General features: G+C 41.4%; 102 protein-coding genes and 4 pseudogenes (1 of these 106 running past the window's edge). 49 read left to right on the forward strand and 57 right to left on the reverse strand.

The window, feature by feature from the left end:
• Window positions 1-360 precede the first annotated feature (360 nt).
• From AN395_RS00005 to AN395_RS00015, 3 genes are all read right to left on the reverse strand, one after another.
• Window positions 361-1860 carry a DUF2235 domain-containing protein gene (locus tag AN395_RS00005; RefSeq protein WP_054981623.1) on the reverse strand — a complete coding sequence of 500 codons (1500 nt, stop codon included), beginning with the start codon at window positions 1858-1860 and terminating at the stop codon, window positions 361-363.
• A 111-nt stretch (window positions 1861-1971) separates the two neighbouring features.
• The gene (locus tag AN395_RS00010; RefSeq protein ID WP_054981624.1) at window positions 1972-4062 is read right to left on the reverse strand and encodes a hypothetical protein; all 2091 of its coding nucleotides are present in this window, start codon (window positions 4060-4062) and stop codon (window positions 1972-1974) included.
• Window positions 4063-4197: 135 nt separating this feature from the next.
• Complete coding sequence (locus AN395_RS00015) at window positions 4198-5502, reverse strand: NAD(P)/FAD-dependent oxidoreductase (protein WP_054981625.1); 1305 nt, start codon at window positions 5500-5502, stop codon at window positions 4198-4200.
• 503 nt (window positions 5503-6005) lie between these two features.
• Between AN395_RS00015 and AN395_RS00020 the strand changes: the two genes are divergently transcribed.
• Window positions 6006-7934 (forward strand): ATP-dependent DNA helicase RecQ, encoded by a 1929-nt coding sequence (locus tag AN395_RS00020; protein WP_054981626.1) that lies wholly within the window; start codon window positions 6006-6008, stop codon window positions 7932-7934.
• A gap of 45 nt (window positions 7935-7979) precedes the next feature.
• Window positions 7980-8288 carry a YkgJ family cysteine cluster protein gene (locus tag AN395_RS00025; protein ID WP_004586962.1) on the forward strand — a complete coding sequence of 103 codons (309 nt, stop codon included), beginning with the start codon at window positions 7980-7982 and terminating at the stop codon, window positions 8286-8288.
• A 66-nt stretch (window positions 8289-8354) separates the two neighbouring features.
• On the opposite strand, the gene AN395_RS00030 is transcribed toward AN395_RS00025, so the two are convergent.
• The 3 genes from AN395_RS00030 to AN395_RS00040 all read right to left on the reverse strand — a co-directional run bounded on the left by AN395_RS00030 (window position 8355) and on the right by AN395_RS00040 (window position 10715).
• The gene (locus tag AN395_RS00030) at window positions 8355-8972 is read right to left on the reverse strand and encodes a glutathione S-transferase family protein (RefSeq protein WP_054981627.1); all 618 of its coding nucleotides are present in this window, start codon (window positions 8970-8972) and stop codon (window positions 8355-8357) included.
• A gap of 48 nt (window positions 8973-9020) precedes the next feature.
• A complete protein-coding gene (locus tag AN395_RS00035; RefSeq protein ID WP_054981628.1) occupies window positions 9021-10049 on the reverse strand; it encodes an NADP-dependent oxidoreductase in 1029 nt (342 codons plus the stop codon).
• A gap of 177 nt (window positions 10050-10226) precedes the next feature.
• On the reverse strand, window positions 10227-10715 hold the full coding sequence (locus tag AN395_RS00040) for a GNAT family N-acetyltransferase (RefSeq protein ID WP_054981629.1): 489 nt from the start codon (window positions 10713-10715) through the stop codon (window positions 10227-10229).
• 147 nt (window positions 10716-10862) lie between these two features.
• On the opposite strand from AN395_RS00040, the gene AN395_RS00045 reads away from it, so the two are divergent.
• Window positions 10863-12068, forward strand: coding sequence for an anhydro-N-acetylmuramic acid kinase (locus AN395_RS00045; RefSeq protein WP_054981630.1), 1206 nt, complete (start codon window positions 10863-10865; stop codon window positions 12066-12068).
• A 27-nt stretch (window positions 12069-12095) separates the two neighbouring features.
• Here the strand turns inward: AN395_RS00045 and AN395_RS00050 are convergent, their stop codons facing one another.
• Entirely contained in the window at window positions 12096-12581 is a 486-nt protein-coding gene (locus AN395_RS00050; RefSeq protein ID WP_024032946.1) for a hypothetical protein, read from the reverse strand.
• Window positions 12582-13211: 630 nt separating this feature from the next.
• On the opposite strand from AN395_RS00050, the gene AN395_RS00055 reads away from it, so the two are divergent.
• From AN395_RS00055 to AN395_RS00070, 4 genes are all read left to right on the forward strand, one after another.
• Complete coding sequence (locus AN395_RS00055) at window positions 13212-13721, forward strand: hypothetical protein (RefSeq protein WP_054981631.1); 510 nt, start codon at window positions 13212-13214, stop codon at window positions 13719-13721.
• A gap of 177 nt (window positions 13722-13898) precedes the next feature.
• On the forward strand, window positions 13899-15200 hold the full coding sequence (locus AN395_RS00060; protein WP_054981632.1) for a S41 family peptidase: 1302 nt from the start codon (window positions 13899-13901) through the stop codon (window positions 15198-15200).
• A 119-nt stretch (window positions 15201-15319) separates the two neighbouring features.
• Complete coding sequence (locus AN395_RS00065) at window positions 15320-15700, forward strand: hypothetical protein (protein WP_054981633.1); 381 nt, start codon at window positions 15320-15322, stop codon at window positions 15698-15700.
• Between the two features lie 149 nt (window positions 15701-15849).
• Complete coding sequence (locus AN395_RS00070; RefSeq protein ID WP_054981634.1) at window positions 15850-16731, forward strand: NAD(P)-dependent oxidoreductase; 882 nt, start codon at window positions 15850-15852, stop codon at window positions 16729-16731.
• Window positions 16732-17127: 396 nt separating this feature from the next.
• On the opposite strand, the gene AN395_RS00075 is transcribed toward AN395_RS00070, so the two are convergent.
• From AN395_RS00075 to AN395_RS00090, 4 genes are all read right to left on the reverse strand, one after another.
• Window positions 17128-18219 carry an OprO/OprP family phosphate-selective porin gene (locus AN395_RS00075; RefSeq protein ID WP_054981635.1) on the reverse strand — a complete coding sequence of 364 codons (1092 nt, stop codon included), beginning with the start codon at window positions 18217-18219 and terminating at the stop codon, window positions 17128-17130.
• A 1-nt stretch (window position 18220) separates the two neighbouring features.
• Window positions 18221-18808, reverse strand: coding sequence for a DUF4956 domain-containing protein (locus AN395_RS00080; protein ID WP_029772252.1), 588 nt, complete (start codon window positions 18806-18808; stop codon window positions 18221-18223).
• Window position 18809: 1 nt separating this feature from the next.
• A complete protein-coding gene (locus AN395_RS00085; RefSeq protein ID WP_054981636.1) occupies window positions 18810-19727 on the reverse strand; it encodes a polyphosphate polymerase domain-containing protein in 918 nt (305 codons plus the stop codon).
• A 77-nt stretch (window positions 19728-19804) separates the two neighbouring features.
• Complete coding sequence (locus AN395_RS00090) at window positions 19805-22360, reverse strand: CotH kinase family protein (protein ID WP_054981637.1); 2556 nt, start codon at window positions 22358-22360, stop codon at window positions 19805-19807.
• A 128-nt stretch (window positions 22361-22488) separates the two neighbouring features.
• Here AN395_RS00090 and AN395_RS00095 point away from each other — a divergent pair, with 128 nt between their 5' ends.
• A complete protein-coding gene (locus AN395_RS00095) occupies window positions 22489-22947 on the forward strand; it encodes a thioredoxin family protein (protein WP_054982092.1) in 459 nt (152 codons plus the stop codon).
• A 191-nt stretch (window positions 22948-23138) separates the two neighbouring features.
• Here AN395_RS00095 and AN395_RS00100 read toward each other — a convergent pair whose 3' ends face one another.
• From AN395_RS00100 to AN395_RS00110, 3 genes are all read right to left on the reverse strand, one after another.
• A complete protein-coding gene (locus tag AN395_RS00100) occupies window positions 23139-23534 on the reverse strand; it encodes a type II toxin-antitoxin system YafO family toxin (protein ID WP_054981638.1) in 396 nt (131 codons plus the stop codon).
• 10 nt (window positions 23535-23544) lie between these two features.
• Complete coding sequence (locus tag AN395_RS00105; protein ID WP_157683934.1) at window positions 23545-24090, reverse strand: hypothetical protein; 546 nt, start codon at window positions 24088-24090, stop codon at window positions 23545-23547.
• Between the two features lie 408 nt (window positions 24091-24498).
• The gene (locus tag AN395_RS00110) at window positions 24499-25377 is read right to left on the reverse strand and encodes a LysR family transcriptional regulator (RefSeq protein WP_054981640.1); all 879 of its coding nucleotides are present in this window, start codon (window positions 25375-25377) and stop codon (window positions 24499-24501) included.
• Between the two features lie 137 nt (window positions 25378-25514).
• Here AN395_RS00110 and AN395_RS00115 point away from each other — a divergent pair, with 137 nt between their 5' ends.
• Entirely contained in the window at window positions 25515-26591 is a 1077-nt protein-coding gene (locus AN395_RS00115) for a YeiH family protein (RefSeq protein ID WP_054981641.1), read from the forward strand.
• 26 nt (window positions 26592-26617) lie between these two features.
• Here AN395_RS00115 and AN395_RS00120 read toward each other — a convergent pair whose 3' ends face one another.
• The 4 genes from AN395_RS00120 to AN395_RS00135 all read right to left on the reverse strand — a co-directional run bounded on the left by AN395_RS00120 (window position 26618) and on the right by AN395_RS00135 (window position 31020).
• Window positions 26618-27925 (reverse strand): DASH family cryptochrome, encoded by a 1308-nt coding sequence (locus AN395_RS00120; protein WP_054981642.1) that lies wholly within the window; start codon window positions 27923-27925, stop codon window positions 26618-26620.
• 115 nt (window positions 27926-28040) lie between these two features.
• Window positions 28041-28379 (reverse strand): hypothetical protein, encoded by a 339-nt coding sequence (locus AN395_RS00125; protein WP_054981643.1) that lies wholly within the window; start codon window positions 28377-28379, stop codon window positions 28041-28043.
• A 155-nt stretch (window positions 28380-28534) separates the two neighbouring features.
• A complete protein-coding gene (locus tag AN395_RS00130) occupies window positions 28535-29242 on the reverse strand; it encodes a winged helix-turn-helix domain-containing protein (RefSeq protein ID WP_054981644.1) in 708 nt (235 codons plus the stop codon).
• 50 nt (window positions 29243-29292) lie between these two features.
• The gene (locus AN395_RS00135) at window positions 29293-31020 is read right to left on the reverse strand and encodes a DUF885 family protein (protein WP_054981645.1); all 1728 of its coding nucleotides are present in this window, start codon (window positions 31018-31020) and stop codon (window positions 29293-29295) included.
• A gap of 218 nt (window positions 31021-31238) precedes the next feature.
• On the opposite strand from AN395_RS00135, the gene AN395_RS00140 reads away from it, so the two are divergent.
• Both AN395_RS00140 and AN395_RS00145 read left to right on the forward strand, forming a co-directional pair.
• Window positions 31239-31826 carry a DUF4202 domain-containing protein gene (locus tag AN395_RS00140; RefSeq protein ID WP_095206604.1) on the forward strand — a complete coding sequence of 196 codons (588 nt, stop codon included), beginning with the start codon at window positions 31239-31241 and terminating at the stop codon, window positions 31824-31826.
• A 27-nt stretch (window positions 31827-31853) separates the two neighbouring features.
• The gene (locus AN395_RS00145; RefSeq protein ID WP_054981646.1) at window positions 31854-32354 is read left to right on the forward strand and encodes a zf-TFIIB domain-containing protein; all 501 of its coding nucleotides are present in this window, start codon (window positions 31854-31856) and stop codon (window positions 32352-32354) included.
• 109 nt (window positions 32355-32463) lie between these two features.
• Here AN395_RS00145 and der read toward each other — a convergent pair whose 3' ends face one another.
• The 9 genes from der to ndk form a co-directional block, all read right to left on the reverse strand.
• Window positions 32464-33930 carry a ribosome biogenesis GTPase Der gene (gene der, locus AN395_RS00150; protein ID WP_054981647.1) on the reverse strand — a complete coding sequence of 489 codons (1467 nt, stop codon included), beginning with the start codon at window positions 33928-33930 and terminating at the stop codon, window positions 32464-32466.
• A 73-nt stretch (window positions 33931-34003) separates the two neighbouring features.
• Entirely contained in the window at window positions 34004-35182 is a 1179-nt protein-coding gene (gene bamB, locus AN395_RS00155; RefSeq protein ID WP_004586989.1) for an outer membrane protein assembly factor BamB, read from the reverse strand.
• Window positions 35183-35192: 10 nt separating this feature from the next.
• Window positions 35193-35813: a tetratricopeptide repeat protein gene (locus AN395_RS00160; RefSeq protein WP_004586990.1), complete on the reverse strand. Its 621-nt coding sequence runs from the start codon at window positions 35811-35813 to the stop codon at window positions 35193-35195.
• A 19-nt stretch (window positions 35814-35832) separates the two neighbouring features.
• Entirely contained in the window at window positions 35833-37113 is a 1281-nt protein-coding gene (gene hisS, locus AN395_RS00165) for a histidine--tRNA ligase (RefSeq protein ID WP_004586991.1), read from the reverse strand.
• A gap of 282 nt (window positions 37114-37395) precedes the next feature.
• Window positions 37396-38514 carry a flavodoxin-dependent (E)-4-hydroxy-3-methylbut-2-enyl-diphosphate synthase gene (gene ispG, locus AN395_RS00170; protein WP_004586992.1) on the reverse strand — a complete coding sequence of 373 codons (1119 nt, stop codon included), beginning with the start codon at window positions 38512-38514 and terminating at the stop codon, window positions 37396-37398.
• Between the two features lie 5 nt (window positions 38515-38519).
• Window positions 38520-39416 (reverse strand): RodZ domain-containing protein, encoded by an 897-nt coding sequence (locus tag AN395_RS00175; RefSeq protein WP_054981648.1) that lies wholly within the window; start codon window positions 39414-39416, stop codon window positions 38520-38522.
• On the reverse strand, window positions 39413-41284 hold the full coding sequence (gene pilW / locus AN395_RS00180) for a type IV pilus biogenesis/stability protein PilW (RefSeq protein WP_054981649.1): 1872 nt from the start codon (window positions 41282-41284) through the stop codon (window positions 39413-39415). The genes AN395_RS00175 and pilW overlap by 4 nt, the downstream gene beginning before the upstream one ends.
• Before the next feature lie 125 nt (window positions 41285-41409).
• Complete coding sequence (locus AN395_RS00185; RefSeq protein WP_004586995.1) at window positions 41410-42540, reverse strand: bifunctional tRNA (adenosine(37)-C2)-methyltransferase TrmG/ribosomal RNA large subunit methyltransferase RlmN; 1131 nt, start codon at window positions 42538-42540, stop codon at window positions 41410-41412.
• Window positions 42541-42723: 183 nt separating this feature from the next.
• On the reverse strand, window positions 42724-43155 hold the full coding sequence (ndk, locus tag AN395_RS00190; protein WP_004586996.1) for a nucleoside-diphosphate kinase: 432 nt from the start codon (window positions 43153-43155) through the stop codon (window positions 42724-42726).
• Between the two features lie 217 nt (window positions 43156-43372).
• Here ndk and yegQ point away from each other — a divergent pair, with 217 nt between their 5' ends.
• The 4 genes from yegQ to AN395_RS00210 all read left to right on the forward strand — a co-directional run bounded on the left by yegQ (window position 43373) and on the right by AN395_RS00210 (window position 49882).
• Complete coding sequence (yegQ, locus tag AN395_RS00195; RefSeq protein ID WP_054981650.1) at window positions 43373-44764, forward strand: tRNA 5-hydroxyuridine modification protein YegQ; 1392 nt, start codon at window positions 43373-43375, stop codon at window positions 44762-44764.
• Window positions 44765-44772: 8 nt separating this feature from the next.
• On the forward strand, window positions 44773-45027 hold the full coding sequence (locus AN395_RS00200) for a YfhL family 4Fe-4S dicluster ferredoxin (protein WP_054981651.1): 255 nt from the start codon (window positions 44773-44775) through the stop codon (window positions 45025-45027).
• Window positions 45028-45159: 132 nt separating this feature from the next.
• Entirely contained in the window at window positions 45160-46485 is a 1326-nt protein-coding gene (locus AN395_RS19775) for a PAS domain-containing methyl-accepting chemotaxis protein (protein ID WP_004586999.1), read from the forward strand.
• Window positions 46486-46954: 469 nt separating this feature from the next.
• Window positions 46955-49882, forward strand: a complete 2928-nt coding sequence (locus AN395_RS00210; RefSeq protein ID WP_054981652.1) for a TonB-dependent receptor — start codon at window positions 46955-46957, stop codon at window positions 49880-49882.
• Window positions 49883-49927: 45 nt separating this feature from the next.
• On the opposite strand, the gene AN395_RS00215 is transcribed toward AN395_RS00210, so the two are convergent.
• The gene (locus tag AN395_RS00215) at window positions 49928-52222 is read right to left on the reverse strand and encodes a hypothetical protein (RefSeq protein WP_054981653.1); all 2295 of its coding nucleotides are present in this window, start codon (window positions 52220-52222) and stop codon (window positions 49928-49930) included.
• Between the two features lie 497 nt (window positions 52223-52719).
• On the opposite strand from AN395_RS00215, the gene AN395_RS00220 reads away from it, so the two are divergent.
• Window positions 52720-53355, forward strand: coding sequence for an isoprenylcysteine carboxylmethyltransferase family protein (locus AN395_RS00220; protein WP_054981654.1), 636 nt, complete (start codon window positions 52720-52722; stop codon window positions 53353-53355).
• Between the two features lies 1 nt (window position 53356).
• Here the strand turns inward: AN395_RS00220 and AN395_RS00225 are convergent, their stop codons facing one another.
• Genes AN395_RS00225 through AN395_RS00235 form a run of 3 tightly spaced genes read right to left on the reverse strand, consistent with a single transcriptional unit; the run spans window position 53357 to window position 57996 of the window.
• A complete protein-coding gene (locus AN395_RS00225) occupies window positions 53357-55390 on the reverse strand; it encodes an EAL domain-containing protein (protein ID WP_054981655.1) in 2034 nt (677 codons plus the stop codon).
• Between the two features lie 3 nt (window positions 55391-55393).
• Window positions 55394-55927, reverse strand: a complete 534-nt coding sequence (locus AN395_RS00230) for a YfiR family protein (protein ID WP_095206586.1) — start codon at window positions 55925-55927, stop codon at window positions 55394-55396.
• Between the two features lie 8 nt (window positions 55928-55935).
• A complete protein-coding gene (locus AN395_RS00235) occupies window positions 55936-57996 on the reverse strand; it encodes a TonB-dependent siderophore receptor (protein ID WP_054981656.1) in 2061 nt (686 codons plus the stop codon).
• Window positions 57997-58423: 427 nt separating this feature from the next.
• Between AN395_RS00235 and AN395_RS00240 the strand changes: the two genes are divergently transcribed.
• The 3 genes from AN395_RS00240 to AN395_RS00250 all read left to right on the forward strand — a co-directional run bounded on the left by AN395_RS00240 (window position 58424) and on the right by AN395_RS00250 (window position 61072).
• The gene (locus tag AN395_RS00240; RefSeq protein WP_054981657.1) at window positions 58424-59440 is read left to right on the forward strand and encodes a kelch repeat-containing protein; all 1017 of its coding nucleotides are present in this window, start codon (window positions 58424-58426) and stop codon (window positions 59438-59440) included.
• The gene (locus AN395_RS00245; protein ID WP_054981658.1) at window positions 59437-60153 is read left to right on the forward strand and encodes a Sir2 family NAD-dependent protein deacetylase; all 717 of its coding nucleotides are present in this window, start codon (window positions 59437-59439) and stop codon (window positions 60151-60153) included. The genes AN395_RS00240 and AN395_RS00245 overlap by 4 nt, the downstream gene beginning before the upstream one ends.
• Window positions 60154-60274: 121 nt before the next feature.
• Entirely contained in the window at window positions 60275-61072 is a 798-nt protein-coding gene (locus AN395_RS00250; RefSeq protein ID WP_004587007.1) for a response regulator, read from the forward strand.
• A 59-nt stretch (window positions 61073-61131) separates the two neighbouring features.
• Here the strand turns inward: AN395_RS00250 and AN395_RS00255 are convergent, their stop codons facing one another.
• The gene (locus AN395_RS00255) at window positions 61132-61734 is read right to left on the reverse strand and encodes a LysE/ArgO family amino acid transporter (protein ID WP_024032917.1); all 603 of its coding nucleotides are present in this window, start codon (window positions 61732-61734) and stop codon (window positions 61132-61134) included.
• 72 nt (window positions 61735-61806) lie between these two features.
• Between AN395_RS00255 and AN395_RS00260 the strand changes: the two genes are divergently transcribed.
• On the forward strand, window positions 61807-62739 hold the full coding sequence (locus AN395_RS00260) for a LysR family transcriptional regulator ArgP (protein WP_235576526.1): 933 nt from the start codon (window positions 61807-61809) through the stop codon (window positions 62737-62739).
• Window positions 62740-62754: 15 nt separating this feature from the next.
• Here the strand turns inward: AN395_RS00260 and AN395_RS00265 are convergent, their stop codons facing one another.
• A complete protein-coding gene (locus tag AN395_RS00265) occupies window positions 62755-64068 on the reverse strand; it encodes a M20/M25/M40 family metallo-hydrolase (RefSeq protein ID WP_054981660.1) in 1314 nt (437 codons plus the stop codon).
• Between the two features lie 397 nt (window positions 64069-64465).
• On the opposite strand from AN395_RS00265, the gene AN395_RS00270 reads away from it, so the two are divergent.
• From AN395_RS00270 to AN395_RS00280, 3 genes and pseudogenes are all read left to right on the forward strand, one after another.
• Window positions 64466-65122 (forward strand): hypothetical protein, encoded by a 657-nt coding sequence (locus tag AN395_RS00270; protein WP_054981661.1) that lies wholly within the window; start codon window positions 64466-64468, stop codon window positions 65120-65122.
• A gap of 79 nt (window positions 65123-65201) precedes the next feature.
• A pseudogene (locus AN395_RS00275) lies at window positions 65202-65381 on the forward strand (IS3 family transposase); the annotation flags it as partial.
• A 190-nt stretch (window positions 65382-65571) separates the two neighbouring features.
• Window positions 65572-65952 carry a VOC family protein gene (locus AN395_RS00280; protein WP_054981662.1) on the forward strand — a complete coding sequence of 127 codons (381 nt, stop codon included), beginning with the start codon at window positions 65572-65574 and terminating at the stop codon, window positions 65950-65952.
• Window positions 65953-66075: 123 nt separating this feature from the next.
• Here AN395_RS00280 and AN395_RS00285 read toward each other — a convergent pair.
• Window positions 66076-66366 (reverse strand): annotated as a pseudogene (locus AN395_RS00285) (SDR family oxidoreductase); the annotation flags it as partial.
• A gap of 132 nt (window positions 66367-66498) precedes the next feature.
• Here AN395_RS00285 and AN395_RS00290 point away from each other — a divergent pair.
• Both AN395_RS00290 and AN395_RS00295 read left to right on the forward strand, forming a co-directional pair.
• Window positions 66499-66753, forward strand: a complete 255-nt coding sequence (locus tag AN395_RS00290) for a type II toxin-antitoxin system Phd/YefM family antitoxin (protein ID WP_054981663.1) — start codon at window positions 66499-66501, stop codon at window positions 66751-66753.
• Window positions 66746-67009 (forward strand): Txe/YoeB family addiction module toxin, encoded by a 264-nt coding sequence (locus tag AN395_RS00295; protein WP_054981664.1) that lies wholly within the window; start codon window positions 66746-66748, stop codon window positions 67007-67009. The genes AN395_RS00290 and AN395_RS00295 overlap by 8 nt, the downstream gene beginning before the upstream one ends.
• Before the next feature lie 127 nt (window positions 67010-67136).
• Here AN395_RS00295 and AN395_RS00300 read toward each other — a convergent pair whose 3' ends face one another.
• Both AN395_RS00300 and AN395_RS00305 read right to left on the reverse strand, forming a co-directional pair.
• Window positions 67137-67817: an SDR family oxidoreductase gene (locus AN395_RS00300; RefSeq protein ID WP_054981665.1), complete on the reverse strand. Its 681-nt coding sequence runs from the start codon at window positions 67815-67817 to the stop codon at window positions 67137-67139.
• 228 nt (window positions 67818-68045) lie between these two features.
• Entirely contained in the window at window positions 68046-69044 is a 999-nt protein-coding gene (locus AN395_RS00305) for a DUF4382 domain-containing protein (RefSeq protein WP_054981666.1), read from the reverse strand.
• A gap of 346 nt (window positions 69045-69390) precedes the next feature.
• Between AN395_RS00305 and AN395_RS00310 the strand changes: the two genes are divergently transcribed.
• Window positions 69391-70245 carry a mechanosensitive ion channel family protein gene (locus tag AN395_RS00310; RefSeq protein WP_054981667.1) on the forward strand — a complete coding sequence of 285 codons (855 nt, stop codon included), beginning with the start codon at window positions 69391-69393 and terminating at the stop codon, window positions 70243-70245.
• Window positions 70246-70322: 77 nt separating this feature from the next.
• Here the strand turns inward: AN395_RS00310 and astB are convergent, their stop codons facing one another.
• From astB to AN395_RS00325, 3 genes are all read right to left on the reverse strand, one after another.
• On the reverse strand, window positions 70323-71669 hold the full coding sequence (gene astB / locus AN395_RS00315) for an N-succinylarginine dihydrolase (RefSeq protein WP_054981668.1): 1347 nt from the start codon (window positions 71667-71669) through the stop codon (window positions 70323-70325).
• A 412-nt stretch (window positions 71670-72081) separates the two neighbouring features.
• Window positions 72082-73185 carry an L-dopachrome tautomerase-related protein gene (locus AN395_RS00320; RefSeq protein WP_054981669.1) on the reverse strand — a complete coding sequence of 368 codons (1104 nt, stop codon included), beginning with the start codon at window positions 73183-73185 and terminating at the stop codon, window positions 72082-72084.
• Between the two features lie 2 nt (window positions 73186-73187).
• Entirely contained in the window at window positions 73188-74198 is a 1011-nt protein-coding gene (locus AN395_RS00325) for a zinc-binding alcohol dehydrogenase family protein (protein ID WP_054981670.1), read from the reverse strand.
• Window positions 74199-74311: 113 nt separating this feature from the next.
• On the opposite strand from AN395_RS00325, the gene AN395_RS00330 reads away from it, so the two are divergent.
• The gene (locus AN395_RS00330; RefSeq protein WP_235576527.1) at window positions 74312-75211 is read left to right on the forward strand and encodes a LysR family transcriptional regulator; all 900 of its coding nucleotides are present in this window, start codon (window positions 74312-74314) and stop codon (window positions 75209-75211) included.
• Here the strand turns inward: AN395_RS00330 and AN395_RS00335 are convergent.
• Window positions 75200-75658 (reverse strand): MarR family winged helix-turn-helix transcriptional regulator, encoded by a 459-nt coding sequence (locus AN395_RS00335; RefSeq protein WP_054981672.1) that lies wholly within the window; start codon window positions 75656-75658, stop codon window positions 75200-75202. The genes AN395_RS00330 and AN395_RS00335 overlap by 12 nt on opposite strands.
• A 135-nt stretch (window positions 75659-75793) precedes the next feature.
• On the opposite strand from AN395_RS00335, the gene AN395_RS00340 reads away from it, so the two are divergent.
• Window positions 75794-76222, forward strand: coding sequence for an organic hydroperoxide resistance protein (locus tag AN395_RS00340; protein ID WP_004587024.1), 429 nt, complete (start codon window positions 75794-75796; stop codon window positions 76220-76222).
• 278 nt (window positions 76223-76500) lie between these two features.
• On the opposite strand, the gene AN395_RS00345 is transcribed toward AN395_RS00340, so the two are convergent.
• The 3 genes from AN395_RS00345 to AN395_RS00355 all read right to left on the reverse strand — a co-directional run bounded on the left by AN395_RS00345 (window position 76501) and on the right by AN395_RS00355 (window position 79933).
• A complete protein-coding gene (locus tag AN395_RS00345; RefSeq protein WP_008129990.1) occupies window positions 76501-76968 on the reverse strand; it encodes a nuclear transport factor 2 family protein in 468 nt (155 codons plus the stop codon).
• Window positions 76969-77057: 89 nt separating this feature from the next.
• Window positions 77058-79193 carry a pyridoxamine 5'-phosphate oxidase family protein gene (locus AN395_RS00350; RefSeq protein WP_054981673.1) on the reverse strand — a complete coding sequence of 712 codons (2136 nt, stop codon included), beginning with the start codon at window positions 79191-79193 and terminating at the stop codon, window positions 77058-77060.
• A 119-nt stretch (window positions 79194-79312) separates the two neighbouring features.
• A complete protein-coding gene (locus AN395_RS00355; RefSeq protein WP_054981674.1) occupies window positions 79313-79933 on the reverse strand; it encodes a glutathione S-transferase family protein in 621 nt (206 codons plus the stop codon).
• A gap of 181 nt (window positions 79934-80114) precedes the next feature.
• On the opposite strand from AN395_RS00355, the gene AN395_RS00360 reads away from it, so the two are divergent.
• From AN395_RS00360 to AN395_RS00380, 6 genes are all read left to right on the forward strand, one after another.
• Window positions 80115-80999 carry a LysR family transcriptional regulator gene (locus AN395_RS00360; protein ID WP_054981675.1) on the forward strand — a complete coding sequence of 295 codons (885 nt, stop codon included), beginning with the start codon at window positions 80115-80117 and terminating at the stop codon, window positions 80997-80999.
• A gap of 148 nt (window positions 81000-81147) precedes the next feature.
• Window positions 81148-81276 (forward strand): hypothetical protein, encoded by a 129-nt coding sequence (locus tag AN395_RS19735; protein ID WP_268795983.1) that lies wholly within the window; start codon window positions 81148-81150, stop codon window positions 81274-81276.
• Between the two features lie 85 nt (window positions 81277-81361).
• Window positions 81362-81715 carry a metalloregulator ArsR/SmtB family transcription factor gene (locus AN395_RS00365; RefSeq protein WP_004587025.1) on the forward strand — a complete coding sequence of 118 codons (354 nt, stop codon included), beginning with the start codon at window positions 81362-81364 and terminating at the stop codon, window positions 81713-81715.
• A 38-nt stretch (window positions 81716-81753) separates the two neighbouring features.
• Complete coding sequence (locus tag AN395_RS00370; RefSeq protein WP_054981676.1) at window positions 81754-82764, forward strand: ArsJ-associated glyceraldehyde-3-phosphate dehydrogenase; 1011 nt, start codon at window positions 81754-81756, stop codon at window positions 82762-82764.
• A gap of 31 nt (window positions 82765-82795) precedes the next feature.
• The gene (gene arsJ / locus AN395_RS00375) at window positions 82796-84013 is read left to right on the forward strand and encodes an organoarsenical effux MFS transporter ArsJ (protein WP_029773649.1); all 1218 of its coding nucleotides are present in this window, start codon (window positions 82796-82798) and stop codon (window positions 84011-84013) included.
• Between the two features lie 99 nt (window positions 84014-84112).
• On the forward strand, window positions 84113-86233 hold the full coding sequence (locus AN395_RS00380; RefSeq protein WP_054981677.1) for a methyl-accepting chemotaxis protein: 2121 nt from the start codon (window positions 84113-84115) through the stop codon (window positions 86231-86233).
• Window positions 86234-86330: 97 nt separating this feature from the next.
• Here AN395_RS00380 and AN395_RS00385 read toward each other — a convergent pair whose 3' ends face one another.
• Entirely contained in the window at window positions 86331-86918 is a 588-nt protein-coding gene (locus tag AN395_RS00385; protein ID WP_054981678.1) for a TetR/AcrR family transcriptional regulator, read from the reverse strand.
• 132 nt (window positions 86919-87050) lie between these two features.
• Here AN395_RS00385 and AN395_RS00390 point away from each other — a divergent pair, with 132 nt between their 5' ends.
• Entirely contained in the window at window positions 87051-87593 is a 543-nt protein-coding gene (locus tag AN395_RS00390) for a carboxymuconolactone decarboxylase family protein (protein ID WP_054981679.1), read from the forward strand.
• Window positions 87594-87656: 63 nt separating this feature from the next.
• Here the strand turns inward: AN395_RS00390 and AN395_RS00395 are convergent, their stop codons facing one another.
• Window positions 87657-88187, reverse strand: coding sequence for a hypothetical protein (locus tag AN395_RS00395; RefSeq protein WP_024032891.1), 531 nt, complete (start codon window positions 88185-88187; stop codon window positions 87657-87659).
• Window positions 88188-88240: 53 nt separating this feature from the next.
• On the opposite strand from AN395_RS00395, the gene AN395_RS00400 reads away from it, so the two are divergent.
• Complete coding sequence (locus AN395_RS00400) at window positions 88241-88612, forward strand: DUF1294 domain-containing protein (RefSeq protein ID WP_054981680.1); 372 nt, start codon at window positions 88241-88243, stop codon at window positions 88610-88612.
• 25 nt (window positions 88613-88637) lie between these two features.
• Window positions 88638-89144 (forward strand): transthyretin-like family protein, encoded by a 507-nt coding sequence (locus tag AN395_RS00405; RefSeq protein WP_235576528.1) that lies wholly within the window; start codon window positions 88638-88640, stop codon window positions 89142-89144.
• A 60-nt stretch (window positions 89145-89204) separates the two neighbouring features.
• Here the strand turns inward: AN395_RS00405 and AN395_RS00410 are convergent, their stop codons facing one another.
• The 3 genes from AN395_RS00410 to soxR all read right to left on the reverse strand — a co-directional run bounded on the left by AN395_RS00410 (window position 89205) and on the right by soxR (window position 91486).
• Window positions 89205-90290, reverse strand: a complete 1086-nt coding sequence (locus AN395_RS00410; protein WP_054981681.1) for a rhomboid family intramembrane serine protease — start codon at window positions 90288-90290, stop codon at window positions 89205-89207.
• Window positions 90280-90924, reverse strand: a complete 645-nt coding sequence (locus tag AN395_RS00415; RefSeq protein ID WP_029773643.1) for a hypothetical protein — start codon at window positions 90922-90924, stop codon at window positions 90280-90282. Before AN395_RS00415 ends, AN395_RS00410 begins: the two co-directional genes overlap by 11 nt.
• A gap of 97 nt (window positions 90925-91021) precedes the next feature.
• Window positions 91022-91486: a redox-sensitive transcriptional activator SoxR gene (soxR, locus tag AN395_RS00420; RefSeq protein ID WP_029773642.1), complete on the reverse strand. Its 465-nt coding sequence runs from the start codon at window positions 91484-91486 to the stop codon at window positions 91022-91024.
• A gap of 77 nt (window positions 91487-91563) precedes the next feature.
• Between soxR and AN395_RS00425 the strand changes: the two genes are divergently transcribed.
• The 5 genes from AN395_RS00425 to AN395_RS00445 all read left to right on the forward strand — a co-directional run bounded on the left by AN395_RS00425 (window position 91564) and on the right by AN395_RS00445 (window position 95494).
• Complete coding sequence (locus tag AN395_RS00425; protein WP_054981682.1) at window positions 91564-92037, forward strand: flavodoxin family protein; 474 nt, start codon at window positions 91564-91566, stop codon at window positions 92035-92037.
• Window positions 92038-92101: 64 nt separating this feature from the next.
• The gene (locus AN395_RS00430) at window positions 92102-92614 is read left to right on the forward strand and encodes a DsrE family protein (RefSeq protein WP_024032852.1); all 513 of its coding nucleotides are present in this window, start codon (window positions 92102-92104) and stop codon (window positions 92612-92614) included.
• Window positions 92614-93237, forward strand: a complete 624-nt coding sequence (locus AN395_RS00435) for a GDSL-type esterase/lipase family protein (RefSeq protein WP_036963643.1) — start codon at window positions 92614-92616, stop codon at window positions 93235-93237. The genes AN395_RS00430 and AN395_RS00435 overlap by 1 nt, the downstream gene beginning before the upstream one ends.
• A 126-nt stretch (window positions 93238-93363) precedes the next feature.
• The gene (locus tag AN395_RS00440) at window positions 93364-94914 is read left to right on the forward strand and encodes an EAL domain-containing protein (RefSeq protein ID WP_054981683.1); all 1551 of its coding nucleotides are present in this window, start codon (window positions 93364-93366) and stop codon (window positions 94912-94914) included.
• A 58-nt stretch (window positions 94915-94972) separates the two neighbouring features.
• Window positions 94973-95494 carry a hypothetical protein gene (locus AN395_RS00445; protein ID WP_054981684.1) on the forward strand — a complete coding sequence of 174 codons (522 nt, stop codon included), beginning with the start codon at window positions 94973-94975 and terminating at the stop codon, window positions 95492-95494.
• A 33-nt stretch (window positions 95495-95527) separates the two neighbouring features.
• On the opposite strand, the pseudogene AN395_RS00450 reads toward AN395_RS00445, so the two are convergent.
• Window positions 95528-97777, reverse strand: a pseudogene (locus tag AN395_RS00450) (TonB-dependent receptor).
• Between the two features lie 279 nt (window positions 97778-98056).
• Between AN395_RS00450 and AN395_RS00455 the strand changes: the two are divergent.
• The 4 genes and pseudogenes from AN395_RS00455 to AN395_RS00470 all read left to right on the forward strand — a co-directional run.
• Window positions 98057-99067, forward strand: a pseudogene (locus AN395_RS00455) (LacI family DNA-binding transcriptional regulator); the annotation flags it as partial.
• A gap of 164 nt (window positions 99068-99231) precedes the next feature.
• Complete coding sequence (locus AN395_RS00460; RefSeq protein WP_054981685.1) at window positions 99232-100470, forward strand: sugar MFS transporter; 1239 nt, start codon at window positions 99232-99234, stop codon at window positions 100468-100470.
• A gap of 16 nt (window positions 100471-100486) precedes the next feature.
• Entirely contained in the window at window positions 100487-101989 is a 1503-nt protein-coding gene (locus AN395_RS00465; protein ID WP_054981686.1) for a trehalase family glycosidase, read from the forward strand.
• A 171-nt stretch (window positions 101990-102160) separates the two neighbouring features.
• Window positions 102161-102850 carry a response regulator transcription factor gene (locus tag AN395_RS00470; RefSeq protein ID WP_054981687.1) on the forward strand — a complete coding sequence of 230 codons (690 nt, stop codon included), beginning with the start codon at window positions 102161-102163 and terminating at the stop codon, window positions 102848-102850.
• A gap of 223 nt (window positions 102851-103073) precedes the next feature.
• Here the strand turns inward: AN395_RS00470 and puuE are convergent, their stop codons facing one another.
• Genes puuE through xdhA form a run of 8 tightly spaced genes read right to left on the reverse strand, consistent with a single transcriptional unit; the run spans window position 103074 to window position 112137 of the window.
• A complete protein-coding gene (gene puuE / locus AN395_RS00475) occupies window positions 103074-104012 on the reverse strand; it encodes an allantoinase PuuE (RefSeq protein ID WP_054981688.1) in 939 nt (312 codons plus the stop codon).
• A 1-nt stretch (window position 104013) separates the two neighbouring features.
• Window positions 104014-105219 carry a urate hydroxylase PuuD gene (locus tag AN395_RS00480; RefSeq protein WP_054981689.1) on the reverse strand — a complete coding sequence of 402 codons (1206 nt, stop codon included), beginning with the start codon at window positions 105217-105219 and terminating at the stop codon, window positions 104014-104016.
• A 4-nt stretch (window positions 105220-105223) separates the two neighbouring features.
• Window positions 105224-106588 (reverse strand): guanine deaminase, encoded by a 1365-nt coding sequence (gene guaD / locus AN395_RS00485; protein ID WP_054981690.1) that lies wholly within the window; start codon window positions 106586-106588, stop codon window positions 105224-105226.
• Between the two features lie 2 nt (window positions 106589-106590).
• Window positions 106591-106929 (reverse strand): hydroxyisourate hydrolase, encoded by a 339-nt coding sequence (gene uraH, locus AN395_RS00490; protein WP_054981691.1) that lies wholly within the window; start codon window positions 106927-106929, stop codon window positions 106591-106593.
• Window positions 106926-107426 carry a 2-oxo-4-hydroxy-4-carboxy-5-ureidoimidazoline decarboxylase gene (gene uraD / locus AN395_RS00495; RefSeq protein ID WP_054981692.1) on the reverse strand — a complete coding sequence of 167 codons (501 nt, stop codon included), beginning with the start codon at window positions 107424-107426 and terminating at the stop codon, window positions 106926-106928. Before uraD ends, uraH begins: the two co-directional genes overlap by 4 nt.
• The gene (gene xdhC, locus AN395_RS00500) at window positions 107423-108313 is read right to left on the reverse strand and encodes a xanthine dehydrogenase accessory protein XdhC (RefSeq protein ID WP_054981693.1); all 891 of its coding nucleotides are present in this window, start codon (window positions 108311-108313) and stop codon (window positions 107423-107425) included. Before xdhC ends, uraD begins: the two co-directional genes overlap by 4 nt.
• Window positions 108306-110645: a xanthine dehydrogenase molybdopterin binding subunit gene (gene xdhB / locus AN395_RS00505; protein WP_054981694.1), complete on the reverse strand. Its 2340-nt coding sequence runs from the start codon at window positions 110643-110645 to the stop codon at window positions 108306-108308. The genes xdhC and xdhB overlap by 8 nt, the downstream gene beginning before the upstream one ends.
• A complete protein-coding gene (gene xdhA, locus AN395_RS00510) occupies window positions 110632-112137 on the reverse strand; it encodes a xanthine dehydrogenase small subunit (protein WP_054981695.1) in 1506 nt (501 codons plus the stop codon). The genes xdhB and xdhA overlap by 14 nt, the downstream gene beginning before the upstream one ends.
• Before the next feature lie 200 nt (window positions 112138-112337).
• Here xdhA and AN395_RS00515 point away from each other — a divergent pair, with 200 nt between their 5' ends.
• The 3 genes in view from AN395_RS00515 to AN395_RS00525 are tightly spaced (at most 2 nt apart) and all read left to right on the forward strand, a layout consistent with a single transcriptional unit that may run on beyond the window.
• The gene (locus AN395_RS00515; protein ID WP_054981696.1) at window positions 112338-113897 is read left to right on the forward strand and encodes an ABC transporter ATP-binding protein; all 1560 of its coding nucleotides are present in this window, start codon (window positions 112338-112340) and stop codon (window positions 113895-113897) included.
• Window positions 113894-114997: an ABC transporter permease gene (locus tag AN395_RS00520; protein WP_054981697.1), complete on the forward strand. Its 1104-nt coding sequence runs from the start codon at window positions 113894-113896 to the stop codon at window positions 114995-114997. Before AN395_RS00515 ends, AN395_RS00520 begins: the two co-directional genes overlap by 4 nt.
• 2 nt (window positions 114998-114999) lie before the next feature.
• Window positions 115000-115343 carry the 5' portion of an ABC transporter permease gene (locus AN395_RS00525; protein ID WP_024032830.1) on the forward strand. 583 nt of this gene lie beyond the right edge of the window, so 344 of the gene's 927 nt are visible here — the first part of the coding sequence; its start codon is at window positions 115000-115002; its stop codon lies beyond the right edge, outside the window.

Below are 115343 nucleotides of genomic sequence, written 5' to 3' on the forward strand. Positions count from 1 at the left end.
TGATTTATTGATCTTTAATACAAAAATGCACAAATAGAAGGGAATGAGGAGTAAATGAGAAGTGAAGTTTGTAGGCGCGAAGCTTGCTCGCGCGAGATGCAAGTTACTTCTCTAAAAGCGAAGCGTCTCTAAACCTCTTTGTGATTTATTGATCTTTAATACAATATGCACAAAGAGAAGATTATCTGTATATCACCACCGAGTACACCGAGGCGCTTCGCGCTACACACAGAAAACACGCGTAACGCTTAGTCACTTCTCTAGGTATTCTCCTTCGCTTCTCGGTGGTGAAACACTCACTTTATACCTCGGTTAAAGCATTGTTTTTAAACGCCAGCAAACTGCTCGTCTACAGCCCATTTAACTTATGCGGGTTACTTTTACTTTTATTTTCCCTGCATTGGCGCCGTAAAAGCGGCTTAAGTCATTGGAAAATGGGCTAAATTCACCTGATTTAGTAATAGTTACTGTAGCGCCATTGGCTATTTCAAATAAATATTCGTCGTTATTGTTAATTGCGCCAACCAAAGAGAACCACTGCGCTCGAGGAAGTCGTCTAAATGGTTCAAGCAATGCCATGGGGATTTCTTTAACCCCTAATTGCACATTATCGCGGTGCCAGCCGCTTGCAGTGCATTTTATGCCGTCGTCATACCAAAATTGATTGGGGTAGGGTTCAAACTTATAAGTTGCGCCTTCAACTAACATAAGCCCTGTATTGTTATGTGCCTCGCTGGCAAACACTATCACATCTTGGCTTTGCGAAACTTGTAATACACTCATGTTTTGGTTTTCAAGGGCAATGTGTTGGCTTAAACCAGTAAAGCTTAATGTGCTGTTATCGTTATACCTAATTTTGTAATGCAGGTTTTTAAGCGACTCTGGGCGATAGCTAGTTAGTTTATTAATTCGTGTAGCTACGCTTTGATGTATATGTGGTTCTAGGTTGCTGGCTTCGTTATTAATAAGTACATAGCACTCCCTATCCACCAATTTAAAAAAGGGATTAAACCAAAAGTAATTTTGCTGATGGCTTAAAGCCAGAGGATCGGGCGTTACGGTTACATCGTCTTGGTCAACTAATTTACTGCCAGGCAATAAGGTTTCGTAGTCAATGTCGTGGCTGGTTAATAAGCTAATATTAAGTGGTTGCTCAATTAACCATTCAAGCGCATAGCGCAGGCAAATATCAGCTAGGCCATCGCGGTAATAACCGCCGCCAATATCTGAATGCGCCCCTGCAAACCAAAGCTCGGTAATATTATTTTGATGGTTCATTAGGGTGGGTTCAAACGCACGGCGTTTTTCATCAAGTGCTACGCAGTGCAGTGCCTGCGAAATATTATTAGCAATGGTGTGGTTTTCAAATATTACATGCTCGGCACCGCGCGTTGCTTTACTGACTTTTGATAAACCTATTGAGGCCACGGTATCAAATACACATACGTAAACATTATCGTTAATTAAAGGCTCTAGGATTTTTGCAAAACGCCGAGCGAGTGCGCCGCCTCGGCTAAAGCCGGTAAGTAAAAGGGTATCGCCGAGTTGGTAATGCGCTTTAAAATCACTCATGGCTTGATTTAAAATACTAGCGACATCGTCACCACGTGGCGCTAAAGTTTGGTTTAAAATACGTTTTAAGCGGCTACCTTTAGTGCCAATACCTTGATAATAAAAACTAAGTTGGTTTGTAAATGGAGTGGTGGGGGAGTCATCGAGTTTGCCGCCTAATAATAAATGCAGCTTAAGAATATTAGAAATACTACTGTCTTCTTTAAAATGGTCTGAGCTAAATTGCTCTGCATCGCGAGGCTCGCCCCCAGTACCATCAAAATTAAAAATTAGCGTTTTACCCGTCATAGCCCTAATCCTTTAATTGTTTTAAATACTCTACACAGGCAATGTTAAATATTAAAGACATTAATTTTTCAAATAGCACGCTAAGAGGCGTTAGCGTGCTTAGCGGGTTATTTAGTGATTATCAAACATATAATGATTTAGCTCTGTGCCCTGGGCAGGCTTAAGCGCTGGGTTTAGCTGAATTAACTGCTGATAAACCTCAGGGTAAAACATTTTTAATCGTGCTACGCGGGCTAAGTGGTTTGGCTCAAATTTTTCCACAAGCTGCAAAGCTAAAGGAATCATTGGGCTTAACTCCCCTTTGGTGTAACTTTGCTCTAGTGCTAAGTCGAGTATATCTACGCCAAGCTTACTTGGATCAGCCGGTATTTTATTATCAATTAAAAATTGTACTGCCTCAGAAGAAGACGATGCAGCTTGTGTATAAACGTCGCGCCCATGTATATCGGTAATCGAAAAATCAAAACCCGCTTGTGCGAGTGCTTGCCAATGATTTAGCGAAAAGCGGCTTAATCGTGTTAACTCACGCGGTGGCTTAGGGTTTATGCGGTTTTGCCAAGTAGTGATTAAATCATCAGGGTTTAAGACTAATAAAGAAAAAAGCGTATCGGTTTCGGCTTGAGTTAATACCGTACTGAGGCTGTATTCATAAGCTTTTTGATATTCTTTCTTAGATAAATATTCGTTAAATGTGCTTTGGCTTCTATCGTTTGAAAGCTGGTTACTCAGACTACTCCACCAATAATTGACTAAAACAGGGTCTATATCGTGCAAAACACGTACAAAGTTAGAACCGTGCTTATTTTTAACCTGTTGAACTTTGTCATAAGCTTGCATTACTGTGTGCAGCTGCTCTGTATCTTTTAACTGTTGTTGTAACAGCTCACAGTTTTGCCTTTTATTGTTTAGCTGCGCTTTTTGCTGCTTTAAATCTACTAAAAAAAGGGCAACATCAGAATTATCAGGCTCAGTTATTTGGGGTAACGCGTTATTGTTAATTTTACTAATAGGGCTAAAGTAAGCGTATTGCGCTGGGTTGTCCTGCTTATTAATATAGGCCCCTTGCTGGTAAATAAAGTCATTTACAAAAAATACCCCTTTGCTATTTAGGTCTTCATTCGCATTGCCGCTATGTGCTTTGTAACCACGCTTTTTAAGATAATCTAAAAGCTGGGTGTGCTTAGTATCTAATGGGGCTAGGGTTAAGTTACCGCTTTTAGGCAGGTTTACAATAGCCACGTCTAAACCTGTAAATAGGCCTGGCTCGTTGGTTGGCGTAATCCCTTTTGTTTGCAGTGCTTTTACAAGAGGTAAATTAAATTTACTGACCGCAATATCGGCTAAGTTATATAAAACAGTGTTTTTTTCGTATAACGGCATGGCATCTAGCACGGGAACTTGCTGTAAAAGCGCAATAATATACTCATTTGGAATATCGTTTTTTATAGCGGTAGCCACTTCATTCACTGTAAATTGGTTAGATGAAATTGCCTGCTCAAACTCTTTTGGCGTAAATTTATTTGCATTAAGCACAAACAATGTCGCCGGAGAAATTACCTCACTGCCTTCAAGTTTAATAAACGTTTTAGAGTAAGTGGTAAATGTATCGGTGTTGCTTAATAAAGCGTAAAGCGTTTCTTTTTGTACATTTTCATCAAGGGGTACACTCAGAGTAAGTCCTGGAGGGTTATGCTTATTATCTCCAAGCTGTTGTATCATTTCTTTTACTTTATCATTGGTGAAGCCCTTAATTGCCTCAATACCTTGCCAATTAGCTAACTCGTTTAAAGAGCTAGTAATATTAAGCTGCTGTTTTTGCTCAGTAACTATGGCATCTCTTAAAAAGGCAATGTATTGGCGATTATTGATTTCTGATAGGTTTGCATACTTTAAAAGCGTGGATACCGATGTCCCTTTTTTAAGTTCACTTACAAAAAATGAAACAAGCGATTGATTCAATGTTTGTACTTTATTGCTTTGTTGTTGTGACTGATCTCTACATAGGCTAATCTGTTTTTTTAGTTTATTAACTACCTGTAGCGGTGAGTCCTCATTTGGCTGCTTTTTATTAACTACGCTGGTCTGAGAGGTGGCTGGTTTCACTTGTTCTGCTTGCTCTACAGCTACAGAGTGCGGTTGAGTTTGAAAAAAATAAACAGCTAAAACAGTGATTATTACAATCCCAAAAAGTACTTTTTTCATTAGCGTCAATCCCTTGAATTACAATTACATCTAACTGCATGGTACTATTTTAGATACGAATAATGCAAAAAAGCTTTAAAAGATAATTTACATTACCTATTAAAGCTTTTTGACTATTTAACTGCTGTTTATGTACTAGTGCAGTTTCATTTTAGGGCGTACTACGCGCAGTACTTTTTCACTTATCCATAATGCAAAGGTTTTTGCGCTGCCGTGTATGGCGCGCTGGTGCATGCGATACAGTGATATATACATAAAGCGAGCAATTTTACCTTCTATAAAAAAGGTATTGCTGGTTAGGTTACCCATTAAATTACCTACCGTACTGTAGCGCGATAAGTTAACGAGAGAGCCATGGTCGCTATATTTAAAGCCGCATAGTGGCTGTTGTTTTAACGTGGCAATAAGATTTTTTTCTACACATAGCGCCATTTGATGCGCCGATTGCGCACGCGGTGGAACAAGCTTTCCGTCTTCTTGGGTAAAGGCGCAGCAATCACCAATAACAAAAATGCTCTCATCTACTGTGCTTTGTAAAAACTCGTTTACTTGAATTTGGTTACTGCGGGTAAGCTCAAAAACACCTAAATCTTTAATAAAATCTGGCGCTTTTACACCTGCAGCCCATACCATTATATCGGCGTCTATGTGTTCTTCGTCTTTTGTTATAAACCCTTGCTCGGTGGCTTCTTTTACCAGTGTTTGCTCTCGTACGTTTACGCCGAGTTTTAATAACTCGCGCTTTGCGCTATCGGCTATGCGCTCGGGTAGGGCGGGCAAAATACGTGGCCCCGCTTCTATTAAATGAATATGTAAACGCTTAGACGACATATTTGTAAGGCCGTAAAGCTTTAATAATTCAGATACATGGTAAAGCTCTGCCGAGAGCTCAACACCGGTTGCGCCGCCGCCCACAATGGCAATATTTAATGATTGCTGTTGGTTATCGTCTTGGTGAAGGCGAGTAAAGCTGTCGAGTAGAGAATGCTGAAAACGCTCAGCTTGCTGATTTGAGTCTAAAAAGTAGCAATGATCTTTTATGCCTGGGGTATTAAAGTCGTTGCTTACGCTGCCAATGGCAATAACAAGGTGGTCGTAGCGTACGCTGCGCTGTGGCAAAATAGTGTGGCCTAGCTCATCAAGGTGCGGTGCAAGGGTAATGGTTTTATTGCTTTGGTCTATATCGCAAAATGTACCAAGCTGAAAATTATAATGATGTTTTGCAGCGTGGGCTGAATACACAACGCCATCTAAATCAGGGTCAATAGAGCCTGTCGCTACTTCGTGTAGTAACGGCTTCCATATGTGGGTGCGGTTTTTATCGATTAAAAGAATTTCGGCTTGTTTTTTCTTCCCTAATTTATGCCCTAATTGTGTTGCCAGCTCTAGTCCGCCTGCGCCACCGCCAATAACGACGATTTTAGGTTTAGTTATATTCATAGCAATGCCCTTAAAAAATAATATACCCAAATAATCTGCTTATAACGCTTATAAAAAATCACTTGGGTATACAAAATTAGCTTGGCTGTTAGCACCATTGAGCATCTGCTGCGTATTTTGCGCCTAAATAAAACATATGTCAGCAATTGATAAGCTTATTTGTTGTATACTAAGGTCTAAATTGCCTCAGTATGAAAAATTTAGCGCTTTACAGGGCCCTAACATAAAGGCGCTACTTTACATAAAAGGCAGCTTGCTTTTAATAGGGTATAACGCTGATATTAAATGCTTTTAAATCTTTTAATCTATTGATTTAAAGTGAGTTTTACTGGATTTTTGATTGTTGAAATAAAGCCGCTAATACTTGCAATCTATGCATTATCTAAATTGCTTTTAATGCCAACAGACACTCTTATATTGAGATGCTTTGGGCTATATGCAAATATTTCATTTACGTTGCACTTTTGCTGTTAAAGCCTATTCCCTAGCCAAAAAGGATATTTATGACCACGCCATTAATTAAATCACTTGAGCAGCATTTTGGTTTTAGCCAATTTAGAGCAGGGCAACAGCAAACCATTGAGCAGCTTTTAAATGGGCAGTCGTCACTGGCTATATTTCCTACGGGGTCGGGTAAGTCGTTGTGTTATCAGCTAACAGCTATGCATTTACCAAACTTAACCTTGGTGGTGTCGCCCTTACTTGCATTGATGAAAGATCAAATTAGCTTTTTAAATAGCAAAGGTATTTACGCGGCAAGCCTTGATTCGAGCCAAGACCAAATGCAAAGCAGCACCGTAATGAACGATGTGCGAAATGGTAAAATTAAAGTATTAATGGTGTCGGTTGAGCGTTTTAAAAACGAGCGTTTTAGAGAGTTTATAAGCCAAGTTGCGCTGTCTATGCTGGTGGTAGACGAAGCGCACTGTATATCTGAATGGGGCCATAACTTTAGACCCGACTACCTCAAACTACCGCGATACCGCGAAGAGCTAAATATTCCACTGGTACTATTACTCACCGCCACAGCCACTAAAAAAGTAAAACGCGACATGAGCGAGCGTTTTAATATTGCCCCAGAGTGTATTGTACAAACCGGCTTTTACCGCGCTAACCTCGATTTAAGTGTGCTAAGTGTAAAAACGGCTGATAAAAACACTGAGCTTACAAACATAGTGCGTGCGCAAAATGGCCCTGGTATTGTGTATGTAACGCTTCAGCAAAGTGCTGAGCAAGTGGCTAATACGCTAAGTGCGCAAGGTATTCAGGCAGTTGCGTATCATGCGGGGCTTGAAGATACACTACGCTGGCAAATTCAAGATGATTTTATGGCGGGTAAAATTAACGTTGTTGTGGCAACAATAGCCTTTGGTATGGGTGTTGATAAATCAGATATACGCTTTGTTATTCATTACGATTTACCAAAATCGATTGAAAACTACAGCCAAGAAATTGGCCGCGCAGGGCGCGATGGCAACCCATCAAACTGCTACACCTTGGCTAATTTAGATGGCCTAAACACAGTAGAAAACTTTGTGTATGGCGACACCCCTGAGCTGAGCGGCATTGAATACGTAATTAACGATATTAAAGCCCAGCCGCAGCAATGGGAAATGCAAGAATACAGTCTTTCAAGCGAAAGTAACATTCGCCAATTAGCGCTTAAAACCTTGCTGGTACAACTAGAAATGCAAGGTGCAATAACGCCGCAGTACGCCTATTACGCCGATTTTAAATACAAGTTTTTGGTTGATAAAAACGAGCTACTTAGCCAGTTTGACGAGCAGCGCCAAGCCTTTTTAACGCAAATATTTAGCCACACCGATTTTAAAAAAATATGGGGCACGCTTAATTTCGACACCCTTACCCAAGCCGCCCAAATTGACCGTAAACGCGTAGTGGCAGCGCTTGACTACTTAGCCGAAAAAAACCTAATAACCCTTGAAACCAAACGTATTACCCAAGTTTACAAAGTGCATAGTGAGGTTATAAATAACCCTGAACTTGCAAAACAATTACACAGTTATTTTATCGAAAAAGAACAAGCCGAGATTAAACGTATAGCTGCATTGGTACGCTTTTTTGAGCTACAAAGTTGCTTAAGCTATAACTTGGCGCGCTATTTTGACGATCAAAATGCGCCAGCGCAATGCGGGCATTGTAGTGTATGCCGTGGTAATGCTGTAAAGCTTGAGTATTCAATAGAGCCTGCTCACATTGCCGATGACGTTGTTTATCAAAAAGTGGATGCGTTTTTAGCGCACATGACAACAAAAGGTATTCACAGTGTAGGTATTGAAACTCAGTGCCGCTTTTTAGCGGGCATGAGCGTGCCATTATTTGCACGTAATAAAGTGCGCCAACTGAGTGGTTTTGCGCTGTGCGAGCAAATGCGTTACAGCGATATAAAAGCAAAACTACTAGCGCGTTAAATTAGTTACTGTATCCTAGTGGCTTATTCAAAAAAGTAAGTCACTATGCCTAATACTGTTATTCCAAGTAAAACTATTTCCTCTACACCTGAGCCCGTAACCTGCGCTAATTGCCAGGCATGTTGCTGCCAATTAGAAGTGCGCATAGTGACCGACACGGGCGTGCCTTTTCAGTACATTGATTACGACAAGTGGGGCAGCGAAGTAATGAAACGCGCAGACGACGGCTGGTGCCAAGCACTCGACCGCAATACCCTAATGTGTACTATTTACGAAAACCGCCCACTTACGTGCCGCGAGTTTGAAATGGCCTCAAACGAGTGTATTACAGAGCGCGAAATAGCGGGTATTTAATAAAAACATATGCACTAAAAAAGGGGCTTAAAAGCCCCTTTGGTTTATCTGTGTTTTGTACTTTAATTAATCGTATTTAGCTTCTAGCTCATTAGCTGTATGAAACTTCTCGTGGCTTTGTAATTGTTCATTGTATTTTACAAGGTGTTTAAAGTGGGCAAGCTGGCCTGAGTTTTTAACTATTTCTACAATAAACGACATCATAATATCGGCACCGGTTAACGTGTCGCCGACTAAATAACGTTTACCTTGGAGTCGGTCGTTAAAGTAGCTAATTACTTTTACGGTTTCTGCATCGGCGTAATTTTCTAAAAACTCTGTTTTAGCGCCATCTTTTAAAACAAACATTTTAAGCAACAGCGGTAAAATAGCAGAGCTTTCGGCAAAGTGAAGCCATTGTTGATATTCAACATATTCGGCAGTGCCAGCTTTTGGTGCAAATTTACCGTTACCGTATTTAGTAATTAAATAATCGGTAATCGCGCCAGATTCGGTAACAATTAGGCCATCGTCTTCAATTACTGGTGACTTACCTAATTGGTGTACTTTCTTAAGTTCGTCAGGCGCTAAAAAGGTCTCTGTGTTGCGCTGGTAGGCAACAATTTCGTAATCAACATCAAGCTCTTCTAAAAGCCAAATAATACGTTTTGAGCGCGATTTATTTAAATGGTGTAGTTTAATCATGTCAGTCCTTGTTGGCGTTACTGCATGTGCAGTAACGCTTTATAAAATTTAAAGTGGCTCGTTAATTTTAACAACGGTTTTACCAAAGTTTTTACCATTTAGCATATCGTTAAATGCGCTAATGGTGTTTTCAATACCTTCTACCATATGTTCGCGGTATTGTACTTTGCCATCTTGTAGCCATTTTTGCATGTCTTGTGCAAATTCGTCGTAACGGTCGCCGTAATCGTCAAAAATTATAAAGCCTTGCATTTTAATACGTTTAGTAAGCAATTGCCCCATTAGCATACCCATACGATCAGGCCCCTCTGGAAGGCTGGTAGAATTATATTGCGACACTAAACCACAAAGTGGCACACGGGCTGCGGTATTAAGTAGAGGTAATACGGCATCAAACACTTTACCGCCCACATTTTCGTAATAAACATCTATGCCGTTATCACAGGCTTTTTCTAGCTGCTCTGCAAAGTCATCGGCTTTGTGATCAATACAGGCATCGAAGCCCAGCTTTTCAACAGCATGTGTACATTTTTCGCTGCCACCAGCAACGCCTACCACTTTACAGCCTTTAATTTTAGCTATTTGGCCAACGGTTGCGCCAACCGGCCCTGTTGCTGCGGCTACTACAACGGTTTCGCCTTCTTTAGGTGCGCCAATATCAAGTAAGCCCATGTAGGCTGTAAAGCCTGGCATACCCATAATACCGAGTGCGTACGATGGGTTTTCTGGCTCTTTACCTAATTGCATAAGACCTTCGCCGTTAGTAATGGCGTAATCTTGCCAACCGGTGTAAGCAAGTACCCATTCGCCTTCGCTGTATTTATCGTTTTTAGACTCTTCTACTTGGCATACGGTAGCGCCTACCATTACATCGCCCACATTAACCGGATCGGCATACGACTTTGCATCGCTCATGCGGCCACGCATGTATGGGTCAAGTGATAGGTAAATAGTGCGCAGCAGCACCTCGCCATCTTTAAGCGCTGGTAAATCTACTGTTTTAAGTTCAAAGTTTTCATCGGTAGGGGCACCGTGCGGGCGTGATGCTAAAGTAAGTTGACGACTAGTTGCAGACATAAAAATCTCCTCTTAAGAGTGAATTTACTTAGCGAATGTTTACGCGTTTAAAACCAAGTTGAGCCTAAACAATAATGCGCGCTAAGTTTTACGAAAATAAAAATTTGTACCTTAATACACGAGCTTTGGGCGCGAGGCTGGTAATTCAAGCTTTGCAGAGTATTTATTCTAAACGGTTTATTTTAGCTTGCTAAAAATATGGCTATCGTAAAACACACCATTTTTATAAATGGCTTGTTTGAGCACAGCCTCGGCCTTAAAACCGCATTTAGTGAGTGCCTTTATAGAGCCAGTATTGCCAGCAAATACAGCGCCAAAAATACGGTTTAGGTTTGAGCTTTTAAATGCGTCATCGCAAATATGCGAAATAGCATTAGTCATTACTCCTTGCCCCCAAAAGTGGCTATTAAGCCAATAGCCTATTTCGCCACTGCGGCTATATTCAAATTCTCCGGGGGTGATACCAATACACCCCGCAAATTGCTCATCTACAACAATGGCCTTAACTATTCCACTTTTAGAGCCTTGGTTTATCCACCAGTCGGCGGCGGCTTGAGTATACGGAAATGGAATTTTAGAGGATAAAAAGCGCGTAACCTGTTCATCATTTAAGGTATTAATAATGTGTGGCGCGTCTTTTGGTTTAAAGTCTCTTAGGGTGATCATTGTTTTAATTAAGTGTCTGTTGCATACGGGTCAACTTAGCAAGCAATTAGAGATTGCACAATCACAAAGATTAACCGTTTACGCCTATAACTTTGTTTTAAAGTACTCTAATATAAGCAAAATATGATACCTGTTTAAGATACCTTTATGCACCCACACATAGCCGCCCTTTATAATAGTGCCCAAAAACCAAGCCGTTTAATTATAGGTTTAATGAGTGGTACCTCCTTAGATGGGCTCGATGTAGCACTGTGTAAGGTAACGGGCGCAGGTATTAATACGCAAATTGAAGTGCTGAACTTTACCACCGTTGACTATAACAACGAGTATAAAAGCAAAATAAAGCAGGTATTTGCCAAACGAGAGTGTGATTTAGAACTTGTAACCTTACTAAACCCGTGGGTGGGTAAACTCCATGGCGATATGGTTAATCAGTGCTTACATACTTGGCAGGTAAATCCAGCAAGTATTGATGTAATAGCCAGTCATGGGCAAACAATTTACCACTGCCCACAGTCGCAGCATAATCATAAAAGCTTTACTAATGGCACATTACAAATTGGCGACAGCGACCAAATAGCCGTTACTACCGGCATTACAACGATTGGTGACTTTAGGCAAAAACACATAGCCGCAGGAGGGGAAGGTGCACCGCTTGCGGTATATGGCGATTACTTATTTTTTGCAAACCACAATGAGAACCGCATTTTATTAAACATGGGGGGTATTGCTAATTTAACGTTTTTACCTAAAAGCGGTGATGCAAATAGCGTATTTAGTAGCGACATAGGCCCAGGTAACACCATTATGGATGCGTACGTACAGCAGAATTTTAAAGGCATTCACTTTGATGATGGCGCTAAAATAGCTAAAGCTGGCAAGGTTAATTCACTCTTATTAAATGCATTGTGTAGCAACACTTTTTTTGAGCTTGCGCTGCCTAAAACAACAGGGCCTGAAGTATTTAATTTAGCGTATTTGCATGGAGCTCAGCTGCAAACAAATACACAGCACTTAAGCCATGAAGATGTAATGGCAACTTTAAATATGTTTAGCGCAAGGGTAATTGCAAATGCGTTAAACGAATGCGCGCAAAGTGCTAAAGAGTGTGTGGTGTACGCAAGTGGTGGCGGTATTCATAACCCATTATTAATGGCGCACCTTAATGCGCTGTGCCCGACTATTAAAGCGTTCAAAAAGACTGATGATTTAGGCATAAACCCCGATGCCAAAGAAGCCGTACTATTTGCCATTTTAGCCAACGAATGCCTAGCAGGTGAGCAACAGCACCTAAATAATACTGCGCAGGGTATTGCTGGGGTCACTATGGGTAAAGTGAGTTTTGCTGATTAAGTTTTTATAAATTTGTATACCAACACATTAAAAAAACGAAAATAAACTTGAGCTCATATTCCGAAAGTATTTTTTAACGCCGTGTGGCTTAGTTTGGCTTTTAAGGGCTTGCTGATTTTTATAACCAGCCTCAAACGCATTTACTTGCATATCAAACTGTAAACTATTTTTTAAAGTGGCATTTAAGCCATGCAGCATCAATTGCATTACTAAGCAGTGGCTTTGGGTAATTTTACTTAATGTTAAATACACATAACCACGCTCTAAGTCGGCGTTAGTGAGTACTTTTTCAGTAAAGTATTGCGCATCACGGGCACTGGGATACGTTGCGCTCAGCGAAATAATATCGTTTTCGTGGGCGTCGTCAGGCAATACGCATTGCAGCGTTATTTCATGCATAGCACTGGCTTGCAAGGTTAACTGCTCGTATTCCATTGTGTGGCCCATAGCCGCAGAGAGAGGATCTTCAAACGATTGTAACGCAAATGTGAGTTGCGTCATTGGTGTGCTCATTTACTTCAACTTCTAGATTATAAAAAATACAGTTCGAGTTTAAATTATCACCTATTTTGATTGCAGTTTTATGACAAATTGCACTTAATCGGATAATCGCTGTATTTTGATCAAAAAAGATCGCTATATGTTCTTTCTCATTCAACTTTGGAATAGTTTGTCACACATCTAGAATAAAGAGCCTTATGTGGCAAGGCTTGTAGCGATGGTGTTGTTGTTCCTTATTTGAGTTTTTCTCATAGGCTTCTCTTCATAGGGAATAGAATTTGGTTTTTAGGCTTTACCTAATCAAAGCATTAAATAGAGATTCTAAATTAATATTCCATACTTTATTTTTCTTGATTTAATACGGTATGGATAGCGTTTATTGTTTAAACTCGTATTAAAAGAATGTTCTGAAAGCTAAGCTATCTGATGTTAAAAATGTAGTAAGGCGTTTATCAGTGATAGCCGCTCATTGAGATTGGCTAAATATCGTGGTTAATTGATTAGTTAAATGCGCTTTGTGCATATATTCATGAAAATGAGCGCTGCGCGCAAATTGGATTATTTAACTTTACCTAAAAACTTTAGAAAACTTAGTGATAGTAATACCTTAGGTAATTTGTTAAAACTATATAAAGTAGATAAATGAGCGCTAAGTCGGTAGAAATATGCGCGACGAGCGCACTATTAAATTGTTATAAGCCATGGGAAGATATGGAGTTTTTAATTAAGCCTCACAATGGAATTGGACCTGTCAAACTTGGAATGAATAGAGAGCAAGTAAGAGAATTACTTGCGGGCTTTTTCAGTCTGTCAGATGAGGCGAGTGATTTTTATTTTGATAGCTGTCTTCAAATTGAGTTTGAAAACGACTTAGTTAACTTTATCGGGGTTTCTCAAAACGAAAATTACCAACTTATGTTCGGTGATATTGACGTGTTTGATATTGATGGAAGTACTTTGTTTAAAGTAATTTCTGCTAATGAATCGGAGAGTCATTCATTTAATGAGTCAGAGTATATTTTCCCTGACCAAATAGTTACTCTTTGGGAAATGGATGAGCAATACGATTATATCGGCAATCATAAACGTAAAGTTTGGGCTCAGCTCGGTATTGGTACTAAATCCTACCTTAAAGTGGTAAGTGGCTTATAACAAGCAATTAAACAGGGATTAAAAACAGCGGGCTCTTCGCTTCGCTCAATTTTAGCCCACTATTTTTAACCCGTTAATCGAGCGTTAGCAATTTAATTTAGCATGTGGAAATTTTTTTAACCCCTTTTGGTGTGTTCGGACGTTATTAAAAAATAATAATAAAATTTCAGGAAGAATATGAATAATAAAATACTAAAATCCCTCGCCATTGGCTCATTAGTTTTATGTAATTCAGTTGCTGCGGCAGATTGTCGTGATGTGTCAGAAATTATTGCTAAGCAGCTTGAAGATAACTACGTAATTCAAAATACGGCAACAAAGCTATCTAAGTTAATGCGCTCCAAGCTATTTCTCTCTGATTGCAGTCGCCTAGAATCAGCTGAAGATATAGCTGATTTTATGACTTTAGAATTAAACAAAATTGCTAATGATAAACACCTCTCTGTCGTTTATGACCCACAATGGGTAAATGAACTGAAAACATACCGTTCATCAGCACAAACTAAAGCGTTTTCGGATAGTCGAGCCATGGAGACTCCGACAGATAACTATGGTTTTAAAAAAGTTGAAATGCTTGATGGAAACATTGGTTACCTCGACATAAGAATGTTCTCTGACAGTCATTTAGGTGGAGAGACGCTTGAAAATGGGATGAAATTTTTACAGTATGCAGATGGTATCATTATTGATTTAAGGAACAATTTTGGTGGTAGCCCATTTATGGTAACTTCCTTAGCAAGTTACTTTTTTGACTTAGATACCGTCCACTTATCAACCTTTGAACAACGTGAAAACGGTGTGTTAACTCAAACGCAAGATTGGACGTCTCCATATGTTCCGGGTCCTAGGTTTAAAGATACTCCGCTTTATATTCTCACCAGCAGAAATTCTGCATCCGCTGCAGAAGGCTTTAGCTATGCTATGCAAAGTTTGACTAGAGCAACCATTGTTGGAGAGGTAACTGCTGGTGCCGCTCATGGTAGAAGTGCAGAAATAGTCAATAACGATTATATTCTCACTTTACCATCTACACGACCTGTTGACCCTCGAACAAAAGATAATTGGGAAAGAAAAGGTGTAAAACCAAATATAGAAACCAACAGCGACAATGCACTTAATGTAGCTTATGCTGAGGTGCTTAATTCCTTAATCAAAAATAATAGTAGCAACCTTAGTTTGCATCAATGGGTCTATCCATTGGTTAAAGCAAAATCCAGCCAGTACCAGCCAAGTCAGAGTGATTTCAATCAAATTATAGGTACGTATGGTAAGCGCAAAATTTTTCAAGAAAATGGCAAACTTTTTTATCAATATTTAGATGATTCAGCTTTTGAAATAGAGCTACTTGATAAAGAAACTATTATTTTTAAAGCGTTTACTGAAGCACGGTTGCAAGCAATATATAAAGATAAAGAAGCCGTAGCATTGAAAATGCTCTCTTTTGGCGAGGATGCACGAGAGTTTCAGAGAACGATGTAAAAATTGCTAACAAGTTGCTTAAATGGACAAAAAACAGCTGGCTTTTGCTCGTTCCTCGCTAATTTTAGCCAGCTATTTTATTGCCGCTTAGCAAAGCGTTATATGCTTTTGAGGAATTCATGCTAACTATCGCTGAACAAAACAAAGAAGTGTATGTGAAGTCTTACTGTCAGAATTGGTTAAGGCTGCTCTCTCTACAAAAGTTCAGCGAAGCCCAGAAACTATTGGATTGCCCAAACAGCTACGGAGAAACTTGGACAGAAGCCAAATTGAAGTTTGCTGTACAGGAATATTACGACAACACATCGCCAGTAACATTCCATAATGAAGACCTTTCCAGATGTTTTCCCGAATATTTGGAAACCGAATCTGGACACCTAATTTTTGGTTTTTATCTTCCGTCTAATAGTGAGATTACGGATCTAACAGTGGAGTTTGAGTTTATCCCGCAAGGTAACGGATTTTATGCAGCAACTATCAACAACGTCCATGTGTTGTAAAAGGCACGCATATAACAACTCAATAAATACACTCACTGCGTTCGCTGGGACGCATACACGTGGGGCGGCTTCGCCATTATGCCCCACATGTCTGCGCCCGTTATTGAAAAGTTAGCTGCTTTGAGGTCAATCATTAGTAAGGTGTCATAGTGAGAATTTTAGTAACAGGCTCTGCCGGTAGAGTCGGGCGTGCAATCTATATTAAATTAATGCGCACCCATGACGTGGTCGGCATTGATAAAACGCCTTGCTCAACAGCCGATTACATTGGTGATATTCTTGATAGTGATCTGATTGATCGGGCTCTTAAAAATGTTGATGTCATCATTCATACAGCGGCTCTTCACGCTCCACATGTTGGTTTAGTACCTGATTCAGAGTTTCAGTCTATCAACGTAGACGCGACCGAGAAACTCGCTCTGGCTGGATTAAAAGCAGGTATTAAGCACTTTATTTTTACCAGCACTACTGCATTGTACGGCTATGCTTCAACACCTAAAGGTATTGCAGGTTGGATAAATGAAGACATCACACCTCAACCCAAGTCGATTTATCATAAAAGTAAAATTGCGGCTGAAGCTAAGCTAGAAGAAATTTCAAAGTTGTTTCAGCTTCCAGTTACTGTGCTGCAAATGTCGAGATGTTTTCCTGAACCTGCGGATTTAATGGCAGTATTTCGCCTTACTCGTGGCATAGATGCTCGTGATGTAGCAAACGCTCATTTATGTTCTGTGGAAAAACGCTTAAGTGGTTTTAATCGTTTTATAATCTCAGGCGCTACACCTTTTCAACTTTCTGATTGTGAAGCGCTATATACTGATGCTGCATCTGTCATCGAGCGTCAATGTCCTGACATCGCGCTAGCATTTAAACAAAGAGATTGGCAACTACCTCAAAGCTTAGATCGCGTATATGATTCATCATCTGCCTGTGACAAATTAGGGTGGTCACCTATACATGGTTTTAAAAGCGTTTTGGAAATGCTAGATACTGAAATACCTGAAGTATTGCCAATTTTGAAACGCAGCTAACAAAGCAATTAAGAGTGATTCGGCGTGGGCAGCGTTTTTACTATGCATTGCTTTTAACATTAGGCAAAGCGAGTTCGCTCTCAGTACACCCTTTTTTAAAAGTTTCATACTTTGTGCCTAAACTCGTTTGCAAGTTTAGTTTTTCGATAGCTGCCTGTATTAGCCCTTGTCCATCTTTTGTTCACTAAATGCTGGTGTTCATTTTTATTGAACGATATTAATTAGTGAACAGGTAAACTTAAATCCCTTACTGTAATTAGTGGAATAAGTACAAGCCTGATAAGTAACCTTTAGAGAGTTTATAACAGCTCTATTAAAATAAGCCCCTGTATTAAACGTTACGTTTAACACAGGGCTTTATAGTTTTAGGCTAACCGGCTTAACATGCAAAGCGCATTAAAACGAATACTGCAGCCTTAATGAGATTGCATTGCCCGATGTGATAGTACCGCCAGCTTCAAAGTAGTCGGCTTTAATGTAGTCGGCCATAAATTTTATGTTTTTGTTTACGGTGTAGTTAACACCAAGGGTGTAGGTTTTTGCGTCTTGGTTTTCTTGCTTGAGCTTAAGTAGGCTGTAGCGGCCTGTAATTTCCCAGCCTGGCTCTGAGCTTGCGCCTAGTTTTGCGTTTTTATACTTACGGTATCCGCCCGATAGCTGATAACCAAATTGCAAATAGCCGCCTTCGTAATCATTGGTTGTATTTTCAATACTGGTTACTTGTGCTTGTTGCCACTCGGCCATCATGGTAAATCTATCTTTAAGCCATAGTAGCTCTACGCCTTGTTGCGAGAGGCTATCTGCATTAATTTTATCGCCTTCTATTAATGAGTCGGCGGTATACACTTCAAGAGGTTCATTCACTCTAAATTCGTTACCGTCGTACTGCCTCTCACTAAATGCGACGCCCATGTGTAAAAGGTTGGTGTTTTGCTGCCATGGCACCCAGGCTACGCGCCCTGTAATAGCAGACGTTGCTTCGTCTTCATCGGGCTCGTAATAACCTAGTTGCCAATTTACTGAGGCTATGTCTCCCGATAGGCTAATACCAAAACTACGCCCTGGCGAAAACGCTTCGCTTATCATGCTGCGCTCAAGCATTAGCAATTTACGCGAGCTAGTTAGTTTTTCTAGGCCAAAACCTTCTTTTTGTTGGCCTATGGTTAAATCGGCATATTTCCAGCCAGAGTATTCTAGGTAGGCGTCTTTTATTTCGGTTTCGCCATCGGCAAAGCCAAGCTGAAATTTACTTTTCCAATCTTTGCTTATGTCTGATTTAAAACTTAGGCGTGCGCGGCGTATTTCCGAGGTACTTTCTGAGCTGCTGCTGTCGTATTGCCCCTCTAACAAAGAGGTATCAAACTTGTTGTAGTCGAGCATGATATAGCCGCTTAGGTCTATATTGTCGTTAATTTTGGCAAAGCTTGCGTTACTAACAAGGCAAAGCGCTGAAAGTGCCGCATAAGTAATCGTTTGTTTAGAGGTCATGTTAGGCTGCCTTTGTTTGTTTTTCGGCTAAGTAACTTACTTTTAGTTGCGCTACGTCTCTTAAAAAGTCGATGTGTTCTATATCTACAGCAACGACGTTTAGGCCTGTGCGCTGTTTTAAATCATTGATGAGAATGGCTTGGTTTTGTGGGGTTATGTTTTCTATGCGCTCGTAGCAAACGCTTTGTACTTCGTAGCGTTTTACAAATACGCTTGAGTCAATCAAAAAGGCAATTAAGCAAATAATGCCATTAAGAATACTTAGCTCAATTAGGCTCATTTGCCCTACAGAGGTCAGTAAAGCAATGGCAGTAACAAGGAATAAGTAGGTCATTTCTTTAATCGAAATAGACTCAGTGCGGTACCTTAGCATGGTAAATACGGCAAATAGGCCGAATGCAAATTCCATCGACATATCAACGCCGTGCAGCAAAAAGGTAATAATAAAAACGCCTACGCCAAATAAAATAAACGAGCCTGCTACCACTGCATTTTTACTTACGCGAAAGTAACAGCCATAGCAAAGTACAGCCAGCGATAGGATGTTTACTAAAAAGCGGGAAAGAAAAATAAGATCTAATTTGGTCATTTTAATTATTCTCTAAAGGTAAAAGCGGGTTAGTGCGGTTAAGGTGTTTTAAACGGGCTAAAACAGGTTTAAAGCGGTTTACTTTTAATCGCTCGGGGTAAAGCAAAGCACAGCCAATGCAGTATTTACTAAACGAGGCAGGGAATATGTGGTGTTTGCTCATAAGTTTATAAAATGGCGAGCGTTTTGTTTTTTTACTTTGTTTAAGCTCGGCAATAAAAAAGCCCGGTAGTGTTATTTTGTTATCGCCTTTTGGGGTGTTGTACCACAGGTTAAAATCAAGCGTTAAACGCTCGGCTTTTTCTTCGTTGGCTAGGGCTATGCGGTTATAGCCGCTTTGCTGGGTTACGTTTAAATGTGCAAAGCTGTTTTTCATTTGCTCTTTAATAAACGCCGTGCTGTTAGCTTGCTGGTTGTTAGTTTGCGCGAGCTTTATACGTGTTTTTACGGTGCGGCTTTGGCTGTTTTTTAGTTTTACTTCTAGGTATTCGGTGGCGGTATCAACGTAGCGCCTTTGGCGTACTTTGTAGCGATTAAGCTTACCGTTATGGTGGGCTTTATATAAATCAAGTTCGGGCGTATCAAAGTACTGATTATAATAAGAGAATAAACGCTTGCCTTGTATATCAAGTACCCGATACTGGCCTTGTATATGAGTAAGCAGCTCAGGTAAAAACGATAGTGGCAGCATAAACTTACTGTCTACACGGTTCATTAAATTAGCGTTATTAAGATCGTTTAATCCGTAACCTTCAAACGGAATAAGTAACTCGTTAATTAAGCTTGTTAATGAGCCACGAGCATCTGGTTTTTCAGGCTGAGCCTGCTTATTTTTAGTGTTTATAGCAGTAATTGCTACTTGTGAGATTGAAGTATCCTTTTCAAAAAGTTCATCCTTAAAACGTGCTTGAATTGTCATAATTTTCTCAGATTATTAAATTGCAAAGTAATAGAGTGCAGTGCCAGCGTGCTGACACCGCATCAAGGATGGGTTGTTTATCTAGAGCAAAATCCGCTGCCATCACCCGCTGAGGGCAATGTGCCATCAAGCTGCGCGGCCATATTTGCTACGCGGTACTCCATAAACGAGGTTAAGCCGTAAAACTGCCCCGTGGTAGAGGTTAGGTTTTGCTCAAAGTAGGTTGAGCCATAAAAGCTAGTTGGGTCGTTTTGTACGTGCTCACGAATTAAATCGGCTATTTCATTTACGCGTGCGTTAAATGTGTCGCTTGAAAGTGAGCCATTAATAAGCTGTGTTAAGTAACTGTGGTACGTATCGAGGTGGCTTTGCTCGGCAAATACATTAGCAATTAATGGGCGCTCGCTTAATGCGCCGCTTACAGGCTCATCAATGTAGAGCTCTCTTACATCTACGCTATTACAATCCATGTTAAAGGTGCCGAATGACTCGTTAAAATCCCACGGCAAAATGCTAAATACGCCATCGTCATCGTAAATATAATAGTTATGTGCAAGCGGGCCGTGGTAGCTATCTAAATTAGACAGTGAAGTACTTACCGACATATAACGTAAAAGTGTGTCTACTTCTATGGCGGTGCTTTCGCCTTTATCGAGCGATTCTACAAAGTTAATAAAGGCGCCGTTATCGGTGGTGTCTTCGTTGGTTTGCAGGTTTATATCGGTATAGCTTTGTATGTCGTCACCTAGCCATAATAAATCGCTGCCTGTGCCATCTGGCTTGTATAAATCGCCATTACTGTTGGCAAAGTGTTTTTCAACAAATTCGCCATCTACGGCTTCTACCATTAAATACAAACCAAATAGTTCGCCGTTTACATAAAAGTTAACGTAAGCATGCTCAGGCGTTGGCACGCCCATTTCATCCATTAGCTCATAGGCGATTACTTCACGCATGTACGACGGGTCGTTAAACGAGTTTTGTAGTGTGAACTTTTTTAGCCCAAAAAACTTTTGCCCCGACACATATTCGTTAATATCAACCTTAAAGCTGTAACGGTCGCTGCTAGAGTTGGCAACGCTGCTTAAACTTGAGCCGCCTTTAGTGCGAATAGCCACGCTATCGAGTGTTACCCCATTAAAAGTAATAGCGGTTTCGTGGTACTGCTCATCAAGTGGGTTATCTAGAATGTCTTGCCAGTTTTCATCGCTAATTGTAATAGAAAGCGTATTAACGGCCGTAGGTGTAAAGGCGGTTGCAACTGTATTTTCACTACTTGGGGTAGGTGTTAAAAACGCATGAGTAAAGCCTGTATTGCTACTTAGGCCGTAACTAAAGCCTGTGGCTACATCACTTTCGTCCCAGTCAATATAGTCAATTACTTCATCGTTGAGTATTAAGCTTAGCTCGTCTTCTTTGCCTAGTTTAAACGGGACGTAGTAAGTGCCTGGGTCTTCATCGGTGGCATAAATAGTTATGTATTCACCCGCGTATAAATCTATGTCGGGCAGGGTAACGGGGTCTATGTCGTCGCTTTCATCAATAACTTGGTAGTTGGCTAAGTTAATTGTATTTGCGCTGTTGTTGTATAGCTCAAACCAGTCGTTGCCATCGTCTGCGGCGCTTGCCACTATTTCGTTAATAATGAGTGGCCCGTGGGTTGCTTGGCTGTTTGAGCTAAGCTCTGTTGGAGTGAGTACCGCAGTTGCATCGCTGCCATCTGGGGAGCGGCCATAGCTGTAACCACTCAGCGCTTGGCCTTTATTCCACGATAACTGCTCTATAATTACATTGTTACTGTAAAGGCTTACGGTATCGCTTGAGCCTAATTTAAACGCAACGCTTGGCAGGTCGCCTAAATCATCGGTGCTTGCGTAAATGCGGTAAAACTCACCAGGCGATAACGTAATATCAGGTAGTGCAAACTGTTCGTTATTGTCATCACTTAGTGTGTAGTCGGCTAAATAAACATCGCTACTGCTTGTTACATAAAGCTCTATCCAGTCCTCGCCGCCGCTGCTGTCTTTTGCTACTACTTCGTTTATACGAAGTGGAGCATCTTCAGCAATTAGCGTTGTAACAAGTGTAGAGGTATCGGCTGTTTGGTTAGCTGCGCCCTCTGTGGGCGTTAGGGTTTGCGCGGTGCCGGTGCCATCGGTGTATAAGCCGTAACTAAAACCTTCTGCGGCTTCGCCTTCTTCCCAATCAAGTACAGACACCGCAGTGCCGTCCTCATATAATGTAACCGCATCGTCACTCCCTAGTTTAAAGGTAACGTAATAACCGCTATCGGGCGGCGTGTCGGTTTCATCAATGGCTTGAATAACAATAAACTCACCTTGCGAAAGCGCTACTGCGGGTAAAGCTTGAGGCACTCTATCGGCGTTATCATCAACAAGTGAAAATACCGATAAGTCGGCAATATCTTCAGTGGCGTATAGCTCAATCCAATCGTAGGTGGTATCGCTTGGGCTTGCGACAATTTCGTTAATAACTAAGCCCGTGGAGGTGGTTGTTGATGATGAGTCAGTTTGCTCTGTGCTGCTATCGGTTGTTTGCTCAGTACCGCCACAGCCATATAAAAATGTAGTAGAGGCGATAACTGAATAAAATATAAAAGGTTTTATATTCATGTATGCACGCTTATTATTTTATTAAAGTGGGCAAACTATAAAAATAGAAGGTGCAAACAATGTGTAAACATTCAGTAATATTCAGTATAGTGAGCTTAATTACTCACTTTAAAAGTTACTTTAACCTTATGTTTAAACAATTAATTTTATTGTGCGCGTTAAGCATGCCGCTTGTAAGTAATGCCGCTACTGCGCCATTTTCGGGCGATATTACAACTGATGTACTATTAAGCGATTACGATAAGTTTAATAAGCAGTACAACGCATTTACGCCAACCGAGCAAGATATAGCCTTAATGCAAAAGCTAGAAGGCAAGGCATTAGTTGTATTATTTGGCACTTGGTGTCACGACAGCCAACGCGAAGTACCAAAGCTTATTAAGTTACTTGATGCGTCTAAGGTAAAACTTGCAAGCGTTAAATATGTGGCCGTGGGTTACAACAAGCAAGACGACGCTGGAATAGCACTAGCGCACGACTTGCAATACACGCCAACGTTTATAGTAAAAGACGATGGTAAAGAGTTAGTACGCGTAATTGAAAAGCCAACGGGTACATTGGCGCAAGATTTAACGCAGGGTTTGTGAGTAGAGCTTGGGGCTGTGAGAGCTTACTGATTCAGCCTAATAGACTTATAAGTTAGCTTGTGGGCTGTTTTGAACGATCTCAATATTATAATGTGTGAAGTTGAGGTTTTACCCATTTGGTATTTTCATTTTAGAAAGGGAGAAGGTTTCCATGCGAGAAGGCATAAAAAGCCCATATAAATAGTTCAGCCTCAGCACTTTTCTCTAAATTCTTCTGCAATTTTTTTAAAGTCTCTCATTGTGCTGTGATTTCGGCATTTTTTATGCGCGCCATCTTTAATTATTGCCATTACTAGATGGGCATCTTCATTCATATAACCGTACGTGTAAACGATGTAAGAGTCTGAAGTTTTACTTTTTTCCCAGGTATCAAGGCAAGAAATACCTTCTATAAAAACGTGTAAATGGTGAACCTCTGCACTTTCAATTCCTTCAGGTCTTTCAAATGGGGCATCTTTACCAAGGTAGTGTGGCTTTTTAATTCCAGAAAAATAAGCTTCAAGATCGGCTTGAAGAGGCTTTATTTTAAATCCATATTGCTCAATGCCTGCTTCAAGCTTCGCACTAAACTCGACGCTTACTTCCATGTTTCACTCTTTAGTGTATGTTAAACATATTATTCGTAACAGTATCTGCAGCAGTAAAAAACTCAGCAGAAGCTGTGAATTCATTACTATCTGAGGTACTTACTTGCCCCTGAGCTTCTTTCAACACTCTTAAAATATTAGAGATGTTTTTACGAAGCTGAGCTGTTTTCGCAACCAACGACTTGATATTAGAATAGATCTCTACACCATGATTTGCATAAATTTCTTCATTGTGCTGAGCCCAATTACGTTTCAGAAACTGTGAAATAGCTCTTAAAACAGCATCTGCTGTTTCTAGATCAGCCATATTTTCAAAAGTACCAGCTTCAAGATCATTATCATTTGCGATTTCAAAGTAAGCTTTTTTAGCAATTAAAAGCGTCTCGTCTAAACGGGCTAATTTAACTGCAAGTTTTTGATTTATATCTACGTTACAAATCTCATCCTGAGCAACAATAGCGGTAGAATTAAATAACTCTGCTTCGTCATGTGCAGTAGCAGCACTTAAAGCACTGGAAACTAAAGTTGCTAACAACATAACAGTCCCCTTAATCATAGCGATACTCCTAGTATAGCGTATTAAACTATCCTGCGTTAATTGGGTTATATAGTAATGCAGGTTTGCGAATTATCCATGTATTGAGACAGAACACAAGAGAAAATTGATAAAACAGGTAAGGGATTATAGTTTTTTAGTCTTAACCTGCTCTTAATTTATTTTATATAGGTCAATTACTACAATCTACATTAGCAGGGGAGTGATATCTTTATCAAGTAACCATAGTTATTTTCATCAGCTATAATTCTCTTCATAAAGATTAAGAAATAATTGTTATATCAAAGGTAAAATATGTTTCCGATTATGAGGAGTCAAAGGGGCAAATCTTGACTTCTCACATATTATGTAATTAGTGTTCGTAATTGGCAGATACGCAACATACATATAACGGTTAAATTTATGCATCTATTCACTAAACAAGCTTTTTTCGAATGCTTGTGCAGCATGCGAAGACGGTCTGTCTTTATAATGCAGTTGGTATAGCGGCCGAGAGAGTTGCTCGTTATTTTTTTGGCTCAGGCGTGTTAATTTACCTAACTGCACTAAATCTTCTGTGACTACGTTTGGCAATAAAGCGACCCCCATACCTTGAGCAACGGCCCTAGCTATGGCTTCGTTGCTGCCTAATTGCATACTTTGCTCAGCCTGTACGCCATGTTGTGCTAATAACTTTACCGACATTTCTAACGTGCCAGAGCCTGGCTCACGTAATAACCAAAACTGCTTATTTAACCATGCTGTTAAGTCTTTAGTGGGCTTAAAGTTGCTCGGTATAACCACACTCATTAAATCATTTTGCCAGTGCTTACTAATAATGTGCGGCTCGGTAGGTGTGCCTTCAACCAGCGCTAAATCAATGGTGCACTCGAGTAGTGCGTGTTCAATGTGTGCGGTATTTGCCACTTGTACTTCTACTTTTATATGCGGGTACTGCGCACAAAATTTGGCTAAATAAGGCGGTAGCCAATAACTGGCAATGGTGGTGCTGGTGCCTATAACTAATGTACCGCGCTTAAGCCCTGTTCGCGATTTAATATCTTCAATGGCGGCTTTTTCGATAGCAAAAATACTGCGGGCATGTTCAAAAAGTGCTTGCCCACCTTCGCTTAAGGTGAGCTTTTTACCCTTAGATGCACGTTCAATAAGTTGAATGTTTAACTGATGCTCTAGCTCTTTTAGCGCCTTAGAAACAGCGGGCTGGCTTATAAAAAGCGCTTCGGCTGCGCCTGAAAAGCTACCCAATTTAGCCACTGTATAAAACACCCTAAGTGCATGTAAGTTCATTGAACAACCTTAAATTGCATAACTCTAAATTGTATAACTTTAAGTTATCAAATCATGATTTTAATATATTGGAGTTATATTTTGAGCTTTCTTACAATTAAGTCAACACATCAATATGGTTTAAGTGAGGGAATATTATGCTTAGCGCTATTAAAAATAGTTTTCAGCCTCTAGGTATTAATACTAAGCAATACGGCGATACGCGCTGGTGGTTAGGTATGCTGCTGGTGGTTGTGTTAGCGGGGGCATCTGTTGCATTAAGTAAGCTATCTATAATGCAAAGTGCGCAATTTAGCTCCTTAACAATTGGTATTGTGCTTGGCATTATTGTGGGCAACAGCGTGTTTGCGCGCATTGCTACGCGTACCGATGTAGGCGTTGATTACGCTAAAAGTATATTACTCAAAGCGGGCGTTATTTTATTTGGGTTTAGAATTACTTTTGCGCAAGTAGCGGGTGTAGGCTGGCATGGCCTATTAACCGATGTGGTAATGCTGCTTGGTACGTTTATATTAGCAGTACAGCTAGGTAAGCGAGCTTTTAAGCTTGATGAACAAACAACCATACTAATAGGTGCGGGTAGCTCTATTTGTGGCGCCGCAGCGGTAATGGCAACAGAGCCGGTTATAAAAGCACAAGCGCATAAAGTATCGGTAGCGGTGGCAACGGTTGTGGTGTTTGGCACGTTAAGTATGTTTGCCTACCCAATTATGTTTGAATATATGGGTGTGAGTGAGCATGCGTACGGTATTTTTGTTGGTTCAACTATTCATGAAGTTGCTCAAGTGGTAGCAGCAGGGACTGCGGTAAGTGCCAATGCGGCTGACACCGCCGTGATAGAAAAAATGCTACGCGTAATGATGCTTGCGCCATTTTTAGTAGGCTTATCGTTTTGGCAAAGTAAAAAGCATGCAAACATAAACGCACATGGCGGCGAGCAAAAATCAGGAATTACAATCCCTTGGTTTGCAGTGTTATTTATAGTGGCAAGTGGCGTGCATTCGTTATCGGTTATTCCGCAAGGAACTACAAACGCTATTATATGGTTTGATAATATATTGCTCACCATTGCCATGGTCGCACTTGGGCTGCGTACACATGTTGGCGCTATTCGCCAAGCGGGTATAAAACCACTGTTATTAGCAGGCTGTTTATTTTTGTTTTTAACCATAGCTGGTTTTGCCATTAATGTAGGCATTGCGCAGCTGTTTTAAATATAACCTGGTGGAGGGAGATTGGCTTAAATAGGCCAATCTACTTCGTTTAAGTGATCGAGCTGCTGTGTTTTATTACTGTGCCCGTGCCATTTATTGGTGTAATTACCATTTGGATCAAACTGCGCCGTTTGCTTTTGTATATTAAAGTGGCGGCCGCCACGCGGGTCAACCCCCACACCGGCTATGTACTGCCAGTTTCCCCAGTTTGCTGCTACATCGTAATCAATAAGTTGCTGCTCAAAATAGGCTGCGCCGTATCGCCAATCAAGGCCTAACTCGTTCACTAAACAGCTTGCTGCAATTTGCCGTGCTCGGTTTGAAATGTAACCCGTAGTGTTTAGCTCTTTCATAATGGCATTTACAAGCGGGTAAGGCGTTGTGCCGTTACACCAAGCAGCAAAGCGTGTAGATGTAAAAGTAGTAAGCGGTTTAGTTTGTTTTTGCCCTTTAAAGCTAAACAGGCTGTTACCTGCTTTAAGTGCGTGCCATTTAAAATACTCTCGCCACAGCAGTTCAAATTTAATCCAATAAGTAGACTCGTTTGCCGTATTGCATTGCTCGTAATTTTCTACTGCTTTGTAAACTTGTTTTGCACTTATACAGCCAAAGGCAAGCCAAGTACTAAATTTGGTGGTGTTGTTAAAGCCATCAAGCTCGTTGCGAGTCGTTTTATAAGTACTTGGCATTGTGCCTGCAAAGTATTGCTTTAAATGAGCTTGCGCACTCTTAAACCCGCCATGCATTACGCCTTTATTTGTTATACGTTCTATAGGTTTTTTTGCGCATAAAGTTATTGGCTTAGGGAGCAAACCGTTTGGCAAAGTTGTTGATGTAATAGGGCTATTAGCGGCCTCTACCTTTTTACGAAACGGGGTAAAGTGTTTAGGTAATTCGCTTAAATCAAAGGGGAGGTCACTTTGCTTAAAGAGCGTGTCTTGCTGCGACCCTGTAAATTGTGTATTGGGGCAATGTGCTTTGAGTAAGTTTATTTGGCGTTGCTCGTACAGGCCAAATTGTTCGCTGTATACAACTTCATCAATATTTTGCTCATTAATACGCGCTTTTAAAAGCGATACGGGTTCTCCCTCAAGCACATGCAGGGTTTGCCCGCGTTCAATAAGTGCTTGTTGTAGTTCGTACAAGCTTTGCATTAAAAACTGCTGCTTATGTATGCCGTAAGGTTTTTGTTGGTAGTTATTATTTTTAAACCAGTGCGGGTTAATAACAAATACAATATCAAGCGCGCATTGCTGCAACATAAGGTCACTAAAAATTGGGTTATCGGTTAGGCGTAAATCGTTTTGTAGCCAATATAAAATGCGTTTGCTCATACTTATGCTCTGGTTTTTGTAATCATTAAGTTTACGAAGCAAAAGCGGGTAGGGATTGATTTTCACTTGTATTTAATTAAGAAAGGATGAGCAAGTGTGACTTGCTCATCTAGGTTTACTTAAGAGATTGAGTGGCTTGGCGTATATTTTCAGATATATAGGCAATTAAATAAACAAAAACAGTGAGTGGTAAACCAAATATAAATAAGGCAATTTTGTACTTATTAGCAACAGTTGATTTAGGTAATGTAATTGCAAAGCAAACGCTCATGGCTAACCAAAATAAAGCTAAAAGTGGTGATATGTTTGATTGAGGGTTAGATAAATCACACGTGCCAAATGAAATACTGGCAATAGATGCGTTACCTATTTCTATACACTCGTTGCTGTTAATAAGGCTTAATGTAATTACTGTTATGATTAATACTAGTAATAGAGGTAATAAGTGTTTCATATTTTCTTCCTTAACTATTTAATTTTATGGGTCGCTCTATAGCGCCTAGACAAATTAAAACGATTGGCAAAAAATAACGATAACAAAGCCATTAACTAGTTATTATAAAGTTATAACCATGGTATTACCTTGGTTATAACTTTTATAAGTCATTACTATTCAATAGGTTGTGTTTTTACTTTAGCTATAAGCTGATAACCTCGCTTCATTACAGACTTTATATATTTGGGGTTTTTTGTGTCGTTATCGTTAAGGGCTACACGTAGTTTGCTAATAACTCGTCTAACTGCGGTATCGGTTACTATTTGATTCTCCCATACATTGTTGTGTAACTCTTCAAGGCTAACTATTCTTGGCTGTTGTTCTATTAAATAGCTAAGTACCTGCATGCATTTAGGCTCTAATGTGTAGAGGTTATCTTCTTCAATTAAGGACTGCTGCAGACTGTCAAAAGTGTACTCGCCAATTGTTAGCTGATTAACACTCGGCTTTTCAATAACAGGTTCTGCGCAAACATGGTTAGCTTGGGTTTTATTTGCTGCTGGGTTTGAATATTTTTTATAAACGCGAGATACCATCATTCCAGTTAAATTCATTAAAAGCACTAGCGGGCTGAGTGGAAATGCACATAGGAAAAGTAAATACTTAAACCCCACGTGTACATTTGGTTTATTAAGCATTTGCCCAAATAACACATTTAAAAGCATCCATATAATAAAATAAGGCGTAAGGGAAATTGAATCTGTTTGCTCCCCACAAACGCCATATTTTACGCCCTCTATGTAGTTTGATGCTTCTAAACAAAACGCATTAGCTTGGCTGCTAAATAAAATGAATGATATAAAAATAAGTAGGTGTTTCATTAAAAAGTCCGTTTAGAAAGAGGCGGAAAATAATACCGCCTTCATTAATGTTAAATAGCCGATTTTTGTTTTTCTATCCAATCGTTTATAACGTCTTCAAGCACTGCCATAGGCAATGAGCCTTGGCCAATAACAGTGTCGTGAAAGCTGCGTATATCAAATTGAGCGCCGAGTTCTTCTTCGGCTTTTGTGCGCAGTTCGCGTATTTTTATTTCGCCCATTTTGTACGAGAGCGCTTGGCCTGGCCATGAAATATAACGATCTATCTGATCTTCCACTGCGCTTTGTGGTAAAGCGGTGTGACTGGCTAAGTAATCAATTGCTTTTTGGCGGCTCCAACCAAAGGCATGAATACCGGTATCAACAACAAGCCTCACTGCACGCCACATTTCGTAGCCTAAACGACCAAAGTCGCTGTACGGGCTTTGATAAAAACCAGCTTCTTTACCTAAGCGTTCTGTGTATAGCGCCCAACCTTCGCCAAATGCAGAGTGGCTAAGTGTGCGTCTAAATTCGGGTACATTTAGCTCCATAGCAATGGCGTTTTGTAAATGGTGCCCGGGTATGGCTTCGTGCAGACTAAGTGCTTCTAAATTATATAAAGGCTGCAGTTTAGGTGTTGAGGCTAAAAAGTAAGTACCTGGTGAGCGGTTATCTGGTGGTGGCATATAAAACGCACCACGACTTGCTGAGCCCTTAATAGTAAAGGTGTTACGCGGTAAGTGGCCAAAGTAAGTGGGCAATTTTCCATACATTTTTTGCGTAATGAACGCGGTTTTTTCTAGCAAGTCTTGCGCGTCTTTTGCGTAAAACTGCTTATCGGTCGCTAAAAATTCTAAAAACTCACTATAGGTGCCATCAAAGCCTACTTCATCAATAATATTTTGCATTTGCGCCTTAATACGCGCGACTTCTTTAAGGCCTAGTTGATGTATTTGTTTAGGTGTGGCGTTTGTTGTGGTGTAGTAATTAACCGTGTACTTGTAGTAGTCAAGCCCGCCTTTAACGCTTGCTATGCCCGGCTGCGCTCTACAGTGTGGCATATAGTCATTTTCAAAAAAGTCGTAAAAATGCTGATACGCAGGAATTACTTTATCTTTAATTACGGCTTGGGCTTTTTGTTTTAAGTTTGATTTTTGCGCTGTATTAAATGTATTAGGTATACGCGTAAAGGGCTCGTAAAGGGCGCTGTTTTCGGGGTTTTTAACTATGTGCGCGCTAATGCTTTGGCTGTAATTTTCAAAGGTTTTACAGTAATGGGTAAATCCTGTTTTTATCCCTTCTTTCATTAAATCAATATTTTGCTGATTAAAGCGCGGGTAGTCGGCAAGGCTGATTAAAAATGCGTTGTAATCATCAGCTGTTAAAAAAGCCATATTAGCGGGTGCTTCTGCAAAGTAGGTATGCCAGCCACTTAAAAAGTTTACCGGAAAATACTTATCTTGATAAAGGTAGCTTTGCTGCTCGGTTTCTCGCTCATATTTAAATAAGCGGTAGTTCATTAGCTGATCCTTGTTGAGCGTTTTTGGATCAATGTTGGCTAAGCTTTTTAGTACGCTGTTGTTATACGCTTGGCGCTTTGCAATGGCTTGCTCGCTCCAATTTGGTAATGTGCCGTTTGGTTTCCAACCGTCTGGATCGGTTCGAAAAAATATTTTTTCAGCTTTGGCATTTTGCCAGTGGTTATCAATAATGGTTTTTAAATCGCTGTTACTGTCGGCAAGGCTTGGTAGCGAGGTGGCTGCTAAGCAAATAGCTAAAATACGTTTTTTAAACATAGTGATCCGTTATTGGCGAGTTAGTCGCGCTTTTTTATTTTAATTTGTGCTCAATATAGTACCAAGTTAACTTAATCAATGCGCTTACTTTTACAACCTGTATTTATTGGTTTTATATTATGATTGAACAAATTTCACTGCGTAACTGAGTGGCGCACTAGTTTATTGTTTTATCAGCGTTTAGAATGATTAAAACTTATTATAAAAAAATGACCGTCATGTTTAATAAAGTAATCGCCTTAATTGATGAAGCAAACAACCAAGACCCAAACAGTGAGCAATTTAATGGGGAGAGTGTCCCTAAAGAGTATTTATACTCACAGCGTATGAGCGATATGCTTAGCCGTTTTAACCCCGATGCTGACGAGCTTATGCAAATTGCAGTGCGTGGGCAGCATATACAACGTTGGAAGTCTCCGCGTAGCGACTTTGCAATGAACAAGCAGGGCTATCATCAATGGCGTAGTGCGCTTTATATATTTCATGCAAGTAGTGTTATTGCACTTATGCAGCAAGCTGGGTACAGCGATGCTGAGCAAAACAGAGTGTATGATGCGGTTGCTAAAAAAAATATTAAACGTAACCCAGATAGCCAATTAGTAGAAGATGTAGCAAGCCTGGTATTTATTGAGCATTACATGCTCGGGTTTGCTAATAGTAAGCCTGATTACGATGAGCAAAAATGGATAGGTATTATTCGCCGTACATGGCAAAAAATGTCAGACGACGCGCATGAGTTTGTACTTGCAGGTAATATTACATTACCAGCGCCGCTTGATGGGCTTATTCATAAAGCACTTGAGTAAAAGAACATAAATAAAAAGGAATTTTAAATGTATTGTCCTCGTAGTAATACGCCACTTGAACCTTTACTTGTTGGCGGCATTACTGTTTTTACGTCAGCGCAAGGCGGCGTATTTTTTGATAACAGCCAAATTTTTAAGTTTAGCTCGCCTGAGTTAAAGCATGGTCAGGTATTGCTTAAGTATTTGAGTGAATATACCGAAGGCGAGGGCGAAGTCTCATCGCGAGTAAATTGCCCAAAGTGCCCAAGCATAGTGATGATGCGCCGGTATTTTTCACCGCTCAAAGTGGTTGAGATAGACGAGTGCCCAGGTTGCGCTGGCATATGGCTTGATAGTGGGGAGCTTGCAAAAATACACGAAAACCACCTAACACCCAAAGAGCGAAAGCTGTTAGCGCACGAAATGGCCACCAATCATGGGTTTATATCTATTAAGCCGCCAAAATCTAAGTATTCCCCCAAAGCGCCTAAAAATAGCCAAGACACCACAGTTGAACGGCTGGTGCAATTGGCATTACTTAATCTTTAATAACAAGCCTCAAAATAGATCACTTAATTAAGCTAATTGGTATAAAGCATAAAAAAACGGCGTACTAAAAAGTACGCCGTTTTTTGTAATAAATTAACGCTTATGCCGTTTATTTATTACGGTTTTCTTTTGCAAAGGCACGTATTTTACGTTTTTGCGAAAGCGTTACTTTGTTAGTACGCCCTGCAAATGGGTTATCACCTTCTCTAAATTCAATTTTGATTGGGGTGCCCATAATTTTAAGTGCTTTACGGTAGTAGTTCATCAGGTAGCGTTTGTAGCTATCGGGTAAATCGTGAACTTGGTTACCGTGAATTACAATACGTGGCGGGTTATAACCACCGGCATGCGCATATTTAAACTTAACACGACGACCACGAACAAGTGGCGGCTGATGATCGGCCTGTGCCATGTCCATAATACGGCGTAGCATTGCGGTGCTAATACGTTTAGTTGCTGACTCGTAAGCTTCATCAACCGATTCAAATAAATGACCAACACCTGTACCGTGAAGTGCAGATATAAAGTGCAAGCGTGCAAAATCAATAAAACCTAAACGGCGATCAAGCTCTGTTTTAATGCGATCTTTAACGTAATCATCAAGCCCATCCCATTTGTTCACGGCAATAACCAATGAACGACCTGAGTTAAGCGCAAAACCTAATAAGCTTAAGTCTTGATCAGAAATACCATCGCGAGCATCAACAACCAGTAATACAACGTTGGCATCTTCAATGGCTTGAAGCGTTTTAATTACTGAGAACTTTTCAACCACGTCGCTTACTTTTTTACGCTTACGAACACCTGCGGTATCTATTAAAATATATTCTTTGTCGTTACGGGTCATCGGAATATAAATAGAGTCGCGAGTGGTGCCCGGCATATCGTATACAATTACACGTTCTTCACCGAGTATACGGTTTGTAAGTGTAGACTTACCTACGTTAGGGCGACCAATAATAGCCAGTTTTACTGGTTTATCGGCAAACGCTTGGTGGTCTGTATCGTCGCCTTCAGCTTCTTGATAAAGGTCGATTAACTCTTCATCGTCATCAGCAACGTCTTCATCTAGTGCTGCAAGCTCTGCAATTACAGGCTGTAAAGTGTGCTCTAAAAGCTGAGTAATACCACGCCCATGTGCTGCTGCAATATGGTGAATATTACCTAATGATAATTGATAAAATTCAGCACAGTTTGAGTCGGCGTCAATACCATCTGTTTTGTTGGCAACCACAAAGCTTTTTTTCTCTTGCTTGCGCAAGTGATTAGCAATGGCTTGGTCAGCAACGGTCATGCCTACGCGGGCATCAACCAAAAACAACACAATATCGGCTTCTTCAATGGCTAGTAACGACTGGTCGGCCATTTCGGTTTCGATGCCTTCTTCAGAGCCATCAATACCACCCGTGTCTACCACGATAAATTCATAGCCATCGTAATTAGCTTGGCCATATTTTCTATCTCGTGTTAAACCTGGAAAATCGGCTACGAGTGCATCACGAGTACGTGTTAAACGGTTAAATAATGTGGATTTGCCCACATTGGGTCGCCCAACTAGAGCGATCACGGGAAGCATAAACTACCTCTTTAAAAAACAACAAAAGGCTTCGCAGTGCGAAGCCTTACAAAAACCTTTAAGTGTTAGCTAGTTAGTTAGGGGTGTTTACCACACTAACTTCACCATCACGGGTGTATAAAATTAGCTTGTCGTCGGCTACAACCGGCTCAACAAAAAAGCCTGAGCTGTCAAATTCTTCACGAGATACTAACTCGCCAGTGTCTTTGTTTAGCCAATGTAGGTTACCTTCTTGGTCACCTAAAGCTAAGTGGCTACCTGCAACTGCAGGGCCTGTTAGGTACCATCCACGTAGAGCGGGTTGGCTCCAACGTTCAATACCTGAATTTTTATCTAATGCGTAAATTACGCCTTCGCTATCTACTAAGTAAATAGTTTGTGCATCCATCGCTATTTCGCGGTAGCTGCTGTATTCACGTTTCCATACAACATTGCCTGAGCGAATATCTACCGCTGCTAGGTTACCGTTGTATGCAATGGCATAGGCGTAAGGGCCGCTAATAATAGGTTGTGTGTCTACATCAACTAAGCGCTCAAATTCTGATGCACCTTTAGCAACGGCAATTTCTGCACTCCATGCTGAATAACCGCTCTCAGAAATGAGTACACTTAATTTACCTGTTTCTAAGCCTACTAACACACCACCGTTTGCAACTGTTGGTGAGCTTTGGCCTCGCAATGTAAGCGGGGGTACTTCTTGTTCGAAGTTCCAGCGTTCTTCGCCTGTATCTGGGTGCAGCGCTAATAGTTTACCCGAGCCTAAATTAACAAAAATTAGGCCATCGCCCGCAGCTGGTTTTGATAGCGCTTCGCCTGGCACATTTTTACGCCATACTTCTTCACCCGTTTCGCGGTCAAGGGCAATAATAAATCCGTGCTCAGAGCCTACGTAAATTTTACCATAAGCTTGTAATATACCGCCTGATAATTTTGCTGTGCCGTTATCTGACCATGGCCAAAACGATAAATCTTCACGTACGTCGGTTTCCCATAGCGTGTCGCCATTGGTAAGCGAAAGCGCTTCAATTTGGCCTTCGCGGCTAGCTACATAAATAGTGTCTTTGTATACAGCAGGCGATAAGCGAGAAAAATAATGTTCTACACCACTGCCAACCGACTCTTGCCACACTACGTCTGTTTCAAATTGATTAACAATTTCAGGAAGTACTAACTCGTCTTCGTCATCGCTTGATGAACAACCCATTAGCGTTGCCATGCACAGTGCGAGAGTTGCTGTTGTTATTTTTTTCATACCTAAAACCTTATGCCGCTGGGCTAGTTACTGCTAGGTCGTCTAATTTAATTTGTAATAAAGGGTTTGTTGTTAAACCGCCTGCATCGGCAGCTGCTTGATACGCAGTGCGAGCTTGGTCTTTATTACCTTGTGCAATGTAAATATCGCCTTTTAGCTCAGCTACATTGGCGTTATATGCCTCTGGTAGTGGCGAGTTTAATGTACTTAGGGCTTCGTCAAATTTACTTTGCGCAAGTTGAATACGTGCTAAACGCGTAATGGCAATGGCTTTAAGCTCTTCGCTTTGGGCGTTTGTCACAATCCAGCTAAGTTTTTCGCTAGCAAGGTCTAATTTTTTTGCATCAACAGCGTCTTTTGCCGCAACAAAAGCGGCTAAAGTTGCATAGCTTGTGTCTTGGTTGTTTTTAATGAATGTATCGGCTGCGCCAAGTACATCGTCACTTTGTACAAGTGTTGTATATTCGTCAGACGCTTGCTCAGCAGTTGTAATTTGGTTTTGGTTGTATGCTTTCCAACCGTATAAGCCGCCTAAACCTACAATTACACCTAGCGCAAGTGAAATGCCGTTTTCGCGAAAAAAGCGCTTAATGGCTTCTGCTTGTTGTTCTTCTGTTGAATAAATGTCCATTATTACCTCTTAAGTTAGCTTAGCTATTGATAAGCTCAGCTAATAGCGCTTTAGCTTGTTCTAATTCTAGTGTGACTTGCTCTTTACGCTCACGTAAATATTTTATGGTCACAACGCCTTTTTCTAATTCATCTTCGCCAATAATAACGGCCACTAGTGCATCGCTTTTATCAGCTCGTTTTAGTTGTTTTTTAAAGTTACCGCCACCGGCATGCACCATAACGCGTAAACCGGGTACGTCACTACGCAGTTGCGCTGCAATGGCTGGGGCTTGTACGCTGGCTTTGTCGCCCATTGCCGCTAAATATACATCAGCATTGCGGCGAATGTCACCTACACACTCAAGTGCTTGGAGTAACAGTACTAAGCGCTCTAGACCCATAGCAAAACCAACTGCGGGCGTTGCTTTGCCGCCAAGTTGCTCAACTAAGCCATCGTAGCGTCCGCCAGCACACACTGTACCTTGTGCGCCTAGGCTATCTGTTACCCATTCAAATACTGTGCGGTTGTAGTAGTCTAAACCACGTACTAACTTTTCATTAACCGTGTATATGACGCCAGCTGCGTCTAAACGTTCACATAAATTTGCAAAATGTTCTTTTGATTCAGCATCTAAATGCTCAGACAATTTAGGCGCATCCACTAAGATTGCTTGCACGTCTGGGTTTTTGCTATCAAGTACACGCAATGGGTTTGAGTACATACGGCGCTTTGAATCTTCATCAAGCACGTCGGTATGCTGTTCAAGGTAGGCAACGAGTGCATCGCGGTAATCAGCACGTGCTTCGTTAGAGCCTAACGAGTTAAGCTCTAAACGTACGTGTTCGTTAATGCCAAATGCTTTCCATAATTGCGCGGTAAGTAAAATAACTTCTGCGTCTATGTCGGCTGTGGCAATACCAAATGTTTCTAAACCAAATTGGTGAAACTGACGGTAGCGGCCTTTTTGAGGGCGCTCATGACGAAACATCGGGCCCATGTACCATAGGCGTTGCTCTTGGTTATAAAGCAAGCCATTTTGGTTACCTGCACGTACACACACTGCGGTGCCTTCTGGGCGAAGGGTTAGCATGTCGCCGTTACGATCGGCAAAGGTGTACATTTCTTTTTCTACTATATCGGTTACTTCACCAATAGAGCGTTTAAATAAGTCGGTTGATTCTACAATAGGAAAACGAATTTCTTGATAACCGAACGATGCTACTGTCTCGCGTAAAATGTTTTCTACTTTCTGCCAAACTTGCGTGTCGCCCGGCAGACAATCGTTCATACCGCGAACTGCCTGAATTTGTTTTGCCACTGATAAATCCTAATTACTGTTTATGTGTAATAAAAAAATGCTTACACAACAAGAATGCTAAAAATTGACCCGTCATTATATACCCAAATGACCCCATGATGCGAGTTTCAGTTGGAATTAAAAGCGATTTAGGCAAGGTATTGATTGAAAGTAATAGTGGTTCTATTTTTAAAATCAATAACGCAGTATAAATCGCTGAATTCTGTATCTTGGGGTCGTTTGGGTATCCTCTAGCTATAAAGCTAAACGCCAAACACCGTGGTTTGGCGCTTTATACGGTATTTATTCGACTATTTTAATGTCGATAGGTGTTTGCTGCTCTTTTTGAGCAATAAAGTCGCGCACGTAGCCTTCAAGCTGGTCAACAATATTGTTGTTATCAATACGCGCTTTTTGACGCTCGCCATTAATGTATAAACCTGAGCGGCGGTTTGCACCGGCAAGGCCAATATCACTAACTAGGGCTTCGCCTGGGCCGTTAACGACACAACCAATTACCGAAACAGACATTGGCTCAACAACATCTTCTAGGCGCTCTTCAAGCTGGTTCATGGTGCTTACTACATCAAACTCTTGACGTGAGCAGCTAGGGCAGGCAATAAAGTTAATACCGCGAGAGCGTATACGCAGCGATTTTAAAATATCAAAACCTACTTTGATTTCTTGAACTGGGTCGGCAGCAAGTGATACACGTAGCGTATCGCCAATACCTTCGGCAAGTAACATGCCTAAGCCTACAGCCGATTTAACCGAACCTGAGCGCATACCGCCGGCTTCGGTGATCCCTAAATGCAGGGGTTGATCTATTTCTTTAGCAAGTAAACGATAAGCGCCTACAGCTAAAAATACGTCTGATGCTTTTACCGATATTTTAAATTGGTCAAAATCAAGGCGGCGTAATATATCTACATGGCGCATTGCTGATTCAAGTAATGCCTCGGGAGTTGGCTCGCCGTATTTTTCTTGTAGGTCGCGCTCTAATGAGCCGCCATTTACACCAATACGAATAGGAATATTATGCTCGCGCGCTGAGTCTACAACGGCTCTAATGCGCTCTTCACTGCCTATATTTCCTGGGTTTATACGTAGGCAATCCACGCCGTATTTTGCCACTTTTAACGCTATGCGGTAATCAAAGTGAATATCGGCTACAAGCGGTATACTAACTTGCTCTTTTATACTTTTAAACGCTTCTGCTGCATCCATAGTTGGTACAGATACACGCACTATATCGGCGCCGGCATCTTGTATTGCTTGGATTTGCGCTACCGTGGCATCTATATCCATGGTGTCGGTATTGGTCATCGACTGCACGGCAATAGGGGCACCGTCACCAATAGGCACGTTGCCTACATTGATGCGGGTTGATTTTCTGCGTTTAATTGGAGATTCTGAAAACATAGCGACTACTCTGCTAATGGTAATTTAAATTTGGCTAAACGATTTTTAGGATAACCAGAAATATCAACTGGTTCGCCGTTTAGAGAAACACTAACTACGTCGTGCTTACCCAGCACAACTGAAAAAGGCGGGGTACCGCTTACAGCCATTTTATAGCCTGCTTTTTTTACGCCAAATGCAATGCGTTCACCTTCGCCATCGTGTATTTCTACCCAGCTCTCATCGTTAAACACCATGTTAATTGTACTGATGTTACTTTGCGTGTCGGGCTCGTTAGTGGCTGTTTGGGTGCTAGCGGCAATAGGCGCCGTGGCATTAACGGCTTCACTTAAGGGGACTTGTTCAGCGCTTATAGGCATTACAGCCGGTGTGCGCTCAACTGCCCGTGTTGCTTGCACTTGCGAGGTGTTCTCGCTTTCGTTATTTAGCGCGTTGTTATTTTGCTGGTTATCTAAAATTGAATTTTCAATATTGATTGTGCTTGTTTGCTCATCGATAGGCGTAGCATTTTGCCAAAACCATAAGGCAGATGAGCCAATAACAATGGCTAAAATAATGTAGCTCACCAGCATTAGGCGGCTGTCATGGGCTTCTTTTTCTGTGCGGCGCGAAAAGCTTTGCATGTTAGCCGGCTTTGTAGGCTCGGGCGGTGCAGGCAATTTGGCTAATATAGGGGCGCTATCGACGTGTAGTTCACGGCAATAGTTTTTAATGTAGCCTTTTACAAAGGTAATAGGGCCTAACGTTTGGTACTGATCGCTTTCTAAGCGTTGCAGCTGAGAAATAGAAAGCTTAAGTGGGCCAGTAAGTGACTCTAAGCTTACATTAGCCTGCTCTCGGTGCGCTTTTAATAGTTGCCCAACACTTGGCTCATCGCTTTGTTGCGTAGTTTCTTCTGTCATAATAGGTACGAATTTGGATCCACTAGTAATAGTCTGTGCCCAGGTGTAAGTTCTATATCTGGGCTTAATTTATTCCATCGCATTAATTCATCAATTAATACATGCCGCTGGGTAGCTATGTCGTAAAGGGTATCGCCAGCTTTAATCTCGTAATAAATATTAGGATCGTTTAAATAAATTTTACTTCCGTTGATAACACGATCCGACTCCTTTAGACCATTCCACTGCAGGAGTTTTTGTAGTTTAACATTGTATCGCACTGAAATGCTAAATAGGTTTTCACCAAACTCAATAATATGAAAAGGCACCTTTAAAGGGGGTACTTTTGGATTAAGCATGGGAGGCTCTTGTTTTACACTTGGTTGGTAGTTTTTTAGTGTAATGTCGTTACTGTCGCTGTATGGGTTATTACTAAATACCGCACTGTCTTTTTTAGCCTCATAAAATACTACCGAATTATTTAAGCCCGTATTCTGTGGGCCATTTGCAGCAGGGCGTGTATTTTGTGGGGTGTTAAAGTTAGCTTGTTTTGGCGCACCAAATGAAATTATTTTTACTTCGTCATCATCTTTGGGTGTTTGTTTAGCGACGGCTTTTGGCGGCTCAGCTGTGGGTGTAGACGTTTGTTGCGCTTGGTGATCCGTTGTTAAAGCCAAAAGCACCGCTGCGGTATCTGTATTAGATTCTGCAGGCATAGGTGTTGTAGTTGTAGTTGCTACTTGGGCAGTATTTGTTACGGTTGGAGCCGCTGCCACAGCTGGCACTACTGCTTTAGTTGTTGTCGCTACTTTAGCCTGCGTTGGTTGAGCCGCAGGCGTGAGAGTGGCAGCGACATCATTTTGCTCAGCTACGGTTTTTTGTTTGTTTGCTGCGGCAATGGTTGCCTGTGCTTTTGCCGTCTCATTTAATACTGGGCTTGAAGGCTCAACCCTTGGAGAAATTAAGCTGGTCGAATTATCGGTAGTTGGGCGCTTTTTTCGGATAATTTTAATTTTTGGTTGCTCAACACTGATTTGCTCTTCGCCATACTGCTCTTGAAGCTCTTCGAGCTGCGCTTTACGGTATTTTTCGCGCAGTATTTCAAACTCAGTTTGTTTAGTTCGATTATCGCGAATAGCATAGGCTTGCTTACTTGTTGGGTAAGTTTGCATTATGGTGGCGGCAATTTTTTCTGCTTCTTCTATTCTGCCCATGCGCTGCTTAATTAAATAACCAAGCAATAAAGCACGTGCAGACACTCGGCCGGTATCGTCATGACGCTTTAATACTTCGCTGGCTTTATGTAAATCGCTTTTAGCATAAAAAAGGGCGGCTAAGCTTATTAGGGTCGATGTACGTTGCGAGCTGTGATTAAGTGCTTGTTTAAAGTAACTCTCTGCATTTTCAAAGTCGTTAAATTCTATGGCACATAATGCAAGGTTTTCATAGCTTTCGGCAACGCGAATATAGCTTGGAATATCAATTGCTTTTAAAAACTGATCGGTCGCGCGGTCATACTCTTCAATACTACATAAAAACACACCGTAGTTATTAAGCGTGTTCGGATCGTCAGGCTTAATTGCTAATGCTTTTTGATAGGCTTTATCGGCACGCTCTTTTTCGCCTACTTGTTGGTAATAATAAGCAAGAGAGTAATGTACTTCAGGTAGATTTGGGGCAAATTCTATAGCTCGCTCAAGGTTATACTTTGCTTGCGAGTTGTTGCCAGTTTCTAAGTATTGTAAAGCGAGGGCGATACGAGTGCGTGCTGCGCCTGCATTATTGATTTTGTTTTCGACGACGGGTTTGTCACTGCCGTTATAACTACTTTCACTTACGCACCCTGTAAGGGCAAGTGTTGAAAGTGTTAAAGCAAGTAAAGATCGCATTACCTTGTCTCTGTTTTTCTATCCATAGCGCCTATCTTACCTAAAACCCTTAGTGTTGCATCATTTATTTAAAAATAAACAACTTAACCACCCTGCACAGGAATATACGCAGGGTGGTTACAGGCTTATGCTTGCTGGATATTTACGCTAATTGCGTTATCGTCGCGCATTTTCTTTTTCGCCATACGTTTAGTGCGGTCAACAACATCGCCGGCTAATTGCCCACAGGCGGCGTCAATATCGTCACCACGAGTACGGCGCACAATACACGTAATACCCGCAGCTTGTAAAACCTTAGAAAAACGGTCAATACGGCTGTTGCTAGAGCGTGTGTATTCGTTACCCGGGAACGGGTTAAACGGAATAAGGTTAACTTTAGAAGGTGTACCTTTAAGCGTTTTAACCAGCTCATGTGCTTGGTCGGTGCTGTCGTTAACGCCATTTAGCATAACGTATTCAATGGTCACGTCTTTATTTGCTTTAGAGCCATCGATATAACGACGACACGCGGCTAAAAATTCTTCAATAGGGTACTTTTTATTAATTGGTACAAGTACGTCACGCAGAGCGTTATCGGGTGCGTGAAGTGAAATAGCAAGTGCTACGTCTATTTTTTCTTTTAATAAATCAAGCGCAGGTACAACCCCTGAGGTACTTAATGTGACGCGGCGCTTAGATAAGCCAAAGCCCCAGTCGTCCATCATTAGTTCCATTGCCGGCACTACGTTTTTAATATTAAGTAGGGGCTCGCCCATACCCATCATTACTACGTTGGTAACTGGGCGTTTTTCGCTGTTGCCATCAAGGCCTATGTCTTTAGCTACACGCCAAACTTGGCCAATAATTTCAGACACTTTAAGGTTACGGTTAAAGCCTTGTTGCGCAGTTGAACAAAACGTACACTCAAGGGCACAACCCACTTGCGAAGATACACACAAGGTGGCGCGGTCTTTTTCTGGGATCCATACAGCTTCAACTTCTTGGCCGCCATCAAGCACTAATGCGTACTTAATTGTGCCGTCGCTTGCTTGCTGGCGAACAGAGATTTCTGGCGCAACAATTTCGCATTCGTTTTTAAGCTTTTCTTTAAGCTTTTTATTAACGTTGCTCATGTCGTCAAAGTTATCAACGCCAAAATGATAAATCCATTTCATCACCTGGTCGCCACGAAATGGCTTTTCACCGAATGATACAAATAGCTCGCGCATTGCATCTCGGTTTAAATCTAATAAGTTAATCTTTTTTTGCTCGGTCATGAAACAACCTCAATCGGTGACGGTGGAGATAAAATTTACAAGGGCGAATTGTACACAATTCACCCACTTTAATCATTAAGTAAAATATCAAAATGCACTTAAGGATACTTTACGTAATGACTAAAAAAGGGCTCGAAAGCCCTTTTCTTACTTTGCATTACAGCGTTAACTGTAAAACTCGAATTAACGAGTACGTGGGCAAAGCTCTTCGTCAGCGAAGAAGTACGCGATTTCGCGAGCAGCAGATTCAACAGCGTCAGAACCGTGAACAGCGTTTTCGTCGATGCTATCAGCGTAGTCTGCACGTAAAGTACCAGCTAGTGCTTCAGCAGGGTTAGTAGCACCCATGATTTCACGGTTTTTAAGAACAGCGTTTTCGCCTTCAAGAACGGTAACCATTACTGGACCAGATGTCATGAAAGATACTAAAGCACCGAAGAAAGGACGCTCGCTGTGCTCTGCGTAGAAACCTTCAGCTTTCTCTTTTGAAAGGTGAACCATTTTAGCTGCAACGATTTTAAGACCCGCAGTTTCGAAACGGTTGTAGATTGCGCCGATGTGGTTTTTTGCTACTGCATCAGGTTTTACGATTGAGAAAGTACGCTCTAAAGCCATCTTTATGCTCCAATAATTTTTAAATAAAAGTGTGAATATTTACGGGCGCGAATTATACGCGTTTTAATTGAAAAAACCTAATTTTATTAAAAACCAGTTTGGTTGCAGTTTTATGATCTTGATCAAAAGCACATTGTTTGGCGCATTTATAATGCCGCGCTTGTAAATTAATTAATCATGCAACCGATGTGTACTCGGTTAGCTGTATGGAGCGCATATGCCAGCTGTTTCTTCTGTAACTTCTTTTATTCCCGAACTGTTATGCCCTGCAGGGAGTTTAAAAAACATGCGCTACGCCTTTGCATATGGAGCTGATGCTGTGTATGCAGGTCAGCCTCGCTACAGTTTGCGGGTACGTAATAATGAGTTTGACCTAGACACATTACAAATAGGGATTAATGAAGCCCGTGCGCAAAATAAAAAGTTTTATGTGGTCTCTAATATTGCTCCGCATAACGCAAAGGTTAAATCGTATTTACGTGATATAGAACCAGTGATTGCTATGGGACCCGATGCGCTGATTATGTCAGATCCTGGGTTAATTATGCTGGTACGAGAAAAGTGGCCAGCCATGCCTATTCACCTATCGGTGCAAGCAAATGCAGTTAATTATGCAAGTGTTCAGTTTTGGGCAAAACAAGGTATTGAGCGAGTTATTTTATCGCGCGAGCTCTCGCTTGAAGAAATAAAAGAAATACGCACGCTATGCCCAAATACTGAGCTTGAGGTGTTTGTACATGGCGCTTTATGTATGGCGTATTCAGGGCGCTGTTTACTCTCGGGTTATATAAATAAGCGCGACCCTAACCAAGGCACCTGCACGAATGCCTGCCGCTGGAATTACGATGTAAAACCGGGCGTTGAAAACGAAACGGGCGACATGGTGCATAAAATTGACCCTAACCACGTTATACCAAATCTTGGAGAAGGTGCGCCAAGTAACGATGTATTTATGCTTGAAGAGCAAGGGCGCCCTGGTGAGTATATGCCAGCATTTGAGGATGAACACGGCACTTATATTATGAACTCAAAAGATTTGCGCGCCGTGCAATACGTAGAGCAGTTAACAAAAATGGGCGTTCATAGTTTAAAAATAGAAGGACGTACTAAATCATTTTATTATGTAGCGCGCACCGCGCAAGTGTATCGACAAGCAATAGACGATGCGGCTTCGGGTAAACCATTCGATACTCACTTATTTAAAACACTTGAGAACTTAGCGCATAGAGGCTACACCGAAGGCTTTTTAAAGCGCCATGCCCACCAAGATTATCAAAACTATGAATACGGTCACTCTGTATCAACTAAGCAGCAATTTGTTGGGGAAGTAATAGGGCGCCATGCTGATGGTTTAGTTGAAATAGACGTAAAAAATAAATTTTGCACAGGCCACTCACTTGAACTGATGACACCACAAAGGAACATTATTTTTGAACTTGAATACATGCAAAACAAAAAGGGCGAAAGTATTAGTGATGCAAAAGGCTCTGGGCATATTGTAAAAATTCCGCTGAATGAGAGCGTTAACTTAGATCACGCAATATTAATGCGCAATTTAGATGATCACCAAGATACCCGTAACCCCTATAAAAAAGTAGCAAGTGAGTAAGCGCTAGCATGGCACTATTTATAAATGACAAGTGCATTAACTGCGATGTATGTGTAGATGAGTGCCCCAACAGCGCGATTTTTATGGGGTCAAAAACTTATCAAATAGACCCAGATAAGTGCACTGAATGTGTGGGGCATTACGATAAACCAACGTGTGTCATGGTGTGCCCTATTAATTGCATTAAAAGCGATCCTTTAAATAGGGAGTCGCTTGAGCAGCTCGCACAAAAGTATGTAAACCTAGTTGAAAGTGAAGGCTGAGCACATAAAAAGGAACATATGCTTACAATTTTAGCAAAAAATTAGCTTAAACTACTTATTAATTATCGCGTTATCATTAATACCTCCTATACTGGAAGTAACTTGATTTAGTGTTTTTTGGTAGGGAAATTAATGTTTTTTTCAAAAGGTAAGCAAAACGAAATAGCCGCTTTAAAAGCCCAGTTGTACCCTTTAGAGCAAGTGTGGGAAGGGCTTTACAAAGAAATGCTGGTACTTAATGTACTTTATGATGGGCGAATTTCGCATGCTAACGACAACTTTTTAAACGCATTAGGTTATAACGAAGATAATTTAACAAATAATCAGCTCGGCGATTTTATTGCTGATCAGTCGCGGCTATCACCTGAATACGCAGAACTTGAAAAAGCATTCCAAAAAGAAGGCCACTGGAGTGGGGCTATTGAATTTGTTCGCCAAGATGGCAATGCAGAGTGGCTAAGATTAATTGTGCACCCAGTGGTGGGTGAGCAAAATCAGTTATTGTATTTTTCGGTGTTTGGCACCGTACTTACTAAAACCATTACAACCTCTCGTGAACAAAGCGACACAATAAAAGCGATTTATCGCTCTATGGCTGTGATTGAGTTTGATTTACAGGGGCATGTATTAACGGCAAACGATCAGTTTTTGTCAGCCATGGGGTACAATGAATCAGAAATAATTGGCCAGCATCACCGGGTGTTTTGTGAAACCGAAGAAGCTAATTCGGCTGAATACCAACAGTTTTGGAGCAAGCTTAGGCAAGGCCAATTTATTGCCGACAGGTTTAAACGCATAGATAAATATGGCAATGTAATTTGGTTAGAAGCCACCTACAACCCTATATCAAATGATGCGGATCAGCTTTATAAAGTAATGAAATTTGCCACCGTAATTACTGAGCAAGTAAACCGTGAAATTGCTATTTCGCAAGCAGCCGAAATAGCCTATGGCACCTCTACAGAAACAGATAAAACCGCAGAGCGTGGCAGCTGCGTATTACAAGAAACCGTATCTGTTATGAACGAGCTGGCTGTAAATATGGAGCAAGCAGCTAACGAAATTTCGGCGCTGGATCAACAATCTCAACAAATAGCCAGCATAGTGCAAAGCATAAGTAGTATTGCCGAGCAAACCAACTTACTTGCACTCAATGCTGCAATAGAGGCTGCGCGTGCAGGAGAGCAAGGGCGCGGGTTTGCTGTGGTTGCTGATGAAGTAAGGCATTTAGCGTCAAGAACATCAAAAGCAACAGAAGAAATTGTGGAAGTGGTACAGCGTAATCAGTCACAAACCCAAAGTACGGTAGCGGTTATTGAGCAAGGCAAAGAAAAAGCAGAGCAAGGTTTAGCGCTTTCTAAAGAGTCGGGTGAGGTTATGGCAGAAATTCAAGATGGAGCCCAAAAAGTGGTAAACGCGGTAGGGCAATTTACCAGCCAATTAAACTCTAATAACTGATTGAGTAAATACCTTAAAACAACAAGCATAAAATAAAACCGCGAAAGCGGTTTTTTGCTTTAACAAGAATGCGTACCGGCACATATTAAGTAATTTGAACTGTGGGTAATAAACCTACCTCTGACTAGAGAAAATAAATTTAACTATCACTGTAATTTAATTTGTTAGTAAGTCTCTTAACCGGAGTTTAGGTTAAGTAAAGCGGCGGGTAATATTTTTATTAAAAGGGGTTATTTCCACTTTAGCTAGATTAAATAGCTTAAAAACGGGCGCATAAACCCTAGTAAAGTTAAATAGTAAGGTGTGAGTTATTTTTTAACCACAGTTGAGACTAAATTAAGCCAGGCGTTAACAATACATTAAGTTTCGCCATGTAAACTTTGCAGCAATTTGCCATTACGTACTGCAATACGCTAATGGATCACTGATTTGCTTAGCCTAAGCAATTTAAATGGAATAGCTGTAAAAAATGATTAATTGCCTACGTCATTACCCTTTATCTAAAGTATACAAATCTTTATTTTGCGCATCACTTATTACCTCAAGCCCGTTTAGCTTAGCTGATGATGCTGCCTCACAAAACGCTAAAACACTGCTTAAAAAAAATATGGAAGTAATTGAGGTACGGGGTATACGCTCAAGCATGGCCGAGAACTTAGATGTTAAGCGTATGTCTGGCTCTGTGGTGGATGCAATTACTGCCGAAGATATTGGCAAATTTCCTGATAAAAATGTAGCGGATTCGTTGCAGCGAGTACCTGGCGTTGTTATTGAACGCGATGGCGGAGAAGGGGCATCGGTGAGTATTCGTGGTTTATCATCTGAGCTCACATTTACTCAGCTTAATGGCAATTTTATAGCCTCATCACCTGGGGAGCCTTCACGCTCGTTCGATTACACTTTACTGCCATCTGCCATGATAGAGAGCGTAGAAGTGTATAAATCGCCAGAAGCGCGTTTAGATGAAGGCGGCGTGGGCGGCACAGTATTAATGCATAGCCGCAAGCCTTTAAGCATGGAGGCAAACTCAGGTGTATTTAACGTTGAATCTACTTACGCCGATGTGACAAAAGAGTACGAGCCGCAATTTAGTGGCTTATATTCGTGGAAAAATGACGACGACACCTTTGGCGTATTGGTGGGTTATACCTATCAAGAGCGTACTAATCGCACTCTAACAGGCAGCACCGATGCAAATGTATGGCGTTACACGGGTGGCGGTCAACCGACTGATATTAATGGAAATACCGTTGATAACAATAACGGGTGGGATACGATAAGTGATGCCAGCGGTAATCGTTATGATGGCGTGTGGTTTCCGCAAGTTGTACGTGGCTCTGTGCTTAATGAAAAACGTGAGCGTGAAGGTATTCAATTTAGTACACAATGGCGCCCAACTAATCGCTTAGAGCTAGGGTTTAACTACTTTGGCTTTACACTCGGACAAGACAGAACTGAATCAGTCATTGATATTCCTGAGTGGTCACTCAACCCTGACTTTTTAACCGCAGTAAACCTAGATGAAACAGGCACCATTGCAACGGGTATGCAATATAATGCCAGTGCTAGCGGTGTTGAAAACGATATGCAATTTCCGTGGATGCGTGGCAGTTATGTACGAGAAGAGTCTACCTCCGATACTATCGATTTTAATTTAACCTATGAAGGCGATAGCTTTAAAGCCCGCTTTGTTATTGGTAACACACAATCTGAGGGCGGCCCTGAAGAAAGCTGGGAAGCCGCTTATAAAAGCTCAAATGCCGGTGAAAACGAAACCGTTATTCAAAACGCATCGCAAAGCGCTGCATGGTCTTTAAATGAAAATAATGTATCTCTGAGTATCGATCCCAACACATTAACTAACTTGCAAAGTGGCTTAGGCGGTGGGCGTGATGCTGGTTCGTCAAATTCAAGCTTTGTGCGCAGCGAACTCGAAGAGGATTATTATCAAGCCGACGTTGACTTTTATGTTGATTGGGGGTTTTTAAAAACGATTAGAACCGGGGCTAAATATCGCCATGCCAACTTACACCGCGAGACCGGTAATACGTTTTTTTTAGATCCTAACTTTGATATTGCTGCAGGTGAAGCGAGCGAGCAAGGTATAACGCAATTTGATAGCTACCAATGGAATGGCGGTATGCCACTTGCCGAGGATGTGTTTATTAATCAAACCAATATAGTTGGCGGGTTTAATATAAACCAAATGCCCAGCATAGATTGGGATAAATACCGAGATTTAGTAACCGACAGCTACACGCCTTATACCCGCATAGAAGATAACTTTGTATACGATATTGAAGAAAAAATATCAGCGTTTTACATTCAAGGCGATTTTGAATTTAGTGAAGTAAGAGGTAATTTAGGTGTGCGCGTAGTACAAACTAAAACCTTAACCTCTTCTACCGATTTATATACTTATCAACTTGATCACACCAATGATGAAACAGGCGAGCCGCTAACTGGCGATGCGCGTTTTGTAGAAGACTATCAGTTGGTTACACAAAAAAATACCGATACACAAATTCTGCCAAGCTTTAACATAGCGTGGGATGCCACCGACGATTTAGTGATTAGGGGCGCTATTGCTAAAGTGATGGCGCGACCAGATTACAGCGATTTAGGCTCGCAGCAGCGTATTACGTTTGTATCAAATGAATGGGCAGAAGACAGAGCCGCATTCAACGAGCTTGTAGGCTTTAGTGGCAGTGGCGGTAATAAAAATTTAAAACCTTTTGAATCAGTGCAGGCCGATTTATCTATTGAATATTATTACGCCGAGGGCTCTGCATTGGGGTTAGCGCTGTTTCATAAAAAGGTTGATAACTTTGTTGTGCCGCTGGTAATAGATATGCAGCAAGAGTTTGCAGGCAAAGAAAATGTAGTAGAAAGCGGCTTAATTACCGTTGCGCCATACAGCACAGTGGGCAATGGCACCGATGCGGTATCAAAAGGGGCTGAAGTATTTATTCAACATGCATTTGCAGGTGGTTTTGGCTTTTATGCTAATTACACCTATAACAAAACCAATAAAGCCGATGTGAGTGTAAATGGTGAAGAATTTGGCCAATCACCATTAATTGGAAGCGCTAAATACCAGTACAACACCTCTGCTTATTACGAAGGCGAGTACTTTACTCTTCGCGCGTCGTATAATAAACGCGGCGAAACAGTACTTGGCTTAAATAGCGGTTTAAATGTATACCAAGACCCTTACGAGCAAGTTGATGTAAATGCCGCCATTAATATATCTGATGGCTTAAGTTTAACAGCCTCTGTTATTAACTTAACTAAATCGGAAACTGTTACGCGTTTAGGTAATGATAGCGATGCGCGTTTATTAAGTTCAAGTTACTCAGGTAGGCGCTACTACGCGGGTATAAATTATAGTTTTTAAAGGAGCAACCTAAGCCCGTTATACTAGGCTTAGGTTGCCATTTTACTATTCATTAATAGAACTATTGTCGGCAAAAATAGATCTAATTGGGCGCAGTATATTATCTAGCGTTTTAGAAAAATGACTCTGCTCAATGGTAACGCTCGAAGACCATGCCTCAGGCATGTTAAGGGCTCCAACAGCTTTCACCATACAGCGAATTTCGTCTCCAACAAATTCATTGGTCAATTCGAAGGTGTTTTTTACCGTGTACGTTAGTGGGTAACCACTTGCAAACCAGTAATAACGAACATCTTTAACGCCTTGAATGTTTGCTTGGCATTCAACTGTGTTTCCTGCAAGGGCATCCCCGACGATCTTTGGTCTCGCTAGAAATGGCTCTGGGAGCTTTTCGATTTCTGAGGTTTTTTGTAAAACCTCAATAAAATCAATGTTAAAGTTTTCTTGCTCTGTTGTTGGGTTACCATTATGTGATTTTAGAGCATAGTCTAATTGTATATCTAGCCTTTGTAAGTACGTTGCAGGGGTGGGGACACGCCCAACTTCTACCCACTTTTCATTACCTGAGTCATCACTAATAGTAACATTGATATACGTCATGTCAGTATCAACAATAAACTCCCAAGTGTGGTATTCGCCATCCCAAAACTCCATTCCACCTTCAATATTACTTTTTTGCTCTGTTAATTCCCCCCAATAAGCTTTGTAACTCTTATAACTTGAGGATTGCTTGGCAAAAATATTTTTTACAGCAGTATAATGATAATGTGAAGACAAGCCATTTAACCACTGACCATTAAGGCCGTCGAGTTCAAACCAGTCCACTTCAATACGGTTAGCAGTTCGCCAAAATAAAAAGTCAGGGTTGTACGACCAAAAAGCTGGGAATAACCCACCTGGTAAGTCACTTTGGGCTACTTTGGGAAGCATATACCGTATCCTAAATACTTTCGGCCCGCTCCAAGTGTAACCATGACCCAGATCATTTACACTGTAAAAAGCGCTCCCTCTCCAACGGTCACTTTTTTTAATGAGCGCTAACGTTTGGATTTTTTCATCACTATCGTGAGGATAAGCGTTGTAGGTACCATTAGGAGCAATGAGCTGAGCGCTCGCGCCGACTGCAGGGTTAAAACCTGGGGCAGCCCATAGGTCGGCCTCGCCACTGGCACTATGTTTTACTCTATCATGACGAAAGTCATCATAGAATACTCTCTCAAACCCTTCAGGCACGACTCTTTCTTTACCACTATTTACCCGAACCTGTGAAGGACTAATTGATTTCCCCCATTCAGTCCATTCCTGTTCATCATGGATATATCTATAAGGAAAATCTTCTTTATCCATAACCGGGCGAGTATCTTTGTACGGGTGGTCGTTTGGTAAATCAATTGGACTTAATTGGCTATTAGTCGAATCAGCGAGTGCAGCTGAGCGATGTGCAGCCCACCCTGTCATTTTACGAACCATTGCTTCTGAAGGTTCTGTTAAGCCAAAAGCTAAAGTGTCGTAAGCCCAAGCCATATTTCCGGTGCTCTTATCTCCAAGGTAGGAACTCGGCTCATATAGCCATTGTCCAGAAAATCGATCTGGTTGCTCAGTGTCAGTAGATAACGATACACCATTTACAGAAGCAAAAAGCTGTCCATATCGTATCCCTGTTACGACCACGTTCCATGTTTTACCGTCCGCGATAACTTCATTTTTGGTTGTAATAATACGCTTATCGAGCCCAAAGCTATTTAATCCAACGTATTGAATATTCAACCCATTTGATTTGTCATACCAAATTTTGGGCGATGATTTATTCGATCCATTACCTTGATTTATATCTACAAGAGTTGTTTTTTCATCGTTGCCTGTCTCTGCATCAATTCTAAATACAAAAATACACCATCTATAATTCCACCTAGCATCACGCTGGCCAGGAACTGCAAAGTAGCTTCCCGTATTTTCTAAAAATTCAACCCCTTTTTTTGCGTCCGTTTTAACAGGCTGCAAAGCGTCTGTAGTTTGAGTCGCATTGGCAATAATTGTGCCTCGGGAAGAATGTTTGGGTAATTTACCTACTTGAGCATCCTCCTGAAAGTACGCAGTCATAAGCCACTCTGGGAAAAGGTTTAGCGCCCAAGGTACTTTTTTCTCACTTGAAATTGCGCGCTCAGGAATGCGCATAGATAAGGGTAAACGTCCTTGAGTTTGTTCTAAAATAGTAACTTTTGAGTCATTATCAACATCATAGTTACCTTCAAGTTCGGGGTATTCATTAGCTAAAAAATTTAATAGCTGGTAGCGCTCTTGGTCACTGTATAAACCATCATTATTAGGGTCAAGGTTCATTTGGGTGCTTAGCGAGTTAAAGCTGAATATTAAACAGCAACTTAATACTAGAGCTAATTTCTTTTTTGGTTTCATAAGTAAATTTCCATATAAATTTAATTATCTAAATACTTAATGAGCTCACAAAAACTTGTAAGCTTATTATAGAAAAATTTAATATTTACAGAATCAGGGTACGCTCTTTTGAAAATTTTGAGGCGCTTAGCTATGGAGGAGAGAGCAGCTGATTAATTACTCTCTTGCTATAAACTCTAGCGCAGGTATTTTGATAAATCTATTTATTTAATTGGCTTTAAAAAAAGCTTCATATAAATATAAAGAGAAATTAAACATTTTTTGAGAATCCATAGTATTAAATAGCAATTTATTGAGTTTGACGAATTACATGAGCTACTTCATTTTATTTAAACTTTATTCACTGCTCGTATAGGGGTTGTTTCTTAATTACATGAATACTAATATGGTTTAATATTTGATGGATAAAAAGTTATTGGTTAATGAGTTACCAACCGTTGATAGATGATTCTGCTTCACTAATCGAATTTACGCGTGTGTATTTAGCGCTTTTTTATACGTTTGTGGCGGGGTTTTACACCGTTAGAATTATTTATAAAAATCGTTCAACGCCCTCGGGTGTTATTTTTCCTGGCGCTAAGTTTTGTACTAGCTGGTGGAATCATATGGCGTTTAAGTTTTTTAGAGCTGCTATATGGTTTGTGTGTGTGCTGCGTGTGTTTGTGCCTGCCACCGATAACTACTTAGGTATGTTTTATACCTTAAATGGGTGGCCGGGGGTTATGTTTGGCAATATTATGCTCACGGCGGGCTTTGTTCTCAGTATGGTTGTTCATTTTCATATGGCGTCACTTTGGCGCTCGGGTATAGACCCAAATGGGCCTCAAACACTTAAAACTACCGGGTTATATAGTTTTTCGCGCAACCCTATGTATGTTGGTGTGGCAACTGCTCAGTTGGGGTTCTTTTTAGCATTACCAAGCTTATTTAGCTTAATTTGCCTTGCTGTGGGCTTATATGCGCTTTATAAACAAATAGCGGTTGAAGAAGCGCATTTAGTAACGCGTTTTAATAATGACTACCTAAAATATAAGCAAACCGTACCGCGCTGGTTGTAGGTTATTCAACGGTTGCTTTTATTTGCAAATGGCTATTTATAAAATCTTGCTTTGAAAGCGGTTTAGAATATAAGTAGCCTTGAATGTAATCACAGCCCAACGCGATTAATTGTGCTTGTTGGGTTGGGGTTTCTACCCCTTCGGCGACCACTTCTACCCCTAAGTTATGCGCCATAGTAATTATGGCTTTAATTAGCGCTATACTGCTGCTATTTGCTTCAATATTTTGTATAAACGATTGATCTATTTTAAGTATATCAATGTCTAACTGCTGCAAGTACGCAAGCGATGAGTACCCAACACCAAAATCATCAATGGCAATGTCTATATCAAGCGCATTAAGGCGTTTTAAATGGTGCTGAATAGCGTTATCTGGGTCCATTAAGCTGTTTTCAGTTATTTCAATTAAAATAGTATGAGGTGGCAAATTATAAAGTTTGCACGCCTCTACCCATTGAGTAACCCAAATACCGTCGCGATCAATTTCTAAAGGCGAGGTATTTACACTAATTTGCACCGGTGTATAGCTTAGTTTATTAAACTGCACCGCATCGCGAACAGCTTGCGATTTAACCCATTCGCCTAGCTCTTTTATCAAGCCATTTTGCTCTGCTATATCGATAAACTCAACAGGGCCAATAATGCCTCGCTCTGGGTGGTTCCAACGGATCAGCGCTTCTGCTTTTTTTAGCGTACGTGAATGGGGGTCCCATATTGGCTGATAGTAAAGTTCAAATTGATTGTTATTTAAGCCAATGCGTATTTCTTCTATAAGGCGGCGCTTTTCAATCGCCAGTTCTTCCATTTCGTATGAGAAAAACTCAAACCTATTTCGCCCCTTACTTTTTGATAAATACATCGCTTGGTCGGCTCGTTTAACTAAGGTTTCGACCGATATGCCGTCATGCGGAAAAAACGCCACGCCTATACTCGCGGTTACCTGCACATGTTCGTTTTTTATGGTTATTGTTCGGGTCAGGCTTTTCATTACATCGTGTGCAATGTGCGAAACCGCTGTTGTATCGCTTATTCCTTTTAGTATTAGGGTAAACTCATCACCGCCTAAGCGCGCCACTATGTCTTGCTGTTTTAAGCAGCGGCGAAGTCGCTTAGCCACTTCGTGAAGTAATAAATCACCAAAGTCGTGGCCTAAGCTATCGTTTACCTCTTTAAAGCCGTCTAAATCAATAAATACCAAAGAAAATGGTTGTTCAGGTGTGCTTACAAGCTGTTGCAGGTGCTCATAAAAATAACGGCGGTTAGGTAGGTCGGTTAAGCCATCTTGATAGGCATATTGATGCAGCTGAACATTGGCATTTTCGAGCTCTTTTGTTCTTCGTTTTACTTGGTTTTCTAGCAGGTTATCGCGCTGTTCTATAGTTTGCAGCATGGTATTAAAACAGCTTGTTAGCTTACCCACTTCGTCCTTTGAAAGCTCTTTTGCACGTAAGCTATAGTCGTTAGATGAGGTAATTTGCTCTGCTGTTTGTGCTAAATATAAAATGGGGTTTAAAAAACGTTTTCTGAGCATTAGCGATACAAGCAAACTTAAAATAAAGCTAAAAATCATTAATACAATAATAAACCGGCCATAAAAAGCGGCTCTATCGTTTAGGTCAGTGTCGTCTGCGCGCACAATCAGCGTACCGTAGCGTTGAGCGTCAATTGTTAATGGCGTTTTTACTTCTATTGTATGCGGGGCTGAGCTTTCTTGGCTGTATTTAGGCGACGTTACGCTTGCAAGTTGTTGGCTAAAATTGTTTATCACTTCTACCGATACAATATCGGAGCGCATTAATAACGGCTCAATCAGCTCTTTTATTGCGGCGGTGTCGTAAAATATTAAAGCAGTACTAATATTGGGGGCTAATATTTGCGAGAGTGATTTTAGGCTTTGTGTTTGTTCTTGTTTTGCGGTTTTTAGCTCATACGCGCTAAAAACAGCAGTAACGGTAGCCGTAGAAATAAGCGCAACGCTCATTAAAATAAACAGCAGCTTTTTACTCATTGAGTTGAGTGAGAAGTAGTTTTTCATTATTTACCCCTCAACAACACGTGCTAGGCGCAGCACTTTTGAGCTCATAGTAATGCCTGCTTTTTTAAGCTTGCTTGGGGCAACTTCAAAGCGCACCTTACTACTTGAAAGGAAAAATCGAATATGTCCTTGTGCGGCTATAAAGCCATCGGTTTCGCCAACTATCATTGTATTTTTTAAATTAAGCGCGGGGTGGGCATCTAACCACATGTTATAGGTATTATCGGTAATAAATACTATATCACAGCCCTCAAGTGCAGTTGTCTCAAGGGGAGTTAGTTTATTTCGTAAGTGGCGTTTATGTACTTTTCTGTTTTCTAGGGCGGCATTTGCTATTGCTATAAATTGGCTGTCGGGGCTACAAATTAAAAAGTCGGAGCCGTTTTCGGGTGCAGATTGCCATTGCCCTAAGCGGGCAAAGTTATATAAAAAGCCTGCTTTAAGCACATATTCTTTTTGCACCGCAAACACGCTTGAGCTTGTACAAAGCGCAAGGCAAAAAAATAGGTAAAGCAATCGATTTAAAGGCTTAAGCATTGGCTCTCTTAAAATGTTGCACTAACAGAAAACGTAACACACTCGTCTATGTAATTAGGAACCGTAAATGTTTCGCGAGTATTGGCGTATTCTATGTGTGAGCCTGCAAATAAATTTTTGCCTGATACTGCTGTGGCCCAGTTATTGTTTATTTTCCAGTTCCATGTAAGGTCTACAGCGGTGTAGTTATCTGTATTGTAAGTGCTTGAGTTTTCGGCTCTTAGCGTGGCAAAAATAGAATGCTGCTCACTTAATTGGTAATTCAGTTTAGTAAATAATTGTCTGTTTACTGAGTCGTAGCCAATAGTAGGGCGCGTTGCATTAGGTAAGTCGTAATCTATTTTTGTATAGCTGTAACCAACTTCGCTGCTTAAGTCGTCCATTAGTTGCATCGAGAACAATAAATCACCGCCGGTTGTGGTGGTTTCACCTACCGAAACAAAGTCGTAATCTAAGCTTGTTGTTTGAAGCGCCGCAAATGCTTGTGACACTTCCCCGGCTAAATAAAAGTTTAATGCAGGTATAAATTGTTCTACATGAGGGTTTAAACTAATTACGGCAACATCATCCGCTTGCGTATTAAATGCAGAAACATCTAAAGACCACTCCGCCTTTGATATACGGTAGCCTAGCTCGTACGAGATATAATTTTCGGCTTTTACGTTATCGTTACCATTTAAAAATGTAGCTATATGGTATTGATCTATTTCAGCAATACCCGACTGCATGCCAATTACGTCTGAGATTTTTTGGCCATTTACTCTAAAGTTATCGTTAAATTCAATTAGTGTAGGAATACGCACGCTACGTGAAATTGAACCCCATGCTAGGTGCTCGCTATTTGGCTGATAGGTAAAGCGGGCAAGGGGTTGATTTTCCCAACCGGTTAAATCGTTATGTTCTATTTTTGTGCCTACAATGAGGTTTAACGTATCTGGAATAACACTGTATTGCGCTTGCAGCATGGCACCGTATTGATGAAGGTCTTCTAGGTCTTTATCGCTATTAATAAAAATGCTGTCTTGAAAAGAAATATCATTAAATCGATAATTAAGTCCCCAATCTACCTGGAGTGCTCCGGTAATAAAGTTCATTTGATAATCAACGTCAATCGATTCAAAATCTTCATTTATATAGGGTTGTTCACCATGTTGTTTAAGCCACGACATTTGCAGCATTTGGTTTGCATTATCTGAAAGACGATGCTCAACACGGGTCATTAATCGCGTATCGCGCCTATCTGCAATAGTTGGAAATTGCTGACTGCGGTTAGACGCATCTACTACCCCAGTAAGGTTTTGGCCGTGCTCTGTGTGGGTATGATCCCCTTGCAGGAGGATTGACCACTCATCGCTTGGCGTAAAATCAGCTCTAAAGCCGCCAGCGTGCTGTTTAGTAAAGTCATTAGGTTTAATGCGGCTGCCTTTTTTAGAAGGTGCGGTATTTTTAGTATTATAGTAGCCCCTGTAACTACCAATATCAGAAATATCACCACCATGGCGAAGGCTTATGTCGGCATTTATTTGATTACCTGTAATTGCTTTAGCGTAAGTGTTGCGTGTATCTAAGCTATTTTTAGTAATGATATTGATCACGCCGTTATTTGCGTTATTACCCCATAACAACCCGCCCTGACCACGAATAACCTCAATGCGTTCAATATCGTATAAAGGCACATGCAACGACTCCCAATACACAGCCGCAAATTTGGGGGTGTATAGGCTTTGCCCATCTATCATTACTAATAATTTGCTGGAATACCGTGAAGCAACACCGCGTGCAGAAATAGCCCATTGATTGTTATCAAGTTGTCTTACGGTAAGGCCTGGCACCATTTTTAATGCCTCAGGAATAGAGGTAGCGCCCGAACTTGTAATTTGCTCTTTGCTTAGCACATAAATAGAAGAGGCGGTGTTAAAGGCCGATTGTGCTCGTTTCATTGCAGAAGTTGCTTGAACATCCATTCCCATTAACGCGTCAAGGTCTAAGTCATCGTCGTTTAATGGTTCTGCAGCAAGTATTGGTGAGGCAATAATAAGTGAGCACAATAACTTTTTAGGTATTTTCACCTAGGTTTCTCCACAGGGATCAAAAATCAAAAACAGGATATATTTTTGTAAAACATTTGTTACCACAAAATATTAGCATACTTTATATTGCTAAAAGTACACTTTATTAAGCTAACTAGCATAAATTACTAAGTAGTAAGGGTGTTTTAAAATTTAACGCTAAATTATTAAAGTTTTGTAGTTTTTAAATAAAATTAACAAATAAAGCTACAAAATCAAGTAATAAGGCAGTGTACATTAGGCGCTGCTTGTAAATTCGCTTATCTAATTTAGCTCGCTGGCTATATCATTAATTATTAGATGGTATGTAAAACGCAGCACACCTAAACACACGCATTAATAAGGTAAATTACTTATAGTTAGCTGGTTCATGCAGGTAAAATAATTTACCCTAAGTGTATTAATCACTTTTATATTATTTGTTTTTATGAGCCTTCTTTTTTCTATTGCGCTAGCAAGCCTTCCTGCTTTACCCGAACCCGTTGCAAACAATGCCGTAGCTAAGGTTACTGTTGAAAACCAACGCTATTTTTTGAGTTTTATGGGGCTTGGTAAAAACAAACAACATAGCGATGTACACAATAAGGTATTTTCACTAAAACTGGGCGACAGCGCATGGCAGCAACAAGCGAGTGTGCCTTCAAGTTTGCCATTAAAGGGGCGCTTAGCCAGTACTGCTGTTGGCTTAGGTGAATACGCTTATATTTTTGGTGGTTATACGGTAGATAGCGATCATACTGAAATTTCAAGCCCCGATGTGTACCGTTTCGATATAAAAAACAATACGTATAAACACCTTGCAAGCATGCCAGTACCGGTTGATGACAGCGTAGCGCTAAGCTACAAAGAGCGTTACATATACCTTATTAGCGGCTGGCATAACGATGGCAACGTAAATTTAGTACAAGTTTACGATACTAAAAACAATACATGGCAGCAGGCGTCGCCTTTTTTAGGTGAGCCAGTATTTGGCCAAGCGGCTGCTATTAGTGGTAATACTATTGTTATTTGCGATGGCGTTAAAACCCAAGCAAATCCAGATTCTCGCCGCTCGTTTGCAGGTGTTGCTCAGTGTTTAAAAGGCACAATAAATGCCAACAATCCGCTAAAAATAGATTGGCGTACTTTGCCTCATCCAACGGGGGAGTCGCATTACCGCATGGCTGCTACTAGCTACAATAACAATATTTACATGATTGGCGGCTCTAATAACCCCTATAACTACAACGGTATTGGTTACAATAAACAGCCCGCCCCGGCGAGCAACCATGTGTGGCGTTTTAATATAAAGCAAAACACGTGGCAGGTATTACCTAATGTAGCTGTTGGCAGTATGGATCACCGTGGCCTACTTGAGCATAACGGGGCTTTATATCGTATTGGCGGTATGAACAACCAACAACAAGTAATAAACGATGTACTAGGGTACGAGGTAGCACAGTGAATACACTTTATATTACCGGTGCAGGGGTAAGTGCTGCTAGTGGCATACCTACATTTAGAGGCGAAGATGGCTTTTGGACTATAGGCAGTAAAAATTATACGCCCATGGAAATGGCCACGCGTGCTATGTATCAAAACAATCCGCGCGAGTTTTTAGCCTGGTATTACAACCGTTTTGCTGCCTATCGTAACCATGGCCCGAATGAAGTACACCATTGGCTGAGCGATAAAAATTTAATAACCCAAAATATAGATGGTCTTGATGGCAAAGCCGGTAACAAAAATTACATTGCTATACACGGTAGGCTCGATCAAATGACGTTATTTCATGAGCAAGGCGAAGCCGTTAAACCGCTTATGACTCCGTGGGATAGTGTAGATGAAAGCCGCCTGCATGAGTCTCTTTTTGAGCTATTTAATATTCAAAACCAAACACCGGAGCTTAATCATTCGTTTAAGCCTTTTGTGTTGTTGTTCGATGAATTTTACACTGAGCTTTACAGAATAACCGAAGCACAACAGCGTATGCTCAACGCCGATAAAATTGTATTTATGGGCACCTCGTTTAGTGTAAATATCACCCAAATGGCATTAGAAGTAGCCCGTAATTACGACATACCTGTAGAAGTGGTAGACCCTAACCCTGTTCACATAATGCACAGCAACGTAACGTACAAAAAAATGAATGCATTAGAATACATCCAATCTAATTAGAAAGTGCTATATTTTAAAGAGATTGCTAATGTTTTCTTAAATATTACAATCTCTTTATATAATATTAACGAGTCAACAATGTTATTATTATCCTTATTATAACAATACTAAAGAGACTTGAATGAGCGACCTAACTGCAATAGCAAACTTGTCCATTTTACTTGTAGAGCCTTCAGAGGTTCAGCAAAAAATAATAATAAAATCGCTTGCAGAAAGTGGTGTTAAACAAGTAGAAACTGCGGCTACTCAAGCGCAGGTTTTATCGTTACTTGAAAGTTACCACCCAGACCTAGTAATAAGCTCGATGTACTTATCAGACGGCACAGCCGACTCATTATTGCAAAAAATAAGACTTAACCCCGCCACTGAACATCAACCTTTTATGCTTATATCGAGCGAGCGTAATAAAAAGTACCTTGAGCAACTACGCCAGTCGGGTGTGTTGGCTATTTTACCTAAGCCTTTTAGCGCAAAAGCCATTACTCGCGCACTCAAAGCAACCCTCGATATAATAAGCGAAGAAGAAGTAGATCTTGATCATTTTGATGTAACGCTACTTCGCGTACTTGTAGTAGACGACAGCCGCTTTGCTCGTAAACACATAATACGCGTACTTGCTGGCATGGGGATCCCCGAACCCGTAGAAGCCGAAAACGGAAAAGAAGCCATAGCGCACCTTAGTGAGCAATCGTTCGATTTAATCGTTACCGATTACAACATGCCAGAAATGGATGGTCGCGAACTAACCGAAACTGTACGTGGCTCAAATGCTTACTCGCATATTCCTATTTTAATGGTGAGCTCAGAGGCAAACGACACTCACCTAGCTAATATTGCGCAAGCAGGAGTTGATGCCATTTGTGATAAACCGTTTGAACCGGCCACAGTGCGAGAATTACTTTATAAAATAATGTCTTAGTCTTTTAAAAAACGGCTAACAACAGCGGTAGTTAAATACATAACTACCGCTGTTTTGGCTTATTGGCTTGGCACGTTATATAACTGAAACGCTACAAAACATAAAATAACCGCAATACAGCTATCAAATACGCGCCATCTAAACGGGGAGCTTAAAACCTTTTTTAATTTTGGCGCAAACAACACTAAGCTACTAAACCAAATAACAGAGGCCACACAAGCACCAATAGCAAAGTGCATAGGCGCGGGTTGTAATGCGCCAATGCTGCCAAGCAGCAATACGGTGTCTAAATAAACATGTGGATTTAGTAAGCTTATAGCAAAGGCTGCAAGGGCCGTTTTCCACCAGCTCACTTTTATTACCTGAGTTACTTTTAACCCCGATGTGCCTTTAATTGCGCTGCGCGCAGAGCCAAATGCTAAGTAAAGTAACATAGCTATACCGCCCCACGTTAACCACGGTAATAACCCCGGCAGCCATAGCTTTAACTCATTAGCGGCAAATACACCTACAATAATTAGCGTGGCGTCGCAAAGTATACAAACCGCAGCTAAAACAAAACGGTTAGCGCCCGCCATACATTGGCTTAAAATCCAAATATTTTGCGCCCCAATGGCAATAATTAAACTTAGCCCTAACATCACACCCGACAAAAACGACATACTTCAAATCCACTCAAATAAAACCCGTTATCCAATGCCTTGCAGGGTAGGGGGGATTCTGTTACAAATCCAATGAATATATTTATTGTTATATGCGTAAAACTCATGATTGATTACCAGTTACTCAATGCGCTTAGTGCCGTTATAAGTGAAGGCGGATTTGAAAAGGCCTCAAAAAAATTATTTATTACCCAATCGGCGGTGAGTAGGCGTATTCATCAGCTTGAGGCCAAACTAGGCGAGCCCGTATTAATAAGGACCCAACCGCCAACGCCCACGGCACTTGGTAAACGTTTACTTAACCATTTACAGCAAGTATTGCAGCTAGAAGTGGCCCTTAATGTAGAGGCACTTAACGAGCACACAGATTTAAATACCCCGCTTAGCGTAAAGCTTGCTGCTAATGCGGATTCGCTTGCCACCTGGCTTCCCGAAGCACTCGCCGTATTAGATACAGAGCTTGCGTGCAAATTACGCTTTGAAGTCATTAGTGAAGATCAATCCATTGCCCATAAAAGAATGAAAGACGGCGAGGTTATGGTGTGTATTAGCTCATCCCCCGAGCCCGTTAATGGCGGCCTAGTTAGCCCACTTGGCGCCATACGCTACAAAGCCATTGCAAGCCCCGATTTTATAAAACAACATAAGCTTACTGAGCTTTCGCAATTAGCGCATTTACCGTGCTTGGTATTTAGTGAGTATGACAAGCTACAACACCAGTTTTTAGAAGATATTAATGGCTCAGCCCCACTGTTTACCCATATTTACCCTTCGTCAGAGGGATTTAAACAAGCCATGATCGCAGGCCTAGGTTATGGGCTATTACCTACATTACAGCTAGGAGACTCGCTGGTAAAAGGGGAGTTAGTCGATTTATTCCCAGAATATTATATTGATACACCTTTGTACTGGCACTATTGGCAAACCGAAAGCCCGCAGCTTAAAACGTTGCGTAAGTTTGCATTGCAAGTAGCAGGCAAACGGTTAGAGCCTATTAGCCCATAAAGGCTAAGCCTGCGTTTATAACTGCCCTAATCTGTAAATAAGCAGTGCTGTTTTAGCGGTGTTTTTATTAAGTGAGGTTAAATCGGCGGTTTCGTTTTTAGTGTGTGCGCCACTGCCCATTAGGCCTAGGCCATCAAGCGCCATATCAACATGGTTTGCAGCAAACGAAATATCAGCCGCACCGGCATTACGAGGGTTTGCAGCCACCACTTTGTTATAGCCTAAGTCTTGGCTTGCTTGGCTATACAGTGCAAGCAGCTTTTTATTACCCTCAGTGAGCCCCATTGGTGGGTAGCCATCTTCAAAAATAAGCTCAGCGTGGCTGCCATTTAAGCTTTTAGCCACTATTTGCTGCATCACTTTTTTAGCGCCTTCTACCTGCTTTGGCGAAAGCGCCCGTAAATCACCCGCTACATGGACGGTTTGCGCAATTACGTTACTTTTCCCAAACGCCGTGGCTGACGAGTTAGCACTATCGTAATCGGCATTTGTACCGCCTACAATAAGCCCGGGGTTAAAGGTTAAATTAGGTTGTGTAGCTAGTTGCTCTCTAAAGTCATTTAAAATACGCGACGCTTCGTAAATAGCGCCATAGCCCACACTGTCACTAAATATTTGCGATGAATGTGCAGCATTGGCCGTTACATTTAACGTCCAGCCGGTATAACCACGGCGCGCCGCCATAGCGGTTTTAATATTGTTATCGCCGTTCTCAAAACCTAGCGCTACGTCAGCCCAAATTGCGCCATCAACAATGGCTTGTTTAGATAAGCTCAGTGGGCGGCCGCTGCTTTCTTCATCGCCGGTAAGCAGCACTTTTACGCTTACGTTTTCAAGTAAATTGAGCGCTTGCAGGCTTTTAAGTGCGGTAATTATAATAGTGTTACCACCTTTCATGTCGGCTACACCTGGGCCGCTCGCGGTGTGTTCATCAATTTGTTTATAGGTAGTAAAGTTATCGTGTTTAGCAAACACGGTATCAAGATGGCCGATCATCAGTATTTTTATTGCATCGGGGTTTTTACTTTTGTGCGCAGCTAATACATGCCCAGCTCGGTTAAACGCGCTGCCATCTAACCACTCAACCTTAAAACCAATGGCTTTTAGTTGCTCGCTTGCAAGCGCGCCCACCTTTTTTACGCCTTCAATATTTAGTGAACCGCTATTAATGTTTACCGCTTGTTCTATTTCTTTAAGCGCTTGCGGCATATTTTGCTCAACCTGTTTTACTATTTCACGCTCGTTTTTATTAAGCGCCGCGTGGCTTGTAAACGGTAGGGTACTCGCAAGGGTAAAAATAAGTGCTTGGCTAAATTTTAAAAGTGACATAACAGCCTAATAATTGAAAAATAGTTCAGCTAATATGAAGTAAAAATACAACGGGTTCAATAGAAGTAGCTTGTGATTCTTAACTAATTTTATAAGCAATAACGGGTTACAAGGTTAAGGGTTAAAGGGGTATGCGTTACTGGTTTAAACTCAGGTATTTAAAATATGATTTGTTAATTAATAACCAACCGGTATAACTAAACAATGATTTGTCTGATATTACTTATCTCCACCATTTTGGGGTTTTGCTACATTTAGGAAAGGTAAGGTGAAGCTAACTATTTGTTTACAGATATTTATTTTATAGCTAGGATAAAATCACTTTAATATAGGGGCATTTTTCGGTTTGTAAAACGACAAATGCCTTAGACTAAGTTGTTATGTCTCAGGGAATCCAATGCACATATATGAGCACCTAACTCGAAGAGAAACCGAGGTATCAACCCTTTCAAATAAAGAGCTTGAAAATATTCTTGAATTTCAAAATAGAGCGAAAGACTTTGATACAGCAATGAAAAAGTATCACAAAGGCGCTATGTCCAAACATTTGATAACGTCAGACCAAGATTTAAAAAAACAATCTTTTGAGGCAAGCACTCCCGAATTAGACCATGTTCAAGCGTTAGCGATAAAATTTAGATTTTTTTACGCAAATAAAGAACCTACTCAATTCGAAAAAATTGCTAATATTTTACGCAAACATGCAAAAGATTCATGGGCGGTTAGCTATATTGATTTTGTTAAAAATCAATATAAAGAAATTATGAAATCCTCAGATACTAGTAGTGAATTTGATTCACCTATACCAAATAGAGAAATAATCAATTTGTGGTTTAATTCTCACTTCTTTCATTCTGACTTAGATAAAAGAGAAAAGTTGGAATTATTACATGATGATATTTCGAAAAAAGTTTCTCTATTTCAGTTGTATGTATCTATTATCGGTGTATCAACCCAAATAAGATCTTTATATTCAATAGTCCATAAACTTGATAGTCACAATCTTATTATTTGTACTCCTGAACATGATTTTTCTAAACACAAAGCTCTATAGACATAACAAGCAAATCAGCAAGGACTTTGCTCCTCACCCGTTTTAGTGGACACCTCCTCATCACTTTGAGGAGGCTAAAATGCCTAGATATACCCAACCTAGAAAGACATGGTTTTACCCCGTTAATTTCAAAATCAAAGCAGCCAAGCTAAGCTTACGAGATGATATCATGTCAAAGGGCGCTCCCGAGGCGCTTAATATTCATCCTTTTATGCTCAGTCGTTCGCGACAAGGATATCGAGAAGGTAAATTTAAAAAGCTACTGTGCCAATGGAGAATACATTGTAGTGAGTGATCCATAATAAAACCCATTAAACTATTAACCACTTATAGTGTTCACTTTGATAGGCTAAGCTTCAGGCTTTTGTTTGTATAAAAAGCAAAATATTACATGACAGTGCATAAACAACTGGCATGCTTGTCACCTTTATTTTTTACAGGGAAGTTAAATGAACTTAAATCAAATTACATTACCCGTTACGGATATGGAAATTTCGACTAAATTTTATCGCGACTTAGGTTTTACCCAAATTGTAGATACCCCACATTATGCTTGCTTTGAATGCCCAGATGGGAATTCAACTTTCTCATTGTCTTTAGATCGAGGTGAGTTTTATTGTGGCACGGTAATATATTTTGAACATCAACAATTAGATGAACTGGTTGAGGCTTTAAAAGTTAAAGGTTTTGTATTTATACAAGAACCTACAGACCAGAGTTATTTATGGCGAGAGGCCGTACTGCATGATCCGTCAGGTCATAAAATTAAGCTTTATTGGGCGGGTGTTAATAGAGTTAATCCACCTTGGCGTGTAGAAGTACGCAGCTAATCAGACCTTTAATTATGCAGTGTTCAACCTTACGCTATTAAAATCTAACCTCAAAATACAAACAACCATCAGGTTTAACGCCATTGGCATTAAACCTGAAAGCTCAAATTCAACCAATCATCGTTAATTAGTCGGCATTAAATATATCTCGCGCACGTTGTTGCGCTGGTTTGCTTCAATGGTAAACAATACGGCGTCGGCCACATCTTGTGGGTCGAGTTTGCCGGGTTTTGCTTCATCAAAAAATGGAGTGTTTACCATGCCAGGGGCTATGGTGGTACAGCGGCCGTTCCACTCGCTCATTTCCTCAGCTAAGTTTTGGCCAAACCCGTAAGCAAACCATTTAGTTGCGCCATAAATAGAGCCTTTTATTGGCTTACGGGCAGCGGCTGAGCTGGTTAATATAAAGTGGCCTTTGTTTTAGCCCACATGTCCGTGCGCTTTATTTAGAAATTTGCTACCACGACAAAGTAATGCACAGTATCCTGTACATGTAATAATTTTCCAGCTAAACTTGTCTTATATAATGTACAAGTGAGGTGCAAAATGAGAATAGTGTCTTTTACCGAAGCCCGAAATAGTCTAAAAGCCGTTTTGGATAATGTAATTAATGATGCAGATACGACAGTAATCACTCGTCGTGACACTGAAGATGCGGTTGTAATGTCATTAGATTACTACAACAGCCTTATGGAAACTGTTCATTTACTTCGCTCTCCAGCGAACGCTGAACATTTAAACAGTTCAATTGCGCAGTTTAAAGTGGGCAAAACGACCCCACGAGAACTTATTGATGAGTAACAGGTTATTATCATGGACTGATGAAGCTTGGAATAGTTACGTCTACTGGCAGACTCAAGATAAGAAAACCTTGAAACGTATAAATAAGCTAATTGTCGATGTTAAGCGCTCTCCTTTTGATGGGATTGGAAAACCGGAACCCCTCAAAGAAAATCTTTCAGGCTTTTGGTCTCGTAGAATAGATGATACAAATCGTTTGGTATATGCCGTGGATGAAACAGCAATTACAGTTATCTCGTGTCGTTACAATTACTAAATAAACAAGATAAACAAGACACCCATCTTAAATTCTTCATACTATCCAGCCAGTATTTATCAAAAACAACCGTCAGGTTTAACGCCATTGCCATTAAACCTAACAGCTCAAATTTAACCAATCAACGTTAATTAGTTGGCATTAAATAAATTTCGCGGACGTTGTTGCGCTGGTTTGCTTCTATTGCAAACAGTACGGCGTCGGCCACATCTTGTGGGTCGAGTTTGTCGGGCTTTGCTTCATCAAAAAATGGGGTGTTTACCATGCCTGGGGCTATGGTGGTACAGCGGCCATTCCACTCGCTCATTTCCTCAGCTAAGTTTTGCCCAAACCCGTAAGCAAACCATTTAGTTGCACCGTAAATAGAGCCTTTTATTGGCTTACGGCCAGCGGCTGAGCTGGTTAATATAAAGTGGCCTTTGTTTTGGCGTAAATGGGGCAGGGTTGCTTTTGCCGTCCACAGCAGGGCTTTAATGTTTATATCTATCATGGTTGACCATTCATCGGGGTCGCCTTTTTCGGTGCCTGCGATTGAAACGCCCATACCCGCGTTGGCAAATGCGGCATCTAGTCGGCCAAATTTTTTAAGCCCTTTTGTTACTACGTTTTCAAGTTCGGTAAAGTCGGTGGCATCTGCGGGTACACTCAGTGCGTTATCTTCACCTAACGACTCAACTAGTTCAGCTAATTTATCTTCACTTCTGGCGGTAAGAATGACTTTATGGCCGTTATTAACCAATGTTTTTGCACTCGCTTCACCTATGCCACTAGAGGCACCTGTAATTAGAACTACTTTTTCTTTCGCCATGATTATTTCTCCTATGTTTACATATTCAAAATGATAAGAACGGTTTAACTAATACGTGCTATTAACTGTACCAGTTCTGGGTTAACGGGGCTTGAATGCAGGTCACTTTACGAATGAATTATTTGGATGATGTTAGATGAGTGGCTTTAATGGGTTTTTGCAAAGGTGGAGTGTTCGTTTTTGTTATACTTTTTATAAAAAAAGCGCACCTTAAAGTGCGCTATACGTTTATTGTGTTATGTCAAAGCTAACTGAAAGGTCCTCAGTTTGCGGTACACTAATTTGCTTAAGTTGATAAACAGTGAAATCAGTATCTTCTAGCTCTGCATCGTCTATATGTGCGGTGCACGTATAGCCAAGTTGGTAGTCTCCCGGTGTAATGAAAGCAAGCTCAAACTCATATTGGTTATCGTCTTGATCAAATACAACATTTGCGGTCGCAAGTGGAGCATCTTCTGGGGTTTGCTCATCTATTTCATATATATCTTTAGGTACTTGAGCATCTGATGAATATAAATATACGGCGTGTCCAAACGTTGAATCTGCAGCAGCAGTGGCGATATTGTCTGTTTCACAGTTATTAATAAGCGCTTGGCTTACTGTGCCTTCAATTTCTTGTGACTCAGAAAGATTTTGTAATCGTACGCCTCTAGGTTTTAAAAAGATCTCCTCATTATTTTGGGGATCGACCAGCGATTTTTTTAGGTCAAATTCTAAAACAAAGTCGTTATCAGTTTGGTTAAGTGTAAAGCCATCGAGTTGTATTTCGCCTACACCATCATTCCCTTTTCTTTTAACCACGAGCGGAGCAATGCTGTCGTCTTCGTATACTACGTGAGATGTAAAACTAAGGTTATTAGTATCGCCATTTATAACCTGAGCGCGGATCCACGAGTATTCGCCTGCTGGCACTTCTTGATCGTCAAGCAGCTCAAAAACATCGTCCCCGGTGTAATCGAGCAAATTAACCATTTGTGGTTGAGATGCGTCAGTTTCACTTCGGGTTTCAAAACTAAATTCTTCATCGCCTTGTGTTTTAATAGTGATTGAATCAAACACGACGTTAACCGCTTTTAAACCACTAACCGGCGCATCTGACACACCAAGGCTAAAGGTTGATTTGTCGCTAGATTGTGGCGGTGTTGTGTCATTGTCATCACTTGAAGAGCCACACCCCGCTAATGCAAAAAGAACGGCGCTGCTGACTAATGTTGATTTAAAATTCATGATTAACTCCTTTAGTTTATAAAGCGAATTGTAGAAGGGCTAAGCTGAATTTAGATTGAACTGGTTTTTAGAATAGTTACTTGAAGTTAATCTTTATTTTACTTTGCGCATTTTTGAACAAAAGTATGTACGCCATAGGTTAACTAGTTTGTGAGCACTAAGGTTTTAAGTGTGAAAATTTAAGCGAAAAAAAGAAAAACTTTGCCCAATTAATTTGCTGATATAGGCACACCTTCCACTTATTTTAATGCTATCGCTTTAAAATTTTTACTATATACTCCCGCCACTTCTTTTGAAGTGTATAGATTTAATTCTTGCTGATAATCAGCCCATAGTTGGAATATGTATGAAAGATAAACTTATTGTGTTTTGGCAAAGCCATTCAGAAACAATCATCACTTTAGGTTACAAAGTGGTATTAGCCTTGGCTATTTTAGTTGCGAGTGCGCTTATTGCGCGTTCAGTAAAAAAAGCGATTAAAAATTCTAAGTCGCCATTAAAAAAAGTAGACGAAACGCTACTGCCGCTTTTATCGAGCATTGCGGGGTATTTAGTTTACATAATTGCTGGGCTGTTTATTTTAGATATTTTTGGCGTTAATACGGCAAGCTTAATAGCGCTAATGGGCGCGGCGGGTTTAGCGATTGGTTTGGCGCTTAAAAACACCTTAAGTAATATTGCCGCTGGCATTATGCTACTCATACTGAGGCCATTTAAAATAGGCGATTTTGTAGATGCGAGCGGCACGCTTGGCACAGTAAACGAAATAAACTTATTTACGACCATTTTTAAAACCACCGACGGCCTTTATATCGCATCGCCTAACGGTAAAGTGTGGGGCGGCAACATTAAAAACTTTACCCGCAACGGTAAAAGGCGCATGGATATAGTGGTGGGAATTTCGTACGCCGACTCTATTGATGTTGGCTTAAATGTACTTAAAGAAGTTGCCGAATCAGAAAGCCGATTACTCGCAGATCCAGCGCCTAAAGTAATGGTTACTTCAATAGGCGAAAGCGCAGTAAATATTCAATTACGTGGATGGGCTGTAAATGGCGATTACTGGCAAACCGTGTGGGATTTAAATAAACGCGTTAAAGAGGCCATAGAAGGCGCGGGGCTGAGTATTCCGTTTCCGCAGCGAACGCTGCATATATCTGAGTCGATGGCATCGGCAATAACAGTAAGTAAAGAAACTTAAACTCTATTAGCACAAACACAAATAAAAATAGCGAGCCTTGGCTCGCTATTTTTGTATCAGCTTTTTGCTGACGAGTATTAACCTTCTAATTGAAAGTCGTATACCGAGCCTAAATTAAGCAGTTGGGTTAGTTCATCCAGTGCTTGGTAGCTTTCGGTAAGTAGGGCTGAATCGGCAAAGTCGCTTGCACCTAACTTATCGCGGTAGTTACGCTTTGCCCAGTCACAAAGCTGAGTGTATTTAGTATCGGTTAAAATAACCTCAGGGTTTACTGCAGCAAGTTCTTGCTCGTTAAGAGCTACACGTAAACGCAGGCAGGCAGGTCCGCCGCCATTTTGCATACTTTGGCGCAGGTCAAAAAACTGCACTTGGTTTACTGGGTTATCGGCTAAAATCATTTCTTCAATGTAGGCGTTTACTGCGCTGTTACGTTGGCACTCTTGTGGCGCTACTAATAGCATTGAGCCATCATCTAGGCTTACTAATTGGCTATTAAACAAGTAACTGCTTACAGCATCGCTAATGCTTACTTTATCGGTAGGTACTTCAATTATGTATAGCTGTTTGCTGCCGGTGTAGGCATCGCGAATTTCTTGCAGGGCATCTTGTTGGTTTAAAAATGCTTGCTGGTGGCAAAGCAATACGTTTGCGTTACCTACTGCAATTACATCGTTATGAAACACGCCTTGGTCTATAACATCTGGATTTTGCTGCAGTAAAATTTGGCTCGATTCTTTTAAATTATGTAATCGGCAAATGGCTTCTGAGGCTTCTAGTGTTTGCCTTGCAGGAAACTTAGCCGGTTTTGGTAATTGGCTGTTAAAGGCACTTGCACCAAATACAAACATTTCTAGGCCTTGCTCGCCGTGGCTGTCGCAAAGTCGGGTGTGGTTAGCCGCGCCTTCGTCGCCAAAAAAGCCCTGATCGGGTAAATGCGTGTGGTGTGCAAAATAGCTATCGTTATTAAACATGGCTTTTAGTAAGCGGGTAGTTGTAGCAGGCTCTAGCGAGCGGTGAAACTTATTGTTTAAATTAGCTGAGGTTAAATGCACTTTGCCATCGAGGGTATCTGGCGATGGAGAAACAGTAGCGGCATTGGCGGTCCACATTGCAGAGGCCGAATAACACGCGCGCAATAAAATAGGGTCGGCTTTAAATGCTTTATGAATAACTTGCGAGTCGTTGCCGGTAAATCCTAGGCGACGTAGTACGTTTAAATCGGGGCGTGCGTGGGGCGCAAACACACCTTGTGTTAGGCCTTTGTCGTGCATGGCTTTCATTTTTTCAAGGCCCTGTAACACAGCTTCTTGAGGGTTTGAAAAACTTGCCGCATTATTTAACGAGGCAACGTTACCATACGATAAACCCGCATAGTTGTGAGTAGGGCCAACTAAGCCATCAAAATTTACTTCTAAGGCGTGCATACACGTTCCAATCATATTGTTTTTAGTTACTTAACAATACAACGCAATGGCCGCGCTTGCAAAGCCTATAAATACGAAATTTATCGGCTGTAAACTCGCTCTTTGTCGCACGTAGTATGGGTATTACTCGGATCGTTTACCTGCCATACGCTAATGTCTAAACGCCATAGTAGGTAAAGGGTGTGGTATAGGTTAGCCATGGTATTTTCCTTGAAAGTTTCACTGAACACATCTGTACTGTGGAAGAATTATGCCAACTGTTAATTGAATATTTTATGAATACAAATCAGATATTTATTAAAACACTAAAAATAACTTTTGAGCGCTTAGCACCATTTTGGGGCTAAAAGGCTTAAAAGTTGCACCAAAAAGCCACGCAGCGGGTGCGTGGCGTATGGTTTATACGCTGTATTTAGCGCCCTACTTTACCCTTTACTAGTGGGTCGAACGACAGCACACTAAATTTTCCTTGGCTGGCATTTTTACCGTTATTTAATACTGGCGAGCGGTGTAGCTCATCTACGGTAAAATATATTTTATGATCGGCGCCATAACTAAAGCCATCAGGCCAGCTCAAGCGCTCGTCTTTAAATAATACCTGATATTTACCGCTTGGTTTTACTACACCAATTGCGCCGTTGGTTATATCGGTAACATACACATTGCCGCCGCCATCAACAATAATGCCATCTGAAATGGGTTTAGTGCCGTAACGCGTTACTTTACTTTCAAGGGCGCTTGCGCTCAGGCTTTTATTGTTAATATCGCTTGTGGCAATACGATAAACCGACGTGCCAGACATAGAGCCAAAGTAAAGCCACTGTTCACTTGGGTCGAGTGTGATTGGGTTTACCCCTAAACGTGCTGGTTGGCCGCCTAGTTTCATGGTGCGCCCTTCAATGACCATGTCGATGTTTTCGGCTGTGGTGTATGGACTATTTTGTAATACTCTGCGCGCCTCACCTGTTTTTAAATTTACGGTAATAATAGCGGCTTGGCTGCCTTGTGCGGTGTCGGCAATGTATACAACGCCGTGTTTATTATCGATAACTAAATCGTTTAAAAACGAGGTGTCGGTAATGGTGGGTTTAGCTAAATAAATTATTTTATGCAGCTGCTCTTTGTTGGTATCCCAACCGACTAAACGCCCAGCATGATCAGGGCCTGATGTATCAAGCATCCATAACACGCCATCGGCAGATACATTTATGCCAAGTACGTCGTAAAAGCCTTTGCCGTTTTTGTACGCGTATGCCCATTCTTCATTAGGGTAGGGTTTGGTGGTGCCATCGCTTAATAGCTCCATAATTTTTTGTTTTTGGCCGTAAAAACCATGTACCGATAAAAACTTACGACCCGATGGCGTAATAGCAATATTACCCGGTGGGTGCTGCGCGTCGAAAGTAGCAACTGTTTTTAAATCGGTGTGCGTAGGTTGGGTATTAGCAAATGCACTGCTGGTTAAAAATGCGGTGCTGCAGGCTGCTGCTAAAAGTATTTTTTTAATCTGGTTCATGCTTAAAAGCCTTCTAAAACAAGTTTACCGCGTGAGGTGTGCGATTCTAAAATTTGATGCGCTTTATATAAATTAGCGGCGTTAATTGGGCCTAAATTTTGCCCAAGCGTGGTTTTAAGTGTACCTGAGTCTATCAGCTCACTAATTTCATTAAGTAAGGTGTGCTGCGCTGTTATATCGGCGGTAGTAAATAGCGAGCGGGTAAACATAAACTCCCAATGCACCGATATACATTTACGCTTAAATTTTAAAATATCGAACGATGAAGGGTCATCTATTAGCGCAAATTTACCTTGGGGTTTAATACACTCAACTATTTGATCTTGGTATTGGTCGGTATGGGTTAAGCTAATAACGTAATCAAACTCAGCTAAACCAAGCTCTTTGCGCTGCTCGTTTAAATTTTTAGTATGATCGAGCACATGATCCGCTCCTAATTCTTTAAGCCAAGTTACGCTTTGCTCGCGCGATGCAGTACCTACCACGTTTAGCCCCGTAAGTTGCTTGGCAAGCTGTACCAAAATAGAGCCAACGCCACCTGCGGCGCCAATAACTAAAATAGACTGCTGAATATTTTGCTTATTTTTAGGCACTTGTAAGCGCTCAAACAGCATTTCGTAAGCGGTAATACTGGTTAGCGGCAGCGCTGCGGCTTGTGCGTCGGTTAATGTTTTAGGCGCACGCCCTACAATACGTTCATCAACCAATTGAAATTGCGCATTACTGCCTTGGCGCGATAAATCGCCAGCGTAAAATACACGATCTCCCACATTAAATAACGATACCGACTCGCCAACGGCTTTTACAACGCCTACGCCGTCCCAGCCTAATACTTTGTAGCCTTGCTCCGGTGCTACATTGGCACGTATTTTTGTATCTACAGGGTTTACCGAAATAGCCTTTACTTCGATAAGTAGGTCGTGCCCGCTGGCTGCTGGGGTATCAAGCTCAATTGCTTGTATAGAGCTTGCTGTAAGCGTTTTAGTGTTTTTGGTGTAGCCAAATGCTTTCATGTGCGTTCCTGATGATTTTAACCAAGTGTTTTTAACTTATAAGCACTATAGCTCAGTTGAAAAATAGAAAAAGACATGAAAAACTAAAGCACTTTCAAATTTTAATTGAAAATATGCGATCATTTAACGATATTCAAACTTTTATAGATGTAGCCAGTTGCGCCAGTATTTCTGAAGCTGCACGACAAAACGAGCAAACCCCAGCGGCGGTAAGTGCAGCTATTAAGCGCCTAGAAAAAGATTTAGGAAACGTGCTGTTTATTCGCTCTACTCGCAGCTTACGCTTAAGTGTGGCAGGGGAGCAGTTTTTAAGTTACGCCAAAGACTCCCTTTCGCTTATTCAACAAGGGGTAGCTGCAGTACAAACCGCAGTGGGCGAAGTAACGGGAACGCTACAGGTATCGGCTCCGTGCGACTTAGGGCGCAATAAACTAAGTGAATGGCTTAATGAGTTTTTAGCACACTACCCGCATGTAAAACTTAAACTGCACTTAAGTGACGAAGTAAGCGACATTTACAGCCAATCAATTGATATTGCACTGCGCTTTGGTGTACCAAAAGATTCGCAGTTAATTGCAGCGCCACTTTTTTTAAATAATGCGCGTATTTTAGTGGCCTCTGCTGAATATGTAGCAAACAATGGATTGCTTACACATCCACTTAACTTAACGCAGCACACCACCATTACCTTTATGCGCTTTGGCGAAGTGTTTAAAGAGTGGCGATTTTATAAAAATGGCGCAGTGCAAAAAGTGCAGCTAAATTGCCAACACATAGTTAACGATGGCGAAATGGTTAGGCGCTGGGCGCTAGAGGGCAAAGGCATTGCGTATAAGTCGTACTTAGATGTAATTGATGATTTAGCAAGCGGGCAGCTCGTTCATTTATGCCCCGAGTGGCAAAGCGATCCGCTACCGCTTTATATGATGTATGCCGATCGGCGCCAAATGACCCCGGTGATCAGCGCATTTAGGGCGTTTATTCAACAAAAAATAACCGCGTTAGTGGGCTAACTCATCATCGTTTTTAGTTGCTAAATCGCTTATTACTAAATCAAGCAGCTGCATTAGCTGTTTGGCTTGTGTGGGGTCTACACTTTCAAACTTACATAATATGTTTTTTGGAATATCAGCGGCTTCGTTTTTAAGGGCTTGCCCACTTTGGCTAAGCTGAATTAGGCGCTTTCGCTTATCGTGCTCATCTTTAATAACAGCCAGTAGAGACTTTTCGGTCATTTTTTTGAGTATTTGAGTCATAGCGCCACCATCAATAGCGGTTTTATCTATTAGCTGCGCTATGGTTATTTTGTCTTGCTCCCACAGCGCCATCATTACGACATACTGCGGATACGTTAAATTAAGTGCAGCTAAAGGCTCACGGTAAGCGCGGGCAATACTATTTGATGCCATATATAACCTATGACAAAGCTGATTTTTTAATTTTAATTGCTCAAATGACATACCTAACTCCTAGTGCGTTAATACCTTCAACTCAAAAAACATTTTAATTTGCATGCAAAGTATTTGCAATCTCTAATTACTTGCCCTATTATTTTGCATGCAAACTAAATTAATTGATAAACTTTGGAGTTCACTATGAATGTATTACAAAACGTTGCTTACACAGCAAAAGCAACTGCAACCGGTGGTCGTGAAGGTGTAGCTAAATCAGACGATGGCCGTTTAAATGTAAACTTATCAACCCCAAAAGGGCTAGGTGGCGACGACGGACAAGGCACAAACCCAGAGCAATTATTTGCAGCTGGTTATGCAGCGTGCTTTATTGGTGCACTAAAATTTGTAGCCGGTAGCGAAAAAATTGCGCTACCAAGTGATACACACATTAACTCTGAAGTATCTATTGGCGCGATTGAAGGCGGGTTTGGCATTGCAGTAAAATTAGCTGTATCACTCGGTGATATGGATAAAACAGCAGCGCAAGAGCTGGTAAATAAAGCACACCAAGTATGCCCATACTCAAACGCTACTCGCGGTAATATTGAAGTAGAGCTTTCGGTTATTTAATTAACTGATCACTTAGCATTGTAATAGCCCAGTGGTTTGCCACTGGGCTTTTTTGTATGCAAAGTTTATTAAAAAATAACGTTATAAATATATGAAAACAGCATGATTAAATTAACCCATATACCAGCAACTGACACAGCTGTATTTGTCTTGCAGTGATTAAGTAAGCAGCTCTTTAATGCTGAAAAATGTTGGGAGGATGAAAAGGGTTAAGGCGTTCTGCAAGAACGCCGATAGAGGGCAAACTTTATCGTTTGTATCGGGTGTATTGGGTGTGCTTACAACCCTAACTCCGACAGTCCTGGGTGATCGTCGGGGCGGCGCCCTTGGGGCCAGTGAAATTTGCGCTCTGATTCTTTGATGGGTAAGTCGTTGATGCAAGCGAAGCGATTTTGCATTAAGCCGTTTTCATCGAATTCCCAGTTTTCGTTGCCGTAGGAGCGAAACCAGTTGCCGCTGTCGTCGTGCCACTCATACGCGTAACGCACGGCAATACGATTTTCAGTGAAAGCCCATAACTCTTTTATCAGCCTATATTCCAATTCTTTTTCCCATTTTCCTGTTAAAAATGCGGCGGCTTCCTCACGGCTGTTCACGAAAGAGCTGCGATTACGCCATTTGGTATCCACTGTATAAGCAAGTGATACCTTTTCAGCGTTACGGCTGTTCCAGCCATCTTCTGCTAGACGCACTTTTTCGATGGCGCTTTCGCGGGTAAAAGGGGGCAGTGGTGGGCGTGTACTCATGTTTAAATCCTCTTTGGGTAAAGTAACGTTGAATAACTTGTATAGGTTTCATCAATAAGTGGCTTTGAATATTAGCCTGATTAATTGAGCTACAAATCTAATATAACAGTGTCGCAATCTTTCGCTGGCACAGCGCAGCATAACAATACGTCTGATGGGTCAATATATGCACTTGGCTTGGTGCGATACGTTACAGCACCACTTTTTAGTTTAACCGCACACGAGCCACATTGGCCGTTGCGGCAACTGTATGGTGTCGTAAGCCCTTTGCTTTCGGCCACCTCTAGCAAGGAGCTATCACCTTTATACCAGCTTTGTTCAATACCTGAGTGGGCAAACTTTACCACAGCAGATTCAGCCTCTAGCTCAGCGTGCTTGCTGGCATCTGTTGATTGGCGTGCTAAAGACGACGGCCCAAACGCTTCGGCATGAATATCTTGATCTTTTACCCCAATGCCAATCAGTAAATCATACATACTTTGCATAAATCCCTGAGGGCCACACAGATAAAAGTCTTTGTCGAACAGCGATGGGAAATCGACGCTATGCTCTGTGGCCATTGCATTAAGTACGTCCATTACCAAGCTTTGGCTAATTCGCCCTTGGGAAGTGTAATCGTTCGACGCAATAGCGTTTTGCGTTTGAGTGTTGTGCGCCTGGCTTAAGACAGAATAATACTGAATACGTCCAGCGCTTCGCTTAGCAATATTGCTCAGCTCTGCATAGAAAGCACGTTGCTCACTGTTTTTGGCCGCTTGAATAACTGCCATTGGGCGGATATAGCGAGTGCGTATACCTTCATTAACTGCATCATTAGCCATGGCTACCATTGGCGTTATGCCCACACCCGCACCTATTAAAATGGCTGGGCGCTGTTGTGTGTTATCGATAAAAAAATGGCCGCTTGGTGCTTTAATCTGTATTTCACTGCCAATCGATATTCGAGAATGCAAGGTACTTGATACCAGACCATACTCTTCACGTTTTACTGAAATACGATAACCACTTTGCGTTGGGGCACTGGATACAGTGTAATTGCGCACAAGCCAGTTTTCAGTATTTTGCTGCTTAATACGCAGGGTTAAATGTTGCCCTGGGCAAAATGGCAGTACGGGCGAATCATCTTTTGGCTGCAAGTAAAATGAGCGGATTGTACTGCTCTCGTCTTCGATTTTACTGACGGTAAATGCGCGCCACTGGTTGCGCTGTGCTTGTGCTTTAACGATTGCTTCTGCCTCTAACCAAGTCCCCGTTGCTTGAGAATTGGGGGAGTAGCTATCGAATTGAGCGCGAAATGGAAGTGCCGCTTTTAATGTCACCCCTTGGGTTAGGGTAAATTGCCAGCCGCGCTGTGCACCTTGAAACCCTTTAATTATCGGTGAGTCACTCGCCAGCAAGGTAACCGTGCCGGTTAACATAAAAACATCGCCGCTGGTAAAATCAACAAACAATAACCCTGCCTTGGGGTTGACTAAGAAGTTTCCCAGCGTATTGAAGAAGTTATTTCCTGCATAATCAGGAATGGTGAGGGTGTTTTCGTCAACCTTTATAAAACCTGGCATGCCGCCACGGTGTGACACATCAACCCCCATAGCATTGTGGGCAGATAGCTGACGGTTTACTTCGTTTGCAGGTTCGTGACCCGCAGAACTGGCAACAAAAAACGTATCCGCTTGGCGGATAAAGGCCTTTAGGCTATCACTTAGTTCAAAAAACGTTTCAGCGCGCGGAGCTTTGTATGGCGCATCTGGCGAACGGATAAAGTGAAGGTCGCGAGTTTGAATATACTGCGGACAATTCCCAAAAGATTGCTCAACCTCTAAAGCAAACTGGTTGTTCGCTGCGCTAGTAACACAAGCGTTGACGCGGTTTCTACGCCGGGTCGACATTTCTAACCCCAATAAACCCAAGCGAGCGCCTAGTTTGATTGCTGTGGCTAATGGGTCACCTGATAAAATTGGGCTGTTTACTGTGAGCTTGGTCGGGGAAGGGGACTGCACGAAGCCCGGCTTTCCAGGCAAAATTGACGCCCAAAGTTGCCCCTTATCTGATGTACTACCCAGCACCATAAACGGCAGTTGCTGGAAAAACTGCCTATGCTGATCTGGCATAAATTCGCGGATCGCGCGGCGGCCAATAGTACGCATTTTTTGGTAACTTCCGGCACTTCTTTGCATTTGCTGTTCACCTTCGTGAAAAGCACTTGAAGTAATGTGTGTGTTCATAATGACTCCATTAGCGCAGTGCGCCGGAAAAGCATTTGCCTAAAATATTAAACTGGTGATGCAAAAGAATGTCGGGCTCAAACTTATTCATTGAAAGGCAGAGCCGCTAAAACAAACACTTACTTTACCAGTCCCGCTTTTGTAGCCTGCATAGGAACGAAACCGCTTAACCCTTCTACGTTAGATAACCAGCGACGTATATTCGGATATGGGTCAAGAGATACATCACCCTCGGGAGCGTGGGCGACATAGCTGTATATCGCAAAATCAGCCAAGCTCACTTTATTAGCCACTAAGAAGTCATTGCCATCGAGTTGCTGTTCCAATTTTGTTAGGGCTTTTGCTGCTGTTTCTTTAGCGAAAACAGGGTCAACCGGCGAGTTGAAAACATTAATTAATCTCGCTGCACCAGGGCCGAAGGATATCTCTCCTGCAGACATGGCAAGGAAACGATGCATCTCAGCTTCGCTGGCAAGATCTTGCGGAATATATGAAGGGGCATATTTGCGTGCCAAGTAAATCAAGATTGATATTGAATCGTGAATTACCACGTCTGAATCCTCTATTACTGGTACTACACCCAATGGATTGAGAGCCAGAAATGGGGCTTGTTTATGCTCCCCAGCGGGTAAGTCTACATAAATAACTTCATGGGCTATGCCTGCAACACTCGCAAATAACTCTACTCGGTGGGCATGACCGGATAATGGAAAACCGTGAATTTTAATGGCGTTTGACATGATATTTACCTTATTTAATCGTTAACTAATGACTTCTGATGTTAGTCACTGACCTGTCGTGACATGGGCAAATATTAGGCGCTGCGTTTCTTATGAACAATATGTTGATTTATAGAATCACTATGTACAGAATGTTCATAAATTAGGCCGAGCACTACACGGGGCAACATAGGGAGCTTTTATGGATACACTCGATGGCATGCGCACGTTTATTGCGGTGGCTAAGCAAAAATCTTTCACTGGTGGGGCCAAGCAACTAGGCATAAGCACTAAACTGGCGAGTAAATACATCGCTCAGCTGGAGCAAAAGCACGGTGCCTTGTTGTTCCACCGTACTACGCGCAGCGTTACGTTGACCGAAACTGGGCAGGCGTATTTTGCGCGATGCGTTCCTTTGTTGGAACAATTTGAAGAGCTAGAAGATGTCATTCAGCATCGACAGTCTGCACTGTCTGGCACGGTTCGCTTAACCGCACCTACCGCATTTGGCAGTACCAAATTAGTCGATGCACTAGCCCCGTTTTTAGCCCTGCATCCGAAAATCAATGTTGAGTTGAACCTGTCTGATCAGTACGTGGCTATCATCGATGAAGGTGTGGATGTTGCTGTGAGGTTCGGACCGTTGAAAGATTCAACACTGATCGCTAAAAGATTGATGGATATGCGTATTGTTTTTTTTGCCTCTCCTGCGTATTTAAAGCGCAATGGCAAACCAAGCCATCCCCGTGCGCTGGCGACACACAATTGTTTATTGCAGACTTCTCAAAACGACCCGGAAAACTGGAAGTTCCAGGAAGATGGCAATACGTTCACCGTCAATGTTAGCGGCGATTTTGCTTCTAACTCCCCCAGAGCAGTAACCCACATGGCTTCTCAAGGGCTGGGAATAGGCATGGGCCCACAATACGTGACAGAGCCTTACGTAAAAGACGGCTCATTGCAGTTGCTGTTTGAACCCTACGAAGCAAGCATATTGGAATTAAACGCAGTGTATGCTTCAAACCGCCACTTACCGGCAAGAATACGAGCATTACTTGATCATCTTGCACTTTCTTTTACAAGCTAGTGGTAATTACCTCAATAGCTACTGTGCAGGCACAATGTATAACGTATCTGCTTATTGATATAGACTTTGCTTGTAAAGTAGAGCAAAGCGTAGGGCATCTTTTTATCGCACAGAGCTGCGTAAATACCTTGTTAGCATAAGGCTTTAAATGGCAGCAGCGATAAAGCACACCAAGTATGCCTATACTAAAACGCTACAAAAGCTCAGGGGGTTGCCACTGGGCTTTTTTGTGCGCTGCAATTTACTAGAGATCACATTAATTGAAGTGGGCTTTTAAATAAATATACGAAAAATCGTATATTCACTATTTCATATATTATAATTTTGTTTTATTGTATGCACACTAACTAAACGAGGATGCTATGGAACAACTCAACCCACTTCAATTTTACAAATGCTTAGCCGACGATACGCGCTTAAAAGCCATGTTATTAATTAGCCATGAGCAAGAGCTATGTGTGTGTGAGCTTGTTGCTGCGCTTGAACTTAGCCAACCTAAAGTGTCGCGCCATTTAGCGCAACTTAGGCAGTGTGGCTTATTGAGCGACCGTAAGCAAAATCAATGGGTGTATTACAGTATTAATAAAGCCTTGCCACAATGGGCTCTTAGCGTACTAACGCAAACACGAAACGAAAATTCTGCGTTTTATAACGACGATTTAAATCGACTCAATGCTATGGGTAATCGCCCAGAGCGTGCAGCAAGCTGCTGTTAATTAAGCAAATTGATATAACTTTACTAAAGGTATTTATTATGACAATTAAAGTAGGTATTAACGGCTTTGGCCGTATGGGACGTTTAACACTGCGCGCAGCTTTAGAGTGGCCAGAAGTAGAATTTATTAAAGTAAACGATGTAGCGGGCGATGCTAAAACACATGCCCATTTATTAGAGTTTGACTCAGTGCACGGGCGTTTAGCGCACAGCGTTACAGCAAACGAGAATAGCTTTAGTGTGGGTAAACACACTATTGCCGTTACCAATAACAAAACCATTAGCGATACCGATTGGTCAGATTGCGATGTAGTGATAGAGGCCAGCGGTAAAATGAAAACCACTGAGCTGTTAAATCAATATTTAGCACAAGGTGTTAAGCGCGTTGTGGTTACCGCTCCGGTAAAAGAAGACGGCATTTTAAATGTGGTTATGGGCGTTAACGATAATTTATATAACCCAGATGAGCACAAAATTGTGACTGCGGCTTCGTGTACGACTAACTGTTTAGCGCCTATTGTAAAAGTACTGCAAGAAAAAGTAGGCATTAAGCACGGCTCAATGACCACTATTCACGATATTACCAATACCCAAACTATTATTGATGCGCCACATAAAGACTTACGTCGTGCTCGTTCGTGCGGGACAAGTTTAATACCTACCACAACCGGTAGTGCAACAGCTATTACGCATATATTCCCTGAGCTAAAAGGTAAGTTAAATGGCCATGCTGTGCGTGTACCGTTAACTAACGCATCTATTACTGACTGTGTATTTGAGCTTGAGCGTGGTGTAACTGCCGCTGAGGTGAATGAATGGTTTGCTCAAGCGTCTGAAAACGAGCTTGCTGGCGTATTAGGTTACGAAGAAAAACCGCTGGTATCGATTGATTACAAAACCGATCCACGCAGTAGCATTATTGATGCGCTCTCTACCATGGTTATTAATAATACCCAGCTTAAATTATACGCTTGGTACGATAACGAATGGGGCTACGCTAATCGTACTGCCGAGCTTATGCTTAAAGTTGCTAAAAGTGACTTGGTTTAACCATTAATTAAAGGTTTTAAGGGCGTTAACCATGTTTGAGCAACTCGCTAATTTACCTACAGCAATAAAACAGTATTTAATAATTACCGGTAATTACTGGGCATTTACCTTAACCGATGGCGCACTACGTATGCTGGTGGTGCTGCATTTTCATCAGTTAGGGTATGGTGCGCTGGCCATTGCCATGCTGTTTTTGTTTTACGAAATTTTTGGTGTGATCACCAATTTAGTGGGCGGTTGGCTAGGGGCTCATTTAGGCCTTAATAAAACCATGAACTTTGGCTTGGCGCTGCAAATAATGGCGCTTGCTATGTTATGTGCGCCAAGTGAATGGCTCACCGTGGCTTATGTAATGGCGGCGCAAGCGCTTAGTGGCATAGCAAAAGATCTAAATAAAATGAGCGCCAAAAGCGCCATTAAACACTTAGTGCCCGAGGGAGAAAGCGGTCAAGGCCAGCTCTATAAATGGGTGGCTATTTTAACGGGCTCAAAAAATGCGTTAAAAGGGGTCGGCTTCTTTTTAGGTGGTTTACTCCTTACGGTACTGGGTTTTGTAGGTGCTTTAAAAGCCCTAATTTTATTACTCACTATTGCGTGGATTATTAGCGTTGTATTTTTAAAAGGCGACATGGGCAAGGCTAAAAATAAGCCTAAGTTTAAAGAGCTATTTTCTAAATCCCGTGCAATAAATTTATTAAGTGCAGCACGATTATGCTTGTTTGCCGCGCGTGATGTATGGTTTGTAGTGGCTTTACCTATTTATTTAGCCCAGCAGTTTAACTGGAACTTTTGGTGGGTAAGTGGCTTTATGGCACTTTGGGTAATTGGCTACGGTGGTGTGCAATCACAAGCGCCGCGTATTACCGGCACCAGTAACTCAAACGTTGATACCGTTAAACATGCCTATTTATGGGTGTTGCTGCTAAGTGGTGTAACAGCACTATTAGCACTTTTTATGCAACTTGATGTGGCCGTGCATGCCACGCTGATTATAGGTTTGCTTATTTTTGGCGGTGTATTTGCCGTTAATTCATCTGTGCATAGTTACCTAATTGTCAGCTTTGCTAAAAGCGATGGTGTATCGCTTGATGTTGGCTTTTATTATATGGCTAATGCCATGGGGCGTTTACTGGGCACGGTGCTTTCGGGGTGGGTGTTTCAGGTTTATGGCTTTGTAGCGTGTTTGTGGGTGAGCGTTGCTTTACTCATAGGTGCCACGATAACCACTGCTATTTTGGCCAAGCGTTAGGCCTAATTGTTCAAAAAACTTAAATTATTTTATGTTATTGATGGCTTGATGCAGTTTGTATATTAAACTGTAGGGGTGTTTTAACAAAAGGTAATTTAAGTGCGAGAACTCACGTTAGCAAAAAAGTTATTATGGATAACTGTAGGGAGTACATTTTTAACAGTATTAGTACTTTCTGGGGTTTTATGGTGGCAAATGTCATCAAACAGCGAGGCGCTCGCTAAAGAATCTGAAGATTATATCGTGGCCGAAGTTGAGCAAAAGCTTAACGCAAACGCGGCTGCTTACGGCGAAAAAATTGCCGGATTTATCAACGAAGCTTACCGAATTCCAAACTCATTAGCTGCATTACTTGGTGATGCGGCTAATACTCAAACATTAAACCGCGACACGGTAGTGAGCATTAACCGCTCTATACTTGAAAAAAATCGGTTTTTATCGTCAATTTATTCGCAGTTTGAAGCCAATGCCTTTGATGGGCAAGACGCGCAATTTAAGCAAGGATATAAACACTCAGTTAATGGCGATGGCACGTTAGAAGTATATATAACGCGTGACCAAAACGGCATTATTGAGCAGCAAAAAGTAGCTAACGCTGCCGATAAATACCTGACCTCGTTAAACGAATTTGGTATTCGTGAAGCGCATTGGTATTTATGCGCAAAAGATACACTTAAGCCCTGTATTATGGAACCTTACCTTTACGAAATACCTTCTGGCGATTCGGTTATGCTTACCTCTTTAACCGTACCTATTACTAAATCAGGCCGCTTTATTGGTTTAGCAGGCGTTGATTTAACGCTCCCTACGTTTCAGGGCTTAACCGAAAAACTTTCGCGCGAACTTTATAACGGCCAAGCAAAAGTAACACTTTTAAGTGATATAGGTTTAATTGTAGGCAGCAGTCACTACAAATCTAAATTAGGCCGCCCATTTAAAGAGGCAGTTAGTAGCAATACTTACAGTGAGCTGGTTAAATTTAAAGGGCAACATGGCCTTTTTAAAACACCTAGCGAGTATTTAGTTAGCTACCCAATTAACATTAAGCTGGCTAACACTCAGTGGAGCCTACTTATTGAAGTGCCAAGTAATTTAGCGCTAGAGGGGCCTAATGCTTTAGCTAAAAACATGAGTGACTCGGCCAATCAGCTCGGTGTTGTTATTTTAATAACCGGTGCTGTTATTGCTTTAATTGCTTTTATTATTATGAAAGTGGTAGTGGGCACTGTGGTTGCACCCCTTGAGCAAATTCAACAGCGTGTAGATAACCTTGCCAGCTCAGAAGGTGACTTAACTCATACACTCCATGTAGATACCCACGCAGAGCTGATTGCGCTTGCGGGTGGTTTTAATGCCTTTTTAGCTAAGCTACGTGGCCTAATTGCAGAGCTTAAAGATGTATCGTCGCAAACAAAACAGCAAGGCGAAATAGCACAGCATATTGCTATTGATACCAAGCATAATGTGCAATCGCAGTTTCAAGAAATTGAAAGCGTAGTAACCGCTATGAACGAAATGAGCGCCACCGCACTTGAAGTTGCCAGAGCCTCTGAGCAATCTGCTCAACAAGCGGATGAAATAAATGGTTTAGTGGTTAGCAGTGAGTCGAGCTTGTCATCGGCTATGAGCCAAGTGAAAACCATGTCTGAAGAAATAAAAGAAGCCAACCAAGCGGTTGAAAAAGTGGCTTCGCGTAGTAAAGATATTACGCAAATTTTAGATGTGATCAGAACCATTTCGGAGCAAACCAACTTACTTGCATTAAATGCCGCCATTGAAGCAGCGCGCGCTGGCGAGCACGGCAGAGGCTTTGCCGTAGTAGCTGATGAAGTACGCGCACTGGCGTCTAAAACACGCTCATCTACCGATGATATTAGCCAACTTATAGATAGCTTATTGTTAGAAGTAGGTAATGCATCAACCGTAATTGAAAAAGGCGTAGTACGCGCGCAAAGCGCAGTAGACGAAACCTCAGTGGCGTTTGACGCGCTGCACAGTGTGGTAGTAAAAGTAGATGAAATTACTAATCAAATTACCCACATTGCCACCGCAGCCGAGGAGCAAAGCTTAGTAACCGAAGAGATAAACCGTAACCTTACGCTTATTTCTGATGCGGCATCGCAACTTGCTGATTTATCTACCAAAGCGGGCGATAGCAGTGAAGCGCTTAATGCACTGGTAGCGCAGCAAGATAGCGAGCTTAATAAACTTAAAACGTAAGTAAAGCTCAACCCTAGCAAATATAAAAAGCGGCTAATTCACACGAATTAGCCGCTTTTTTTAGTTGAGACTTTTTAGAAGTTAGTAAAACGAAACGTTATAGCTTTTTGATCAAGGCAAACATTTGATTGATCATTGGCTGCGCTAATTGCTCAACCCCTGGGCGGTTAAAATAGCCACGAAGCCCAGTAAACTGCACCTGAAAAAACTGCGCGTATTCAAGCGCGGTAAGGTTGCTGCTTAGCTCATTATTTTTAATGGCTTGAGCAAACAAGGTGGTTAAGTAGGCTTCAAACTTTGCCGATAGGTCTAAGCTTAGCTCGTATAACGAGGCGTCTTTTTCTGCAAATTCGCTGTTTGCTTTTACCAACATACAAATAGCACTTGGGCTACAGTCTTTGGTTTTAATAACTACGTTTTCTACAAACGCACGCAAACCACCTAAAACAGAGTCAGAACTTGCTAAAAACCCATCAATTTGGCTTTTCATTTGTACTGTGTAGTCTTTTAAAGACTCGCTGTATAGGCCTTCTTTAGAGCCAAACGCCGCATATATACTGCCTGGGCGCATGTTAATGGCTTCTTGTAAATCGCGGGTTGAGGTGGCGTTAAACCCCTTTTCCCAAAACAATTGGCTTGCAACGCGAATTACATTATCGCGCTCAAATTTAACTTTGTTTGCCATTTTAATCTCAACTATTTTGAACGTATGCTCAATTTTAACTTGAACAGTCGCTCAAAATCAAATAGTATGTGTCTCGAAGTTACTTAACCTGGCACCAGGTTACTCAAACACATTAATTTATTGGAGCAGAACATGGCAGAATTTACGTTATATACTCAAGACAACGCACCAGAAGAGTCAAAATCGCTTATGGCTGATTCAGTAGCAGCATTTGGCATGTTACCTAACCTTCATGCCGTAATGGCAGAAGCGCCTACGTTACTTAAAGGTTACCAAGTACTGCATGAGTTATTTCAAAACACCTCGTTTAACGCAGAAGAGCTAACGGTGGTATGGCAAACAATTAATGTTGAGCACGAGTGTCATTACTGTGTACCAGCACACAGCGCAATTGCCGCTTCAATGAATGTAGACCAAGATATTGTTGATGCTCTAGTAAACAAAACACCACTTGCAGATGCAAAACTTGCAACACTGCGTGAAACAACGCTTGCAATGACACGCGATCGCGGCGTAATTAGCGATGAGCAAATTGAAAAGTTTTTTGCAGCAGGTTACGGTAAACAGCAACTACTAGAAATTGTTGTAGGCTTATCGCAAAAAGTAATGAGCAACTACACTAACCACCTTGCTGATACACCAGTTGATGAACCATTTAAAAAATTTGCTAAATAATAGCGGTTTTATAAATAACAAAGGCAGCCTAGGCTGCCTTTTTGTATTATAAGCGAATGGCCATTATTTAAATTTAACGGCTTTAGTGCTGCGTGTGTAAGTACGTTGCTCGGGCTTAGTCCACTCACCCTTTTTTAAATAAGAAGTTGAAACTACAAACGTATCGTTTTTTAGCTCGCTGATCGAGCGCACTTTAGTAATACCTTCTTTACTGCCAGTTACCTCTTCATACGCTACAAATTGGGTAGGGCTGAGCACTTTCATGGTGCCTTTTGTGTAAAAACCTGCGGTAGTAAAATAGTAAAACACCAATGACTCTTTTTTACTGTCGTAAAAAATCATTGATTCCCCACCATATTCGCCTTCATTAATAGAGTGCTTGGTATGTATAGCTTTACCATTTAATGCGCGCTCCCAGAGGCCAACATCTTGTACAGGTTTTGCGCCTTTAGGTACGTCAAAATCGGCCTGCCAAGTACCTAAATAAGGTTTAAATACAGCGAGTTCTTTATCAAGGTTACTTGGGGTATCAGTGGCGTAACTATTAAAGGCGTATAAGCATAATACTAAAAATAGGGCTTTAAAGTATGTCATAATTTGGCTCTTATTATTTTGGTTTAACTCTTTTTAGTATAGGCGATCATGAATTGATAAAGAAAACATTAATCACCTTCTCACTGCTTTTTTTAGCCGTAATTTGGCTTGCGTACCTATCGCAATACTTACCCGTATACATACCTATCTATGCACCCGCTTATATAAGTGCACTGAGCTTAATCACTTTTATAATGTACGCATGGGATAAACGACAAGCTAAACAATCAGCGCATAAAAAAGTAAACCGCACACCCGAGCGCACGCTTCAGTTACTGTCGTTACTAGGCGGTTGGCCCGGCACACTCATTGCACAGCAATGGCTTAGGCATAAATCGCAAAAACGTCGTTTTATAGTGGTGTTATGGCTGTGTATTGTTTTAAATGTAGCGAGCATACTGTCGGTATTTTTTCTGGTAGGCTAAAAATATAAACACAAAAAGGACTTTTATGACTAGTTCAAGGTTAGCAGGTGTCACTTTAACGCTTATTTTATTTTTACTATTTCCGATACAAGGTTGCGCAGATATGTTTGGCTTTTTTAATAAACAAGAAGTAACACTATCACTGCAAATAAAAGGCCGGCTAGTAAAAAATGGGGAGCCGCAGGCGGGTGTTAAAATTACCCGAGAGCTCATTTATGGTGATACCTACACAGATGAAGTAATAAGCGATAGTAATGGAGATTTTTACTTTAAAAGTAAAACTATACGCAGCTCTAATCCTTCAAATATGTTTTTTAATAGTTCTTTGCTACAGAGTATTTATATTGGAAATAAAAAAGATGAAGATTCAATACTTTGGGATGCCGCAATACAGTTCACGCAAGAGCAAGCGCTACTTTCTGATATGCTAAATCACTTTGAATGCGACCTCAGTGAAGAGGCTGAAACTTACGATATACCGATAAAAGATACTGGCCAGTATTATACAGTTTATACGCGGTGTATACGCTAGGGATTAAGTTAGCTTTATAAAGCCACTAATGTTTATCTATCAGTGGCTTTATAGCAATTGTTAACGTTTTAACTGTGCTTCGCTTTGATTAAGCAAACGAATTATTGGGTTTCCTGCTAAAATTTTGTTTTTTAGTAAGTAACCAATAATTAAGCCTGCTATAAACCCACCAATATGTGCGCCATAATCAATTCCATCTGGGCCTGTTATTGCACCAAAAATATTAAACCCTAACCAAATCGCGAAAAACCACACCGCAGAAAGCTTTTTCTGGTAAATTACAAACATAAAAGTAAGGCTTGCATGCCTAAACCACATTAAGTACATACCAAATAAACCAGCAATTGCGCCACTTGCACCTACCCCAGGAATTGTCGACATAGGGCTTACAATGAAGCTGGCAAACGAGGCAAGTAATCCGCACACTAAATACCACATTAAAAAGCGCTTATGACCTAATACATCTTCTAGGTTATCGCCAACTATATGTAAAAAATACATATTGCCTACTAAGTGCATAATAGAGCCATGTAAAAATACACACGTTAAAACACTCCATAACTCTTTGCCTTGGCTTAAATCTGCGGGTGTCATCGCAAAATTATCAATAACATAATTAAAGGCATTTGGATTTGAAAAATACAGTGCAAAAATGAGTGTATTTAAAGCAATAAGGCTGCGTGTCACCCACGGTGTTTTTTGTGGTTTTATATTATATTCAACTGGCATTTGCGTTAAAAATTGAAAAAGATAGGTTTTCCAACTTACTTTTTGATTAAGCTCACTTAAGCTGTTTTTTAATTCAGGGCTTTTTTCTACGCTTTCTAACTCGTCTCTATCAATCCATGTGCCATCACAATGCCTACATACATCAATTTCGGTATGAAAGGCCTCGAGAAGATGAAAACGCTCTAAACTTTTACTACAATCTGGGCAATCAAGTTCTGAAACACCTAAAGATTCTCCAAAATGAGTTTCAAATTTATCACCTTCTGGCCCTTCATTTATTTCGCTGATCATCCTGTTAACTTCGTTTTTTTCAAACCATAAGCCACCGCATTCTCGGCAGATGTCAATTTCTTCACCTTGATATTGGGTTACTTCTAATGGATGATCTTTACAATGAGGGCAGCGTTTAGTTGGCATGTGTTAACTCCTTTAATGAGCCGACTGAAATATCGTTTTGTTGCAGCTCTTTTTTCAATTGTTCGGCACTATTTTTTAATCGAGGAAGGGTAGTCGTTTTTAGTTGTTCTGCTATTTTTTTAAGCTCACTTGCAGCATGCTTAGCTGAGGTTTTTCTGCTAACGGCTGCATTAATTAAAAACTCTGAACGAGAGTAAAAACGGCGTATTTGGGTCAACAGTTCGCTGGGAGTTTCAAGCGTTGTTGGCGAGTATTGCATTGTTTGCCATATGTATTTTTCAAGCGTTGGCTTAAAATATTCCATTTCAGATTTTGGCGGGCTTTTAGCTAAAAGCGCTGCATATTCACTCACACTTTTAACATTATCGGTTACTTCATCAAACAATGAGGTACGTAAATAATAGTTATCTTCCATTTTGCTAAAGTTATCAAATTTAAGTGCTTGTTCTAAACCGCTTTGAGCGGCTAAGTACACGCCAAAAATAGTAGAGATCACCATAAAAAATTGATTTAGCCAAAAGCCAGTACTTTTAAGCTCTTTGTTATCGACCGTTTTTAAGGCCTGTGCCAATTTTTGTGTTGTAGCTGGGTTTTTAGAGTTGTTATTGGGTGGAGCTGGGTTAGTAGGTTCCAACGCTATATCCTTATAATTGCTTCCTTTTTAGACATGATAGAGTACTTATATTGTAGCTAATTATCAATGCGACTTGCCGATAAATGTACCTTTAATGCTAACTAGATGAATTTAACAGCACAGCACCACTTTGGTTTTCGCCTAAGTGGTCGTTTTTGTTATAAATAGGGCACTTACTCATAGATAAACACCCACAGCCAATACAGCCATCTACGCGGTCGCGTAGGCGCTGCATATACGCTATGCGCTCATCAAGCTGTGCTTGCCATTGCTTTGAAAGGGCTGACCAGTCTTTTTGTGTGGGAGTGCGCTGCTCAGGTAATGTGGCCAGGGTGTGTTTTATTTCATCAAGTGTTATTCCCATGGCTTGTGCGGCTTTTATTACCGCTATACGGCGCAGCACATCTTTTTTATAGCGGCGTTGGTTGCCGCTATTTCGCCAACTACGTATGAGTCCTTTTGTTTCGTAAAAGTGTAGGGTTGATACTTTTACGCCGCTGCGCTTAGCGACATAACCTACGGTTAGGTTAGCCTCGGTTAGTTTTTTTTGATCTATTGGCATTGTTTTAAATTTCCGGTTGACCTCAATATAAGTTGAGGTTTTAAGCTTCTTTCAACATTAAAAAAGGAGCTAACTAAATGCAACAAAAACTTAAACGCAGCACTGTTATTATTTACTCAAGCGCACGTAAAAATGGTAATACGCAGGCACACGCTAACAGCTTTGCTGAGCAAAACGATGTAAGGATAATATGCTTAGATGATTATAAAATAGCGCCATACTGCTACAGTAAAAACTATAAAAACGATGATTTTTACGCAGTATTTGAAGCACTATTAAAGTATGACCACTGGGTGTTTGCCTCACCCGTTTATTGGTACAGCACCACGGTACAAATGAAATTATTTATTGATAGAATAACCGACTACATGGACGATGAAGCATTAAAGCCAAAGTTACGAACGCTGCGTAGTAAGCATTTTTCAGTGCTTTCTAATGCGTCATCAAGTGAGGCGCCGGCGTGTTTTGTAGAGCAATTTAAAAATACGTTTAGTTATTTAGGTATGCAGTTTATTAATCATCACCATAAAAGTACCCAAAAGGTTGCTTAAATTGCAGCCTTTTTTGGTTGTCTCTGGTAGTTTAGTAATACGCTTAAAAACACAGGATTGTTTTATGAAATATTTACTAGGGTTAGTGCTGCTTTTTAGCCCGTTTATTAATGCTAATGAGCAACCAATTAACGGGTTTGGTAATTATTATAATGTACCCGAGCATGACAAAATTAATAGCTCTACGGTATTTAAAATAGCATTTGATGTTGCCGATGGTGCTAAAAAAGGCGAGCAAAATAATTCAATAAATTCGTTAGCGCGTTTTATTAACATGCATGTAGCGCATGGTGTAAAGCCTGAAAACATTCAACTTGCATTAGTTGTGCACGGCAGCGCAAGCGTTGATGTGTTAGCTAACAGCGAATATAAAAAACGCTTTAGTGATGACAATAAAAACCAAGCGTTAATTGAGCAGCTACTTGCTAATAACACTCAGGTGTATGTGTGTGGGCAATCGGCAACTCATTTTAAAGTAACGCCTGAGTTGCTTATTGATGGCGTAAAAATGTCGCTTTCTGCGATGACCGCGCACGCACAACTTCAACAACAAGGCTATACGATTAATCCATTTTAATGACGCAAATAACAAAAAATATACTCTGCTTTGGCGACTCTAATACGTGGGGTTTAAACCCCGAAACAGGTAAGCGCTATGATGAAAAGACCCGTTGGACGGCGCGGTTACAGCAACAGCTAGGCAGCGGCTTTACCGTAATAGAGTCGGGACAGCCAAACCGTACGCTTGTGAATAACCCGCCTTTTACGGGGGAGCTTAATGGTATTCGCTATTTAAAACCCGATTTGCAGCAACACGCTTTACACACGCTCATTATTGCACTTGGCACTAACGATTTAAAAAAGCGTTTTAACTTAGCCCCAACAGATATAGCCACCGGCCTTACGCATTTTATTGGCTCTATTAAACAATTTTACTCGCCTGCTAATTTACCGAACATAATTGTTATTGGTCCTTTATTTATTAACCCTCAGCATGGGTTAAGCCGTATTTATTTAAACTGTAATCAAAAGTTACAACCCTTAAACGCTCTCTTTAAACGTGTAGCACACGAGCACGCGCTTAATTACGTTGATATATCACACCTTAACGCCCCCCTAGGGAGTGATGGTATACATTTAAATAGCCAAGGCCATAAGCAGCTTAGCGATATACTCAGCCACCTGGTTTTGCAATTATAATGCAAACAAATCAATAAATTAAAAACGTAATTTGCTTTAATTATTTTACAAGCTTGATTGCTTTTATGCCCAGATATGCAATTATTATTGCACCTGACTCACACACAGCTTCTTTAAAAAGGTGTTATGAAACAATATCAACGTAGGTCTTTAATTGCAGTATTAAGCGGTGTCGTGGTTTTTATTATATGTGCTAGCACACTGATGTACTTTGCTGCACAAAAGCTAAGTAGGCAGTTAGCGCGAGATTCAAATTATATTGTTCAACACATAGATGCTGCCGCAACAGAACGTAGAAAAATTTTAACCCGCCTAAATAACGCAAACGCTAAACAATGTAATAACAATACATTGATAGAAATGCGCCGCGCGTTGTTTGATGCACAATACGTGATAGATATTGGCTTTTTTACAAATAATGAGCTGGTTTGCACCACCGGGGCAGGAAAGCTTGCAGCTACAATTACCGATAATCCTCCCGACTACATTCGAATTGATAAATACGATAATAAACCTGTGCGCGTAAGGTACGAACCACAATTGTATTTACTTTTGTTTAGTGGCCGTGCAATGGAAGCGATAATTGCAAGGCAAGGTAATTACAATTTAATAGTCGATACGCGCGCTTTTAACGATAAAGTAATTGTATCGACCAAATGGGAAGTACTTTATAAAAACACGCGCGAGACGTTTCATTTAGCAGGGGCTAAAGGGGTTTATGAGCAGGTAAAAAATCACTCATTTTTACCTTATGAATCAATTATTAAATGCAGTACTAATAACCCCGAGTACTGCGCAGCCGTACAACTTCCGTGGAGCCAATTTTTTGCTGATAATCAATTTTTATTGATTATTTCGCTTATTTTAATTTCGTTAGCGGGTGTATCAAGTGGGCTGTTAATTGACTATAGCTTAGCGGCTAGGCGCTCAACTATCACGCGTGTGCGCAAAGGCCTTAAAAAAGGCTCATTTTATTGGACCTACCAACCCATTATTTGTTTGCAAACGGGTAAAGTGGTTAGCTGTGAGGCGTTAGCCCGTTTTGAAGATAAATACGGGGTTTTATTTCCTGATCAATTTATTCCTATTATAAGAAAAACCAATTTAACGTGGCGCTTTACCCAAGCCATGATTGAAAAAGTACTTTATGAGCTAACCACCGTTGAGGCATTACCGCGCAATTTTAAAATTTCTATTAATATTTTTCCCTATGATGTAGAAACAGGCAATATTGCGCTTTTAAAAGACATACCTGCACTCACCGATTCGCGCTTTATTATTTGTTTAGAAATAACAGAAGACGAATACTTAGACTCAACAGTTGCCCATACCCACTTTAAAAGGCTGGTTGAGGCGGGCTTTAATTTATCGATAGATGATTTTGGTACGGGTTACTCTAACTTAAAAAATCTACAAAACTTGAGCTTTCATCAGCTTAAAATTGACCGCACTTTTGTACAAGATATAACAACACAAGGCTTAAAGGCATCAATGATCCCTAATATTATGGCGTTGGTACGTAAGTTTAACTACACCTGTGTAGCAGAAGGCATAGAAACAAATGAGCAAGAAGCCATACTAAAACAAGCTGGCGTACATTATGGCCAAGGCTGGAAATATGCCAAGCCCATGGCACTTCGAGAGTTTAAAGCGTATTTAAAATTGCAAACGGTTTAAACGTGTTTTACCTCATACACGTATTAGTATGATATTTATAACAGTGTAAGGTTTTAAAATGATTAAAATAATAGCCAGCGCATTTATGGTGTTAATGCTTAGTGCGTGCTCAGCTCAATACCCAAATCAGCAAATTACCGGTAAGCAGTTTCCTACCATTAGCGGCCAAAGCCTAGATGAGAAAAGCGTAACCATACCGAGTAATTTTAAAGCCGATAAAACCTTGTTACTCATTGGCTATAAACAAGATAGCCAATTTGACATAGACCGTTGGTTAATTGGCTTAGACATGACAGGGGTTACATTACCCACTTACGAACTGCCTACCATAGCAGGTATGGCCCCGCGTATGTTTAGTACATTTATAGACAGCGGTATGCGCAAGGGTATACCAAAAGAGCTGTGGGGCGGGGTAATCACTATTTATGAAGATGGTGACACTGTGCAAAAATTTACAGGTAATAAAAACCCAAACAATACTCGCGTTGTTTTAATAGATAGCAAAGGTAAAATTTTACATTTTTACGATAGGGGCTTTTCGGTAGAGGCGCTTAATAAACTAAACGAAAAAATAAAATAAAGGGAGCCAAGCTCCCTTTAGTATTAAGTGTGTTTAAAACGCATAACTTACACTAAAGCGCGTAGTGCGTGGCATAATATAGCGGCCATTTGGGGCATCGGCATTACGTGGGTCGCCCTCTGTTATACCTTGCTCATCCGTTAAGTTATCAATGGCCAGTTGTAGTTTTATGCCTTCCATAGGTTCTAAAATTAGGCCTAAGTCTACTTTTTCGTAGCCATCAAGAGTCACCGTGTTTTCGTTGTTACCAAAGCGGTCATCAACAGCCGACAGTGTGCCATATAACGTGGCATACATACCTTGTAGCTCAAAGTCGTAGCTAGGTGTGATACGCACTTGCCACTTTGGCTGACGCTGAGATTCATTTCCTTCATTGGTTGGGCTTTGCGTTATTTCGGTTTCTTGTAGTGTGGTATTTAAATTAACCGAAAAACCCGACTGATGATTAAAGTTATAATCAAGCTCAACACCGTACGCTTCGTTTGTTAAAATTTCTGCAGGTACACCTGGGCGGCGTACAAATGTATCGCCCTTTACTTCGTTAACAAACAAGGTAGCGTAAAAGTCTGTAGAGTCAGAAATTAGCTTGTAGCCAAATTCGCCTTGGGTTACTTCTTTAATTAGCTTTTCGCCGCCTTCATAAGCGCTAAAGTTATCTCTAAAGTCGTCAAATTAAGGCATTTTATAACCGCGGTTTACGCGTGCAAATACACCCATGTCATCGTTTATTGAATAGTTAATCCCCGTGGTCCACGATGTTTTACTTTCATCATAGTTAACTGTTTTGGTAATAATTCCATCAAGGTCTTCATCAACACTGTATTCTACTTCATGACTTTCGTGGCGCACGCCTGCATCTAAGGTAAAGTCTTCGGCAAATTTGTATTGAGCTGTTACATAAAACGCATGGGTTCGCGCATCACCAGTCGAGCTAATATCGTAGTTAAAATCGCAGCCATCAGTGCTTTGATTACACTCAATGCCAGTTAGCGACTCGCCGCCGGCTTCTAGTACGTGGTAAGCCGTATTACCTAAACTCCACCAATCGTTTGCCGATGTACTGGCTGTGTAGTAACCAAACGTGGCTGATAAATCATCAAATTGCTTTGAAAACGCTAAATCGTTTGTAAATGAGCTAATTTCTTTAAGTACAACCCATCGTCCAAGCTGTTGTATAGGGGTGTCGCTTGCGTATTCTGTATTGGTTACTGCACCAAATGCGGTTTGCCCATTATCGGCAACTGCACCAACCGTGGTTGCTGAGCCACTTGGCACCAACCCGTATGTATTGGCATCCCCTTTAGTTATATTAAAGCGGTCAGAAAATTGCCAACCATTATCAAGCTCTAACTTAATGCTACCGCCCGAAACATGTCCATCCCAGCCTCGGCCATCACCTAGGTCTATATCATGTGCTTGTGCATCAGGGCCTGTGAATATTGTTGCTTGGCGGTTTAATGTGCCAAGTTGGGTATATTCTGCGTCAATCCCTTCAATATTAAGTGGAGTTGGTAAGTACCATGCACCATGGTCATCTGTTTGACGGGTATAAAAGTTAAGCTCGCCGTTATCTAAATCTTTAGTGATATTAATAGTAAATTGGCTGCCTTTCTCAGAGGTAAAACCTGCATCACGAATACCCGGAGAGCTTTTTACATACCCGCCAACCATAAAGTATAAATCGTCAGTAATTTCACCACTAATAACTGCATCTACTCGTTGTAGGTCGTAATCAGATGTTGTGTATTTAAATAAGCCTTCGGTGTCTTCACCACCGCGCTTTAGCCTAAAGTTAGTTGTTAAACCCGGTTGGCCGTTTGATAAAACAGGGTTCGGCCCACCGCGTAAAGCCTCCATGGTCTCAATCGTTTCATCAATTCTAAAAAGTGAAGAGTTTTCTAAAAACGATAATGTAGGGGCTGGGTAAACGGGTGACCCTTCAATACTTAGGGTTAAAAATGGGGCGTCACCGCCGCCAGGAAAACCACGTACAAATACATTGGCACCAGATTCACCCCCTGAGCTTTCTACCCAAACCCCAGGTACGGCTTTAAACAGATCGGCAGTGCTTTTAGGTGAAAGTTTAATAATTTGCTGGCTATCAATATTTGTAACAGCGTAGCCTGCATCTATTTTTCTGATGCCGACCCCGGTAGGTGTGCCCGAAACAACAATTCGCTCTACCTTGGTTTCTTGTGCTTGCTCTTGTGCAAAGGTTGCGTGTGAGCTCAAGGCTAAAGTTATAGCGCACGCTAATGTACTTTTTGCTTTATTGAATGTCATGTGTGATCCCGTTTTTAGTGTGTTAAACAGTGTGTTTTTTACTGCGCTGTATACAAAGTTTTTATGTAAACAGGCTGTATATGATGAAACCTTAAAGATTAATGCAAACGTTTGCAATATTTATTTGTAAATTATTTATGAATTATATTTGTAGAAATATTGAGCGTAAAAGCCTAGGTATGGCTTTTTTAGCCTGTGAGGCAAGCCAGAAAAAATTAATAATGCTATATTGTCAGCTAGTTACATTAAACATTAGTTAATACAACGCGGCTCAGGGTTTTCATGGATAACAAAAAAATAAAATTAGCTGATTTAGCAAAGCTGGCAGGGGTGTCTACCTCTACGGTTTCGCGTGCTTTAAATGACAACCCGTTAATAAAACAAGAAACACGCGATAAATTAAAACAACTCGCTAAAGAGCATAATTTTAGTTTAAACACCGCTGCAAGCCGCTTGCGAACGCAAAAAACAAATGTTGTTGCTGTTATCATTAACTTAGATGAACAAACCGAACAATCGATTAGCGATCCATTTTTACTTAAAGTGGTTAGCGAAATTAATCTTGCACTTAATCAACAAGGGCTAGAGCTTTTATTGTCTAATTCAATAATGGCACAGCACGATTGGGCCAATTATTTTATTAATGGTCGAAGGGCCGATGGTATTATTGTGGTTGGGCAGGGTAAAGATCAGCGCAATATAGAGGCGGCTGCTAAAGCGGGGATCCCTTTGGTGGTGTGGGGAGACCCTAAAACACCCAGTAACTACCCTATTGTAGGCAGTGATAACTACCTAGGTGGAATGCAAGCCACTGCGCACTTAATCGAACACGGTGCAAAAAATATTTTATTTTTAGGCGACCCAGAGCACGGTGAAATTAGCGAAAGACACCGCGGTTATGTGGCTGCGCTATCTACGCATAAACTAGAGCAGCACGTTGTTTCTATTGATATTACGAGTAGTTCGGCGTATCAAGAAATTAATAGTCTATTACGCGAAAAAGGGCTCTACTTTGATGCAATAATGGCTTGTAGCGACATGGTTGCCTTAGGTGCAATGAAGGCGTTAAAAGAGCGCTATGTCAGTATCCCTAACGATGTTGCATTGGTTGGCTTTGACGATATAGCAATGGCAGATATTAGCCATCCGTCGCTTTCAACAATTAAACAAAATACTCAATTAGCGGCTGAACTTTTAGTTAAAAAGCTTATGCAACAATTTATGGGTCAAAAAGTTGAATCTCAAGTTATTGATATAGAATTAATAACTCGCCAATCGAGTAAACGCTGATTTATGAATGGTAGATACAAATTTTAAAACTTAAAATGCAAACGATTGCATTGATTTTTATTCTACACTAAACTCAACGTTCACTGACACAAACACACACGCTAATTACCCAAAGGTGTTAGCTTTAATCGTTATGGCGCACTGCGTTATAAGTAAGGCAAGCTATGAGTAAAACAAAAATCACACTAGCAATTGCTGCAAGCTATTTTATTTTCGCAATATTATTAAATAGCGTAGGAACAGTCATTTTGCAGGCAATAAATACATTGGGCGTTAGCAAAACTGAGGCGTCTGTTTTGGAAGGGTTTAAAGACTTATCAATTGCGATAATGTCTTTTGTTGTTGCCTCGTTCATTCCTAGGTTAGGGTATAAGCTCGCAATGTTAGGGGCTTTAGCGGTCGTTGCATTAGCGTGCTTAAGCACCGCACTGATCAGCGAATTTTATATGTTTAAAGTGCTATTTGCAGTGATAGGCTGTGGTTTTGCTGTAGTCAAAGTTTCTGTTTATTCGATTATTGGCCAAGTAACCGAAGATGCGAATAGTCACTCGTCACTTTTAAACACTATCGAAGGCATTTTCATGGTGGGTGTATTAAGTGGTTATTGGATTTTTACCGCCTTTATAGACCCAAGCCAAAGCAATGCGTGGCTCAATGTTTATTACGCGTTGGCTGCGCTTACTGTAATTGTATTACTAAGTGTTGTTATTGCACCGATTGCGCCGGCAATTGATAAAAATAAAACTGACTCTAGTTTGAATGACTTTATAGCCATGCTTAAATTAACGTATCAGCCCTTGGTGCTTATTTTTATTATAAGTGCATTTTTATATGTCCTTATTGAACAAGGCGTAGGTACTTGGCTGCCAACCTTTAATAACCAAGTTTTACAATTGCCTGTGGCTATAAGTATTCAGTTAGCGAGTATTTTTGCAGCGGCGTTAGCGTTTGGTCGATTAGTTGCGGGGCAGGTGCTTAAGCACATTAATTGGTTTTTTGTTCTGTGCGGATGCTTAGTCGCCATGGCATTACTTATTATTATAACGTTACCCCTAACTGAAAACCTACCTAATACAGCAATCACTAGCCTATTTGATGCACCACTGGCCGCATTTGTTTTGCCCCTCATTGGCTTTTTTATGGCGCCAATTTATCCAGTGTTAAATTCGGTAATGCTCAGCGCATTAGAAAAGCACCAACATGCAGCCATGACAGGGTTAATCGTTGTGTTTTCAGCACTTGGAGGCACAACAGGCTCAATGATCACAGGCTACGTATTTGAGCATTTTAGTGGTCAGCACGCATTTTACCTGTCGTTAATTCCCATTAGCTTAATTTTTATAAGCGTGATTATTTTTAAACAGCGCACCCGCGCCATTTCTCAGCACGCTGCCAGTATATAATTGATTTAGGATTGATATGAATTTTTTTGAGAGCCAGTTATTTAAAGATGTACAGACCCAACATATTTTTGATGACTGTAAAACATTTGCAGATGCAACTGCACGAACCAGCTGGCTAAGTGCGTGTAAACACTACGAGCAAGTCGCACCGCTTAATCAAGCTCAATTAAAAGAGTTTGTAAATACTCACTTTATTACGACCCCCTTACTCCGTATGCAAAGTGAGCCAGATACCGCAAGTGTTAAGCACTACATTAACTCTTTGTGGCATGGTTTGAGACGGGCGGCTGATAAACCTAAAGCCGATTCTTTATTAGCATTAAAGCATAGCTACATTGTGCCTGGTGGGCGTTTTCAGGAAATATACTACTGGGATAGCTACTTTACAGCGCTCGGCTTAATTGATGCTAATAAACCTGAAATTGTTGAAGATATGCTGCAAAACTTTATCGACCTTATAAACGATTATGGGTGTATTCCAAATGGCAATCGCAGTTACTACTTATCGCGTTCACAGCCACCTATTTTAGCGCTTATGGTTGAATTGCTATGGCACCACGAGCACAGTAAAACCAATAATGTAGCATGGCTTGAAAAATGTGTTGATGCGCTTGAAAAAGAGTATGCGTTTTGGATGCAAGGCGCAGAAGAGCTTACTAACGAGAAAACGGCACTAAGGCGAGTTGTAAAAATGCCATGCGATGGCAAGTTAAATCGTTATTGGGACGATGAAGCAGCCCCTAGGGCAGAATCCCTGAGAGAAGATCTGGCACTCGCAGAGGGCTTAGCTGAGCATAAAAAGCCCGACTTTTTTCGACATATACGCGCAGCGTGTGAATCAGGCTGGGACTTTAGTTCTCGCTGGCTAGCTGAGCCTGATTCACTTAGCTCTATACAAACGACCGATATAATACCCATTGATCTTAATTGTTTGCTTTATAACCTAGAAAAACAGCTTAGTAAGTTTAATAAGCTGCTAGGTAATAGCGAACAAGCCGATTTATTTAGCGACTACGCAGCAGCTCGCCGCACACTGATTAATAAATACATGTGGAGTGAGCAGCAACACTTTTTTGTTGATTATAATCATCACAAAGCGAGTCAATCTAAGGTGTTAAGCGCTGCCGCAAGTACTGCATTATTTTTTAACTTAGCGTCTGAGCAACAAGCTCAACATATTGCCGAGCGACTAAGCCGCGACTTTTTAAAGGCCGGCGGCATAGTTACTACCGTTACCTCTACATCACAGCAATGGGATAGCCCTAATGGGTGGGCTCCGCTGCAGTGGTTTGCTGTAAAAGGGCTTAATAATTACGGTTTTAGTGATCTTAGTAAACGTATAATGCAAAACTGGCTAACAATGGTAGAAAACGACTTTTCTGTTAATCAGTGCCTACTAGAAAAATACAATGTGTGCGTGCCTCAATTAAAAGCAGGGGGCGGAGAATACGTAGTACAGCAAGGTTTTGGCTGGACTAACGGGGTTACCTCACGCTTTTATGCCTTGTGTGAGGACTGATCAGAGCAGTGTTTTATATGAAAATAATTCACTAATTTTCATTAAGTTATTGTAACTATTAACTAAATATTATTGGTGATTGTTTTATGCCGTGTATGAATAATGCCCAGGTGCATTGTAAGTGATTAATAAATTCGGTAGTGTGGTGTAAACATTTCAAGGAAGAAATCTATGCTACAACCACACGCCGTTTTTGTAAAAACCACGTTTCAATCTTCTTTTCACAGTGAAAGCTACACAACTATATTAAAAACCATGCAAGCCATTTTTGGCGATATTAAAATGGACGACGTGATCCCTAAAAACGAGAAAAGGGATAAGTTTGATTTATTTTTAATTGATGGCGATAAAAATAACTGGTTAGATTTGCTGCCTGCCGACTTAATTTGCCTCGCTAAAAAGTACAAAGTTGTCTTATTTAATGTAGAGCCCAATGCCGTGTGCGAAAAAAATCTACTGTTAAATCATTTCAATGGTGTGTTTTATAAATCAGATGCACCAGAAACTATTTTTAAAGGGCTAGTTAGAATAACCTCAGGCGAGTTATGGTTTACGCGAGAGGTTATATCAAAAGCGTTTTCAGATATTCTCTCGGTTGCCTCTTCGTTTAATAGCCTACAAGAAGATATCTCCCCAAAAAAAGGGGATTATGCGCACCTTACTAAACGTGAAAAATCGGTTATTCACTTAATTGCTCAAGGGGCGAGCAATAACGCCATTGCCGATAAACTTAATATAAGTGACCACACCGTTAAAACGCATTTGTACAGTGCCTTTAAAAAAACCAATTCTCGTAACCGTGTTGAATTAGCAAATTGGGCTCAGCGTTACATATCGGTGTTATTACCTATGGCTAAGTAAACCACTACTCCTAAAGTGACCTTAAGCCCAGCACTGCTGGGCTTTTTTTGTTTTACGATAAATCTAATAAGCTCTTAGAGTTTAGTTTTAACGGCTCACATCTAGGCTTTATTATACCAATGCGCATAATTAAGTAATCTATTTTGAGGATGGATAAACGTGTTGATAGCAAGATTTTTTAACGCAGATAGCGACACGTTTAGCCCCTGAAAATGATTAAGTACTATTGCGGATTGGTATTATACGGATGAGTTTTAAGCCAGTGCTCGGCGATTTGCTCGCGCGTGGCAAACCAAACTTGCTCATGCGATTTAGCATATTCTAAAAACCGTGCAAGGGCTTTAATGCGCCCAGGGCGGCCAATTAAGCGACAATGCAGCCCTATCGACATCATTTTAGGGGCGTTTTCACCTTGTGGGTCGCCTTCTTCATAAAGCGTATCAAACGCATCTTTTAAATAATTATAAAACTGATCGCCGGCATTAAAGCCTTGCACTGCAGCAAAGCGCATGTCGTTTACATCAAGCGTGTAGGGCACTATTAACTGTGGCTTACCTTCTTTAATGCTGTAAAAGGGTAAGTCGTCGCTGTAGTCATCGGCATCATATAAAAACGAGCCATTTTCAACCACAAGGGCTGCTGTGTTAGGGCTTGTGCGCCCGGTGTACCAGCCTGTGGGCTTTTTACCAGTAAGCGTTTGAATGATTTCAATGGCTTTTTGCATGTGCTCGCGCTCGGTTTGCTTATCTATATGTTGATAATTAATCCAGCGCAGGCCGTGGCTTGCAATTTCGTGCCCAGCTTCAACAAAGGCTTTAGCTATATCGGGGTGGCGCTCAAGGGCCATTGCCACAGCAAAAATGGTGACCGGTATATCGTATTTTTTAAAGAGTTTAAGTAAGCGCCACACACCTGCGCGCGAGCCATATTCGTAAATAGACTCCATGCTTATGTGGCGGTCTTCTACATGCGGGGCGCTGACTATTTCAGATAAAAACGTTTCGGCTGCTGCATCACCATGCAGTACACAGTTTTCACCGCCTTCTTCGTAATTTAATACTACTTGCACGGCTATACGGGCTTTATTAGGCCAGTTGGCATGCGGAGTGTGTGCACCATAACCAATTAAATCGCGCGGGTAATGTTTAAATTGCTCGCTCATGTTACTGCTCCTTTTTTACTGCGCTAAGCCAAGTGCCAAGCATTTCACGCTCTGCATCAGTCATTTTTGTCATGTTAGCCAATGGCATGTCTTTGGTTATAACCGCGCGAGTATGAATAAGTGCACTGGCTTTTTTTACATCAGCAAGTGAGTCGAGCTTAAAGCCGAGCGGCGCGGTTTGAAAAAGCTTCGATGTAGGGGTTTCACTGTGGCACTGTGTACAGTGTTTATTAATAATATCCCATGCTTGCGCATCACTTATGCTTGCTTGTAGCTCATTATTCGCGTTTACAGAACTACTTGGCCACGGTGCTATGGCTAGCATTAACGCAAAAAACGCGGCAATACCGCTTATTAGCACTGAAGGCTTATTAACACCTTGGTGCTTTAAATTAAAAAAGTGGCGTATCCACATACCAATAATAAAAAAGCCAATAAGCACTAACCAGCCAAACTCATGGCTATAGGTATACGAAAAATGGTTACTTAGCATAATAAATATAACTGGTAGGGTGGCGTAGTTATTATGTACTGAGCACTGCTTTGCTTTTAAGCCCGGCGCTGAATCAGGAATGCGCCCAGCTTCTACTTCGCTTACCATGTAGCGCTGTGCAGGCATAATAATGTGATATACATTACCGGCCATACAGGTACCAATTAATGCACCAACATGAATATACACTGCGCGGTCACTAAATAGCTGATCAACCCCATACGTCCATAACGCTAAAAAGCCTACACCTAGGGCAATAAATGCCTTGCCATTTTCAACAAGCGGGCTTTTACACAATAACCGATAAACACCATAGCCTAAGCCTATAAAACCAAGTGATGCACCAATAGCTGCAAACTTACTGAGCTCACTTTTACTGGCATCGAGTAAATACACATCTGCGCCCACATAATATAACAGCGTAAATAACAGCGCGCCGCTGATCCAGGTTGTGTAGGCCTCCCATTTAAACCAATGTAGGGTAGAGGGCATTTGTTCTGGGCCATTTTGATACTTAGCCACTTCGTAAAAGCCGCCGCCATGAATAGCCCATAAATCGCCTTTTATGCCTTTATCTTGTTTCCATTGTGGCGGTGTTTGTAAGTTATTATCAAGCCAAACAAAATAAAATGAGGCGCCTATCCACGCTATACCTGCTACCACGTGAAAGTATCTAAACACCAAATGAGCAAGCTCAAATAAATAGTTTTCCATCGGGTTATGCCTCTTCTAAATCGGGTGTAGGTGTGGCTGCAAACTGGGCTTGTTGGTCGCGTTTATACACGCTTTTACCCATAATGTAGGTTTGTTCAATACAGCGGTCGTCGCCTAGCATCATCATGGCAAAAAGCTGTTCGTGAAGGGTTTTGGCATGGCCAATTCTGAATTTTAAAAACGAGGTGGCCGCGTAATCCATTACAATAAAGTCGGCCTCGCAGCCTACATTAAAGTTACCTATGGTGCCCTCTAAATCAAGGGCACGTGCGCCGCCTAGGGTGGCTAAATAAAACCCTTTAAATGCTGAGAACTTTTGACCTTGTAACTGCTGAATTTTGTACGCTTCGTTACCCGTTTGTAGCATAGAAAAACTTGTTCCTGCGCCAACATCGGTACCCATACCCACATTTATTCCATGCTCTTCACATCTCTTTAAATTTAAAAGGCCCGAGCCTAAAAATAAGTTAGAGGTAGGGCAGTGCGATATAGCCGCGTTGTTATCGGCAAGGCAGCACAGCTCGCGCTCAGATAAATGAATGCTATGGGCAAATACCGAGCGTTTACGCACCATTTTAGCTTGCTCGTACACGCTAAGGTAATCATCAGCCTCTGGGAATAATCCTTTTACCCATTCGCACTCGTCTTTGTTTTCAGATAAGTGGGTATGCAGGTAGGTGTCGGGGTATTCTTCTAATAATTGAGTACATTTTTGTAGTTGCTCAGGGGTAGATGTAGGCGCAAAACGTGGCGTTACCGCATAGCTTAATCTATCAACATTATGCCATTTTTCTATCAGTGCTTTTGATTGATCGTAACTAGTTTGCGCGCAATCTGATAAGTCATCTGGGCAGTTTCTGTCCATCATTACCTTACCGGCAATCATACGTAAATTACGTTTTTGAGACTCGTTAAAAAACGCATCAACCGATTGCGGGTGCACAGTACCAAATACCAATGCGGTAGTGGTGCCGTTTCTAAGTAGCTCGTCTAAAAAGCGGTTAGATATGTCTTTTGAATAATGCTCACAGGTAAACTTTTTTTCGGTTGGGAAGGCATATTCGGTAAGCCAGCTTAAAAGCTGCTCGCCATACGCGCCGACCATTTCGGTTTGCGGCAAATGTATGTGCGTGTCTATCATGCCGGGCATTACTAATTTACCATCGTGGCGAATAATAGTGGCTGACTTATCAATGCTTGGCAGTATGTCTTGCTCGTAACCAAGGTTAACCACTTTGCCGTTTTGAATAACTAACGCGCCTTTTTCAAAATAGCGGTGGGCGCTTTCGCCTGCTATGGCGGGGTCGTCAACAAAATCGAGTATGTTGGCACACATTACGGTCATTTTATTATTGTTGTGGGTGCTCATAATTAGCTGCCTCTGTACGTTGAGTAGCCAAATGGGCTAAGCAATAACGGAATATGATGGTGTTTTTTATCTTGTAATCTAAAGGTAATTTGCGCCTCTGGGTAAAACGCAGGTGTTTCTTGGTTTTCATAATAGCTATCTAAGTCAAAAACCAGTTTATAGGTTGCAAATTCTACGTCTGTGTTGAGCCAGTCGGTAATTCGCCCGTCGCTATTTGTTTTACCTTGAGCAATTAATTGCCACTCGTTATTAGCGTATACAAACAATTGTACAGCTACATTTTCAGCCGGTTTGCCTGTGCTGGTATCTAAAATATGGGTAGTGATAGGGCTTTTATTCATAGCAATGACTCCAATCTTATTTTTGTTATTTTGGCTTGTTCGCCCGCGGCTATATTAAGCTCTGTGCTGCGGGTGTTGTGTATGCGCTGCTCAATAAGTTCAAGCATTTGTTCAGCACTTTTACCACTGGCACACACAATAAAGATAAAGCCAAATTTACTGAGGTATTCTTTATTTAGCGCAATCATTTTTTTAAGGGTTTGCTCGTTTGCTTTACTCATTCCTGATTGTTCGTGCCCCGCTTTTTGCGCTGTAGCGGCGTACTTTTTACTTAATGTTGATAAATCGCCTATTTGCGGGTGGCCTTCAAAAGCGGCTAAATAATCGCTTTCGCCTAGGCTATCCCATACGCTTTGAGCGCTGTTAAATAAGTGCTCTTTATTTTCAAATGGCATGATATTTAGCATACCGCTTACCCAGTTAGGGGCTGCGCAGCAATGCTCTAATGCCTGATGCGCTTGCGCTACATTTAGGTCGTTAATTTTTAAGCTACTCATGCGTTTTCTTCCTCGTGCGTTGTGCTAATTAAGGCATTTTTAAGTGCACGCCATTGCAAGCCTTGGCGTTTGGGCGCATGGGTTTGCATAGCCTGATAAAGGCCAATTAACTGCCCGCTAATTGATATTGCTACTTCCATAGGGAGCTTGCCTGTTACATTTTCAAGCCCAACAGGGCAGGTCATTTGCTTTATTTGCTCGGTGGTAAAATCGCGATGGGCTAAGCGCTGTTTAAAGCGTTTTGCTTTGGTATCTGAGCCAATAACACCAAGCCAATTAGCATCAGCGCGTTTAATAATGGCTTGTGTAAGTGCAAAGTCGAGCTGGTGGTTATGGGTTAATATTAAGTAATTATTAGCCTTTGGCGCGCGTTTAACTTGCTCTGTTGGTTCTTCATCAACCACTTTTATTACGTTATTAGGAATAACTTGCGGGAATACATCTGCGCGGCTATCTATCCAGCGTATGCGCATAGGTAATTGTGCCAATATACCAATAAGCGCCTGTGCTACATGGCCTGCGCCGTATATGTCGAGGGTAAAGCGTTCGCATTGCATGCACTCAAGCATAACGGTGGCAGCTCCCCCGCAGCATTGGCCTAAATTTGCGCCTAGGTTAAATTGCTCTATCACTTGGGCTGCCTCGCCTTTAGCAAGTAGCTCGCGGGCTTTTTCTATTACTACGTATTCAAGGTGTCCACCGCCAAGGGTGTCGTAAATGTGCTCGCCGCTTATTACCATTTTAGAGCCTGTGCCGCGTGGGGTTGAGCCATTGGTGCCAAGTACAGTGGCAATAACATAATTAATGCCGCTTTGTTCGTGCTCGTTTATAGCTTGCGCCCAATTTTGCGTATGAAAACCCTGAAACGACTCATTTAAATTAGCCATGTTGCTGCTCCTTAAACCAGCTAGCGGTTTGCTCAATTGCATTTAATACACGCTCAGGTGTGGCAGGTGTATCAAGTGGGGCGGTGTATTTGTAATCGGCCACACTGCTTATAGCATTACGAATAGCACTCCACACACTAAAGGCCAACATAAACGGCGGCTCGCCAACCGCTTTTGATCTAAATACCGTGGTTTCTGGATTGGCCGAGTTATATAAATTTACATTAAATTCGGCAGGGGTATCGCCAATTGCAGGAATTTTATAGTTAGCAGGGCCAAAGCTTGCAAGCTGGCCTTTATCATTCCATTGTAAGTCTTCGGTGGTAAGCCAGCCCATACCTTGTACAAAAGCCCCTTCAATTTGGCCTATATCAAGTGCAGGGTTAATTGAGCTGCCCACATCGTGCAGTATATCCACGCGGGTTACGGTGTTTTCGCCTGTCAGCGTATCTACTTCTACTTCACTGAGTGCTACGCCGTGTGCGTAGTAAAAAAAAGGCCGGCCTTCGCCTTTCGCTCTATCGTAATGAATTTTAGGGGTGGCGTAATAACCGGTTGATGAAAGCGATATACGATTCATGTAAGCAAGGTTTGCAAGTTCGCTAAAGTTAATTTCGCCTTTACTAAAGGTAATGAGGTTATCTTTAAATACAATACTTTGGCTGTCTACTTCAAAGTGCTCACTTATAAAGTTTATTAAACGCTCTTTTATGGTGTTTACCGCGTTTAGCGCCGCCATGCCGTTTAGGTCAGTCCCGCTTGATGCAGCAGTTGGCGAGGTGTTTGGTACTTTGTCGGTACGAGTAGCGCTTATGCTTACTGCGTCAAAATCAACGCCAAAGCCATGGGCTACTATTTGCGCTATTTTTGTATTAAGCCCTTGGCCCATTTCGGTGCCGCCATGGTTTAAATGAATTGATCCATCACTATATACATGCACGAGTGCACCCGCTTGGTTTAAGTGCTGTACGGTAAACGATATACCGTATTTAACCGGCGTCATCGCAAGGCCTTTTTTGATAATAGGGGATGATGCGTTAAAGGCTTTAATTGCCTTTTTTCGCGCCCAGTAATCACCCGACTCCTCAAGCTGGCTTATCATATCTTTTAAAATATGCTGCTCTACTGTTTGATGATACGGCGTGGTGTCGCGGCCTTTTTTGTATAAATTAAGCTTTCGGATCTCAAGCGGATCTTTACCTAATTTAGCGGCTATATCGTCCATTATCAGCTCGCCCATGATCATGCCTTGCGGGCCACCAAATCCTCTAAAGGCGGTATGGCTTACGGTGTTTACTTTGCAGCGATTCCCTTTAATGGTGGCAGCTGGGTAGTAATAAGCGTTATCAGCATGAAACATTGCGCGGTCGACAATAGCATCAGATAAATCAGGTGAATAACCACAAAACCCATTTACGGTTACATCAGCGCCTTCAATCAGGCCATTTTCGTCAAACCCTACATGGTATTGATTATAAAATGGGTGGCGCTTACCGGTAAGTTTAAAGTCGTCGCTGCGGGCTAGGCGCATTTTAACGGCGCAGCCAAGGTAGTAAACAGCAAGGGCAGCAAGGCAAGCCCACGGCGCGCCTTGGGTTTCTTTACCGCCAAAGGCTCCGCCCATCCGGCGGGTTTCTACGTTTACAAAGCTAAATGGCTTTTTTAAAATTTTAGCAACTAAGTGCTGCACCTCTGTTGGGTGCTGGGTAGAACATTGAACATGAATACCGCCATCGTTATCGGGCTGAGCAAGTGCTATTTGCCCCTCAAGGTAAAAGTGTTCTTGCCCGCCTATGTGTATTTCGCCTTTAAGTTGGTGGGTTGCATTATTAATGGCTTGCTCGCTATTACCGCGGTTAAGTGAATGCGGCGGCCTTACCCAGTGCTCTTTTTTAATCGCTTCTTTAATATCAAGTATGGGGCTGGTTTGCTCGCATTCTATAACCACTAAGCGAGCAGCGCGGCGCGCAATGGCGTAGCTTTTGGCAACCACTACTAGCACAGGTTGTCCGTGGTATTGAATTTCGTGATTGGTTAATAGCACATCCCCAGGGAATACTGGGCCAATATCAAGCTTACCGGGTACATCATCAGCCGATAAAATACGTTTAACGCCTGCCACTTCAAGCGCTTTACTTGTATCAATTGATTTAATAAAGCCGCTGGTAATAGGCGCAAGCACAGGGTAGGCGTGCAAGCAGCCATGGGGCTCTGGGTTATCGTCGGCGTAGTTTGCATTGCCACATACTTGCTTTATTGCGCTTTCGTGATACTTAGATTGGCCAACACTTCCGCCTTGGGCTTTTAGTTTATCCATTTCAAAGTGACGCATGTGAAATCCTCGTAATGGCAATGTTGTTATTATTTTTACTGCTTGGCTGTGCACCGCAAAACTCAATACCAATACGCTGTAGCAAGTTTTTGCTTACCGTGGTGCGGTAATGTGCGCTGCTGCGTACATCGCTCATGGGAGCAAAGTCATCATTTATAGCACTAGCGGCATCTATAAATGTGCTTACTTGTAAGGGCTGAGCATTTAGCTTTTGCTCTATGTGCGCGGCGCGTTTGGGTATTGCAGCCATACCGCCCATGGCGCAGCGGGCATTGCTAATTACGCCTTGCGTTTGCTCTATAGCCAGCACTAAACACACAGTAGATATATCATCTTCAAAGCGTTTGGAAATTTTATGACACGCAAGCTTTAACGAGTCTGGGCGTTTAGGTACGGTAATTTTGCTAATGACCTCATCGCTTTTAATGACTGTTTTTTTGTAATCAACAAAGTAGTCGGCCACGTTTATTGTACGTGTGCCTGCTGCGCTTAATAAATCTAGAGTGGCATTAAGTGCGATTAATAAAGGGGCTGGATCGCCAATAGGAGAGGCGTTTCCTATGCTGCCACCTAAGGTGCCACTGTTACGTACTTGGTTAGAGCCAAGGCGTTCAAACAGCTCCTTAGACTCTGGGTAGTAAGTGTAAAACGCTTCAATAAATTGGCTGTAAGGTAGTGCTGCACCAATATGTAGCTCGCCGCTGTTATCGGTTAAAGTGCACAGCTCACTGGTTTGGCTAAGCGATATAATAATATCGGGCAATAGCATGTTTTGGCTAAGCTCAATGGCAAAGTCGGTGCCACCAGCAACCAAGTGTGCCTGTGGGTAACGCGCTTTAAGCTCAACAAGTTGCGCTGCACTTTGTGGTAAATAAAACGTACGAGGTCCATTTTTTAAAAATGGAACATCGTCATCATGTTGCGTATTAAGTGAGGCTTTAAACTGAGCTGCCATGGCTGAGTAAGGCTCATTTTTACGCTCGTAGCTATAAGCTTTTTCAACTGCAAGTAAAATAGGGCTGTAGCCAGTACAACGGCACAAGTTGCCACCTAAAGCATGAATAGCGGCTTTTTTACCTGGGTAACTCGGGTTATTAATATAAAGCGCCAACATGCTCATTATTATGCCAGGGGTACAAAAACCACATTGCGAACCATGGCACTCAACCAATGCGCGTTGCACCGGATGTAAATCGTTAAGTGTAGGGTAAAGCCCTGTTGTTACAGCCTCTACGGTTACTATGTGTTTTGCGTGTGCATTACCTAATAAAAGCAGGCAGCTATTCATGGATTTATAGTGCCAAACTGGCTCACCGTTTGAATTTAGTTTTTCTTCGCCAACTAAAATTGTGCATGCGCCACAATCGCCTGTTGCACACCCTTCTTTGGTGCCCATTTTCCCTTTTTTGGTGCGAAGCCAGTCCAAAATGGTGAGATTCGGCGCGCATTCTTCTACTTCTATTGGCGTGTCATTTAATAAAAACGTAATCACACAGACCCCCTTAACTTTTATAAAGCCCTGATATGTAAGGGCTTGGCGTATATTTTTTCTTGTTGTTTTTAAGCAGGTAAGAAAAAAACTTTTTCATCTTGGTAAGTTAATTGCAGATACCATGCCATTGTTGACCGATTGGTCAGCTAAGTTTCTAGGCTAGCTTATTTAACCAACAAGCACAAAGAAAGGTTTAAATAATGGACAATAAATACCGCCTTACTATGCAGGGAATGACAAAGCAGTACCCCGGATGTATAGCCAACGACGGCGTAACAATAAAAATAAAACATGGTGAGGTGCATGCCCTGCTTGGTGAAAACGGTGCAGGTAAAAGCACGTTAATGAAAATGCTTTACGGTGTGGTTAAACCTGACCAAGGGGACATGTTTTTTAACGGTCGTAAAATGGACATAAAAGAACCCGCCGATGCCCGCGAATTAGGCATAGGTATGGTGTTTCAGCATTTTTCGTTATTTGAAACCCTAACAGTTGCGCAAAATATCGCGTTAGCGCTGGGCGATTTAGCAGGGCATAGCAGCACACTTGCCAGCAGAATTAGTAAAACATCGGCTAGGTACGGCATGCCGCTGGACCCACATAGGTTGGTGTCTACGCTTTCAACGGGCGAGCGCCAACGAGTAGAAATAGTCAGGTGTTTATTATTAGATATTCAACTGCTTATTTTAGATGAACCCACCTCGGTACTCACTCCGCAAGAAGTAGACGCACTGTTTAAAACCCTGAATTCGCTTAAAAAAGAAGGCTGCTCGGTGCTGTTTATTAGCCATAAGTTGCATGAAGTTATTGAGCTGTGCGACAGCGCCACTATTTTGCGCGCCGGCAAGGTAAGTGGGCATTGCATTCCTAAAAACGAAACCAGCGAATCAATAGCTCGCTTAATGGTAGGCGACAGCACGCCAATAAGTAACCAAACACGCAGAGCGACTGGCACAGGTGATTTTTTAACAGTCGATAACTTATCAACCAGTGCGCAGGCGTTATTTGATATTGCGCTTAAAAACGTGAACTTTGCCGTACAACAAGGCGAAATAGTCGGTATTGCAGGGGTTGCCGGTAATGGGCAAGAGGAGCTATTAAAAGCGCTTTCGGGAGAGGAGCCACAAAAAAATAGCAACGCAATAAAATTTAAAAATACCGCTGTTGATGCGTTATGCCCTCTAAAAAGGCGCAGGCTTGGGCTTGCATGCGTACCCGAGGACAGACTAGGGCGCGGCGCAGTCCCTGATATGGATTTAGCGCACAATGCACTCCTTACCAGTTTTGATAGTGGTTTAGTTAAAAACGGCTTTTTAGTAAAACAAAAAATTAGCCAACTTGCCGACAAAATCATTAAAAAATACAACGTAAAAACTCCCAGCAACCGTACTCACGCAGCAAGCCTTTCGGGCGGTAATTTGCAAAAGTTTATTATTGGTCGAGAGGTTGAGCAAAACCCACAATTGCTGGTTATGTCGCACCCTACTTGGGGTGTAGATATTGGCGCGCAAGTTGCCATTCACGAGGCAATTTTATCGCTGCGCGACGAAGGCTGTGCAGTACTAGTTATTTCAGAAGACTTAGACGAGCTCTATAAAATTTGTGACCGAATTGGCGCGATTTGCGATGGCAAACTCTCGCCTATTTTAAATACCGACTGTGTACCACTTGTGCAATTAGGGCAGTGGATGGCGGGCGATTTTAATCACGACACTAAAAGCAACACAGCAAAAATAACACCGCAAGGAGCGCTGGCATGATAAAGCTTGAACCCCGCGTAGAGCGCTCAAACACATGGAGTTATCTCTCTCCTGTTTTAGCCATTTTACTCACTTTAATAACAGGTTATGTGGTGTTTGCCTTATTAGGGCACGACCCGCTTAATGCCTTATATACCTTGCTCGTAGCGCCTATTTCTGACTGGTACGGCGTTACCGAGCTATTAGTAATGACCATTCCAATTTTATTATGTGCCTATGGTTTAGCGCTGTGTTACAGGGCGTCGGTGTGGAATATAGGTGCTGAAGGGCAGCTACTGATTGGCGGCGTATGCGCCAGTGCCGTAGCTGTTAACTTTGTTGACTCTACAAGTTCCTTTGCATTAGGGCTTACATTACTTGCAGGTATTGCAGGTGGCATGCTGTGGGCAGGCTTAGCCGCCTTTATGAAATTACGTTTAAACACCAACGAAATTTTAGTCACCATTATGCTCAATTACATTGCCGTTAATGTGTTGCTGTGGTCAGTACACGGGCCATTAAAAGACCCATACGGTTATAACTTTCCTGAAAGCGCCTTATTTGACGATAGCACTTTACTACCAGTTTTATTTGAGGGTACTCGCCTTCATTTAGGGCTTGCATTTGCGCTATTAGCGCTGTGTGCCACATGGGTATTTATTAGTAAAACCTTTGTGGGTTTTCAAATACAAGTACTTGGGCTTGATGCATCGGCTGCCAAAATGGCGGGCTATAAACGTGCGCTTTTAATTGCTGGTGTATTGGTAATAAGTGGCGGGTTAGCTGGGCTTGCAGGGGCTGGCGAGGTGGCTGGGCCTATAGGGCAATTAGTGCCGCAAATATCCCCCGGTTATGGTTACGCCGCAATTATTGTGGCCTTTTTAGGGCGCTTACATCCGCTTGGGATCACCTTGGCTGGGCTGTTAATGGGGCTTATTTATATGGGCGGCGAAATGGCGCAAATAGAAATTGGCCTACCCAATGCCATTACCGGCATTTTTCAGGGCTTAATGCTGTTTTATTTACTCTCGTGCGATGTGCTTATTGGTTATCGCATTAAATTGTTACTGCCATTTAAACAACAAAAAACGCAGCTAACACCCATCGCACAGGAATCTTAAACATGGATTTAGAGGTATTCACAAATATTTTATACGCCACTATTCGCACCGGCACGCCTTTATTGCTGGTGGCTCTAGGTGAAATGGTATGCGAAAAAAGCGGCACACTTAACCTTGGGCAAGAGGGCATGATGTTATTAGGCGCGGTGGCAGGGTTTATAACCATGTACCAATGCGACAACCTCTTTATAGGCTTTAGCGTGGCTGCGCTTGTGGGGGTTATGGCGTCGTTAGTATTTGCGTTTGTAGCACTTAATTTAAATGCTAGCCAAGTGGCTGCCGGGTTAGCGCTAACTATTTTTGGCACGGGCTTGTCGGCATTTTTAGGTGTTGATTACGAGGGCAA

Origin of the sequence: Pseudoalteromonas sp. P1-30 (genome assembly GCF_001400005.1) — a bacterium.
Lineage (GTDB): Bacteria > Pseudomonadota > Gammaproteobacteria > Enterobacterales > Alteromonadaceae > Pseudoalteromonas > Pseudoalteromonas atlantica.

Excerpts from the sequence above, each read along its gene's own strand:
- AN395_RS00020 (WP_054981626.1), top strand. The coding sequence starts at position 6,006 with ATGACCACGCCATTAATTAAATCACTTGAGCAGCATTTTGGTTTTAGC.
- AN395_RS00255 (WP_024032917.1), bottom strand. The coding sequence starts at position 61,734 with ATGTCGTTTTTGTCGGGTGTGATGTTAGGGCTAAGTTTAATTATTGCC.
- AN395_RS00120 (WP_054981642.1), bottom strand. The coding sequence starts at position 27,925 with ATGAGCAAACGCATTTTATATTGGCTACAAAACGATTTACGCCTAACC.
- AN395_RS00425 (WP_054981682.1), top strand. The coding sequence starts at position 91,564 with ATGCAACAAAAACTTAAACGCAGCACTGTTATTATTTACTCAAGCGCA.
- AN395_RS00075 (WP_054981635.1), bottom strand. The coding sequence starts at position 18,219 with ATGACCTCTAAACAAACGATTACTTATGCGGCACTTTCAGCGCTTTGC.
- xdhB (WP_054981694.1), bottom strand. The coding sequence starts at position 110,645 with ATGCGTCACTTTGAAATGGATAAACTAAAAGCCCAAGGCGGAAGTGTT.
- AN395_RS00320 (WP_054981669.1), bottom strand. The coding sequence starts at position 73,185 with ATGAACCAGATTAAAAAAATACTTTTAGCAGCAGCCTGCAGCACCGCA.
- AN395_RS00090 (WP_054981637.1), bottom strand. The coding sequence starts at position 22,360 with ATGAATATAAAACCTTTTATATTTTATTCAGTTATCGCCTCTACTACA.
- AN395_RS00430 (WP_024032852.1), top strand. The coding sequence starts at position 92,102 with ATGAAATATTTACTAGGGTTAGTGCTGCTTTTTAGCCCGTTTATTAAT.
- AN395_RS00445 (WP_054981684.1), top strand. The coding sequence starts at position 94,973 with ATGATTAAAATAATAGCCAGCGCATTTATGGTGTTAATGCTTAGTGCG.
- AN395_RS00065 (WP_054981633.1), top strand. The coding sequence starts at position 15,320 with ATGCTAACTATCGCTGAACAAAACAAAGAAGTGTATGTGAAGTCTTAC.
- AN395_RS00370 (WP_054981676.1), top strand. The coding sequence starts at position 81,754 with ATGACAATTAAAGTAGGTATTAACGGCTTTGGCCGTATGGGACGTTTA.
- AN395_RS00085 (WP_054981636.1), bottom strand. The coding sequence starts at position 19,727 with ATGACAATTCAAGCACGTTTTAAGGATGAACTTTTTGAAAAGGATACT.
- der (WP_054981647.1), bottom strand. The coding sequence starts at position 33,930 with ATGCTTCCCGTGATCGCTCTAGTTGGGCGACCCAATGTGGGCAAATCC.
- AN395_RS00345 (WP_008129990.1), bottom strand. The coding sequence starts at position 76,968 with ATGAGTACACGCCCACCACTGCCCCCTTTTACCCGCGAAAGCGCCATC.
- AN395_RS00050 (WP_024032946.1), bottom strand. The coding sequence starts at position 12,581 with ATGAGCACACCAATGACGCAACTCACATTTGCGTTACAATCGTTTGAA.
- AN395_RS00250 (WP_004587007.1), top strand. The coding sequence starts at position 60,275 with ATGAGCGACCTAACTGCAATAGCAAACTTGTCCATTTTACTTGTAGAG.
- uraD (WP_054981692.1), bottom strand. The coding sequence starts at position 107,426 with ATGAGTAGCTTAAAAATTAACGACCTAAATGTAGCGCAAGCGCATCAG.
- AN395_RS00470 (WP_054981687.1), top strand. The coding sequence starts at position 102,161 with ATGCTACAACCACACGCCGTTTTTGTAAAAACCACGTTTCAATCTTCT.
- puuE (WP_054981688.1), bottom strand. The coding sequence starts at position 104,012 with ATGAGCGAGCAATTTAAACATTACCCGCGCGATTTAATTGGTTATGGT.
- AN395_RS00055 (WP_054981631.1), top strand. The coding sequence starts at position 13,212 with ATGAGCGCTAAGTCGGTAGAAATATGCGCGACGAGCGCACTATTAAAT.
- AN395_RS00340 (WP_004587024.1), top strand. The coding sequence starts at position 75,794 with ATGAATGTATTACAAAACGTTGCTTACACAGCAAAAGCAACTGCAACC.
- AN395_RS00100 (WP_054981638.1), bottom strand. The coding sequence starts at position 23,534 with ATGGAAGTAAGCGTCGAGTTTAGTGCGAAGCTTGAAGCAGGCATTGAG.
- ispG (WP_004586992.1), bottom strand. The coding sequence starts at position 38,514 with ATGTTTTCAGAATCTCCAATTAAACGCAGAAAATCAACCCGCATCAAT.
- AN395_RS00265 (WP_054981660.1), bottom strand. The coding sequence starts at position 64,068 with ATGTCACTTTTAAAATTTAGCCAAGCACTTATTTTTACCCTTGCGAGT.
- AN395_RS00280 (WP_054981662.1), top strand. The coding sequence starts at position 65,572 with ATGAACTTAAATCAAATTACATTACCCGTTACGGATATGGAAATTTCG.
- AN395_RS00460 (WP_054981685.1), top strand. The coding sequence starts at position 99,232 with ATGAGTAAAACAAAAATCACACTAGCAATTGCTGCAAGCTATTTTATT.
- AN395_RS00175 (WP_054981648.1), bottom strand. The coding sequence starts at position 39,416 with ATGACAGAAGAAACTACGCAACAAAGCGATGAGCCAAGTGTTGGGCAA.
- AN395_RS00515 (WP_054981696.1), top strand. The coding sequence starts at position 112,338 with ATGGACAATAAATACCGCCTTACTATGCAGGGAATGACAAAGCAGTAC.
- AN395_RS00160 (WP_004586990.1), bottom strand. The coding sequence starts at position 35,813 with ATGGACATTTATTCAACAGAAGAACAACAAGCAGAAGCCATTAAGCGC.
- AN395_RS00240 (WP_054981657.1), top strand. The coding sequence starts at position 58,424 with ATGAGCCTTCTTTTTTCTATTGCGCTAGCAAGCCTTCCTGCTTTACCC.
- AN395_RS00520 (WP_054981697.1), top strand. The coding sequence starts at position 113,894 with ATGATAAAGCTTGAACCCCGCGTAGAGCGCTCAAACACATGGAGTTAT.
- AN395_RS00110 (WP_054981640.1), bottom strand. The coding sequence starts at position 25,377 with ATGAACTTACATGCACTTAGGGTGTTTTATACAGTGGCTAAATTGGGT.
- AN395_RS00025 (WP_004586962.1), top strand. The coding sequence starts at position 7,980 with ATGCCTAATACTGTTATTCCAAGTAAAACTATTTCCTCTACACCTGAG.
- AN395_RS00030 (WP_054981627.1), bottom strand. The coding sequence starts at position 8,972 with ATGATTAAACTACACCATTTAAATAAATCGCGCTCAAAACGTATTATT.
- AN395_RS00080 (WP_029772252.1), bottom strand. The coding sequence starts at position 18,808 with ATGACCAAATTAGATCTTATTTTTCTTTCCCGCTTTTTAGTAAACATC.
- AN395_RS00130 (WP_054981644.1), bottom strand. The coding sequence starts at position 29,242 with ATGAAACACCTACTTATTTTTATATCATTCATTTTATTTAGCAGCCAA.
- AN395_RS00035 (WP_054981628.1), bottom strand. The coding sequence starts at position 10,049 with ATGTCTGCAACTAGTCGTCAACTTACTTTAGCATCACGCCCGCACGGT.
- AN395_RS00135 (WP_054981645.1), bottom strand. The coding sequence starts at position 31,020 with ATGTTTAAAAAACGTATTTTAGCTATTTGCTTAGCAGCCACCTCGCTA.
- AN395_RS00365 (WP_004587025.1), top strand. The coding sequence starts at position 81,362 with ATGGAACAACTCAACCCACTTCAATTTTACAAATGCTTAGCCGACGAT.
- pilW (WP_054981649.1), bottom strand. The coding sequence starts at position 41,284 with ATGCGATCTTTACTTGCTTTAACACTTTCAACACTTGCCCTTACAGGG.
- AN395_RS00125 (WP_054981643.1), bottom strand. The coding sequence starts at position 28,379 with ATGAAACACTTATTACCTCTATTACTAGTATTAATCATAACAGTAATT.
- AN395_RS00390 (WP_054981679.1), top strand. The coding sequence starts at position 87,051 with ATGGCAGAATTTACGTTATATACTCAAGACAACGCACCAGAAGAGTCA.
- uraH (WP_054981691.1), bottom strand. The coding sequence starts at position 106,929 with ATGAATAAAAGCCCTATCACTACCCATATTTTAGATACCAGCACAGGC.
- AN395_RS00060 (WP_054981632.1), top strand. The coding sequence starts at position 13,899 with ATGAATAATAAAATACTAAAATCCCTCGCCATTGGCTCATTAGTTTTA.
- AN395_RS19775 (WP_004586999.1), top strand. The coding sequence starts at position 45,160 with ATGTTTTTTTCAAAAGGTAAGCAAAACGAAATAGCCGCTTTAAAAGCC.
- AN395_RS00295 (WP_054981664.1), top strand. The coding sequence starts at position 66,746 with ATGAGTAACAGGTTATTATCATGGACTGATGAAGCTTGGAATAGTTAC.
- AN395_RS00225 (WP_054981655.1), bottom strand. The coding sequence starts at position 55,390 with ATGAAAAACTACTTCTCACTCAACTCAATGAGTAAAAAGCTGCTGTTT.
- AN395_RS00040 (WP_054981629.1), bottom strand. The coding sequence starts at position 10,715 with ATGATCACCCTAAGAGACTTTAAACCAAAAGACGCGCCACACATTATT.
- AN395_RS00395 (WP_024032891.1), bottom strand. The coding sequence starts at position 88,187 with ATGACATACTTTAAAGCCCTATTTTTAGTATTATGCTTATACGCCTTT.
- AN395_RS00355 (WP_054981674.1), bottom strand. The coding sequence starts at position 79,933 with ATGTCAAACGCCATTAAAATTCACGGTTTTCCATTATCCGGTCATGCC.
- AN395_RS00095 (WP_054982092.1), top strand. The coding sequence starts at position 22,489 with ATGTTTAAACAATTAATTTTATTGTGCGCGTTAAGCATGCCGCTTGTA.
- AN395_RS00385 (WP_054981678.1), bottom strand. The coding sequence starts at position 86,918 with ATGGCAAACAAAGTTAAATTTGAGCGCGATAATGTAATTCGCGTTGCA.
- AN395_RS00215 (WP_054981653.1), bottom strand. The coding sequence starts at position 52,222 with ATGAACCTTGACCCTAATAATGATGGTTTATACAGTGACCAAGAGCGC.
- AN395_RS00435 (WP_036963643.1), top strand. The coding sequence starts at position 92,614 with ATGACGCAAATAACAAAAAATATACTCTGCTTTGGCGACTCTAATACG.
- AN395_RS00335 (WP_054981672.1), bottom strand. The coding sequence starts at position 75,658 with ATGTCATTTGAGCAATTAAAATTAAAAAATCAGCTTTGTCATAGGTTA.
- ndk (WP_004586996.1), bottom strand. The coding sequence starts at position 43,155 with ATGGCTTTAGAGCGTACTTTCTCAATCGTAAAACCTGATGCAGTAGCA.
- AN395_RS00115 (WP_054981641.1), top strand. The coding sequence starts at position 25,515 with ATGCTTAGCGCTATTAAAAATAGTTTTCAGCCTCTAGGTATTAATACT.
- AN395_RS00045 (WP_054981630.1), top strand. The coding sequence starts at position 10,863 with ATGCACCCACACATAGCCGCCCTTTATAATAGTGCCCAAAAACCAAGC.
- AN395_RS00350 (WP_054981673.1), bottom strand. The coding sequence starts at position 79,193 with ATGAACACACACATTACTTCAAGTGCTTTTCACGAAGGTGAACAGCAA.
- AN395_RS00330 (WP_235576527.1), top strand. The coding sequence starts at position 74,312 with ATGCGATCATTTAACGATATTCAAACTTTTATAGATGTAGCCAGTTGC.
- AN395_RS00140 (WP_095206604.1), top strand. The coding sequence starts at position 31,239 with ATGTTTAATAAAGTAATCGCCTTAATTGATGAAGCAAACAACCAAGAC.
- AN395_RS00405 (WP_235576528.1), top strand. The coding sequence starts at position 88,638 with ATGACTAGTTCAAGGTTAGCAGGTGTCACTTTAACGCTTATTTTATTT.
- soxR (WP_029773642.1), bottom strand. The coding sequence starts at position 91,486 with ATGCCAATAGATCAAAAAAAACTAACCGAGGCTAACCTAACCGTAGGT.
- AN395_RS00305 (WP_054981666.1), bottom strand. The coding sequence starts at position 69,044 with ATGAATTTTAAATCAACATTAGTCAGCAGCGCCGTTCTTTTTGCATTA.
- guaD (WP_054981690.1), bottom strand. The coding sequence starts at position 106,588 with ATGAGCACCCACAACAATAATAAAATGACCGTAATGTGTGCCAACATA.
- AN395_RS00010 (WP_054981624.1), bottom strand. The coding sequence starts at position 4,062 with ATGAAAAAAGTACTTTTTGGGATTGTAATAATCACTGTTTTAGCTGTT.
- AN395_RS00200 (WP_054981651.1), top strand. The coding sequence starts at position 44,773 with ATGGCACTATTTATAAATGACAAGTGCATTAACTGCGATGTATGTGTA.
- AN395_RS00300 (WP_054981665.1), bottom strand. The coding sequence starts at position 67,817 with ATGGCGAAAGAAAAAGTAGTTCTAATTACAGGTGCCTCTAGTGGCATA.
- yegQ (WP_054981650.1), top strand. The coding sequence starts at position 43,373 with ATGCCAGCTGTTTCTTCTGTAACTTCTTTTATTCCCGAACTGTTATGC.
- AN395_RS00360 (WP_054981675.1), top strand. The coding sequence starts at position 80,115 with ATGGATACACTCGATGGCATGCGCACGTTTATTGCGGTGGCTAAGCAA.
- AN395_RS00230 (WP_095206586.1), bottom strand. The coding sequence starts at position 55,927 with ATGCTTAAGCCTTTAAATCGATTGCTTTACCTATTTTTTTGCCTTGCG.
- AN395_RS00465 (WP_054981686.1), top strand. The coding sequence starts at position 100,487 with ATGAATTTTTTTGAGAGCCAGTTATTTAAAGATGTACAGACCCAACAT.
- xdhC (WP_054981693.1), bottom strand. The coding sequence starts at position 108,313 with ATGGCTAATTTAAATGAGTCGTTTCAGGGTTTTCATACGCAAAATTGG.
- bamB (WP_004586989.1), bottom strand. The coding sequence starts at position 35,182 with ATGAAAAAAATAACAACAGCAACTCTCGCACTGTGCATGGCAACGCTA.
- AN395_RS19735 (WP_268795983.1), top strand. The coding sequence starts at position 81,148 with ATGGCAGCAGCGATAAAGCACACCAAGTATGCCTATACTAAAACGCTA.
- AN395_RS00005 (WP_054981623.1), bottom strand. The coding sequence starts at position 1,860 with ATGACGGGTAAAACGCTAATTTTTAATTTTGATGGTACTGGGGGCGAG.
- AN395_RS00220 (WP_054981654.1), top strand. The coding sequence starts at position 52,720 with ATGAGTTACCAACCGTTGATAGATGATTCTGCTTCACTAATCGAATTT.
- AN395_RS00270 (WP_054981661.1), top strand. The coding sequence starts at position 64,466 with ATGCACATATATGAGCACCTAACTCGAAGAGAAACCGAGGTATCAACC.
- AN395_RS00310 (WP_054981667.1), top strand. The coding sequence starts at position 69,391 with ATGAAAGATAAACTTATTGTGTTTTGGCAAAGCCATTCAGAAACAATC.
- AN395_RS00325 (WP_054981670.1), bottom strand. The coding sequence starts at position 74,198 with ATGAAAGCATTTGGCTACACCAAAAACACTAAAACGCTTACAGCAAGC.
- AN395_RS00210 (WP_054981652.1), top strand. The coding sequence starts at position 46,955 with ATGATTAATTGCCTACGTCATTACCCTTTATCTAAAGTATACAAATCT.
- AN395_RS00260 (WP_235576526.1), top strand. The coding sequence starts at position 61,807 with ATGAATATATTTATTGTTATATGCGTAAAACTCATGATTGATTACCAG.
- AN395_RS00185 (WP_004586995.1), bottom strand. The coding sequence starts at position 42,540 with ATGACCGAGCAAAAAAAGATTAACTTATTAGATTTAAACCGAGATGCA.
- AN395_RS00015 (WP_054981625.1), bottom strand. The coding sequence starts at position 5,502 with ATGAATATAACTAAACCTAAAATCGTCGTTATTGGCGGTGGCGCAGGC.
- astB (WP_054981668.1), bottom strand. The coding sequence starts at position 71,669 with ATGCACGCCTTAGAAGTAAATTTTGATGGCTTAGTTGGCCCTACTCAC.
- AN395_RS00105 (WP_157683934.1), bottom strand. The coding sequence starts at position 24,090 with ATGATTAAGGGGACTGTTATGTTGTTAGCAACTTTAGTTTCCAGTGCT.
- AN395_RS00480 (WP_054981689.1), bottom strand. The coding sequence starts at position 105,219 with ATGGAAAACTATTTATTTGAGCTTGCTCATTTGGTGTTTAGATACTTT.
- AN395_RS00290 (WP_054981663.1), top strand. The coding sequence starts at position 66,499 with ATGAGAATAGTGTCTTTTACCGAAGCCCGAAATAGTCTAAAAGCCGTT.
- AN395_RS00145 (WP_054981646.1), top strand. The coding sequence starts at position 31,854 with ATGTATTGTCCTCGTAGTAATACGCCACTTGAACCTTTACTTGTTGGC.
- AN395_RS00440 (WP_054981683.1), top strand. The coding sequence starts at position 93,364 with ATGAAACAATATCAACGTAGGTCTTTAATTGCAGTATTAAGCGGTGTC.
- arsJ (WP_029773649.1), top strand. The coding sequence starts at position 82,796 with ATGTTTGAGCAACTCGCTAATTTACCTACAGCAATAAAACAGTATTTA.
- AN395_RS00410 (WP_054981681.1), bottom strand. The coding sequence starts at position 90,290 with ATGCCAACTAAACGCTGCCCTCATTGTAAAGATCATCCATTAGAAGTA.